General features: G+C 71.3%; 104 protein-coding genes, 3 rRNA genes, 5 pseudogenes and 1 riboswitch (2 of these 113 cut by a window edge). Of the genes and pseudogenes, 38 read left to right on the plus strand and 74 right to left on the minus strand.

What is annotated here, in order from left to right:
• Positions 1-1,750, minus strand: partial view of a pyruvate, phosphate dikinase gene (ppdK, locus tag O7605_RS02715; RefSeq protein ID WP_269737753.1) — the 5' portion only. 1,013 nt of this gene lie to the left of the window's left edge; only the first 1,750 of its 2,763 coding nucleotides appear in the window; its start codon is at positions 1,748-1,750; its stop codon lies beyond the left edge, outside the window.
• A gap of 442 nt (positions 1,751-2,192) precedes the next feature.
• On the opposite strand from ppdK, the gene O7605_RS02720 reads away from it, so the two are divergent.
• The gene (locus tag O7605_RS02720; protein WP_269738683.1) at positions 2,193-3,989 is read left to right on the plus strand and encodes a beta-N-acetylhexosaminidase; all 1,797 of its coding nucleotides are present in this window, start codon (positions 2,193-2,195) and stop codon (positions 3,987-3,989) included.
• On the opposite strand, the gene O7605_RS02725 is transcribed toward O7605_RS02720, so the two are convergent.
• Positions 3,934-4,638 carry a TetR/AcrR family transcriptional regulator gene (locus tag O7605_RS02725; protein ID WP_269737754.1) on the minus strand — a complete coding sequence of 235 codons (705 nt, stop codon included), beginning with the start codon at positions 4,636-4,638 and terminating at the stop codon, positions 3,934-3,936. The genes O7605_RS02720 and O7605_RS02725 overlap by 56 nt on opposite strands.
• A gap of 116 nt (positions 4,639-4,754) precedes the next feature.
• Between O7605_RS02725 and O7605_RS02730 the strand changes: the two genes are divergently transcribed.
• From O7605_RS02730 to O7605_RS02770, 9 genes are all read left to right on the plus strand, one after another.
• Positions 4,755-5,420, plus strand: coding sequence for a DUF998 domain-containing protein (locus tag O7605_RS02730; protein ID WP_269737755.1), 666 nt, complete (start codon positions 4,755-4,757; stop codon positions 5,418-5,420).
• A gap of 532 nt (positions 5,421-5,952) precedes the next feature.
• The gene (locus O7605_RS02735) at positions 5,953-6,609 is read left to right on the plus strand and encodes a C39 family peptidase (RefSeq protein WP_269737756.1); all 657 of its coding nucleotides are present in this window, start codon (positions 5,953-5,955) and stop codon (positions 6,607-6,609) included.
• A gap of 608 nt (positions 6,610-7,217) precedes the next feature.
• On the plus strand, positions 7,218-8,129 hold the full coding sequence (locus tag O7605_RS02740; RefSeq protein ID WP_269737757.1) for a ribokinase: 912 nt from the start codon (positions 7,218-7,220) through the stop codon (positions 8,127-8,129).
• Positions 8,130-8,134: 5 nt separating this feature from the next.
• The gene (locus O7605_RS02745; protein ID WP_269737758.1) at positions 8,135-9,160 is read left to right on the plus strand and encodes an ABC transporter permease; all 1,026 of its coding nucleotides are present in this window, start codon (positions 8,135-8,137) and stop codon (positions 9,158-9,160) included.
• A gap of 67 nt (positions 9,161-9,227) precedes the next feature.
• Positions 9,228-10,247 (plus strand): substrate-binding domain-containing protein, encoded by a 1,020-nt coding sequence (locus O7605_RS02750; RefSeq protein ID WP_269737759.1) that lies wholly within the window; start codon positions 9,228-9,230, stop codon positions 10,245-10,247.
• A 3-nt stretch (positions 10,248-10,250) separates the two neighbouring features.
• Entirely contained in the window at positions 10,251-11,795 is a 1,545-nt protein-coding gene (locus O7605_RS02755; RefSeq protein ID WP_269737760.1) for a sugar ABC transporter ATP-binding protein, read from the plus strand.
• Complete coding sequence (gene rbsD / locus O7605_RS02760) at positions 11,792-12,247, plus strand: D-ribose pyranase (protein ID WP_269737761.1); 456 nt, start codon at positions 11,792-11,794, stop codon at positions 12,245-12,247. The genes O7605_RS02755 and rbsD overlap by 4 nt, the downstream gene beginning before the upstream one ends.
• A gap of 40 nt (positions 12,248-12,287) precedes the next feature.
• Positions 12,288-12,992: a deoxyribose-phosphate aldolase gene (gene deoC / locus O7605_RS02765; protein ID WP_269737762.1), complete on the plus strand. Its 705-nt coding sequence runs from the start codon at positions 12,288-12,290 to the stop codon at positions 12,990-12,992.
• Between the two features lie 78 nt (positions 12,993-13,070).
• Positions 13,071-13,838, plus strand: coding sequence for a GntR family transcriptional regulator (locus O7605_RS02770; protein ID WP_269737763.1), 768 nt, complete (start codon positions 13,071-13,073; stop codon positions 13,836-13,838).
• Positions 13,839-13,856: 18 nt separating this feature from the next.
• Here O7605_RS02770 and dusB read toward each other — a convergent pair whose 3' ends face one another.
• The 5 genes from dusB to O7605_RS02795 form a co-directional block, all read right to left on the minus strand.
• Positions 13,857-15,005: a tRNA dihydrouridine synthase DusB gene (dusB, locus tag O7605_RS02775; protein WP_269738684.1), complete on the minus strand. Its 1,149-nt coding sequence runs from the start codon at positions 15,003-15,005 to the stop codon at positions 13,857-13,859.
• A 54-nt stretch (positions 15,006-15,059) separates the two neighbouring features.
• On the minus strand, positions 15,060-15,911 hold the full coding sequence (locus tag O7605_RS02780) for a hypothetical protein (protein WP_269737764.1): 852 nt from the start codon (positions 15,909-15,911) through the stop codon (positions 15,060-15,062).
• A 123-nt stretch (positions 15,912-16,034) separates the two neighbouring features.
• On the minus strand, positions 16,035-17,414 hold the full coding sequence (locus O7605_RS02785) for a glycine--tRNA ligase (protein ID WP_269737765.1): 1,380 nt from the start codon (positions 17,412-17,414) through the stop codon (positions 16,035-16,037).
• 112 nt (positions 17,415-17,526) lie between these two features.
• Complete coding sequence (locus O7605_RS02790; RefSeq protein ID WP_269738685.1) at positions 17,527-18,024, minus strand: Rv0361 family membrane protein; 498 nt, start codon at positions 18,022-18,024, stop codon at positions 17,527-17,529.
• Positions 18,025-18,262: 238 nt separating this feature from the next.
• The gene (locus O7605_RS02795) at positions 18,263-18,604 is read right to left on the minus strand and encodes an antibiotic biosynthesis monooxygenase (RefSeq protein ID WP_269737766.1); all 342 of its coding nucleotides are present in this window, start codon (positions 18,602-18,604) and stop codon (positions 18,263-18,265) included.
• Positions 18,605-18,633: 29 nt separating this feature from the next.
• Here O7605_RS02795 and O7605_RS02800 point away from each other — a divergent pair, with 29 nt between their 5' ends.
• The 7 genes from O7605_RS02800 to O7605_RS02830 all read left to right on the plus strand — a co-directional run bounded on the left by O7605_RS02800 (position 18,634) and on the right by O7605_RS02830 (position 23,103).
• Positions 18,634-18,891 (plus strand): hypothetical protein, encoded by a 258-nt coding sequence (locus O7605_RS02800; protein ID WP_269737767.1) that lies wholly within the window; start codon positions 18,634-18,636, stop codon positions 18,889-18,891.
• A 54-nt stretch (positions 18,892-18,945) separates the two neighbouring features.
• Positions 18,946-19,947, plus strand: coding sequence for a metal ABC transporter substrate-binding protein (locus O7605_RS02805; protein ID WP_269737768.1), 1,002 nt, complete (start codon positions 18,946-18,948; stop codon positions 19,945-19,947).
• Positions 19,944-20,708, plus strand: a complete 765-nt coding sequence (locus O7605_RS02810) for a metal ABC transporter ATP-binding protein (protein ID WP_269737769.1) — start codon at positions 19,944-19,946, stop codon at positions 20,706-20,708. The genes O7605_RS02805 and O7605_RS02810 overlap by 4 nt, the downstream gene beginning before the upstream one ends.
• Positions 20,705-21,574 carry a metal ABC transporter permease gene (locus O7605_RS02815; protein WP_269737770.1) on the plus strand — a complete coding sequence of 290 codons (870 nt, stop codon included), beginning with the start codon at positions 20,705-20,707 and terminating at the stop codon, positions 21,572-21,574. The genes O7605_RS02810 and O7605_RS02815 overlap by 4 nt, the downstream gene beginning before the upstream one ends.
• A gap of 37 nt (positions 21,575-21,611) precedes the next feature.
• Positions 21,612-21,911: an ArsR/SmtB family transcription factor gene (locus O7605_RS02820; protein ID WP_093407467.1), complete on the plus strand. Its 300-nt coding sequence runs from the start codon at positions 21,612-21,614 to the stop codon at positions 21,909-21,911.
• Between the two features lie 67 nt (positions 21,912-21,978).
• Positions 21,979-22,377 (plus strand): Fur family transcriptional regulator, encoded by a 399-nt coding sequence (locus O7605_RS02825; RefSeq protein WP_269737771.1) that lies wholly within the window; start codon positions 21,979-21,981, stop codon positions 22,375-22,377.
• 114 nt (positions 22,378-22,491) lie between these two features.
• The gene (locus O7605_RS02830) at positions 22,492-23,103 is read left to right on the plus strand and encodes a hypothetical protein (RefSeq protein WP_269737772.1); all 612 of its coding nucleotides are present in this window, start codon (positions 22,492-22,494) and stop codon (positions 23,101-23,103) included.
• A 150-nt stretch (positions 23,104-23,253) separates the two neighbouring features.
• On the opposite strand, the gene O7605_RS02835 is transcribed toward O7605_RS02830, so the two are convergent.
• The 5 genes from O7605_RS02835 to O7605_RS02855 form a co-directional block, all read right to left on the minus strand.
• Positions 23,254-25,164, minus strand: coding sequence for an acyl-CoA dehydrogenase family protein (locus O7605_RS02835; RefSeq protein WP_269738686.1), 1,911 nt, complete (start codon positions 25,162-25,164; stop codon positions 23,254-23,256).
• Between the two features lie 214 nt (positions 25,165-25,378).
• Positions 25,379-25,879, minus strand: a complete 501-nt coding sequence (locus O7605_RS02840; RefSeq protein ID WP_269737773.1) for a DUF6328 family protein — start codon at positions 25,877-25,879, stop codon at positions 25,379-25,381.
• Positions 25,880-25,987: 108 nt separating this feature from the next.
• A complete protein-coding gene (locus O7605_RS02845; protein WP_269737774.1) occupies positions 25,988-26,818 on the minus strand; it encodes an alpha/beta fold hydrolase in 831 nt (276 codons plus the stop codon).
• Positions 26,819-26,895: 77 nt separating this feature from the next.
• Entirely contained in the window at positions 26,896-27,777 is an 882-nt protein-coding gene (locus tag O7605_RS02850; protein ID WP_269737775.1) for a TIGR03943 family putative permease subunit, read from the minus strand.
• Entirely contained in the window at positions 27,774-28,715 is a 942-nt protein-coding gene (locus tag O7605_RS02855) for a permease (protein ID WP_269738687.1), read from the minus strand. The genes O7605_RS02850 and O7605_RS02855 overlap by 4 nt, the downstream gene beginning before the upstream one ends.
• Positions 28,716-29,047: 332 nt before the next feature.
• A riboswitch (TPP riboswitch) is annotated at positions 29,048-29,153 on the plus strand.
• 72 nt (positions 29,154-29,225) lie between these two features.
• Here O7605_RS02855 and O7605_RS02860 point away from each other — a divergent pair.
• The 3 genes from O7605_RS02860 (at position 29,226) to O7605_RS02870 (ending at position 32,155) form a co-directional block, all read left to right on the plus strand.
• Positions 29,226-29,816, plus strand: a complete 591-nt coding sequence (locus tag O7605_RS02860; RefSeq protein WP_269737776.1) for an ECF transporter S component — start codon at positions 29,226-29,228, stop codon at positions 29,814-29,816.
• Between the two features lie 102 nt (positions 29,817-29,918).
• Positions 29,919-31,358, plus strand: coding sequence for an ABC transporter ATP-binding protein (locus O7605_RS02865; RefSeq protein ID WP_269737777.1), 1,440 nt, complete (start codon positions 29,919-29,921; stop codon positions 31,356-31,358).
• Positions 31,355-32,155 (plus strand): energy-coupling factor transporter transmembrane component T family protein, encoded by an 801-nt coding sequence (locus tag O7605_RS02870; protein WP_269737778.1) that lies wholly within the window; start codon positions 31,355-31,357, stop codon positions 32,153-32,155. Before O7605_RS02865 ends, O7605_RS02870 begins: the two co-directional genes overlap by 4 nt.
• Positions 32,156-32,305: 150 nt before the next feature.
• On the opposite strand, the gene O7605_RS02875 is transcribed toward O7605_RS02870, so the two are convergent.
• On the minus strand, positions 32,306-32,533 hold the full coding sequence (locus O7605_RS02875; protein WP_269737779.1) for a hypothetical protein: 228 nt from the start codon (positions 32,531-32,533) through the stop codon (positions 32,306-32,308).
• A gap of 401 nt (positions 32,534-32,934) precedes the next feature.
• Here O7605_RS02875 and gndA point away from each other — a divergent pair, with 401 nt between their 5' ends.
• Complete coding sequence (gene gndA, locus O7605_RS02880; protein WP_269737780.1) at positions 32,935-34,380, plus strand: NADP-dependent phosphogluconate dehydrogenase; 1,446 nt, start codon at positions 32,935-32,937, stop codon at positions 34,378-34,380.
• 100 nt (positions 34,381-34,480) lie between these two features.
• On the opposite strand, the gene O7605_RS02885 is transcribed toward gndA, so the two are convergent.
• The 3 genes from O7605_RS02885 to recO form a co-directional block, all read right to left on the minus strand.
• Positions 34,481-34,666 carry a hypothetical protein gene (locus O7605_RS02885; protein WP_269737781.1) on the minus strand — a complete coding sequence of 62 codons (186 nt, stop codon included), beginning with the start codon at positions 34,664-34,666 and terminating at the stop codon, positions 34,481-34,483.
• Positions 34,667-34,779: 113 nt separating this feature from the next.
• A complete protein-coding gene (locus O7605_RS02890; protein WP_269738688.1) occupies positions 34,780-35,556 on the minus strand; it encodes an isoprenyl transferase in 777 nt (258 codons plus the stop codon).
• 32 nt (positions 35,557-35,588) lie between these two features.
• On the minus strand, positions 35,589-36,473 hold the full coding sequence (gene recO, locus O7605_RS02895) for a DNA repair protein RecO (protein WP_269737782.1): 885 nt from the start codon (positions 36,471-36,473) through the stop codon (positions 35,589-35,591).
• Positions 36,474-36,599: 126 nt separating this feature from the next.
• On the opposite strand from recO, the gene O7605_RS02900 reads away from it, so the two are divergent.
• Positions 36,600-37,463: a DUF4097 family beta strand repeat-containing protein gene (locus O7605_RS02900; RefSeq protein ID WP_269737783.1), complete on the plus strand. Its 864-nt coding sequence runs from the start codon at positions 36,600-36,602 to the stop codon at positions 37,461-37,463.
• Here O7605_RS02900 and O7605_RS02905 read toward each other — a convergent pair.
• The 13 genes and pseudogenes from O7605_RS02905 to hrcA form a co-directional block, all read right to left on the minus strand.
• Positions 37,450-38,571 (minus strand): acyltransferase family protein, encoded by a 1,122-nt coding sequence (locus O7605_RS02905; protein WP_269737784.1) that lies wholly within the window; start codon positions 38,569-38,571, stop codon positions 37,450-37,452. The two genes, O7605_RS02900 and O7605_RS02905, sit on opposite strands and share 14 nt — an antisense overlap.
• Before the next feature lie 171 nt (positions 38,572-38,742).
• On the minus strand, positions 38,743-39,630 hold the full coding sequence (era, locus tag O7605_RS02910) for a GTPase Era (RefSeq protein ID WP_269737785.1): 888 nt from the start codon (positions 39,628-39,630) through the stop codon (positions 38,743-38,745).
• Between the two features lie 22 nt (positions 39,631-39,652).
• Positions 39,653-40,030 carry a cytidine deaminase gene (locus tag O7605_RS02915; RefSeq protein WP_269737786.1) on the minus strand — a complete coding sequence of 126 codons (378 nt, stop codon included), beginning with the start codon at positions 40,028-40,030 and terminating at the stop codon, positions 39,653-39,655.
• Complete coding sequence (locus O7605_RS02920; RefSeq protein ID WP_443083861.1) at positions 40,023-41,405, minus strand: hemolysin family protein; 1,383 nt, start codon at positions 41,403-41,405, stop codon at positions 40,023-40,025. Before O7605_RS02920 ends, O7605_RS02915 begins: the two co-directional genes overlap by 8 nt.
• Positions 41,405-41,878 carry an rRNA maturation RNase YbeY gene (gene ybeY, locus O7605_RS02925; protein WP_203996152.1) on the minus strand — a complete coding sequence of 158 codons (474 nt, stop codon included), beginning with the start codon at positions 41,876-41,878 and terminating at the stop codon, positions 41,405-41,407. The genes O7605_RS02920 and ybeY overlap by 1 nt, the downstream gene beginning before the upstream one ends.
• Positions 41,879-41,893: 15 nt before the next feature.
• Positions 41,894-42,253, minus strand: a pseudogene (locus O7605_RS02930) (PhoH family protein); the annotation flags it as partial.
• A 267-nt stretch (positions 42,254-42,520) separates the two neighbouring features.
• Positions 42,521-43,228, minus strand: a pseudogene (locus O7605_RS02935) (LAGLIDADG family homing endonuclease); the annotation flags it as partial.
• Positions 43,229-43,270: 42 nt separating this feature from the next.
• Positions 43,271-44,017: pseudogene (locus tag O7605_RS02940) on the minus strand (PhoH family protein); the annotation flags it as partial.
• Between the two features lie 183 nt (positions 44,018-44,200).
• Positions 44,201-45,589 carry a serine hydrolase domain-containing protein gene (locus O7605_RS02945; protein WP_269737787.1) on the minus strand — a complete coding sequence of 463 codons (1,389 nt, stop codon included), beginning with the start codon at positions 45,587-45,589 and terminating at the stop codon, positions 44,201-44,203.
• Complete coding sequence (locus O7605_RS02950) at positions 45,586-45,945, minus strand: histidine triad nucleotide-binding protein (RefSeq protein WP_164449415.1); 360 nt, start codon at positions 45,943-45,945, stop codon at positions 45,586-45,588. The genes O7605_RS02945 and O7605_RS02950 overlap by 4 nt, the downstream gene beginning before the upstream one ends.
• A 45-nt stretch (positions 45,946-45,990) precedes the next feature.
• On the minus strand, positions 45,991-46,725 hold the full coding sequence (locus O7605_RS02955; RefSeq protein WP_269737788.1) for a 16S rRNA (uracil(1498)-N(3))-methyltransferase: 735 nt from the start codon (positions 46,723-46,725) through the stop codon (positions 45,991-45,993).
• 1 nt (position 46,726) lies between these two features.
• Complete coding sequence (dnaJ, locus tag O7605_RS02960; RefSeq protein WP_269737789.1) at positions 46,727-47,872, minus strand: molecular chaperone DnaJ; 1,146 nt, start codon at positions 47,870-47,872, stop codon at positions 46,727-46,729.
• Positions 47,873-47,945: 73 nt separating this feature from the next.
• The gene (gene hrcA / locus O7605_RS02965) at positions 47,946-48,968 is read right to left on the minus strand and encodes a heat-inducible transcriptional repressor HrcA (protein ID WP_269737790.1); all 1,023 of its coding nucleotides are present in this window, start codon (positions 48,966-48,968) and stop codon (positions 47,946-47,948) included.
• A gap of 210 nt (positions 48,969-49,178) precedes the next feature.
• Between hrcA and O7605_RS02970 the strand changes: the two genes are divergently transcribed.
• Positions 49,179-49,754 (plus strand): DUF4870 domain-containing protein, encoded by a 576-nt coding sequence (locus O7605_RS02970; protein ID WP_269737791.1) that lies wholly within the window; start codon positions 49,179-49,181, stop codon positions 49,752-49,754.
• A gap of 27 nt (positions 49,755-49,781) precedes the next feature.
• Here O7605_RS02970 and hemW read toward each other — a convergent pair whose 3' ends face one another.
• Positions 49,782-51,005, minus strand: coding sequence for a radical SAM family heme chaperone HemW (hemW, locus tag O7605_RS02975; RefSeq protein WP_269737792.1), 1,224 nt, complete (start codon positions 51,003-51,005; stop codon positions 49,782-49,784).
• 20 nt (positions 51,006-51,025) lie between these two features.
• Between hemW and O7605_RS02980 the strand changes: the two genes are divergently transcribed.
• The 3 genes from O7605_RS02980 to O7605_RS02990 all read left to right on the plus strand — a co-directional run bounded on the left by O7605_RS02980 (position 51,026) and on the right by O7605_RS02990 (position 54,016).
• A complete protein-coding gene (locus O7605_RS02980; protein WP_269737793.1) occupies positions 51,026-51,814 on the plus strand; it encodes an enoyl-CoA hydratase-related protein in 789 nt (262 codons plus the stop codon).
• Positions 51,815-51,932: 118 nt separating this feature from the next.
• Positions 51,933-52,892 (plus strand): hypothetical protein, encoded by a 960-nt coding sequence (locus O7605_RS02985; protein ID WP_269738690.1) that lies wholly within the window; start codon positions 51,933-51,935, stop codon positions 52,890-52,892.
• A 218-nt stretch (positions 52,893-53,110) separates the two neighbouring features.
• Positions 53,111-54,016, plus strand: a complete 906-nt coding sequence (locus O7605_RS02990; protein ID WP_269737794.1) for a phytanoyl-CoA dioxygenase family protein — start codon at positions 53,111-53,113, stop codon at positions 54,014-54,016.
• An 88-nt stretch (positions 54,017-54,104) separates the two neighbouring features.
• Here the strand turns inward: O7605_RS02990 and O7605_RS02995 are convergent, their stop codons facing one another.
• The 4 genes from O7605_RS02995 to O7605_RS03010 form a co-directional block, all read right to left on the minus strand.
• A complete protein-coding gene (locus O7605_RS02995; RefSeq protein ID WP_269737795.1) occupies positions 54,105-54,749 on the minus strand; it encodes an MOSC domain-containing protein in 645 nt (214 codons plus the stop codon).
• Positions 54,750-54,887: 138 nt separating this feature from the next.
• A complete protein-coding gene (locus O7605_RS03000; RefSeq protein WP_093407532.1) occupies positions 54,888-55,175 on the minus strand; it encodes a GlsB/YeaQ/YmgE family stress response membrane protein in 288 nt (95 codons plus the stop codon).
• A gap of 214 nt (positions 55,176-55,389) precedes the next feature.
• Entirely contained in the window at positions 55,390-57,264 is a 1,875-nt protein-coding gene (gene lepA, locus O7605_RS03005) for a translation elongation factor 4 (protein ID WP_269737796.1), read from the minus strand.
• 94 nt (positions 57,265-57,358) lie between these two features.
• Complete coding sequence (locus tag O7605_RS03010; protein ID WP_269737797.1) at positions 57,359-57,892, minus strand: DUF4240 domain-containing protein; 534 nt, start codon at positions 57,890-57,892, stop codon at positions 57,359-57,361.
• Between the two features lie 87 nt (positions 57,893-57,979).
• Between O7605_RS03010 and O7605_RS03015 the strand changes: the two genes are divergently transcribed.
• Both O7605_RS03015 and rpsT read left to right on the plus strand, forming a co-directional pair.
• The gene (locus O7605_RS03015) at positions 57,980-58,966 is read left to right on the plus strand and encodes a phosphotransferase family protein (RefSeq protein WP_269737798.1); all 987 of its coding nucleotides are present in this window, start codon (positions 57,980-57,982) and stop codon (positions 58,964-58,966) included.
• 135 nt (positions 58,967-59,101) lie between these two features.
• Positions 59,102-59,368 carry a 30S ribosomal protein S20 gene (rpsT, locus tag O7605_RS03020; protein WP_164449404.1) on the plus strand — a complete coding sequence of 89 codons (267 nt, stop codon included), beginning with the start codon at positions 59,102-59,104 and terminating at the stop codon, positions 59,366-59,368.
• Between the two features lie 100 nt (positions 59,369-59,468).
• On the opposite strand, the gene O7605_RS03025 is transcribed toward rpsT, so the two are convergent.
• From O7605_RS03025 to pepN, 10 genes and pseudogenes are all read right to left on the minus strand, one after another.
• Positions 59,469-60,050, minus strand: coding sequence for a hypothetical protein (locus tag O7605_RS03025; RefSeq protein ID WP_269737799.1), 582 nt, complete (start codon positions 60,048-60,050; stop codon positions 59,469-59,471).
• Positions 60,047-61,027: a DNA polymerase III subunit delta gene (gene holA, locus O7605_RS03030; protein ID WP_269737800.1), complete on the minus strand. Its 981-nt coding sequence runs from the start codon at positions 61,025-61,027 to the stop codon at positions 60,047-60,049. The genes O7605_RS03025 and holA overlap by 4 nt, the downstream gene beginning before the upstream one ends.
• A gap of 121 nt (positions 61,028-61,148) precedes the next feature.
• A pseudogene (locus tag O7605_RS03035) lies at positions 61,149-63,558 on the minus strand (ComEC/Rec2 family competence protein); the annotation flags it as partial.
• A 6-nt stretch (positions 63,559-63,564) separates the two neighbouring features.
• Positions 63,565-64,401, minus strand: coding sequence for a ComEA family DNA-binding protein (locus O7605_RS03040; protein ID WP_443083894.1), 837 nt, complete (start codon positions 64,399-64,401; stop codon positions 63,565-63,567).
• A 545-nt stretch (positions 64,402-64,946) separates the two neighbouring features.
• Positions 64,947-65,719, minus strand: a pseudogene (locus tag O7605_RS03045) (SDR family NAD(P)-dependent oxidoreductase).
• 115 nt (positions 65,720-65,834) lie between these two features.
• Complete coding sequence (locus O7605_RS03050) at positions 65,835-66,722, minus strand: DegV family protein (protein WP_269737801.1); 888 nt, start codon at positions 66,720-66,722, stop codon at positions 65,835-65,837.
• A 48-nt stretch (positions 66,723-66,770) separates the two neighbouring features.
• Entirely contained in the window at positions 66,771-67,436 is a 666-nt protein-coding gene (locus O7605_RS03055) for a histidine phosphatase family protein (protein ID WP_269737802.1), read from the minus strand.
• On the minus strand, positions 67,433-67,837 hold the full coding sequence (rsfS, locus tag O7605_RS03060; RefSeq protein WP_269737803.1) for a ribosome silencing factor: 405 nt from the start codon (positions 67,835-67,837) through the stop codon (positions 67,433-67,435). Before rsfS ends, O7605_RS03055 begins: the two co-directional genes overlap by 4 nt.
• 99 nt (positions 67,838-67,936) lie before the next feature.
• Positions 67,937-68,533 (minus strand): nicotinate-nucleotide adenylyltransferase, encoded by a 597-nt coding sequence (nadD, locus tag O7605_RS03065; RefSeq protein WP_269737804.1) that lies wholly within the window; start codon positions 68,531-68,533, stop codon positions 67,937-67,939.
• A 72-nt stretch (positions 68,534-68,605) separates the two neighbouring features.
• A complete protein-coding gene (pepN, locus tag O7605_RS03070) occupies positions 68,606-71,119 on the minus strand; it encodes an aminopeptidase N (RefSeq protein WP_269737805.1) in 2,514 nt (837 codons plus the stop codon).
• A gap of 68 nt (positions 71,120-71,187) precedes the next feature.
• Here pepN and O7605_RS03075 point away from each other — a divergent pair, with 68 nt between their 5' ends.
• The gene (locus O7605_RS03075; RefSeq protein ID WP_093407559.1) at positions 71,188-71,406 is read left to right on the plus strand and encodes a DUF397 domain-containing protein; all 219 of its coding nucleotides are present in this window, start codon (positions 71,188-71,190) and stop codon (positions 71,404-71,406) included.
• Positions 71,407-71,460: 54 nt separating this feature from the next.
• On the opposite strand, the gene O7605_RS03080 is transcribed toward O7605_RS03075, so the two are convergent.
• Positions 71,461-71,841, minus strand: a complete 381-nt coding sequence (locus O7605_RS03080; RefSeq protein ID WP_269737806.1) for a hypothetical protein — start codon at positions 71,839-71,841, stop codon at positions 71,461-71,463.
• Between the two features lie 264 nt (positions 71,842-72,105).
• Between O7605_RS03080 and O7605_RS03085 the strand changes: the two genes are divergently transcribed.
• Positions 72,106-73,350, plus strand: coding sequence for a cytochrome P450 (locus O7605_RS03085; protein WP_269737807.1), 1,245 nt, complete (start codon positions 72,106-72,108; stop codon positions 73,348-73,350).
• A gap of 62 nt (positions 73,351-73,412) precedes the next feature.
• On the opposite strand, the gene O7605_RS03090 is transcribed toward O7605_RS03085, so the two are convergent.
• The 5 genes from O7605_RS03090 to O7605_RS03110 form a co-directional block, all read right to left on the minus strand.
• Positions 73,413-74,585, minus strand: coding sequence for a zinc-dependent alcohol dehydrogenase (locus O7605_RS03090; RefSeq protein ID WP_269737808.1), 1,173 nt, complete (start codon positions 74,583-74,585; stop codon positions 73,413-73,415).
• Positions 74,582-75,217 carry an SRPBCC family protein gene (locus tag O7605_RS03095; RefSeq protein ID WP_269737809.1) on the minus strand — a complete coding sequence of 212 codons (636 nt, stop codon included), beginning with the start codon at positions 75,215-75,217 and terminating at the stop codon, positions 74,582-74,584. Before O7605_RS03095 ends, O7605_RS03090 begins: the two co-directional genes overlap by 4 nt.
• A gap of 198 nt (positions 75,218-75,415) precedes the next feature.
• Positions 75,416-76,066: a DUF3618 domain-containing protein gene (locus O7605_RS03100; protein ID WP_269737810.1), complete on the minus strand. Its 651-nt coding sequence runs from the start codon at positions 76,064-76,066 to the stop codon at positions 75,416-75,418.
• On the minus strand, positions 76,063-76,518 hold the full coding sequence (locus O7605_RS03105; RefSeq protein WP_269737811.1) for a phage holin family protein: 456 nt from the start codon (positions 76,516-76,518) through the stop codon (positions 76,063-76,065). The genes O7605_RS03100 and O7605_RS03105 overlap by 4 nt, the downstream gene beginning before the upstream one ends.
• Before the next feature lie 31 nt (positions 76,519-76,549).
• Positions 76,550-77,308, minus strand: coding sequence for a hypothetical protein (locus tag O7605_RS03110; protein WP_269737812.1), 759 nt, complete (start codon positions 77,306-77,308; stop codon positions 76,550-76,552).
• A gap of 240 nt (positions 77,309-77,548) precedes the next feature.
• On the opposite strand from O7605_RS03110, the gene O7605_RS03115 reads away from it, so the two are divergent.
• Positions 77,549-78,028: a DUF4383 domain-containing protein gene (locus tag O7605_RS03115; RefSeq protein ID WP_269737813.1), complete on the plus strand. Its 480-nt coding sequence runs from the start codon at positions 77,549-77,551 to the stop codon at positions 78,026-78,028.
• Positions 78,029-78,080: 52 nt separating this feature from the next.
• On the opposite strand, the gene O7605_RS03120 is transcribed toward O7605_RS03115, so the two are convergent.
• The 10 genes from O7605_RS03120 to O7605_RS03165 form a co-directional block, all read right to left on the minus strand.
• Positions 78,081-78,518, minus strand: coding sequence for a GNAT family N-acetyltransferase (locus O7605_RS03120; RefSeq protein ID WP_269737814.1), 438 nt, complete (start codon positions 78,516-78,518; stop codon positions 78,081-78,083).
• 70 nt (positions 78,519-78,588) lie between these two features.
• On the minus strand, positions 78,589-80,040 hold the full coding sequence (obgE, locus tag O7605_RS03125; RefSeq protein WP_269737815.1) for a GTPase ObgE: 1,452 nt from the start codon (positions 80,038-80,040) through the stop codon (positions 78,589-78,591).
• 90 nt (positions 80,041-80,130) lie between these two features.
• Positions 80,131-80,385: a 50S ribosomal protein L27 gene (rpmA, locus tag O7605_RS03130; RefSeq protein WP_091197044.1), complete on the minus strand. Its 255-nt coding sequence runs from the start codon at positions 80,383-80,385 to the stop codon at positions 80,131-80,133.
• Positions 80,386-80,396: 11 nt separating this feature from the next.
• Complete coding sequence (rplU, locus tag O7605_RS03135) at positions 80,397-80,711, minus strand: 50S ribosomal protein L21 (RefSeq protein ID WP_093407572.1); 315 nt, start codon at positions 80,709-80,711, stop codon at positions 80,397-80,399.
• A gap of 167 nt (positions 80,712-80,878) precedes the next feature.
• Complete coding sequence (locus tag O7605_RS03140; protein ID WP_269737816.1) at positions 80,879-81,394, minus strand: hypothetical protein; 516 nt, start codon at positions 81,392-81,394, stop codon at positions 80,879-80,881.
• Positions 81,395-81,586: 192 nt separating this feature from the next.
• Positions 81,587-84,637, minus strand: a complete 3,051-nt coding sequence (locus tag O7605_RS03145; RefSeq protein ID WP_269737817.1) for an Rne/Rng family ribonuclease — start codon at positions 84,635-84,637, stop codon at positions 81,587-81,589.
• 130 nt (positions 84,638-84,767) lie between these two features.
• Positions 84,768-85,487: a TIGR03936 family radical SAM-associated protein gene (locus tag O7605_RS03150; RefSeq protein ID WP_269738691.1), complete on the minus strand. Its 720-nt coding sequence runs from the start codon at positions 85,485-85,487 to the stop codon at positions 84,768-84,770.
• 97 nt (positions 85,488-85,584) lie between these two features.
• On the minus strand, positions 85,585-87,570 hold the full coding sequence (locus O7605_RS03155) for a TIGR03960 family B12-binding radical SAM protein (protein WP_269737818.1): 1,986 nt from the start codon (positions 87,568-87,570) through the stop codon (positions 85,585-85,587).
• A gap of 37 nt (positions 87,571-87,607) precedes the next feature.
• Positions 87,608-88,924, minus strand: a complete 1,317-nt coding sequence (locus O7605_RS03160) for an FAD-binding oxidoreductase (protein ID WP_269737819.1) — start codon at positions 88,922-88,924, stop codon at positions 87,608-87,610.
• Entirely contained in the window at positions 88,921-89,820 is a 900-nt protein-coding gene (locus O7605_RS03165) for an LLM class flavin-dependent oxidoreductase (RefSeq protein WP_269737820.1), read from the minus strand. The genes O7605_RS03160 and O7605_RS03165 overlap by 4 nt, the downstream gene beginning before the upstream one ends.
• A gap of 65 nt (positions 89,821-89,885) precedes the next feature.
• Here O7605_RS03165 and O7605_RS03170 point away from each other — a divergent pair, with 65 nt between their 5' ends.
• Positions 89,886-90,242 carry a winged helix-turn-helix transcriptional regulator gene (locus O7605_RS03170; RefSeq protein ID WP_269737821.1) on the plus strand — a complete coding sequence of 119 codons (357 nt, stop codon included), beginning with the start codon at positions 89,886-89,888 and terminating at the stop codon, positions 90,240-90,242.
• A 64-nt stretch (positions 90,243-90,306) separates the two neighbouring features.
• On the opposite strand, the gene O7605_RS03175 is transcribed toward O7605_RS03170, so the two are convergent.
• Positions 90,307-90,978 carry a TMEM175 family protein gene (locus O7605_RS03175; protein WP_269737822.1) on the minus strand — a complete coding sequence of 224 codons (672 nt, stop codon included), beginning with the start codon at positions 90,976-90,978 and terminating at the stop codon, positions 90,307-90,309.
• Between the two features lie 148 nt (positions 90,979-91,126).
• On the opposite strand from O7605_RS03175, the gene O7605_RS03180 reads away from it, so the two are divergent.
• Positions 91,127-92,470, plus strand: a complete 1,344-nt coding sequence (locus O7605_RS03180) for a hypothetical protein (RefSeq protein WP_269737823.1) — start codon at positions 91,127-91,129, stop codon at positions 92,468-92,470.
• A gap of 51 nt (positions 92,471-92,521) precedes the next feature.
• Here O7605_RS03180 and O7605_RS03185 read toward each other — a convergent pair whose 3' ends face one another.
• Positions 92,522-93,220 (minus strand): lysophospholipid acyltransferase family protein, encoded by a 699-nt coding sequence (locus O7605_RS03185; protein ID WP_269737824.1) that lies wholly within the window; start codon positions 93,218-93,220, stop codon positions 92,522-92,524.
• Between the two features lie 140 nt (positions 93,221-93,360).
• Positions 93,361-96,516 carry an isoleucine--tRNA ligase gene (gene ileS, locus O7605_RS03190; RefSeq protein ID WP_269737825.1) on the minus strand — a complete coding sequence of 1,052 codons (3,156 nt, stop codon included), beginning with the start codon at positions 96,514-96,516 and terminating at the stop codon, positions 93,361-93,363.
• Between the two features lie 495 nt (positions 96,517-97,011).
• Here ileS and O7605_RS03195 point away from each other — a divergent pair, with 495 nt between their 5' ends.
• Together O7605_RS03195 and sigJ are read left to right on the plus strand one after the other, a co-directional pair.
• A complete protein-coding gene (locus tag O7605_RS03195) occupies positions 97,012-97,452 on the plus strand; it encodes a carboxymuconolactone decarboxylase family protein (RefSeq protein WP_269737826.1) in 441 nt (146 codons plus the stop codon).
• Positions 97,449-98,327 (plus strand): RNA polymerase sigma factor SigJ, encoded by an 879-nt coding sequence (sigJ, locus tag O7605_RS03200; protein ID WP_269737827.1) that lies wholly within the window; start codon positions 97,449-97,451, stop codon positions 98,325-98,327. The genes O7605_RS03195 and sigJ overlap by 4 nt, the downstream gene beginning before the upstream one ends.
• Positions 98,328-98,341: 14 nt before the next feature.
• Here the strand turns inward: sigJ and ndk are convergent, their stop codons facing one another.
• The gene (gene ndk / locus O7605_RS03205) at positions 98,342-98,767 is read right to left on the minus strand and encodes a nucleoside-diphosphate kinase (RefSeq protein WP_269737828.1); all 426 of its coding nucleotides are present in this window, start codon (positions 98,765-98,767) and stop codon (positions 98,342-98,344) included.
• Positions 98,768-98,908: 141 nt separating this feature from the next.
• Here ndk and O7605_RS03210 point away from each other — a divergent pair, with 141 nt between their 5' ends.
• Positions 98,909-100,393 (plus strand): VOC family protein, encoded by a 1,485-nt coding sequence (locus O7605_RS03210; protein WP_269737829.1) that lies wholly within the window; start codon positions 98,909-98,911, stop codon positions 100,391-100,393.
• Positions 100,394-100,440: 47 nt separating this feature from the next.
• Here O7605_RS03210 and O7605_RS03215 read toward each other — a convergent pair whose 3' ends face one another.
• From O7605_RS03215 to O7605_RS03225, 3 genes are all read right to left on the minus strand, one after another.
• Positions 100,441-100,806: a DUF4233 domain-containing protein gene (locus O7605_RS03215; RefSeq protein WP_269737830.1), complete on the minus strand. Its 366-nt coding sequence runs from the start codon at positions 100,804-100,806 to the stop codon at positions 100,441-100,443.
• Positions 100,803-102,074, minus strand: a complete 1,272-nt coding sequence (locus O7605_RS03220; RefSeq protein ID WP_269738692.1) for a bifunctional folylpolyglutamate synthase/dihydrofolate synthase — start codon at positions 102,072-102,074, stop codon at positions 100,803-100,805. The genes O7605_RS03215 and O7605_RS03220 overlap by 4 nt, the downstream gene beginning before the upstream one ends.
• A gap of 182 nt (positions 102,075-102,256) precedes the next feature.
• Positions 102,257-104,875, minus strand: coding sequence for a valine--tRNA ligase (locus O7605_RS03225; protein WP_269737831.1), 2,619 nt, complete (start codon positions 104,873-104,875; stop codon positions 102,257-102,259).
• A gap of 69 nt (positions 104,876-104,944) precedes the next feature.
• Here O7605_RS03225 and O7605_RS03230 point away from each other — a divergent pair, with 69 nt between their 5' ends.
• Entirely contained in the window at positions 104,945-105,631 is a 687-nt protein-coding gene (locus tag O7605_RS03230) for a hypothetical protein (protein WP_269737832.1), read from the plus strand.
• Positions 105,632-105,766: 135 nt separating this feature from the next.
• Here the strand turns inward: O7605_RS03230 and rrf are convergent.
• The 3 genes from rrf to O7605_RS03245 form a co-directional block, all read right to left on the minus strand.
• A 5S ribosomal RNA gene (rrf, locus tag O7605_RS03235) occupies positions 105,767-105,883 on the minus strand.
• A gap of 100 nt (positions 105,884-105,983) precedes the next feature.
• A 23S ribosomal RNA gene (locus O7605_RS03240) occupies positions 105,984-109,093 on the minus strand.
• Between the two features lie 393 nt (positions 109,094-109,486).
• Positions 109,487-111,001 (minus strand): 16S ribosomal RNA (locus O7605_RS03245).
• Together the 16S, 23S and 5S rRNA genes form the textbook arrangement of a ribosomal RNA operon.
• Before the next feature lie 712 nt (positions 111,002-111,713).
• Between O7605_RS03245 and O7605_RS03250 the strand changes: the two genes are divergently transcribed.
• The gene (locus tag O7605_RS03250; protein WP_269737833.1) at positions 111,714-111,941 is read left to right on the plus strand and encodes a hypothetical protein; all 228 of its coding nucleotides are present in this window, start codon (positions 111,714-111,716) and stop codon (positions 111,939-111,941) included.
• 4 nt (positions 111,942-111,945) lie between these two features.
• On the opposite strand, the gene O7605_RS03255 is transcribed toward O7605_RS03250, so the two are convergent.
• The 4 genes from O7605_RS03255 to O7605_RS03270 form a co-directional block, all read right to left on the minus strand.
• A complete protein-coding gene (locus tag O7605_RS03255) occupies positions 111,946-112,743 on the minus strand; it encodes a carbon-nitrogen hydrolase family protein (RefSeq protein WP_269737834.1) in 798 nt (265 codons plus the stop codon).
• Positions 112,744-112,806: 63 nt separating this feature from the next.
• Complete coding sequence (gene clpX, locus O7605_RS03260; protein ID WP_269737835.1) at positions 112,807-114,102, minus strand: ATP-dependent Clp protease ATP-binding subunit ClpX; 1,296 nt, start codon at positions 114,100-114,102, stop codon at positions 112,807-112,809.
• Positions 114,103-114,309: 207 nt separating this feature from the next.
• Positions 114,310-114,972, minus strand: coding sequence for an ATP-dependent Clp protease proteolytic subunit (locus tag O7605_RS03265; protein ID WP_093411492.1), 663 nt, complete (start codon positions 114,970-114,972; stop codon positions 114,310-114,312).
• 14 nt (positions 114,973-114,986) lie between these two features.
• Positions 114,987-115,343, minus strand: the 3' portion of a protein-coding gene (locus O7605_RS03270) for a ClpP family protease (RefSeq protein WP_099850373.1). The gene runs 285 nt beyond the window's last position; the window shows 357 of its 642 coding nt (coding positions 286-642); its start codon lies beyond the right edge, outside the window — the gene reads right to left on this strand; the stop codon is at positions 114,987-114,989.

The raw sequence follows: 115,343 nt of genomic DNA on the forward strand, positions 1-115,343 counted from the left end.
CGGCGGCGGTGTCGGCATTGGTACGCACCGCCAGGCGTCGGCTGGCGTCGGCGTGCGACATGATCCGGTGCACCGCCTTGACCAGGGCGTCGTCCGTGCTCGCCGGGTCGAGTTCGCCCTCGAAGTAGCGCACCACCTCCGACGGGCTGACCGGCACCTCACCCAGGTACACCTTGCCGGTGGTGCCGTCGATGGAGACGACGTCGCCCTCGGTGACCGTGCGCCCGGCCACGACGAACCGCCGCTTCGGCACGTCGATGTCCAGTTCGTCGGCGCCGGAGACGCAGGTCTTGCCCATCCCCCGGGCCACCACGGCGGCGTGGCTGGTCTTGCCACCCCGCGAGGTGAGGATGCCCCGGGCGGCGATCATGCCGTTCAGGTCGTCGGGGTTGGTCTCCCGGCGGACCAGGATGACGGCCTCGCCCTCGGCGGCCAGCTCGACCGCGCGGGCCGAGGTGAAGACCACCTTGCCGACCGCCGCGCCCGGTGACGCGCCGATCCCGGTGGCGACCGGCTGGAAGTCGTGGTCGAGCTGGAAGCGCGGGAACATCAACTGGGCCAGTTGCCCGCCGTTGACCCGGTGCAGGGCCTCGTCGAGGTCGATCAGGCCCTCGTCGACCAGCTGGCCGGCGATGACGAACGCGGCGGCGGCGGTGCGCTTGCCGACCCGGGTCTGGAGCATCCACAGCTTGCCGCGCTCGATGGTGAACTCGATGTCGCACAGGTCGCGGTAGTGCCGCTCCAGCCGGGCCATGTAGTCGAGCAGCTCGTCATAGGAGTCCTTGTCGATCCGCTCCAGTTCCTGCAACGGCACAGTGTTGCGGATGCCGGCGACGACGTCCTCGCCCTGCGCGTTGGCCAGGTAGTCGCCGTAGATGCCCTGGGCACCGCTGGCCGGGTCGCGGGTGAAGGCGACGCCGGTGCCGGAGTCGGGACCACGGTTGCCGAAGACCATCGCCACCACGTTGACGGCGGTGCCGAGGTCGGCCGGAATGCGCTCCTGCCGGCGGTAGACCACCGCCCGCTCGGCGTTCCACGAGTCGAACACCGCGCGGACCGCCAGGTCCAGCTGCTCCCGCGGCTCCTGCGGGAACTCCCGCCCGGTGTGCTTGGTGAAGATCTTCTTGTACGCGTCGACCAGCCCGCGCAGGTCGTCCGCGTCCAGGTCCAGGTCCAGGTCGGTGCCCTTGGCGCGCTTGGCCTCGTCGAGCGCGTGCTCGAACTCCTCGCCCGGCACGTCGCAGACGGTCTTGCCGAACATCTGGATCAGCCGCCGGTAGGAGTCCCAGGCGAACCGGTCCGCGCCACCGGAGGCGGCCTGATCGGTCGAGCCACCGGAAGCGGGCTGGTCGGTCGAGCCGCCGGCCTGCCGGGCCAGCCCCTCGACGCTGCGGTCGTTGAGACCGACGTTGAGCACGGTCTCCATCATTCCGGGCATCGAGAACTTCGCCCCGGAGCGCACCGAGACCAGCAGCGGGTCGTCCGGGTCGCCCAGCCGCCGGCCCATCTCGCGCTCCAGCGCCGTCAGGTGCGCGGTGATCTGGTCGGCGAGTCCGGCCGGTTCCGTACCGGTGCCGAGGTACGCCTGGCATGCCTCGGTGGTGATGGTGAAGCCGGGCGGCACCGGCAGGCCGAGATTCGTCATCTCGGCCAGGTTCGCTCCCTTGCCGCCGAGGAGGTCCTTGAGATCCTTGTTGCCCTCGGCGAAGTCGTAGACGTACTTGTGCTCAACCGTCTCTTGCGCTGCCACCAGAGCCTCCCACGCGCCCGGATTGACACTTAACGAAGGTTCAGTTTTCTGATACCCCGGATCCACTGGCTGGTAATCCGGGGAGTCGTGCCGATCGGTGGGCGAAGGCTAAGCGAACAACGCGTGGCCCGGGAGCATTCGGTGACAATAGGCACAGCAATCACGACTGTTCGCGTTCGTGACAGTTTTTGGGAACGGTTCCACGCGCACATTCACGCAATTGCCGGCCTCCCCGTACGCTAGACGGCACGCTCTGTGACCACCTCGCACCATTGCCACAACCGCCGCGAATACACCCCCCTCGGGAGTTCTCGTGTCCACCCCGTCCAGCACCGCACCGGAACCACTCGACCCGCCCCGCCCCGCCGACGTCACCACCGAGGCGGCGCCCGCCCCGCAGCGGCAGACCGCCGCAGCGGACCGGACCAGCGCAGGTGGCGGGATCGCCGCCCGGACGAACGCCGGGCCCGAGACCGCCGCGCGGACGAACGCCGAGGCGCAGACCGCCGTACCGGTGAACGCGGCGGCCGAGACCGCCGCGGGTGCCGACGACGCGGCTCGGGCTGCCGGGCGCACCGCCGAGGAGTTGGCCCGGGCGGCGGAGCGCGAGGCCGCGACGCTGCTCGGGCCGCCGGCACCGAACCGGCTCGGCGACGTGGTGCCCGCACCCGAACGGGTCGAGCCGGACGCCGCGGCCGACTACCTGCTCGCCGTCGACGCGGTGATCAGGGTCAGCGCCGACCCGGCCGCCGTGGCCGTCGCCCGGCAGCTCGCCGCGCTGCTGCGCCCGGCCACCGGATACCCGCTGCCGGTGACCGACACCACCGCGCCCGTCCCGGCCGGCGGCATCGCCCTCGTCCTGACCGACGAAATCGCCCTGGGCGCGGAGGGCTACCGGCTCGACATCAGCACCGACGGCGTACGCATCGCCGCCGGCACCGCCGCCGGTCTCGCCCACGGGGTGCAGACGCTACGGCAGCTGCTGCCGGCCGCCGTCGAGAGCGCGACCCCGGTCACCGAACGCTGGGTGCTGCCCGGCGGGTCGATCCTCGACCGTCCCCGCTATCCGCACCGGGGCGCGATGCTCGACGTGGCCCGGCACTTCTTCGGCGTCACCGACGTGCTGCGGGTGATCGACCACCTGGCCCGGTACAAGCTCAACCGGCTGCACCTGCACCTCACCGACGACCAGGGCTGGCGGATCGCGATCGACTCCTGGCCCCGGCTCGCCACCGTCGGCGGGGCCGGTGCGGTCGGTGACGCCCCTGGCGGGTACTACACCCGGGCCGACTACCAACGGATCGTCGGGTACGCCGCCGAGCGGCACATCACCGTGATCCCCGAGGTCGACCTGCCCGGTCACACGAACGCCGCGTTGACCGCGTACGGCGAGCTGGCCCCCGACCGGGCCGCGCCGGCGCCGTACACCGGCACCGAGGTCGGCTTCAGCTACGTCGATCCAGCCAGCGAGCGCACCTACGACTTCGTCGCCGACGTACTCGGCGAGATCGCCGCGCTCACCCCCGGCCGGTGGCTGCACATCGGCGGCGACGAGGCGTTCAAGGTGCCCGCCGAGGTGTACGCCGGCTTCGTCGACCGGACGCAACGCATCGTTGCCGGCCTGGGCCGGGACGTGATCGGCTGGCACCAGATCGCCCCGGCCCCCCACCACGACGGGCGGATCCTGCAATGGTGGGGCACGACCGGCGAGGATCCGGTGACCGCCGAGGCGGTCCGCCGGGGCGCTCGACTGGTCCTCTCCCCCGGCAACCACGCGTACCTCGACATGAAGTACGCCCCAAACACCCCGATCGGGCACGACTGGGCCGGGCTGATCGACGTACGCCGGGCGTACGACTGGGACCCGGCCACCCACCTGGCGGGCGTACCGGCCGAGGCGGTGCTCGGCGTCGAGGCGCCGCTGTGGACCGAGTCGGTGACCACCCTCGCCGAAATCGAGTACATGCTGTTTCCCCGGCTGCCCGCCATCGCCGAGCTGGGCTGGTCCCCCCGCTCGACGCACGACTGGGACGCGTTCCGGCGGCGACTCGCGGGGCACGGCCCCCGCTGGGCCACCGCGGGCATCACGTACCACCGGTCCGCCGAACTGCCCTGGCCGGCGACGCCGGTGCCCGCCCCGCGTAGCCCGTCACCCGGCGCCGATCAGGCCGAGCAGCCGTCGGTCAGCGGCCGCGACGAGCCGCCAGTCCGTCCAGGATCAGTTCCAGACCGAGGGTGAAGCGGTCCACCGGTCCGGCGGCGAACAGTGCGTCGCGCAGCGCGACGGTGTGCGGGAAACGGTCGGCGGGCAGGTCGTGGTAGTACTGCGCGACCTGTGCCCAGCGCCGTCGTGCCGCCTCCGGGCCGCCCTGACCCGCGACGCGCTGCCGGGCGGTGTCGAGGGCGTCCGCGGTCACGTAGAGCGAAAGCCGGTCGACCGTCCACGCACAGACCTCGTCCGGAAAACCGGCCGGGCGAAGGATCGCCAGCAGCGCTTCGGCGATGCGGGCCGAACTGTCGCCGACCGGCGGACCCGACATGGCCACCGCGGCGATGTCGTGGTGCGCCAGCAGCACCCGGCGCACCTCGCGGGCCAGCGCGACGAGTGACTCGCGCCAGTCATCCGGGTCGGGCGGTGGCACGACGACCTCCGTCAACACCCGGTCGAGCACGAGTTCGAGGAGTTCGTCCTTGCCGCTGACGTGCCGGTAGATCGAGGCCGGCCCGGTGCCGAGCGCGTCGGCGACGCTGCGCATGGTCACCGCGTCCACGCCGGCCCGGTCGACCAGGTCGAGCGCCACCGCGACGATCGCCTGCCGGGTCAGCGCGGGCTTCGACCGGGCGGCACGACGCCGCCCGCCCGGGGACCCCGCACCGCTGTCGATCATCCGGCTCCCTCCGCACGTTCCGGTAGCCGACCGACCCCGGCGGGACGGCCACAGACTAGTCGAGACCACCGGGCCCATCTTGCGAACACCGTTCGCAGCGTGCGAACATCGTTCGCATGGTGCCGAAGCAGGACTCCATCACCCGTGGCGCTGCCACCGCCGCCATCCTCGCGCCGGCCTTGCTGATCGGCCTGGACCTGACCGACGGGGCGACCCGTCCCGGCTACCAGCTCACCCGACACTGGATCAGCCATCTGTCGTTGGGTGAACGGGGCTGGCTCGGCACGGTCAAGCTCGTCGCCGTCGGCCTGCTGATCGTCGCCGTCGCGCTCGGGCTGCGGGATCGGGCGAAACCGGTCATCGCGACGCCGCGTGGAGCAACCTGGCGACCGGTCGCACTGGCCGGGCTGGCCCTGCTGGCTGCCGCCGCATTTCCGATCGACCCGGGCCTCGGCTACCCACCGGGTGTCAGCGGGCAGCAAACCTGGCACGGCGGGCTCCACGACCTCGCTGGACTGGCCGTCGTCGTCGCGCTGGCCGTGGCCGCCTGGCGGCTGGGCCGGGATCTCGACGCAGGCAGCGCGACGGCCCGCTGGCGGGAGCTGGGACGCGGCGTCGCGGCGCTGGTGCCGGTCGCCTTCCTGACCTGCGCCACGCTCGTCACCCTCGACCATGCCGGCCTGGTCACCGGCGCACCGGGTGGGCTTTTCGAGCGGATCGCGGTGTATGCCGGAATCGCCTGGCTCGGCGTCGCCAGCGCCCGACTGCTGACCCGCCCCTGACCTCCGCACCGGTCGTCCGCGCAGCTCGCACCCTGCGGGACCTCGGCTTCCCGACGCGCCGCCACCTCGATGGTGCGATGCCGTCGATTGTCCGAATCCGCAGTGACCGGGGCCACCCGGCCGGCGGAATCGGGGGCCCGGTCCGGTGGTTGTACATGGCGTAACCACGAGCGCCCCCCGAGCGCCACCCCCGGCGGGTCGGAATGACCCCCCGCCGTCGGGCGTTACATCCCCCGGGACACCGCCAGGGGCAGCCGCCTCCCCGCGAGGATCCCCCGGAATGACCCCGGCCCGCCCGGCGTTACATCCCCCGGGCCGCAAGCCCCCGGAATGACCCCCGGGCCAAAAGGGCGTTACATCCCCCGGGCCGCCAGCCTGCGAAATGAGCCCGGTCGACCCGGCGTTACACCATCTCCCGGGCACCGACCCGCCGAACCCAGCGCGTAGCAAGCGTTCTCCCCTTTCCGCACGGCCCACCCGCACCCCCATCGCGGGCACCGCCGCGCGCACCCCCGACCGAAAGGTGCGAATCATGGCTACCACCATCCTGCGCAAGACCGCCCTGACCATCGCCGCTGCCGCCGCCACCGCCGGAGGCATCGCCGGCCCCGCCGTCGCCGCCCACGCCACCCCGGGTGTCCAGGCGAGCGCCGTGCAGGCCGACCGCAAGCCCGCCGGCGAACGCGAACTCGGCGTCCGCTACGAAGCCCAGCCCAACTTCTACTACTGCGGCCCCGCCGCCGCCCGCAACGCCCTGAGCGTGCAGGGCAAGAACATCGACGTCGACACCATGGCCAAGGAAATGCGCACCACCGAGGCCGGCACCAACTCCATCAACGACATCACCCCCGTCCTGAACAAGGAGACCGGCAAGGACGTCTACAAGTCGGTCGAGATCACCACCCCCAAGGCCGACGACAAGCAGACCGACAAGCTGCGCGACGACATCGTCACCACCATCGACGACGGCCGCGCCGTGGTCGCCAACATCGCCGGCACCGCCACCGACACCGACGGCACCACCCACAGCTTCGAAGGCGGCCACTACATCAGCGTCGTCGGCTACCGCAACGGCGGCGACACCGTCACCATCGCCGACTCCGCCGACCCCACCCAGGCCTCCTACCGGATGAGCATCGACGCACTGGCCGACTGGATCGCCACCCGCGGCTACAGCGCCACCTCCTGACCAACCAAACAACCACGAAGGGCCGACCCCACCCGGGGTCGGCCCTTCACCGTCTCCACCCCCGGTTCCCACCACCGCACCGCACCGCGAATGCGACAACTTCGGGGATGTCGCTGCCTGAAGCCGCAGCCAGGCAGCGACATCCCCGAAGTTGGTGCCTCCGCCCGCGGGCACGACGGCACGCAGGCACGACGGCGCGGGAAGACGACGGCGCGCAGGCACCACGGCGCGCAGGCACCACGGGCTCGGGTGTGATGGCCCTCCGGCGAGTCGGAGGCCATCGACAGACCTCAGGTCATCCGCGCCGGAACCGCCGCGCCGCCACGCGCCGCGCCGTCCCGCCACGCGCCGCGCCGTCCGGATCACCCGCGCCGCCCGCGCGTCGGAACCGGCGTCGTACCCGGGACGAACCGACACGCGGCAGGTCGCCGCCCGGCCCCGCCGCAGCCCGGTGATGATCGGCAGAACTGGGCCTAGGCGCAGGTCAGGCGAGGGTCAGGGTTTCGGATCCGTTACCCGCAAGTGCCTCGCAGGTGTTGACACCTGGTGGTGGCCCGACGTAGCGTCGCCGCAAGTTGTACATGGTTGTCCATAGACAAGAGGCGAGCATGAAGATTGCGGTTGTTGGCAGTTACGGTGCCGGGCTCACCATGCGGGTGCCGCGGGCACCGGTCGCTGGCGAGACCCTTTCCGGCGGCCGCTTCGCTTCCGGGCACGGCGGCAAGGGGTCGAATCAGGCCGTGGCCGCGGCACGCCTCGGTGCCGAGGTGAGCTTCCTGACCGCGATCGGTCGGGACCAGTTCGGTGACGCGGCACGCCGCCTGTGGCACGACGAGGGGGTGGACGCCAGCGCGGTCCGCACCACCGACGCGGCCACCATGGTCGGCTTCATCCTCGTGGACGACGGGGGCGAGAACCGGATCGCCATCGCGCCGGGCGCCCTCGACGAGCTCACCCCGGCCGACGTCGACCGGTTCACCGACCGCATCGCCGAAGCCGACCTGGTCGTCGTCAGCCTGGAGATCCCGCTGCCGGTCGCGCTCGCCGCGCTGCGTACCGCCCGCGCTCACGGGGTCCGCACGCTGCTCAATCCGGCCCCGGCCGTGGCACTGCCCGATGAGGCGTGGGAGTGGATCGACGTGCTCACCCCCAACGCGAGCGAGGCACGCGTGCTCACCGGCCTGGACCCGACCGACGTCGCCAGCGCCGGAGACGTCGTCGAACTATTGCGGGCCCGCTACTCCGGCACCGTCGTACTGACCCTCGGTGCCGACGGCGCCCTCGTGGACTCCGGCGGGCACCAGACCCGGGTCGCGCCGGTCACCGCACCGCGGGTCGTCGACACCACAGGTGCTGGCGACGCCTTCACCGCAGCGCTCGCTGTCGCCCTGACCCGGGGTGACGACCTCATCGAGGCGGTCCGGTACGCCGCCGCGGCCGGCACCCACGCCGTCGGGATCGCCGAGGTCATACCCGCCCTGCCCGGCCCGGACGATGTCGCGGCCCTGTTGAGGAGATGAGAGAGATGGCCCAGATGACCGCGCAGGCGGCACCGCCGGAAGTGTCCGCCGCCCCCCACAGCCCGTCGCCCCTACGGCGGTTCCTGCACGCCCGCGAGGCGAGCACGTTCCTCGCCCTGGTCGTGCTGTTCGCTTTGGGCAGCACGCTCGCCCCGGGCTTCCTGGGCACCGACAACTTCCTGACCGTCGGACAGCAGATCGCCCAGATCGGCATCATGGCGATCGGGGTCACCTTCGTCATCATCAACGCGGAGATCGACCTCTCCGTCGGCTCGATCTACGGGCTCGGTGCCGTCGTCGCCGGCCTGCTGATGACCTCGGACATCGCGTGGCCGCTCGCGGCCCTCGGCGGGGTGGCCGCCGGTGCGGTCGCCGGCATGCTCAACGGCCTGATGACCGTGGGCTTCGGAATCCCGTCCTTCATCGTCACCCTCGGCACCCTGAGCGTGTACCGGGGAGTCACCCTGCTGCTCAGCGGCGGTTCGCCGATCTCACTGTCCAGCAGCGACCCGAACGTCGCCGAGTTCAACCTGCTCGGTCAGGGCGAGCTGTTCGGCCTCCTCCCCATGCAACTGGTCATCTTCGCGCTGGTCGCCGTGCTCGGCGCGATCGTGCTGTCCCGCTCCCGGTACGGCTTCAACACGTACGCGGTCGGTGGCAGCGCCGAAGCCGCCCGGCTCTGCGGTATCAACACCGGCCGCGTGAAGATCATCGCCTTCACCATCTCGGGCACCCTCGCCGGCCTCGCGGGCGTGCTCGGCCTGTCCTTCCTGTCCTACGTGCAGGGCGTCACCGGTACCGGGATGGAACTCGTGGCCATCTCCGCCGTGATCATCGGTGGCGCGGCGCTGTTCGGCGGCTCCGGCACCATGCTCGGCACCGTCATCGGCGTGGCGTTCATCGGCGTCCTGCAGAACATCCTCAACCTGCGCGGCATCTCCTCGTTCTGGCAGACCGTCGCGACCGGCGCGGTGATCATCCTCGCCGTGGCGGCCGACACCTGGCTGCGCAAACGCTCCGGACGACGCTGACCCGGCGTCCGCCCGACAGCCGGGCGCGCTACGCACCATCCGATCCCACCCCAAAGGAGCCACCCCGATGAGACTCACCCTTGCCCGCCGGGCCGCGGTCGCCGCGACCCTCGGTCTGACCCTCGTGGCCAGCGCGGCCTGCGGCGCGGTCACCTCCGCCAACGACGACTCCACCGGCAGCGGCGAGTTCCAGCTCGCCGACTACATCTCCGAAGCCGTCGAGCAGGGCGACCAGCTCAAGATCCGGCTCAGCTACCACGACCCGTCCCTGGCCTTCGCGGTGCCGATCCGGGAGGGCATGGAGCGGGCCGCCAAGGAGTTGGGCGTCGACGCGCAGATGATCGGACCCACCGGTGGCAGTGCCGCCGACCAGGTCGCCGAGCTGCAAACTCTGATCAACCAGAAGCAGATCCACGGTCTGGCGGTCTCATCGGCCAGCAACGACGCGCTGAAGCCGGTCATCGCCCAGGCGTACGACGCGGGCATTCCGATCATCTCGTTCAACACGAACAACCCGGAGTCCAAGCAGATGGGCTTCGTCGGCCAGGATCTGGTCGCCTCCGGTGAGTCCCTGGCCAAGGAACTGCTCGGCGTGCTCGACGGCGAGACCGGCAAGGTCGTGGTGGTCTCCGTCGACTCCGGCGCCGGTTGGTCGAACGACCGCTTCTCCGGCTTCGAGTCCGGGCTGAAGGGCTCCGGCATCGAGATCGTCGGCCCGGTGAACACCGGTAACGAGCCGAGCGCGGCGTACAACACGATCGAGTCGACGATGGCCGCGCAGAAGGACGCCATCGCGCTGGTCTCCCTCGACTGCTGCAGCTTCACCGCCGGGGCGAAGTGGCTGGAGCAGTCCGGCAACGCCGGAAAGATCCACTCGGTGGGCTTCGACGTGCAGCCGCAGACCGTCGAGTACCTCAAGGCCGGTGTGGTCGACCTGACCATCAGCCAGGGCCCGGCGGAGCAGGGCTACCAGGCCGTCAAGCTGCTCGTCGATTACCTGCAGAACGGCACCGAGATCAGCGACGTGGACACCGGTGCGCTGGTGGTCACCCCCGAGAACGTCGCCTCGGTGCCGGTGGAGGGCTGAGCCATGACCAGCCCGGCCACGATCGCCGCCCCGCCGACCCCCGCCGTCGAGGTGACCGGCCTTTCGCGGCACTTCGGTCCGGTCCGCGCTCTCCAGGATGTCTCCCTGGCCGTGCCGGCCGGCAGCCTCACCGCCGTCATGGGCGAGAACGGCGCCGGCAAGTCGACGCTGATGAAGATCCTGGCCGGGCTGGACAGCCCCACCACCGGCACGGTGCGGGTGGACGGCGACGAGGTCCGTCGGTTCGATCCGGCCACCCTGCTCAGTCGGCACCGGGTGGCCCTGGTGCCGCAGGAACTCGCCCTCGCACCGGACCGGACGGTCGCCGAGAACATCATGCTCGGTGTCGAGCCCGGCTCCCGGCTCTTCCCGAACCCGCGCCGGATGGACGAGCAGGCCGCCGCCCTGCTGGCGCGTCTCGGCGTACGGGTGGACCCCCGCCGCACCGTGGGGCGGCTGGACGCCGCCACCCAGCAGTTGGTGGTCGTCGCCCGGTCGCTCGCCCGGCAGGCACGGCTGGTCATCCTCGACGAGCCGACCTCGATCCTCTCCCCCGCCGAGTCCGAGCGGCTGTTCGAGGTGATCGCTTCGCTGCGGGCCGACGGCGTGACGATGCTCTACGTCTCGCACCGGATGCCCGAGGTGTTCGCCCTGTCGCAGCACATCCACGTGCTGCGCGACGGGCGGCACGTGGCGCAGTGGCCGACCGCCGAGGTCACTCCGGATCAGGTGGTGGCCGCGATGGTGGGCCGCGAACTCGCCGGAGAGTTCGGTCGGCACGAGCCCGCAGCGCCCGTCACCGCGACTGCGCCACGGCTGCGCCTGCGCGGCGTCTCCGGTGCCGGTTACACCGCAGTCGACCTGGATGTCGCGCCCGGCGAAGTGGTGGGCGTAGCCGGGTTGCCCGACAGTGGCCGCGTCGAGTTGCTGCGGGGAGTCTTCGGTGCCGACCCGGTCGACGACGGCGAACTGGCGCTGGACGGACAGCCGTTCGCCGCCCGGTCGCCTCGCGATGCCATCGCCGCGCAGGTCGCGTACCTGCCCGGCGAGCGGCGCCAGCAGGGGATCCTGCCGACGATGAGTGTGGCCGACAACGTCAACGCCCTGACGTTGCGCCGCCGCCAGCGGTTCGGTCTGCTGCGGCGGCGGGCCCTGCGCGACGACGCCCAGGCGCGTTCCCGCGAGCTACGGGTCAAGACCTCGACCGTGACCCAGGGCATCACCCAGCTCTCCGGCGGCAACCAGCAGAAGGCACTGCTGGCCCGCTGGTTGTCGATCGATCCCCGCCTGATGCTGCTGGACGAGCCCACCCGGGGCGTCGACGTCGGCGCGAAGGCGGAGATCTACCGGCTCTTCCGGACGCTGGCCGAGGACGGTGTCGCCATCCTCGTCTCCTCGTCCGACCTGCCGGAACTGCTGACCGTCAGCGACCGGATCGCCGTCATGGCCGCCGGCCGCGTGGTCGGCGTCCTGCCCGCCGCCGAGGCCACCGAGGAGAAGGTCATGGCGCTGGCCACCGGCGCGCACACCATGAAGGAGACGACATGAAACGTACGGGCGTACTCAACGCCGAACTGTCCGGGGTGCTGGCCACGCTCGGCCACACCGACCTGCTGCTGGTGGTCGACGCCGGTTTTCCCATCCCGCGTACCGCCCACCGCGTCGACCTGGCCATCGCCGAGGACCTGCCCTCGCTCACCACCGTGCTCGACCTGATCGCCGACGAGATCATCGTGGAGGGCGTGGTCGTCGCCGAGGACGTCACCACCCACAACAAGCCGCTCGCGGACTGGCTGGGGCAACGCTTCCCGGGCGTGCCGCTGAGCACCCGTCAGCATGCCGAGATGCTCGGTGAGCTGGCCGGACAGGCCAAGGCGATCGTCCGGACCGGGGCCTTCAACCCGTGGGGCAACGTCGGCCTCATCTGTGGCGTGGACGTGCCGCGCTGGTTCGACGAGCCCGGAATCATCGTGCCCGACTACTACCGGGACCGGATGTAGCGGCGCGCCCCGCGCCACGAGTACCACATTGGAGAAGATCGTGAGCACTGCCATCCTGGCCGACACCGTCGCCCCCGCCGCGTTGGCCCCGTACATCCAACACACTCTCATCGAGGTCGGCGTCACCCGCGACCGGATCGTGGCCCACGCGGAGGAGGCCGCCCGGTACGGCTTCAACGCCGCGATGGTCCCCGGCTCGTGGGTGCCGGAGGTCGCCGAGGTGCTACGCGGCACCGGTATAGAGGTCGCCTCGGCCCTGGACTTTCCCTCCGTCGGGGTGACCACCAGCGCCGGCAAGGCCGCCGAGGCGGAGAGCCTGGTACGGGCCGGCGCCACCCAGATCGACATCGGGGTTCAGATCGGCTGGCTGAAGAGCGGGCGGTACGACGCGTTCCGCGACGACATCGCGGGCGTGGTCCGCGCCGCCGGGGTGCCGATCAAGGTGATGCTCGAACTGCCGTTGCTCACCCCGGCCGAACGGGACGTCGCCGTGGACCTGGCCGTGGAGGCCGGTGCGGCGGTGCTCAAGAACGCCAGCAGCGGAGCCGTGGAGGTGGCCAACCCGGACAGCATCGCCTACCTGGTGGCACGGGCCCCGCAGGGCGTGACGGTCAAGGCGTCCGGATCCATCAAGTCGTTCGATCAGGCGGTCGCGCTGCTGCGGGCGGGTGCGGTGCTGCTCGGCACCAGCGCCGGGGTAGCTATCGTCACCGACGCGACCGACGATCAGACGACGAGCTACTGAGCCGCCGTCGCCCCTCGGCCCGAGCGACCGCACCACGGTTGGCGTCGGGGGGCGACGGCCCCCAGGGTGGAAGGTGACATGTCCGACCAGTTGCATGCGGCCGGGGCGTCCGAGCGGCTCGACCGGGACGCGCCGGTGCCCCTGCACGCCCAGGTGTCGGAGCAGATCCGAGCCCGGATCCTGTCCGCCGAGTGGCCACCGCACTACCGGCTACGCAGCGAGCCGGAGTTGGCGACCGAACTCGGCATTTCCCGTGGCACCCTGCGTCGGGCGCTGTCCACGCTGATCCGCGACGGCTTGCTGGTGCAGGTACGCGGTCGCGGCACCTTCGTCACCTCCACCGCGATCGAACCGTCGATCGCCCAGAAGCTGACCACCCTGTCCGAGGACTTCGCGCGGCAGGGAGTCACCGTCACCACGCAGGTGATCTCCCGGGAGGTCATGCCCGCGCCATCGCCGGTCGCGGCGCTGCTCGACCTTCGACCAGGCCAGTCGGTGCTGCGGTTGGCCCGACTGAGGTCCATCACCGCAGGTCCGGTCGCCTGGCTGGTCAACTACGTACGCGTGGACCTGGCACCCGGCCTGGAGCACGCCGACCTGGCCGACCGCTCCCTGTTCGGGTTGCTGGAGAACGACTACGGGCTCAAGATCAGCACCGGCCGGCGTACCTTCACCGCGACGGCCGCGTCCGGTCGGACCGCGGCGGCGCTTGAGGTACCGGAGAACTTTCCGCTGCTCTACCTCGAACAGATCACCTATCTCGACGACGGCCGGCCGATCGAGTACTCGGACGTGTGGATCCACAGCGAGCGGATGCGCGTCACCTCGCTGCTCTCCCGCCGCTGACGGGCCGGGCAGCCGGGGTCAGCCGCCGGAGTCGTCCAGCTCCGCGCCCTCGGGAACGGTGTCGTCGTCGCGGCTGGCCAGCCAGCCGTCGGGCAGGAAGACCTTGCCCGGTGAATTGGTGCGACCGCGCGGCTGGCCCAGCGTCTCCACCGGGAACGGCACCGCCGGGTCCAGCTTGCCGAGCAGGTCGTCGAGCTGGGCCAGGCTGTCGATCATCGCCAGGGAGCGGCGCAGCTCGCTGCCGACCGGGAAGCCCTTGAGGTACCAGGCGACGTGCTTGCGAAAGTCGGTGCAGCCGTCCCGCTCACCCCGGGCCGGGTTGCGGGCACCGGCGGTGAACTGCTCGACCAGCAGCTCGGCGTGCCGGCGCATGGTCACCGCCACCTCGCCGAGGGTGGGCAGCCGCCGCTGCGGCGAGCCGTTGAACGCCGCCTCCAGGTCGGCGAAGAGCCACGGCCGACCGAGGCAGCCACGGCCGATGACCACACCGTCGACGCCGGTGTGCGCCACCATCCGCAGCGCGTCGTCGGCCTCCCAGATGTCGCCGTTGCCGAGCACCGGCACGTCGAGGGCCTGCTTGAGGGTGGCGATGGCGTCCCAGTCGGCGGTGCCCGAGTACCGCTGCGCGGCCGTACGCCCGTGCAGGGCGACCGCGGCGACGCCGGCCTCCTGGGCGGCCAGCCCCGCCTCGACGTACGTCAGGTGGTCGTCGTCGATGCCCTTGCGCATCTTGACCGTGACCGGCACCCCGGCGGGTGACGCGGCGGCCACCGCGGCCCGCACCAGGCGGGCGAAGAGCCGCCGCCGCCAGGGCAGCGCCGCGCCGCCACCGCGTCGGGTCACCTTCGGCACCGGGCAGCCGAAGTTGAGGTCGACGTGATCGGCCAGATTCCGCTCGACCACGATCCGGACGGCGGCGGCGGTGGTCTCCGGGTCGGTGCCGTAGAGCTGGAGGCTGCGCGGGCGCTCGTCCGCTCCGAACGCGATCATCCGGAGCGTCTTCGGGTTCCGCTCGACCAGGGCGACCGTCGTGATCATCTCGCAGACGTAGATGCCGCCGCCCTGCTCCCGGCAGAGCTGCCGGAAGCCGACGTTCGTGATGCCGGCCATCGGGGCGAGCACCACCGGCGGCCACACCTGGTGCGGCCCGATGGCCAGCGGCGGCAGGTCGGTGGCGGGACGGAGGGCGGTTTCCACCGCTCAAGGGTACGCAGGCCGTGGTCAGCCCCGCCGCCACGGCCACCGGCGACCGCCGCGGTCCGGCTCCGAGGCACTCCGAAGAAGCTCCGCCGTCGCCGCTAGTTTGTGCCGGATCTCCATGCCGGTCACGCCGAGCAGATCGGCCAGCTGGCTGCCCTGCTCGACCACCAACCGGGCGCGCTCGACGTCGCCGATCATCAGCAGCGCCGGCGCGTAGATCGAGTAGGTGCTGGCCAGCTCCCAGATGGTGATCGGCTGATGCGGGTCGAGCGCCTTCAGACGCAGCTCCGTCGCCCGGGAGGCGGCCAGCGCCGCCTCCTGGGCATCGGACGCCGCACCCTGCTCCTGATGGCGGTGCAGCAGGGCGTTCGCGTAGTTGTGGTAGGCGGTGGCCATCGCCGCGCGGGTGCGCGGCCCCGCGCCAGGCGGCGGACCGGCGGTGTGCAGACCGATCTCGATCGCCTTCTCCAGCAACTGCAGCCGCGGACCGGGGCTGCCGGCCACGAACGCCGACTCGCCGGAGTCCACGAACGCGGTGATCAGCTCGGCCAGCGCCTCGTCCCGCCGCGGCTGGGTCGGATCGGGATGCTCCGCCGCCACCGCCTGATGGATCTCCGCGAACAGGACGATGGCCTCGTGGCCCGCCTCCTTCGCCCGTTCGTGGCGGCCCAGTGCGGTCGACAGCATGCCGTACCGCCACAGGGCCCGGGCCAGCTGGCGTTGATCGTGCCGGTCGACCCGGCTGCCCGCGACGGCCTGCCGGTACGCCTCGATGACCCGCGGCCAGAGCGCGTCCGCCTGCGGCCAGCGCGCCGGCTGGGTGGAGTACTCCCGCGCCCGTTCGAAGATCTCCTCGCGTGCTTCCGGCTCCACGTCGTCGGCCCTTCGTCGTCTCCGTGCGGCTCTGCCCGCCCTGGAGACATCATTGGCCATGGATGCCAGTCGCATGACCCGGTGAGTGCGGTCCGGACCGCACTCACCGGGGCGAGCCCGGGATCAGCAGCCGGGCAGGTGGTCGATCAGGTAGCGCTCGACCTGGTCGAGGCCGATCCGTTCCTGGGTCATGGTGTCCCGGTTCCGTACCGTCACCGCGTTGTCGTCGAGCGTGTCGAAGTCGACGGTGACGCAGAACGGGGTGCCGATCTCGTCCTGCCGGCGGTAGCGGCGACCGATGGCCTGCGAGTCGTCGAACTCGACCACCCAGCGCTTGCGCAGGTCGGCGGCGAGCTGCTTCGCCTTCGGCGAGAGCGCCTCGTTACGTGACAGCGGCAGCACCGCCACCTTGACCGGGGCCAGTCGCGGGTCGAAACGCATCACGGTGCGCTTGTCGACGCCACCCTTGGTGTTCGGCGCCTCGTCCTCGTCGTACGCCTCGAGCAGGAAGGCCAGCACCGCGCGGGTGAGGCCGGCGGCCGGTTCGATCACGTAGGGGATCCACCGCTCGCCCTTGGACTGGTCGAAGTACGACAGGTCGACGCCGGAGTGCTTGCTGTGCGTGGACAGGTCGAAGTCGGTGCGGTTGGCGATGCCCTCCAACTCGGCGAACTCGGTGCCGCCGAACTGGAACCGGTACTCGATGTCGACGGTGCGCTTCGAGTAGTGCGAGAGCTTCTCCTTGGGGTGCTCGTAGAAGCGCAGGTTGTTCTCCGACAGGCCGAGGTCGAGGTACCAGTTCCAGCGCTCGGCCAGCCAGTACTCGTGCCACTGCTCGTCGCTGCCCGGCTCGACGAAGAACTCCATCTCCATCTGCTCGAACTCGCGGGTACGGAAGATGAAGTTGCCCGGGGTGATCTCGTTGCGGAACGACTTGCCGGTCTGCGCGATGCCGAACGGCGGCTTCTTGCGGGCGACCGTCTCCACGTTGCGGTAGTTGACGAAGATGCCCTGGGCGGTCTCCGGCCGCAGGTAGTGCAGGCCCTCGTCGCTCTCCACCGGGCCGAGGTAGGTCTTCATCAGGCCGTTGAACATCCGGGGCTCGGTGAAGGTGCCCTTGTTACCGCAGTTGGGGCAGTTCAACTCGGCCAGCGAGGTCGGCGGACGGCCGTGCTTGGCCTCGTACGCCTCCTCGAGATGGTCGGCGCGGAACCGCTTGTGGCAGGACTGGCACTCGGTCAGCGGGTCGACGAAGGCCTCCAGGTGCCCGGAGGCGGCCCACACGTCGCGGGCGAGGATCACCGCGGAGTCCAGACCCACCACGTCGTCGCGCTGCTGGACCATGGTCTTCCACCACTGCCGGCGCACGTTCTCCTTGAGCTCCACGCCGAGCGGACCGTAGTCCCAGGCCGACCGGGTGCCCCCGTAGATCTCGCTGGAGGGGAAGACGAAGCCTCGGCGCTTGGCGAGGCTGACGACGGCGTCGATACGGTCGGCTGGCATTTTTCCTCCTACGCCGACTGGCGGTCGGCGGGGACGTCACGGTCGGCGGGGACGGTTCGGGACCACGGTACGACCGGTGCGGTCCCGAACCCAGCACATTACCTGCGGCCGGTCAGTTGACTCCGCAGACCTCCATGCCGCCGGTCTGCGGATCCTGGGCGAGCACGACCTGCTGGCGTTCCTGGCCGCCGCCACGGTAGGTCACCTCCACCGGCACGGTGAGCGTGGTGGTGTCCACCTCACCGACCCGGTAGGAGGAGATCTGCGGTTCGGCGGCGGAGCGGCGTTCGAACTCCTGCCGGGACTCGCGCCGCCGGGCGTCCTCGCAGAGTTGGTCGTACGCCCGGCCGTAGTCACCGTCGGAGAGCGCCCGGTAGTAGTCGCCGGAGACCGTGCGGCCCTGCTCCTCGATCGCCTGCACCCCACTGACCAGCAGGCCGACGACCGCCGTGCCGCCACCGCCGCAACAGAGCAGCAGGGCCAGCGCTCCCGCGCCGAGACCGAGCCAGAGCCGGGACCGACCTCCCTCGGTCGGCGGCGCCGCGAACGGCGGCGCCACCCCGGGCCCGGGCGGCGGCACCGGCGCCCCCTGCTCCGGGCTGGACGGCAGCGGACCGGGCGGTAGCTGACCAGCGGCCGGCGGGCCGGGCACCTGGTGGGCCGGCGGCGAACCGGGTGACGTCGGGCTGGGCGGTGGCGCCGCCGGGCCCGGTTCGGGACCGGGCGACGTCGGGTCGGGTTGCTGTTGGCCGGCGGGCGGCGGCGCATCGGTGCCGGGCAGCGAAGGGTCTGGTGGTGGGGCTGCCGGTCCGGGAGCGGTCATGGAAGCCAGCGTAGTGCCCGGCGACTCAGCGGTAAGGACCCGCAGCCCGGTCGCTGGCCACCGTGACCACGTCCCCGCCCGGCACGGCGGTCGCCAACGGCTCGTACGCGGAGGGCTCGTCGAGACTCTCGGCGAGCAGCGGCACCGCCGTGATCTTCACATCGAATCCGCCGAGGGCGCGGCGGTAGGTGCCCACCGACTCCCACTCGGTGACCAGGCACCAGTGACGGGGGTCGTCCAGCGCCCGGACCAGTTGTCCGCGCTGGTAGCCGGGCCGCGCGGCCAGCGCCGCGAGGGCCGCGTGGGCTCGGGCGGCGAACGCGTCGGCGACGTCTTCGTCGACCACGAACCGGTTGGTCACCAGCACCGGCTCCTCCTCCTCGTAGAGTCTGTGGGATGCAGCGTACGCAGCCTGGGATCGCCGCCCGACTGGCCCGGACCAACCCGACGACGGTGTTCCTGGTCACCCTCGTCCTCGCGCTCGTCGCGTTCTTCGCCCCGGGCGTGATCGGTGGGCTGTTGACGCTGCTGCTGGCCGGCGCGCTGGCGGCCCTGCTGGTGACCACCTGGTCGGTGCAGACGCCGCAGACCCGGGCGATCCGGCTGATCGTGCTGACCCTGCTGGTCACCGCCGGCCTGGTGAAGCTGCTCTGACATGCAATCATGCGTTTTTGACAATCATTGTCGTTGTCGCGGAAAGTCGAGGACATGACCTTCCGCTCCGCCCCGCGCGCCCTGGCCACCGCCACGGCCGCCCTGCTCGCCCTGACCGGCGTCACCGCCTGTTCGAACGACGACAGCCCGGCCGGCGCCGACCCGCAGCGGGTCGACGTGGTGGCCGGTTTCTACCCGTTGCAGTTCCTCGCCGAGCGGATCGGCGGCGACGCCGTGGCCGTGACCAGCCTGGCCCGCCCCGGTGCGGAGCCGCACGACCTGGAGCTGAACCCGGGCCAGGTCGGCCAGATCAGCGAGGCGGAGCTGGTCCTGTTCCTGCACGGCTTCCAGCCCGCCGTGGACGAGGCGGTCGAGCAGCAGGCCGGTGACCGCGCCTTCGACGTGGCGACCGTGGAGCCCCTGCTGGACGCCACCGCCGGCGGCCACGACCACGGCCACGAAGGCGAGGAGGACGAGCACGGCCACGAGGGCGAGGACCACGCCGAGGAGGAGCACGCCGAGGAGGCGTCCGACGGTGCCAAGGATCCGCACGTCTGGCTCGACCCGACCCGACTGGCCACCATCGGTGACAAGCTCGCCGAGCGGCTCGGCACGGTCGACCCGGACCGGGCCGGTGACTACACCGCGCGGGCGGCCACCCTGCGTACCGAGCTGGAGAAGCTGGACACGGAGTTCGCCGAGGGGCTGAAGACCTGCCAGCGCCGGGAGATCGTGGTCAGCCACACCGCGTTCGGCTACCTGGCGCAGAAGTACCAGCTGGAGCAGATCGGCATCACCGGGCTCACCCCGGAAGACGAGCCGTCCCCGCAGCGACTGGCCGCGGTCACCGAGGAGGCCCGGGAACACCAGGCCACCACGATCTTCTTCGAGACGCTGGTCAGCCCGAAGGTGGCCGAGACCATCGCCCGCGAGGTCGGCGCCCAGACCGCCGTGCTGGATCCGATCGAGGGCCTGTCAGCCGAGGGCGACGGGGACTACCTTTCGGTGATGCGTACCAACCTGCAAACCCTGAGGACGGCGTTGAGCTGCTCGTGACACCTGACGTCATCACCGTCACGCACGGGGTGGTCGGCTACGACGGCCGCCCCGTGCTTCGTGACGTTTCGCTCACCGTGACCGCCGGTGAGGTGGTCGCGGTTCTCGGCGCCAACGGCTCCGGCAAGTCCACCCTGATCCGCGCCATCCTCGGGCTCGTCCCGCTGAGCGCCGGCACAGTGACCCTCTTCGGCCGACCGGTCCGCCGGTTCCGCGAGTGGCACCGCGTCGGGTACGTCCCCCAGCGCCTCGGCGCGGGCAGCGGCGTGCCGGCCACCGTCGCCGAGGTGGTCGCCGCCGGACGGCTGGCCCGCCGGGGAGTCCTGCGTCCACCCGGACGCGCCGACCGGGAGGCCGTCGCCGAGGCGCTGCGCGCCGTCGGCCTGGCCGACCGGGCGAAGGACCCGGTCAGCACCCTCTCCGGCGGGCAGCAGCAGCGCACACTCATCGCCCGGGCCCTGGCCGGGCGGCCCGAACTGCTGATCCTCGACGAGCCGACAGCCGGCGTGGACGCGGCCAGCCAGGAGGCGTTCGCCGGTGCGCTGCACGACTTCACCGTCGGCGGAGGCACCGTCCTGCTCGTCGCCCACGAGCTGGGTCCGCTGCGCCCGGTGATCGGCCGGGCGATCGTCGTACACCAGGGGTTCGTGGCGCACGACGGCGCCGTGCCGGAGCCGGCCGGGCACCACGCCGCGCCCGACCACGACCACGTGCATCCGCACGGTCCCGAGGAGCCCGCCGGGCTGTGGAGCGCACGATGAGCCTCTTCCAGTACGAGTACATGCAGCTTGCGCTGGTCAGCGCTCTGATCATCGGGCTGACCGCGCCCGCGCTCGGCATCTACCTGGTGCAGCGGCGGCTGGCGCTGATCGGTGACGGCATCGGGCACGTCGCGCTGACCGGGGTCGGTGCCGGTCTGCTCTTCCAGACCTCCCCCGTGATCATGGCAGTGATCGCGGCCACCATCGGCGCGATCGCCATCGAGCTGATCCGCGAGCGCGGCCGGACCTCCGGCGACCTGGCCCTCGCGCTGCTCTTCTACGGCGGCATCGCCGGCGGGGTGGTGCTGGTCGGGCTCTCCGACAGCACCAGCTCCAACCTCAACGCGTACCTGTTCGGGGCGTTGAGCACGGCGTCCCGGGGGGACGTCGCCACCATCGCGGTGCTCGGTGCGGCGGTGCTGATCGCGATGATCGGGCTGCGGCCGGCGCTGTTCGCCGTCTGCCACGACGAGGAGTACGCCCGCGTCTCCGGCCTGCCGGTACGCACGCTCAACCTGCTGCTCGCGATCACCACGGCGATCACGGTGACGATCGCCATGCGCGCGGTCGGCGTACTGCTGATCAGCGCGCTGATGGTCGTCCCGGTGGCCACCGCGCAGCAGGTCACCCGAGGGTTCCGCAGCACCATGGCGGCGGCGATGGCACTGGGTCTGTTCGCCGGCGGGGCGGGCATCTGGATGGCGGCGCTCGCCGACACCGCGCCCGGCGCCTCGGTGGTGGTGCTCGCGATCGCCTCGTTCGTGACGGTCACCCTGCTGGCCGCCGGTTGGCGCCGGCTCCGGCGGACCCGGCCCCAGCCCACGCCGGCTCCGGAGCCCCACGAGGTGGTGCTCGGCGGGTCCTGATCCTGAGCGGTGCACCGGTATTGGTTACCGTTGCAGGGTGACCAGCGGATCCGGCTATGACGCGTACGAGGGTGCCAGCGAGTTGCTGCGCGCCCTCTCGGCACCGATCCGGCTGGCGATCGTCAGCGAGCTGGCCGGCGGTGAGCGCTGCGTGCACGAGCTGGTGGACAAGCTCGGGGTGGCTCAGCCGCTGGTTTCCCAGCACCTGCGGGTGCTTCGTGGGGCGGGCGTGGTCCGGGGTTCCCGGCGCGGGCGGGAGATCGCCTACACCCTGGTCGACGAGCACGTCGCGCACATCGTGGCGGACGCGGTCAGCCACGCCGGGGAGGGATCATGAGCGAGCGAATCATCAGGCTCAGTGCGGAGGTGCCTCATGACGGCACGCAGCGAAGCGGAGTGGCGTCATGAGCGACAGTGGTACGGCGGTTCGCAACACTCGTCAGCGTTCGGCGGTGAGTGCCCTGCTGGCCGAGACGGAGGGCTTCCACAGCGCCCAGGAGCTGCACGCGATGCTGCGCGATCGCGGCGAGCGGGTCGGGTTGACCACGGTCTACCGGACGCTACAGGGGCTGGCCGACGCGGGCGAGATCGACGTGATGCGCCCGCCGGGCGGTGAGCACCTGTACCGCCGGTGCAGCGAGGGACACCACCATCACCTGGTCTGTCGAGCCTGTGGGCGTACCGTCGAGGTCGCCGGCCCGACCGTGGAGGCCTGGGCCGATCGCGTCGCCGCACAGCACGGTTTCACCGACGTCAGCCACACCCTGGAGATCTTCGGCACCTGCCCCACCTGCGCCCGCTGACCAACCCCACCCCGCCCGCCGCCCGCCGTCTTGCACTTCCGGTCGGGACAGATGCTGCTCTGACGGGCGGTTGTCGGGGTGCCGGGGAGCGGGGCACGTGGCAGGCTGTCCGGCGTGAAGATCTACGCTGATCGTTTCCCGACCGCGCTACGACAGCTGCTCACCGACCTGCTCGTCGTCGTCTGGGTGTACGCGACGATCCGGGGCGCACTGTGGCTGCACGACCTGGTGCAGAGACTTGCCGTACCCGGACAGAAGCTGGAGGGGGCGGGCGGCGGACTCGCCGACAATCTCGCCGAGGCCGGAGGCAAGGTCGGCCGGGTGCCGCTGGTCGGCGACGAGCTGACCGCGCCCTTCGAGCGGGCGGCCGGTGCCGCCCGCTCGCTGGCCGAGGCCGGCCGCGACCAGCAGGAACTGGTCGACCAGTTGGCGCTGGCGCTGGCCGTCGGCCTGCTGATCGTGCCGCTCGGACTCGTGGTGTTCGGCTGGCTGCCGCTGCGGGTGCGTTGGATGCGCCGGGCGAGCTCGGCGGCGACGCTGGCCGCCGCGCCCGCCGGCCGGGATCTGCTGGCCCTGCGCGCGCTGGCCGGCCAGCCGCTGCGCAAGCTAACCCGGATCGCCCCCGACGTCGCCGAGGCGTGGCGACGCGGCGACGACACCACCGTCAACGCACTGGCCGCCCTCGAACTCCGCCGCCTCGGCCTCCGCGACCCCCAAGCCCCCTGAACCCTCCCCACCCCTCCCACCCCTTTCACCCATCCCCCCATCCCACCCGTCGATCATGAAGTTGTTGTCATCGATATCGGCGTTTCGCGACAACAACTTCATGATCGACCCCGACGACGAGGCGGCGGCTGAGGGCGGGGCGGGGGGTTGTCAGGGGGTGGGGGGTGGGGGGAGGCGGCGGCGGGCGTCGTCGGTGACGGTGGAGGGGCCGGGGGTCCAGGGGGCCACCCAGGGCAGGTCGGTGGGCGGGGTGACGACGCCGTCCTCCAGGGCCGCGTAGCGGCCGGCCAGGATGCGCTTGGCGGCGGTCACGTCGATCGAGTCGGTGTTCTCCCACAGGGCGGTGAACAGGGCGTCGACCCGGACCTTGGCCTGCCGGCAGAACAGGTCGGCCAGTTCCACGTTCTCCGGCCGGGTGTCGCGCTCGGCGCGGGCGCGCACGCAGACCGCGCTCATCGCGAACAGTTCCGCGCCGATGTCCACCACCCGGCCGAGGAACGCCTGCTTGCGCTCCATCTTCCCCTGCCAGCGGGACATCGCGTAGAAGGTGGACCGGGCCAGCTTCCGACTGGCGCGCTCCACGTGCCGCAGGTGACCGGCGAGCGGGCCGAACTCGCCGTACCCGGTGGGCTGCTGCCCCTTGCCGACCGCGAGGGTCGGCAGCCACCGCGCGTAGAACGCACCCGCCCGGGCACCGGCCTTCGCCTTGCGGGCGAGCCCGGCGTCGGGATCGATGATGTCGCCCGCCACCGAGAGGTGCGCGTCCACCGCCTCGCGCGCGATGAGCAGGTGCATGATCTCCGTCGAGCCCTCGAAGATCCGGTTGATCCGCAGGTCGCGGAGCATCTGCTCGACCGCGGCCGGACGTTCGCCCCGGGCGGTGAGCGAGTCGGCCGTCTCGTACCCTCGGCCGCCGCGGATCTGGACCAGTTCGTCGGCGATCCGCCAGGCCATCTCGCTGGCGTACAGCTTGACCAGCGCCGCCTCGATCCGGATGTCGTTGCGGTCGTCGTCGGCGAGCAGGCAGCAGAGGTCGAGCATGGTCTCCATGCCGTACGTGGTCGCGGCGATGAAGGAGAGCTTCTGGGCGACCGCCTCGTGCTCACCCACCGGCCGGCCCCACTGGACCCGCTCCGCCGACCACTCCCGGGCCACGTTCAACGCCCACTTGCCGGCGCCGACGCACATCGCCGGCAGCGACAACCGGCCCGTGGTCAGCGTGCTCAGGGCGATCCGCAGCCCCTTGCCCTCGCCACCGATGACGTTCTCCTTCGGTACGAAGACGTCGTGGAAGCGGGTGAGGCTGTTCTCCAGTCCACGCAGGCCGAGGAAGGCGTTGCGCCGCTCGACGGTGATGCCCTCGGCGTCACCGTCGACCACGAAGGCGGTGATGCCGCCACGACGCCCCTCGCCCTTCGGCACCCGGGCCATCACCACGAGCTGGGTGGCCACGGTGCCGTTCGTGGCCCACAACTTCACGCCGTTGATCCGGTAGCCGGTGCCGTCGGGCGTCGGTTCGGCGGTGGTCGCCAGGCGGGCCGGGTCGGAGCCCACATCCGGCTCGGTGAGCAGGAACGCGGAGACCTCCCCGGCGGCCAGTCGGGGCAGGAAACGGCGCTTCTGCTCCTCGCTGCCGAACATCTTCAACGGCTGTGGCACACCGATCGACTGGTGCGCCGACAGCAGCGCGCCGATCGCCGGGCTGACCGAGCCGGCCAGCATCAACGCCCGGCAGTAGTGCAGGTTGCTCAGGCCCAGCCCGCCGTACTCCCGACCGATCTTCATCCCGAAGGCACCCAGCCGGGCCAGCCCCTGGAACACCTCGTCGGGGATCCGCGCGTCGCGTTCGATCGCCGCGCCGTCCACCTCGGCGGCGACGTAGTCGCGGAGCCGGCCGAGGAACTCCTCGGCGCGGGCCTGTTCCTCCGGATCCGGCCGCGGCCACGGGTCGATCAGGTCGAGCCGCAGCCGCCCCAGGAAGAGTTCCTTGCCGAAGCTGGGCCGGTCCCAGGTGGTCTGCCGGGCCGCCTCGGCGACCTGACGCGCCTCCTTCTCGGACACCTGACCGGCCGCGTCCGGAGTGGACGCCCGGCGCGCGGTATCCGGCGACGGGTCGGCGTTACGGCTGTCGGTGGCTGACGGACGGTGGTTCTCGGCGATGGCCACGGCAAACCCCCGGGCTCGATCCGGACAGTCGGACTGTTCCGCCTGCTCAGCAGGCTACCCGTGTTCGTTACCCAATGGTAGCCACGGATATCCGCGGCAGTGGCCGGGCTCAGCCCTGGTTCAGGCCGCTCGGGTCCTCGTCGTCGTCGATGTCGTCCTCACCCCAGTTACGCCGGGCGAACGGCAGGATCATCCACAGGGTCAGGAACCACAGGCCGGCGACGGCACTGAGCACGAAGGCGATCGGTCGAGCGAGCACGAAGTCGGTGATCAACAGCACCGAACTCACCATCGCGATCAGCATGAAGGCGAGACCGCCGCTGGCCATCCGGTGGGCGAAGCGCACCAGTTCCGGCTTGCGTCCCTGCCGGAACAGCGCCCGGTGGAAGGCCACCGGGGAAATGATCATCGCGGTGGCGCCGGCGGCGGCCAGCAGCGCGACGATGTAGACGTCCCGCTGAAACTGGGTGGTGTCGTCGAAGCCGGCGCTGAACGGCAGGGTCAGCAGGAAGGCGAACAGGATCTGCACGCCGGTCTGCGCGACCCGCAATTCCTGCAACAGGTCGGCAAAGTTGCGCTGCCACCGCTGCTTCTCGGTTTCCTTTGACACCGCGGACCTCCGGGAGACTCCGCCGGCCAGCCGCCGGCGGTCACGCTGATGCCCCACGCGGTGCGAACCGAAACCCGCTCAGGATCCCCGTGCCCGCTCTCCGCCCACTCAAACCGCCGGGCGCACCCGGGCCAGGATCGCCTCGGCCAACGGCGTCGGTGCCTCGTCGGGGATCCAGTGGGTGGCCCCGGCCAGTTCGACGAATCGGAAGTCCCCGGTCACGTGAGCGGCGCACGCCTGCGCGGCCACCCGCCCGATGGCCACGTCCCCGTCGCTCCAGACGAACGTGGTGGGCACCGACACCGGGCCGGTCGCCGCCAGATCCGCCTTCGACATCGCCCGGTACCAGTTCAAGGCGGCGGTCAACGCGCCCGGTTCGCGCATCGGATCGGCGTACGCCGCCACCCGTACCGCGTCGCCGACGCCGCGCAGCAGCCGGCGCAACCCGACCGCGCCGAGCGACAACAACGTCTTCTCGGCCACCCCCGGCTGCCGGAACAGCAGCATGTACGCCGAGCGTGCCTTCTGTTGCGGATCGTTCACCAGCGCGTACGCCATGGCGGCCGGATGTGGCACGGAGACCGCGGTCAGCGTGCGCACCCGGTCCGGATGGGTGGCCGCCAGTGCCCACGCGACGACCGCGCCCCAGTCGTGCCCGACCACGTGCGCGGCGGGCACCCCGAGGGCGTCCAGCACCGCCACCGCGTCGGCGACAAGCTCCCCCAGCCGGTACGCCTCGACCTCGGCGGGCCGGGCCTGCGGCGAGTAGCCCCGCTGGTCGAGCGCGTAGCTGCGCAGACCGGCGGCGTGCAGGGCCGGCAGCACCCCGTCCCACTCGCCCGAGTGCTGCGGAAAACCGTGCAGCAGCAGCACCGGTTCGCCCTGCTCCGGACCGCCGGTGGCGACGTCGAACCGCAGACCCCGGGCCTCGATACGCATCCCGGCAGCCTACCGAGCACCCGGGACCGCGCCAGACGAGCGGCGCCCGCAGGGGGCCCGCAGGGGGTGGCGCGTGGTTAGTCGTACGGGCGCTTGGGGACGGGCACCTGCCGCCAGGACTCGACCTCCAGGTAGGGGATCTCGGCGTCGTTCACCGGGTCCCGGCCGAGCCGGTCGCTGTAACGGCCGATCACCTCCACCCAGCTGTCGTCGGGCAGCCCGGCCGGTACGTCGCCGGTCAACCCGAGCTTGACCGGGCGGCCGTCGGCGGCGCAGCAGGACAGCACCATCCGGGCCAGGATCGGCTGGCGGTCCGCGCCGGTGACGATGAAGCCGGTGAGCTGCACCCGCCGGTCGCCGATCGACGTGCCTCGGTCGAACAGCGCCCGCGAGGCGTAGTCCAGGACGCTGACCTGCACCGGGTCGCCCTCCGGCAACGGCGGGTAGTCCGACTGCTGTTGGCTGCTCAGCGCGGTGCCGGCCTGGCCCGCCGCGTACGAGCCGAGGGCCGGCGGGGCGACCAGCAGCAGGCCGAGCACGGGCAGGATCAGCAGCCATCCGACCCGTGGCTCGTGATGGGCATGCCCGTGCCCGTCGTGCCCGTCGGCAGGCCCGCTCGCCGGACCGCCAGCGTCGACGTCCGGGACGTCGACGCCGCCGCCGGCCGGGACACTGCCGTCGACGCTGCCGCCGGCTGGGACACTGCCGCCGACAGCGGCACCGTCGCCACCGGCGGGAGCGCCGCCGGGTTCGCCGGCCGGGGCCAGCGCGCGGGGGGCCGCGGGGCGCAGCTCGTACCAGAGGGTCATGATCGCCCCGGCGACCAGCAGCAGGCCGGCGGCGATCAGGAAGGGGCGCAGCCCTTCCTTGACGTAGCGCAGGTAGAGGTCGGTGACGCTGGCCCGGATCACCGCGCCGCCGAGCAGCAGCAGGATCACCGCCTGCGCCTGCCGGTTCACAGCAGCACCGCCCCGGCGCCGGCGGCGACCAGCAGGGCCACCACGAAGGTGGTCGGTGCGAACCGGAAGGCGAAGCGTCGACCGAACACACCGGCCTGCATCGAGATCAGCTTGAGATCGACCATCGGCCCCACCACCAGAAAGACCAGTCGGGACGTGAGCGAGAACTGGGACAGCGAGGCCGCGACGAAGGCGTCGGCCTCCGAGCAGAGCGAGAGCAGCACGGCGAGCAACGCCAGCGCCAGGATCGACAGCCACGCGTTGTCGGCCAGGGTCTGCAACCACCGCTCCGGCACCAGCACGTTGATGCTGGCGGCGGCCATCGCGCCGAGCACCAGGAAACCACCGGCGTGCGTCACGTCGTGGCGTACCGCGGCCCAGAAGGCCCGGCCCCGGGACGCGTCGTCCAGTTCCGGACGACGCGGCATCCTGATCCATTCGGTACGCCCGAGCCGCAGCCAGAGCCAACCCATGATCATGGCGACGATCAGGCTGGCGACGCCCCGGGCGAGCACCATCTCGGGGTTGTTCGGGAAGGCCACCGCGGTGGCGGTGAGCACGATCGGATTGACGGCCGGGGCGGCGAGCAGGAACGCCAGCGCGGCGGCCGGCGTGACACCGCGCCGGATCAGTGACCCGGCGATCGGCACCGAGCCGCACTCGCAGCCCGGCAGCACCACCCCGGCCGCGCTGGCCGCCGGTACCGCCAGTGCCGGGTGCCGGGGCAGCGCCCTCGCCCAGAAGGATCGGGGTACGAAGACCGCGATCACCGCGGAGAGCAGCACGCCGAAGACCAGGAACGGCACCGCCTGCACCATGATCGAGACGAAGACAGTGGTCCAGGTCTGGATGCGGGGATCGTCCAGGGCGGCGGCGATCGGCTCCCGAAAGATGATCAGGAGGATCAGCAGCGCCGCCAGGACCTCCACCGAGCCGATCCGGTCGCCGAGCCAGCGCCGGGGCGGCTCGCCAGCGGCGGGCTCCGGGGTGCGGGTTCCGGTGTCGACGCCCCCGGCCGAGGCCCGACCGCCCGGTTCGCCCGGGACGGCCCGGTCAGTGTCTGTGGTCACCCGTCACCCTTCGGCCGTGGCGGATCGGCGGACTGAGATTACCGTCCGGCGCGGATGACGTCGATGGATGTCACAGATTCGGTCGGCCGCAGCCGCGTCCCCGGCCGACCGGACCAGCCGGACGCGAACACCCGTCGTGACCTGGGTGGATCACATTGCCGGTGGATCTTCCATGGTGTTAGCGTCGGCGGGACAGACAACACCTCCGACAGGGGAGCGCACAGCGCTGAGAGTGCGGGTCCGCCCGCAGACCCTCCGTACCTGATCTGGGTAATGCCAGCGCAGGGAGTTCGGTCCACCTCCAGCCCGCCACCGTCCGGCGCCGCCGGGCGGAGCGTGCGTCTTGCCTGGTTCGCATCCGGACTGGGAGCAATCATCGTGCAGACAACTGACAGCAACCGCTGGCGCACCATCGACATCGTGGTGGCGTCGGTCATCGCGGTCGCCTTCGGCGTCATCTTCTGGGCCTGGGGCGTGGTGTGGAGCGCCACCGAGGGCGCCTTCAGCTTCTTCCCGCCGGCACAGACGCTCATCTACGGTGTCTGGCTGGTGCCGGCCGTCCTCGGCGGCCTCGTCATCCGCAAGCCCGGCGCCTCGCTGTACTGCGAGTTGCTGGCGGCGGTCATCTCGGCCCTGCTCGGTAGCCAGTGGGGCACCATCGTCCTGTTGCAGGGACTGATGCAGGGCCTCGGCGCCGAGCTGGCCTTCGCCGCCTTCCGGTACCGCTCGTACCGGCTGCCGGCCGCCCTGCTGGCCGGCGCGCTGACCGGCCTGAGCGCGGCGATCTTCGACTTCGTCTACTGGAACGCCGAACGCGACATCGCCACCTACCGCCTGCCCTACGCCGCGCTCACCGTCGTCAGCGCCACCGTGATCGCCGGTGCCGGCGCCCACGCCCTCACCCGTGCCCTCACCCGCACCGGCGTCCTCGACCGCTTCCCCGCCGCCCGCGAACGCCCCCTCGTCTGACCTCGGAACCCGGCCACGTTGATCATGAGGTCAGCGGCAACTTCGGTCTCCACAGCAACCGTCAACCTCATGATCGACAGGGAGGAAGGAGGGGTGGGAGGGATGGGCGCGGGGGTGTGGGTGCGGGGGTTCGGATGGCGGCATGCCGGGAGGCGTGGCTGGGCGGTGCGTGGGGTCGATCTGCGGGTGGAGCGCGGTGAGAAGGTGCTGCTGCTCGGGGCGTCGGGGGCCGGTAAGAGCACCCTGCTGGCGGCGCTGGCCGGGCTGCTGCCCGAGGACTCCGGGGAGCACGAGGGCACCATCGAGATCGACGGCCGGCCGGTCGGCGAGGCCCGCGACGGGGTCGGCATCGTCTTCCAGGATCCGCAGTCCCAGCTCGTCATGGCTCGCAGCGGTGACGACGTGGCGTTCGGGCTGGAGAACCGGGGCGTGCCGACCGGACAGATCTGGGACCGGGTCGACGAGGCGCTGCGCCGGGTCGGCTTCCCGTACCACCGGGACCGACCCACCGCGGCGCTCTCCGGCGGTGAACAGCAGCGCCTCGCCCTGGCCGGCGTGCTGGCGCTGCGTCCCGGTCTGCTGCTGCTGGACGAACCCACCGCCAACCTCGACCCGTCCGGTGCCGCCCTGATCCGCGCCGCGCTCGGCCGGGCGGTGGACGCCGACACCAGCCTGATCCTGGTCGAACACCGGGTGGCCGAGGCGCTACCCCTGGTCGACCGGGTGGTGGTGCTCGAACCCGGCGGCGGGATCCGCGCCGACGGCCCGCCGGAGGCGGTCTTCGCCGCGCACGGCGACGCCCTCGCCGCAGCGGGAGTCTGGGTGCCCGGCCGCACGATCCCGCCGCGCCGGGCCGCGGGTCCGGCGGGTGAGGTGCTGCTCACCGCCGAACGGCTCGGCCAGCCGCCCCGGCTGTCCCCCACCGACCTGACCGTACGCGCCGGTGAGGCGCTCGCCGTGCTCGGTCGCAACGGCGCCGGGAAGTCCACCCTGGCGCTGCTGCTCGGTGGACTCCTCCGGCCCGGCACCGGGCGGCTGGTGGCGAGCCCGGAACTGGCCGGTGTGTACGCGCTGACCGCGCCGCACCGGTGGCGGGCACCGGCACTGACCCGCCGGATCGGGTCGGTGTTCCAGAATCCCGAGCACCAGTTCGTCACCGGCACGGTCTTCGACGAACTGGCCCTGGGGCCGAGGCGGACCGGGGTGCCCGAGCCGACGGTCCACGACCGGGTGGCGCAGTTGCTGGATCGGTTGCGGCTGGACCGACTCGCCGCCGCCAACCCGTACACCCTCTCCGGTGGCGAGGCGCGGCGGCTGAGTGTGGCGACCGCCCTGGCCACCGCGCCCCGCCTGCTGATCTGCGACGAACCCACCTTCGGCCAGGACCGGCGCACCTGGCGGGAACTCGTGGACCTCCTCGCCGACCTGCGCGACGCCGGCCACGGCCTGGTCGCCGTCACCCACGACGCCGAGTTCGTGGCCGCGCTGGCCGACCGTACGCTCACCCTCACGCCGCCCGACGCCGACCCGGTGCCGCGATGATCACCCTGGAGCCGATCGCCCGGCCGGGCGCGCCGTTGGCCCGGCGCAATCCGGTGGCCAAGCTGGCGGCGGCGATGCTCTTCGCGTTTCCGCTGATGACCACGCTGGACCCGGTCACCCCGGCCATCGCGATCGCGGTGGAGCTGGCGGTGCTGCCGCTGTTCGGGGTGCACCCCGGGCTGCTGGCCCGACGTGCCTGGCCACTGCTGGCCGCCGCGGACGGCATCCTGGTCACGCTCGTGCTCTTCGCCGCCGACCGGTCGGGCCGCGTACTGCTCGACGCGGGGCCGATCGTGGTGACCTCGGGCGTACTGATCACCGCCCTCGGTCTGGTGCTGCGGCTGTTCGCGGTGGCGCTGCCCGGCGTGATCGTCTTCGCCACCACCGACCCGACCGACCTGGCCGACGCACTTGTGCAGAACGCCAGGGTGCCGGCCCGGTTCGCCATCGGGGCACTGGCGGCGTTCCGGTTGGTGCCGCTGCTCGGCCAGGAGTGGCAGATGATCACCGTTGCGCGCCGGGCGCGCGGAGTCGAGGCGGGGCGCGACCCGGTGGCCCGGCTGCGGCTGTTCGTCTCGACAGCGTTCACGCTGCTGGTCGGGGCGATCCGGCGGGGCACCCGGCTCGCCGTGGCGATGGATGCCCGAGGCTTCGACAGCGGCGTACCGCGCACGGTCGCCCGCCGCCAGCGTTTCGTGGCGGCCGACTGGCTGCTCGTGGTCGGCGCGACGGCGACCGCCGGGGCCGCGCTGGCCGTCAGCGTGGCGCTCGGCACCTTCCGCCCGCTGATCGGCTGACGCGCCACCGCATCCCCGACCGGATCGAAGCGCCCCCGGCGCTCGACTGTCCGTTCCCGACCTGCCACCGGCCGACCTCAGCGCCGCGACGCGGGCAGGCGACGGGCCGGGTGCGCTCACCGACGCGCACCCGGCCCTCGCGCCGGCCCGTCAGCTACGCCGGAAGGCGTAGCGGCGGACCTGGCCGGTCCGCTGGCCGCGTCCGACACCGGTGGTACCGGTGGCCGGTGGCCCCGCCTTGGGGGCGGCGGGCCGCCCGGTCGGCAGGGTGGGAACCGGCGCGATCGCGACGTCGTCCAGGTTCGCCGGCGTGACGGCGGCGAGTTCCGCCGAGTGGCGGTCGGGACGGGATTTACGGGAGCTGCGCTTGGCGGGCATCTGTGCCTCCTCGCTCGGCCGGCGACCGGTGGCCGGTCGGTCGGCCGCGTCGTGAGGACCGCCACCTGGGCGGTCGGGGACGGTTCGGACTGCTGCCCGGGACCGGCCACGAAGGACGCCATCGCCGATGGCGGATGGACACACGCGGACGCCCGGGAGCGCACGGGTCGCGGCACGACAGCGGCGAACCCGGCTCGGGAAAGAGGGCGTCAGTAGCGCATGCCCGCACGTTATCGCCCAGGCGAGGTCGGCGCAGCCGAATTAACGTCACCGCTCCGCGCGGGGGTCGTGGTGCGCTACGCGACCACCTGATGACCAGCGGTGGGGGGACGGCGCACGGCGCCCGGGTGCCGCGATACCGTCGCAGCACTACAGGCAGACGGCGGAAGGTGGCGACGAGGATGGCGGATCGGGCTACGGCGCAGATCGGTGTGACCGGGCTGGCGGTGATGGGCCGCAACCTGGCCCGCAACCTGGCCCGTAACGGGTTCACCGTGGCGTTGCACAACCGCTCGCCGGAACGGACCCGGTCGCTGGTGGCGGAGCACGGCGACGAGGGCACCTTCGTCCCGACGGAGTCCCTGGCGGACTTCGTCGCCGCGCTGGAGCGGCCCCGCGCGGTGATCATCATGGTCAAGGCGGGCGGGCCCACCGACGCGGTGATCGACGAGTTGGTGCCGCTGCTGGAGGCGGGCGACATCATCATCGACTGCGGCAACGCGCACTTCGCCGACACCCGCCGCCGCGAGGAGGCGCTGCGGGCGCACAGCCTGCACTTCGTCGGCACCGGTGTATCCGGTGGCGAGGAGGGCGCGCTGTGGGGGCCGAGCATCATGCCGGGCGGCTCGGCCGAGTCGTACCGCAAACTCGGACCGATCTTCGAGAAGATCGCCGCGCAGGTCGACGGCGTGCCCTGCTGCCAGCACGTCGGGCCGGACGGCGCCGGGCACTTCGTCAAGATGGTCCACAACGGCATCGAGTACGCCGACATGCAGCTCATCGCCGAGGCGTACGACCTGCTGCGGGCCGGGTTGGGGGCGGAGCCGGCGGAGATCGCGCAGATCTTCCGGGAGTGGAACTCCGGTGAGCTGGAGTCGTTCCTGATCGAGATCACCGCCGACGTGCTGGCGCACACCGACGCCGCCACCGGGCAGGCGTTCGTGGACGTGGTGCAGGATCGGGCCGAGCAGAAGGGCACCGGCCGCTGGACCGTCCAGATCGCCCTCGATCTGGGCATTCCGATCACCGGCATCGCCGAGGCCACCTTCGCCCGCTCGCTGTCCGGGCACATCGGCCAGCGCGAGGCCGCGCAGCGGGCCTTCACCGGCAGCGGCGAGAAGTGGCAGGTCAGCGACCGCGAGGCGTTCATCGAGGACGTACGCCGGGCGCTGCTGGCCTCGAAGATCGTCGCGTACGCCCAGGGCTTCGACCAGATCCGTGCCGGCAGCGCCGAGTACGACTGGGGCATCGACCTGGGCGGCACGGCGACGATCTGGCGCGGCGGCTGCATCATCCGGGCCCGGTTCCTGGACCGGATCAGGCAGGCGTACGACGAGCAGCCGGAACTGCCGACTCTGCTGGTGGCACCGTGGTTCGCCGACACCGTGCGCGACGGTGTGCCGAGTTGGCGACGAGTGGTGGCCGAGGCGGCCCGGGCGGGTGTGCCGGCGCCCGCGTTCGCCTCGTCGCTCGCCTACTTCGACGCGCTGCGGGCGGACCGGCTGCCGGCCGCACTGATCCAGGGGCTGCGCGACAACTTCGGCGCGCACACCTACCGCCGGGTCGACCGGGACGGCTCCTTCCACACCCTCTGGGCCACCCCCGACCGCGCCGAGGTCGAGGCCTGACCTCGACGCCGGCATCTCCCGTTACACCGCATCTCGCGGTATCCCTCGACGGGATACCGCGAGATGCCGTATCGCGGGGCTACCGGTCGCGCCGGTCGCGTCAGAAGAAGCGGCGGCGCTTGGCCTGCCGGGGGCGGATCAGGTCGGCGCCCTTGTTGAGCAGGCGGGTGGCCCGGTTGGGGCCACGTCGAGACTCCAGCGTGTGGCTCAGCTTCCGGGCTCCGGCGGCGGCGACCGGTACCGCGATGGCCATCACCGCCCACTGCCCGATGCGCTTGCGGATCATATGGGTTCACCTCCGTCAGTGGCTGCTGCCAGCGGTCATACCCAGCGTGGCCACCCGCTATGCGCCCGGGTGGCCGGAACCACCCGGCGACGAGGTGGTCGGGGCCACGGACCTCAGGTGGCCGGGGCCACGGGATTGGGCAGCGCGCCACCGAACCGGCGGTCACGCTGGGCGTACAGCTCGCAGGCGTACCACAGGTGGCGGCGGTCGAAGTCGGGCCAGAGCGTGTCCATGAAGATCAGCTCGGCGTAGGCGCTCTGCCAGAGCAGGAAGTTCGAGGTCCGCTGCTCGCCGGAGGGCCGCAGGAACAGGTCCACCTCGGGCACCTCGGGGTGGTAGAGGTACCGCCCGACCGTCTTCTCGGTGACCTTGGCCGGATCGAGCCGGCCGGCGGCCACGTCCCGGGCGATCGCGGCGGCCGCGTCGGCGATCTCCGCCTGCCCGCCGTAGTTCACGCAGAACTGCAGGGTCAGCGTCGAGTTGCCGCGGGACATCTCCTCGGCGGTCTGCAACTCGCCGATGACGCTCTTCCACAGCCGTCCGGCCCGACCGGACCACACCACCCGCACCCCGAGGTCGACCAGTTGATCCCGGCGGCGGCGGATGACGTCCCGGTTGAAGCCCATCAGGAACCGCACCTCGTCCGGCGAGCGGCGCCAGTTCTCCGTCGAGAAGGCGTACGCCGACAGGTACGGGATACCCAGCTCGATGGCGCCCTCGACGGTGTCGAAGAGGGAGAACTCCCCCGCCTCGTGGCCCTTGGTGCGGGGCAGGCCGCGCTCCTTGGCCCACCGACCGTTGCCGTCCATCACCACGGCGACGTGACGGGGCACCGCCTCGGACGGCAACGCCGGCGGTCGGGCTCCCGACGGGTGCGGTGTCGGCGGCACCGGCTCGCGCCGCCCGGCCCTCGACGATCGGATCACTCGGTCTTCTCCCTGCTCACGTCCTGTGACGCCCGGTCGGGCGGCAGCACTGCACCGGCGGGGGCGACCGTGCCGGCGTCGCCGCTCGATCGCCGCGCGCCGGGTGCCGCCGGCAGCCCACCCCGGTCCACCAGCGGCAGCGAGCGTAGCGCGCGTTCCAGGTGCCACTGCAGGTGCGCGGCGACCAGGCCGCTGCACTCCCGGCGTACCCCGTTCTCGGCCGCATCGGCGACCCGCCAGTCACCGACGGTGAGCGCCGACATCAGGTCGATGGTGGCCGGGGCCGGATGGGCGGCTCCCGGTGGTCGACAGTCCGGGCAGACCGCTCCCCCGGCCGGCACCGAGAACGCCCGGTGCCGGCCGGGGGTGCCGCAGACCGCACAGGCGGTCAACGCCGGTGCCCAGCCCGCCAGCGCCATCCCGCGCAGCAGGTACGCGTCGAGCACCAGCGTGGTGGCGTGCTCGCCGTCGGCGAGAGCGCGCAGCGCGCCCAGGGTGAGCTGGAACAGGCGCAACGACGGTTCCCGCTCGACCGGGGTGAGGCGCTCGGCGGTCTCGGCGATCGCGCTGGCCGCGGTGTAGCGGGGATAGTCGCCCAGGAACCGCTTGCCGTACAGGTCGATCCCCTCGACCTGGCTGACGGTGTGCAGCGAACTGCCGTGCTCCCCCTTGGGGTCTCCGGCCAGTTGCAGGTCGACGTGCCCGAAGGGCTCCAGCCGGGCGCCGAACTTCGACGTGGTCCGGCGCACCCCCCGGGCGACCGCGCGGAGCCGGCCGTGCCGCCGGGTGAGCAGAGTGATGATCCGGTCGGACTCGCCGAGCTTCTGCACACGCAGCACCACCGCGTCGTCGCGGTAGAGCTGTCGGCGGTACCCGGCCATCGCGCCATTCTCCCCTCCGGCTCGAAATCAGGTCCGACCCCGGGTCGGAATTCAGGGTCCGCTCGGGGTCGCCGTGCCGACGAACCCGGATGCGCGGCCGGTCGCACCGGTCGTAGCGTGCTCGGCATGGCTTCGTACCGGACCAGCGCCGTCCCCCGGCCCACCGCCGCCGATCGGCCCACCGCAGTGCGCCGATCCACCGCGCGGCGGGGGCGCGCCGGACGCCGGAGCGCCATCGCGGTCGCCGCGACCACCGCCCTCATCGTCCTGGTCGGGTGCGACAACCTGTCGTACCGGCGGCTGGACTTCGACACCACCGAGTCCGCTCCGATCACCGCGCTCCAGGTGCTGCCCGGTGCCGGCGACGTGGTGGTCCGCGCCGACGGCGCGGCGGACGGGGTACGCGTCAAGCGCGTGGTGCGCTACCAGGGCGCCCAGCCGGACGCGACGTACGAGATCAGGGGCGCCGAGCTGGTGCTGGACACCTCCTGCGGCCCCCGGTGCAGCGTCTCCTACGAGGTGACGGTCGGCGAGGGGGTGCGCGTACGAGGTGAGACCGGCTCCGGGAACGTCGACCTGAGCCGGGTCGGCCAGGTGGATATCAAGGTCGGCTCCGGCGACGTACGGGTGGCCGCGGCGACCGACGCGGTACGGGTGGAGACCGGCTCGGGCAACGTCGAGGTGTACGACGTGAGCGCCCCCGTCGTGGTGCGGGCCTCCTCCGGAAATGTGACGGCAAGCCGGCTCGGCGGCAGCGTGGACGCGGAGGCCAAGTCCGGCAACGTCACCCTCGAACTGGACAAGCCGGCCTCCGTGCGGGCGCACGCGTCGAGCGGCAACGTCGAGCTGACCGTGCCGAAGGGCGGGTACCAGGTCCGATCGAGGGTCGGCTCCGGCCGCACCGACCTGGGTGTGACGCACGACCCGTCCGCCGCGTCGGTGCTCGACCTGCGCACCGGCAGCGGCAACATCACCGTCACCGTGCGATGACGTCCCGGTCCCGGCCGCGCTGTCGCGGGACCGGCGGCCCGGCACCCGCCTCGTGATCCTCGTCGGCGAGGGACTCCGCGTGCCGGCGGACGGGGCGTGACGCCGGGCGACGGCCACCGGGCACCAGCTCCGGCGGGCGTCGCGCCGCGACATCCTCGACCCATCCCACCACCGCCGTCACCAGGCCGACCAGCAGGAAGACCAGGACCACCCGGACCGCCAGGCCCAGCAGATCCTGATGCGACCAGCCGACCACGTCGACCAGCGGGGTGAGTGCGACCACGAACGCCATGTGCCACAGGTAGACGGTCAGGGCCCGCCGGTTCAGCACGGTGACCGCCCGGCCCACCAGCGCGTTCCGGTCCACCCAGGCGGCGGTCGCCGGTGCCCGGCCCAGGGCCACCAGGATGAACGCGGCCGACCAGAGCGCGTTGCCGAGCGGAATGTCGTTGAGGTCGTAGCCGCGCGGACCCTGATGGGTCAGGATCCACGCGCCGCCCACCGCCGCCAGCGCCAGCGCGGTCGGCACCAGAATCCAGGCGCTCAGGCGGCGCAGCATCCCGCTCTGGTGGGCGAAACCCAGCAGCCACGCCCCGAAGTAGAGCCCGAAATGGCGCAGCACGACCGGCGGGTTCTGGTAGATGCCCAGCTCGATGACCAGCAACAGGCAGTACGGGGCGAGCAGGGTGGGTAGCGGGAACCGGCGGAACAGCCACAGCGCGACCGGGGAGGCGAGCACGAACCACAGGTAGTCACGCAGGTACCAGATCGGGCTCAGCGCCAGCGCGCCCCAGTAGTTCGCCGGCGGATCGGCCACCGGGAACAACCACAGCAGCACACCCGGGGTGAGCGGCAGCCCGGTGAGCAGCATCGCCGGCACGAAGATCACCGCGACCACCCACAGCGACGGCAGCAGCCGCCGCAGTCGCCGGCCGACCGCCGTCGGTCCGGACGCCGTCAGGGACGCGGCCATCAACGAACCGGCGAGCGCGAACATCACCGACATCGCCGGGAACACCAGCGTCAGCGATCCCCAGCCGGTGACGTGGTAGACGACCACCCGCAGGATGGCCAGAGCGCGCAGCAGGTCCAGGTATCTGTTTCGCATCAGCCTGCATCTGTGTCGGGGGCGCGGAGGCGGTTGCCTACCTACCCTCCGCCGCCCGCCGACAAAACAGCCAGAGACCCACCGGGATCGTGAAAATTCGCATATGCCTGACCGATGCCGATCACACGATCCGAGGCCGTTCGCCCGATTCCGCGGTACCGCCGGATCGGCTCAGAACCCGAGCTTGCGCAACTGCTTCGGGTCCCGCTGCCAATCCTTGGCCACGCGTACGTGCAGATCGAGGTAGACCTTCGTACCCAGGAGCTCCTCGATCTGCCGTCGCGCGGCGGTGCCGACCCCCTTGAGCCGCGCACCCCGATGCCCGATGACGATCGCCTTCTGACTCGGCCGCTCCACGTACACGTCGGCGTAGATCTTCGTCAGCCGACCCTCCGGGAGCATCTCCTCCACCACCACGGCGATCGAGTGCGGCAACTCGTCCCGGACGCCCTCCAGCGCGGCCTCCCGGATCAGCTCCGCCACCAGCACCTGCTCCGGGTCGTCGGTGAGCATGTCGTCCGGGTACAGCTGCGGCGACTCGGGCAGATAGCGGGTCATCACCTCCACCAGGGTGTCGACCTGGTGCCCGGAGACCGCGCTGACCGGCACGACCTCCGCGAAATCCCCCAGCTCACTGACGGCCAGCAGCTGCTCGGCCAGCCGCTTGCGATCGACCAGGTCGGTCTTGGTGACCACCGCCAGCACGGTCGCCTTCAGCTCGGCCAACTCGCCGGTGATGAACCGGTCGCCCCGGCCGATCGGCTCGTCGGCCGGAATGCAGAGGCCGATCACGTCGACCTCGCTCCAGGTCTGCCGCACCAGATCGTTGAGCCGTTCGCCCAGCAGGGTGCGGGGACGGTGCAGCCCCGGGGTGTCGACCAGCACGAGCTGCGAATCGGGTCGGTGCAGCACCGCCCGGATCACGTGCCGGGTGGTCTGCGGCTTGTTCGACGTGATCGCGATCTTCTGCCCGACGATGGCGTTGGTCAACGTGGACTTGCCGGCGTTGGGCCGGCCGACGAAACACGCGAACCCCGCCCGATAGGAGCGCTCGCTCATGCCCGCACTCCGCCGCGCCCGCTCACTCGGTCACCGTGCCGAGCACCGTGCCGTCCGGCCCGGCCAGGTGCACCGGGGCGTCGGCGGCCAGGTCACGCACCGCCGCGTAGCCGGCCCCGTCCAGCGTGGACGCCTCGGTCACCACCACCGCGGCCTCCAGCCGGGTGGCACCTGCCGCGGCCGCCGAGGCGACCGCCAGTTGCAGTGCGGTGATGGTCAGCGAGGGCAGCGACACGCTGGCCGCCGCGTACGTCCGGCCGTCCTGGTCCCGGACCGCGGCGCCCTCCACCGCGCCCACCCGTCCTCGGGCCCCCCGGGCGAGGACGACCAGCTTGGCGTCCTCGGCGCTCAGTTCGGTGCCACTGGACCGGGCGGCTGGTACGGCGGGTGACTCAGGCATCGGCGGGCTGCCTCTCCTCGGATCGGTCGGTGTCGGAGCGGGCCACGGTCGGCGTCCCACCCGGGTCGTGCTGCGTGTCGGTCGGCTCCACCCGGCGCACCAGCACGGTGTCGATCCGGTTACGGCGACCGGTGGTGCCTTCGGCGACCAGCCGCAGACCGGCCACCTCGACCTGCGCCCCCGGAATCGGCACCCGCCCCAGGGCCTGGGCGAGCAGCCCACCCACGGTCTCCACCTCGTCGTGCGGCAGCTCGGTGTCGAACAGCTCGCCGAGATCCTCGACCGGCAGCCGGGCGGTGACCCGCACCGCGCCGTCGGGCAACTGCTCGACCGGCGGGCGCTCGACGTCGTACTCGTCGGTGATCTCGCCGACGATCTCCTCGAGGATGTCCTCGATGGTGACCAGGCCGCCGGTGCCGCCGTACTCGTCGACCACGATGACCAGGTGGTTGCGGGCGGCCTGCATCTCCGACAGCAGGTCGTCGACGGGCTTGGACTCCGGCACGAAGGTCGCCGGCCGCATCAGCTCGGCCACCGGCAGCTGATGATCCTCGGCGGCCCCGCCCTGGGTACGCCGGATCAGGTCCTTGAGGTAGAGGATGCCGAGCACGTCGTCGACGCTCTCGCCGATCACCGGGATCCGGGAGAAGCCGGAGCGCAGGAACAGCGCCAGCGCCTGGGACAGATTCTTGCCCGACTCGATCCACACCATCTCGGTACGCGGCACCATCACCTCGCGGGCGATGGTGTCACCGAGCGCGAAGACCGAATGGATCATCTGCCGCTCGCCGTGCTCCACCACGCCCCGCTGCTCGGCCAGGTCGACCAGCTCCCGCAGCTCGACCTGGGTGGCGAACGGCCCCTCCCGGAAGCCACGGCCCGGGGTGACCGCGTTACCGATCAGGATCAGCAGGGACGCCAGCGGGTTGAGCACCCGGCCCAGCCAGCGCACCAACGGGGCCGCCGCGCGGCCCACCGCGTACGCGTGCTGCCGGCCGATGGTGCGCGGACCGACGCCGACCACGACGAAGCTGACCACGGTCATCGCCCCGGCGGTGACCAGCGCCGCCCGCCAGCCCGCACCGAAGGTGTCCACCGCCACCAGCGCCACCAGCGTGGTGGCGGTCAGTTCGGCGAGCAGCCGGAGCAACAGCAGCAGATTGAGGTGCCGGACCACGTCACCGGCGACCGTCTGGAGGGTGCGCGCACCCCGGATCCCCTCGCGGGCCAGTTCCGCCGCCCGGGCCGGCGAGACCGCGGCCAGGGCGGCCTCGGTCATCGCGATCAGGCCGGCGAGCACCACCAGCCCGGCAGCGAACACGAGCAGTTGCAGGTCGGGTAGGCCGGTGGCGGACGCGGCCAGCGCTGTGTCCATCACCGGGAGCGGGCCGACCGCCAGCTCGCCAGCAACCGGGCCTGGAGCCCGAACATCTCCCGCTCCTCCTCCGGTTCCGCGTGGTCGTAGCCGAGCAGGTGCAGCACACCGTGCACGGTGAGCAGGTGCAACTCGTCGGCGGTGCGGTGCCCGGCGGTCGCGGCCTGCTTCGCGGCCACCTCCGGGCAGAGCACGATGTCGCCGAGCAGCGCCGGCTCACCACCGGCGGCGGCGCTCTCACCCGGCCCGTGGTCGACGCTGCCCTCGTCCATGGGGAAGGCCAGCACGTCGGTCGGACCGTCGCCACCCATCCAGCGATGGTTCAGCTCGGTCATGTAGTCCACGTCCACCAGCAACACGGACAGCTCGGCGAGCGGGTTGACCCCCATCTCGTCGAGCGCGTGCCGGGCGACGGCGAGCACGGCGTCGGTGTCGACCTCGGCACCGGACTCGTTGGCGATCTCGATGGACAACTGTCTTCCCTCGGTCTAGCGGCGCCGGCCGCCGCGGTTGCCCTGGGCGCTCCGCCCGGACACCGCGTGCACGCCCTGTGCCTGCTGGTTCTCGGCGTCCCACCGCGCGTACGCGTCGACGATCTCACCGACCAGTCGGTGACGGACCACGTCCGCGCTGGACAACTGCGCGAAGTGCACGTCCTCGACACCTTCCAGGATGTCCCGGACGACCCGCAGCCCGCTCGTCGTCCCGCCGGGCAGGTCGACCTGGGTGACATCGCCGGTCACCACGATCTTGGAGCCGAAGCCGAGCCGGGTGAGGAACATCTTCATCTGCTCGGGCGTGGTGTTCTGCGCCTCGTCGAGAATGATGAACGCGTCGTTGAGCGTGTTGTGCGTGACCAGGAAGTCATCGGTGACATACAGCGAATCCGCCGCGGCCACCTGGATGCACATCGTCTCCTGGACACCTGCGGGGACGATCGAGTCGATGAAACGCATCGGCCGGCCGCCGCCGCACTCCTCGTACCGCTGGCGCTTACGCGAGAGCCGGAACGGCGTTACGCCCTCCGGCAAGCGGATCTCCACGACGTAGGCGTCCGACCGGTACGCGACCGGTCGGCCGTTCGCCAGGCCCGGCGTGCGGCCCTCCGCCACTCGAACGCGCCAGGTGGCCACCCCGCCGAGCGACTGGACCAGGTGGACGACGTCGTCACGCAGTCGCGGAGAGGTCGTCGAGTACTGCACCCGGCAGGTACGTCCCGCCTGGACGACCGGCCCGCCGTCGGTGTCCAGCAGCCCCTGCAGAACGGCCAGTCGGACATCGACGCTGTTCTGGAGATAGACGGACGGCACGAACTTGGTGCCCGACTTCGTGCCGGCCAGACCCAGCTCACGGAGTGCGACAGTCACCGGGTTAGCGACGATCACCCCGCCTCGGTGCCCCTTGGTGTGCCGGAGTACGTAGTCGTAGTCGCTCTTGCGGTGCAGCTCGATGTCGACGAGGTTGTCCTCGATCGCGCGAGCGAGTTCAGGGTCCGCCGTGGTGAACCCCGGCGTCGTCCGGCACGAGATCGACCTGTCACCGAGCAGCAGGCCGAGGACGTACGGATCGAGCGGAACGTCCTGCGGCTCCAGCTGGACCGGAGCCACCACCGGCAGTTCGTAACGGCGGATGTACCCCCGCCGCTCCTGCCCGATCATCTCCTGGGTCTCCAGCGTGCGTCGCCGACCGCGCCGCTTGTCCTCGGGCGTGGCGACCGTCCAGAGGTGCTCACCGCAGCACAGGGTGGAGGCCCCGTCCTGCGTGGTCACCCGGTAGACCTGCTTGGGCCCCTGGGGGTAGATCCCGATCACCGGGGTCGGCATGCCGTTCGAGCCGATCACCAGGTCGCCGACCTGGAGTGAGCCGAACCGCTTGAAGCCTTCCGGTGTCAGTACGCGGGCGTCGTACGGCTGCGCCCGACCCCTCATGTATGCCAGGGGGGCGACCTCGATCGTGCCGGCGGCCATCAGCTTCGGGATGGTCTCCGGGTCGAGCATGTCGTGCAGGGCGTCGTAGAGCGGGCGCAGGTAGGGGTCGATCTTCTCGTTGAGCGTGCCGGGCAGGAACCCGAGTCGCTCGCCCGCTTCGACCGCCGGCCGGGTCAGGATGATCCGGTTGATCTGCTTGGCCTGCAACGACTGCACCGCCTTGGCCATGGCGAGGTAGGTCTTGCCGGTGCCCGCCGGGCCGATGCCGAAGACGATGGTGTGCCCGTCGATCGCGTCGACGTAGCGCTTCTGCCCCAGGGTCTTGGGACGGATGGTGCGCCCCCGCCGGGACAGGATGTTGAGGGTCAGGACCTCGGCGGGCCGCTCCGTGCCACCCTGTTCGAGCATGCCGACGGTACGCCGGACGGCATCGGTGGTCAGGGTCTCGCCTTTCTCGATGAGTTCGAGCAGCTCACTGAAGAGCCGCTCGGCGAGGGCGTTGTCGGCGGGAGCGCCGGTGATGGTGATCTCGTTGCCACGCACGTGCACGTCACTGTTCAGCGAGCGCTCGACCAGTCGCAGGATCTCGTCACCCGCGCCGAGCAGGTTGACCATGATCTTCGAATCGGGGACCGTGATCCTGGTCTGCACCCGGGGCGGGCCGGGAGGTGGGGTGCCGGTCATAGGTCGGGCCCGAGGGCCCTGCGCCACCTGCTCTCGATCTCGATGCCGGGCCAGTGGCACGGCGTGCGGACGTTGCCACCATCGTATCGGGTCAACGGCGCGGACACGCTGCCCATTTCCACCGCTTCGACGCGCCGGCCGAAACGGGCGAAACAGGGCATTCAGCCCGGGTGAGCCGCCCGGTCAGCCGCGGAAGTCGAAGCCGTCGAAGGTCTCCTGGCGGCGGGTGAACCGGTAGGTCGCCCAGTGCATCCGGACCACCACGCCGGCGGAGTCCCGGGTGAGCCGGAGCAACTCGCCGTTCTCCCGGCCGGAGACGGTACGCAGCACGTCGGGCTGGCCCGGCACCGGGGCGAACACCGCTGGCGGCTTCCCCGGCGGGTCACCGGCACCACGGGCCCGCAGGGCCCCCTCGTGCCACGAGAAGACGTACTCGAAGCCCTCGCCCCACCAGCGGCCGAGCAGCCCGCGCAGGTCGGGCGGCGCCGGATCACCCGGCCGCCACGGGTCGATGTCGGCCGGATCGTGCTCGACCGCGGCGGCGAGCAGCCGGTGCGGCAGTTCCAGCAGCTCGACCGCGGTGCCGGAGGAGCCCAGCACGGCGGCGCCGAAGGCCCCGGGCGTGCCCTCGCCGCCCCGGCGGCCGTACGCCCCGGCGAGGAAGCCGGGCATCGCGCCGTCGTGCCCGACATGCACGACCCGCTCCCCCTGCGGCACCAGGATCAGGCCGAGACCGAACCCGCCGGCCCACACCGCCTCGTCGGTGACCGTCACCGGCCAGCGCATCTCGTCGAGCGTGGTCGCCGCGAGCACCCGGCCCGCGGCGTCCAACGCCGCCGGGTCGGCCAGGAAGGCGGCCCAGCGGGCCATGTCGGTCGCCGTGCTCCACAGCTGCGCGGCCGGACCCACCGCGCCGAAGTCGGTGGGCGGCTCCGGATGCGCCTCGTCGGAGTACGCGTCGACCAGGAACCCGGTCGCGGCACGTGGCCCCGGAGCGGCCGTGGTGGCGGTGAGCCCGAGCGGGGTCAGCACCCGCTCGGTCAGCACCTCCGCCCAACTGCCGCCACGCAGCTGACCGACCAGGTGGCCGAGCAGCGCCATGCCGAGATTCGAGTAGTGGTAGCGGCGTCCGGTCGGCAGCACCCGCTCGGCCCGGGCCAACTCGGTGATCAGTTGGTCGGTGTCCGGTGCGCGCAGCGTGTCCCAGACGTCGCCGTACGGTTCCCGTTGCAGGCCGGCGGTGTGCGACAGCAGCCGGCGTACGGTCAACTCGCCGTGTGCCGGCAGGTCCAGGTGCCGCCGCAGCGGGTCGTCGAGGTCGAGCAGCCCGTCGTCGCGGCACTGCATGACCAGCACGGCGGTGAAGGTCTTGGTCACCGAGCCGATCCGGAACCGGGTCTGCTCGTCCAGCGCCGTGTCGTTCCCGGTGCCGCCGGCGGTGCACGTCCACAGTGGTCGGTCGGCGCGGTGCACCGCCGCCGAGACCGCCGGCACCCGGGCCTGCGCCTGGACCTGCCGCACCATCCGCTCCAGCCGACCGGCGGCGGAGGTGTCGCCGGCGGCGGAGGTCATCCGAGGCTCCGGGCCAGCATCGGGCCGAGCGGGGCGCCGCCGAGCACGTGCGCGTGCACGTGGAAGACCTCCTGGCCGCCGTACGCCCCGGTGTTGAACATCAACCGGAACCCGTCGCCGAGCAGGCCCTCGTCCTCGGCCACCGCGGCGGCCGTGGCCAGCACCTCGCCGGCCAGCGCCGGATCACCCTGACCGAGGGTGGCCACGTCCGCGTAGTGCTCCTTGGGCACGACGAGCACGTGCACCGGCGCCTTCGGGTCGATGTCGCGGAAGGCGAGCGTGGTGGGCGTCTCGCGGACGACGGTGGCCGGAATCTCGCCGGCGACGATGCGGCAGAACAGACAGTCGCTTCCCATCCGGGCAGTGTAAGGAAGAAATCCTCGGCGCCGTCGCCGCGCCGCTCACCAGCGCAGCAGGCGGGTGGCGAGGACCGCCAGGGCGGCCACGCCCGCGGTGGAGGTGCGCAGCACCGACTGGCCGAGCCGCACCGGGCGGGCCCCGGCTTCCTGGAAGGCGGACAGCTCGGCCGGGGTGATGCCGCCCTCCGGGCCCACCACCAGCACGATCTCGCCGTGGTCGGGTAGCTCGACGGTGGTGAGCCGGTCGGTCGCCTCCTCGTGCAGCACGTATCCGGCGGCGGCCCCGGCGATCCGGCGCGTCACCGACGCGGTGCTCTCGTCCGGCGCGCCGGCCACCACCGGCAGCCACGCCCGACGGGCCTGCTTCGTCGCCTCCCGGGTGGTGGCGAGCCACCTGTCCCGGGCCCGTACGCCCCGGTCGCCGCGCCACTGCACCACCGAGCGGCCCGCCGCCCAGGGGACTATCTCGTCCACGCCCGCCTCGGTCATCGCCTGCACGGCCAGCTCGCCCCGGTCGCCCTTGGCGATGCCCTGGACCACCACCAGCCGGGGGTTCGCCGCGTCGACGTACCCCCGGTCGGTCACGTCGAGGTCGAGGGTGCCCCGGCCGACGGCGGTGACCACGGCGGTGGCCGTGCCGCCCCGACCGTCGGCGAGCAGCACCTGCTCACCGACGCGCAGCCGCTGCACGGTGGCGGCGTGGTGGCCCTCCGGGCCGTCCAGCACCATCGAGGCGGCGGTGGGCAGCGACTCGACCAGGAACAGCGGCGCGGACACGTCAGGCGTGGCCGTTGAAGGCGTCGCGCATCCGGGAGAAGAAGCCACCCTGCTTGGTCAGCTCGGCGACCTCCTCGCCGCGGGTCTTGGCGAACTCGCGCAGCATCCGCTCCTGGTCGGCGTCGAGCTTGGTGGGGGTACGCACGTCCAGGTGGACGTAGAGGTCGCCCCGCCCGGTGCCGCGCAGGTGCGGTACGCCCCGGGCCCGCAGTCGCAGGGTGCTGCCCGGCTGGGTGCCCGGCTTGACGTCGACCGGTTCCTCGCTGTCGAGCGTCTTGATGGTCAGCCGGGTGCCGAGCGCGGCGGCGGTCATCGGCACGGTGACCCGGCAGTGCAGGTCGTCGCCCTTGCGGGAGAACACGTCGTGCGGCCGTTCGTGGATCTCCACGTAGAGGTCACCGGCGGTGCCGCCGCCCGGGCCGACCTCGCCCTGCTGGGCCAGGCGGATCCGCATGCCGTCCTCCACCCCGGCGGGGATCTTGACGGTCAGCGACCGGCGGGTGCGCACCCGGCCGTCACCGGCGCAGGTCGGGCAGGGCTGCGGGATGGTGGTGCCGTAGCCCTGGCAGACGGTGCAGGGCCGGGCGGAGACCACCTGGCCGAGGAAGGTGCGCTGCACCGACTGCACCTCGCCCCGCCCGCCGCACGCCTCGCAGGTGGCCAGGTGGGTGCCGGCGGCGGTGCCGGCGCCGGAGCAGGTGGTGCAGAGCACGGCGGTGTCGACGGTGATCGGCGCCTCGACGCCGAAGGCCGTCTCCTGAAGGTCCAGCTCCAGTCGCAGGATCGCGTCGGCACCGGGGCGGGTACGCGGACGCGGGCCGCGTCCGGCGCCGGTGGCGCCGCCGAAGAACGCGTCCATGATGTCCTGGAAGCCGACGAAGGGTCCGGCCCCGCCGGGGCCGCCCGGACCGCCGGGCCCGCCCCCGCCGGGTGCCAGCGGGTCCCCGCCCAGGTCGACGATCTGCCGTTTCCGATCGTCCGAGAGGACCTCGTACGCGGCGTTGATGTCCTTGAACTTCTCCTGTGCCTCCGGGTCCGGATTCACGTCCGGATGGAACTGGCGCGCCAGCTTGCGATAGGCGCGCTTGATCTCGTCATCGGAGGCACCCTTGCTCACGCCGAGAATGCCGTAGTAGTCCCTGGCCACTGCGTTCCGTGTCCTCGTGTTCGTCTCGAGTTACGCCGTTCGGCGGCGGCAGCCTGCCGTCGGCCCTGACTTGTCAGTTCTGGGCCAGCAGCTCGCCCACGTAGCGTGCCACGGCCCTCACCGTGGCGATGGTTCCGGGGTAGTCCATCCGGGTCGGTCCGAGCACGCCCATCCCCCCGACGATGGTCGCGCCCGGGCCGTACCCGGTGCTGACCACGGAGGCCGCCCGCAGGTTGTCGTACTCGTTCTCGTCGCCGATGCGCACCCGCAGGGTGCTCGGCTCCACCTCGCCGATGAGCTTGAGCAGCACGACCTCCTCCTCAAGTGCTTCGAGGATCGGACGCAGCGAGCCCTGGAAGTCGAGCAGGCCGCCCCGGGCGAGGTTGGCGGTGCCGGCCAGGGCCAGCCGCTCCTCGTGCCGCTCGACCAGGGTCTCCAGCAGCACCGTGGACAGGGTGGTCATCGCCGGGCGCAGGTGTGGCGCGCAGTCGTCGATGAGGGTCTGCACCAGCGGCGGGGTCTCCGACAGGCGGACGCCCACCAGTTTCTCGTTCACCAGCCGGCGCAGGTCCAGCACGTCGTCGGCGGGGACCGGCGCGGGCAGCTCGACCAGCCGCTGCTCGACCCGGCCGGTGTCGGCGATCATCACCAGCATCAGCCGGGTGGTGGAGATCGGCACCAGTTCCAGGTGACGCACCCGGGACCGGGCCAGGCTCGGGTACTGCACGACGGCGACCTGCCGGGTCAGCTGCGCCAGCAGCCGCACCGTGCGGTGCACCACGTCGTCGAGATCGACGGCGCCGGCCAGGAAGCGCTCGATCGCCCGGCGTTCGGCCGGACTGAGCGGCTTGACCCGGCTCAACCGGTCGACGAAGAGGCGGTAGCCACGGTCGGTGGGCACCCGCCCCGCGCTGGTGTGCGGCTGGCGGATGTAGCCCTCCTCCTCCAGCACGGCCATGTCGTTGCGAACGGTGGCCGGCGAAACGCCGAGCTGGTGCCGCTCGACGAGCGACTTGCTGCCGACCGGCTCCTGGGTGGCGACGTAGTCCTCGACGATCGCGCGGAGCACGGCGAGCTTCCGGTCGTCCAGACCCATCCTTGCCACCTCCTGTCGCAGGTCAGCTCGCGGCGTCACGGCCGCCAGAGGAACACTCTGGCACTCGACTGTAGCGAGTGCCAGTCTACGTCGGCGCCCCCGTCCACGCGATGATCAAGTCAGCACCTTCCTCATCGAGCCGATCGGCGGGTTGACACTCGCCGGTGTCGCTCTGGTGCGCCGTTGCCGCTGGCACCTACCGTGGCCTCCATGACTGAACCACCTCGTCCCCCGGACTCCGGCGACGAACCCACGACACCACTGTCCGGTTCGCCTGGCCAGGGCGGCTATCCCCCGCCCGGCGGCTATCCACCCCCCACCGGCGACCAGCCGCCGCCGGCCGGCTACCCCCCACCCGGCGGTTACCCGCCGCCGGGAGCACCCGGTGTCGGCTACCCGACCGGGGGCTACGGCGCTCCCGGCGGTGGCTACGCCAACAACGAGGACAAGACCTGGGTGCTGATCGCACACTTCGGCGGCCCGCTCGGCGTGGTCGTCGGCGGCGGGCTCTTCGGCTGGGTGGCGCCGCTGATCGCGATGATGGTCCGCGGGCAGCAGTCCCCGATCGCCCGGGCGCACTCGGTGGCCGCGTTGAACTTCCAGCTCACCTGGGCGGTCGCCGGGGTGCTGAGCTGGGTGCTCGCCACCATCACCTGCGGCATCCTGTTCTTCGTGCCGATCATCGTCGCGATCGTGCCGCTGATCTTCGGGATCGTCGGCGGGGTCAAGGCCAACGAGGGTGTGCTCTACCAGTACCCGATGACGTACGCCTTCGTGAAGCGCTGACCGCGCCGACCGGTCTGATGACGGGGGTCAGGGCAGCAGGTCGCGGACCACGGCGTCGGCGAGCAGCCGGCCGCGCAGGGTGAGCACGGCGCGGCCGGCGGCGTGGGCGGGCTCGGCGAGCAACCCGGCGGCCAGCGCCCGCGCCGCGCCGGCCCGGCCGGCGTCGGTCAACACGTCGAGCGGCAGGCCGCCGGCCAGTCGCAAGCGGAGCATGACGTCCTCCATGTGCGCCTCGTCGCCGGTGAGCACCTCCCGGGCCTGCCCGGGTGACTCCCCGGCGGCGAGGCGTTGCGCGTACGCGCCGGGATGTTTGACGTTCCACCAGCGCACCCCGCCGACGTGGCTGTGCGCCCCCGGCCCGAGGCCCCACCAGTCCCCGCCGGTCCAGTAGAGCAGGTTGTGCCGGCAGCGTGCCTGCGGCGTGCGGGCCCAGTTGGAGACCTCGTACCAGGAGAAGCCGGCCGCGCCGAGGGTGGCCTCGGCGGCCAGGTACCGGTCCGCCGCCACGTCCTCGTCCGGGTACGGCAGCTCGCCCCGGCGCATCCGGGCGGCAAGTCGGGTGCCGTCCTCGACGATCAGGGCGTACGCGCTGACGTGGTCCACGCCGGCGGCCACCACCTGGTCCAGTGAGGCGGCGAAGTCCTCGGCCCGCTCCCCCGGCGTGCCGTAGATCAGGTCGAGATTGACGTGGTCGAAGCCCGCGTCGCGGGCCTCCAGGGCGGCGGCGGTGGCCCGGCCGGCGCTGTGCCGGCGGTCCAGCACGGCGAGCACCCCGGGCGCGGCCGACTGCATGCCCAGCGAGATCCGGGTGTACCCGGCCGCGCGCAGCTCCTTCAGCGAGGTCGGCGTCACCGACTCCGGATTCGCCTCGGTGGTCACCTCCGCGTCGGCGGCCAGCCCCCAGGTCCGGTCGATCGCGTCCAGGATGCGGGCCAGGTCGTCGGCGGGGAGCAGGGTGGGGGTGCCGCCGCCGACGAAGACCGTCTGCACCCGGGGCGGCGGAGCGTCCTTGAGCACCCGGGCGGCGAGGGCCAGCTCCGCCAGCACGGTGTCGGCGTAGCCCTCCCGGCTCGCTCCGCCGCCCAGCTCGTCGGCGGTGTACGTGTTGAAGTCGCAGTAGCCGCACCGGCTCGCGCAGAAGGGCACGTGCACGTAGACCCCGAAACCCCGGGTGCCCACGGACGCGCGGGCGGACGCGGGCAGCGACCCGTCGGCCGGGACGGGCTCGCCTGCTGGAAGGACGCCGGGCATGGCCACTAGTGTGCCCTGGCATGACCTCTCCCGACGCGCTCGTGCGGGTCGCCACGGCCCACGGGGTGACCACGCTCACCCTGGACAGTCCGCACAACCGCAACGCGCTCTCCACCCCGTTGATGACCGAACTGCTGGCGGGGCTGGCCGCCGCGGTCGCCGACGACGCGGTCCGGATGATCGTGCTCGACCACACCGGGCCGGTCTTCTGCTCCGGAGCCGACCTGAAGGAGACCGCGGCGGCGTACGCCAGCGGCACGGTGCCCGCCGGGATGCTGGGTGACGTGCTCGCGGCGGTCCGGGAGTGTCCGAAGCCGGTGCTGGCCAGGGTCGCCGGCCCGGCGCGGGCCGGCGGCCTGGGCCTGATCGCGGCGGCCGACCTGGCGGTCTGCGCGGCCGAGGCCACGTTCGCCTTCACCGAGGTGCGGATCGGGGTGATCCCCGCGGTGATCTCCGCGACGGTGCTGCCCCACCTGACGACGCGGGCGGCAGCCGAGCTGTACCTGACCGGCGACACCTTCGACGGCCGACGGGCCGCCGAGATCGGCCTGGTCACCGCCGCGGTGCCGGCCGAGGAACTGGACGCCACGGTGCGGCGGTACTGCGAGTCGCTGGTCCGTGGGGCCCCGGCGGCGCTGGCCGGGGCGAAGCGACTGCTGCGCCGTCCGCCCGCCGTCGACCTGCGCGCCGAGCTGGCCGAGCTGGCCGAGTTGTCCACCGGGTACTTCCTGTCGGCCGACGGGGTCGAGGGGGTCACCGCGTTCCGGGAGAAGCGGGCACCGCGCTGGGTGGCGGAACTCGGCAGGTGAGGTACGGCCGGGACGGGGAACCTCGGGTTGCGCGTGGGTGCCGCGCGGGGGCGGAACCGGTCGGACGACACGTACGGGTCGATGCGGGACGTACGCTTGGCGGACCTTGACACAGGAGGTGCGGGTGCGATCTCGGGCTGTCGCGACGGGCTTCGTGGTCCTCGTCCTGATCGCCGCGATCGGGATGATCGTGGTGCTGAGGCAGGCCGGTGACGGGCTACGGCTGCCGCTGGCCGGCCGGGCCTGCACGGTGCAGGCCGACGGCGAGGTGACGCTCGACTCGCAGCAGATGGCGAACGCGGCGACCATCGCGGCGATCGGCGTGCAGCGTGAGATGCCCGAGCGGGCGGTGGTGGTGGCGCTCGCCACCGCGTACCAGGAGTCCGGGCTGCGCAACCTGACCGGTGGCGACCGCGACTCCGTGGGGCTGTTCCAGCAGCGACCGAGCCAGGGGTGGGGCACACCGACCCAGATCCGCGACCCCCGGTACGCGGCGGGCAAGTTCTACGCGGCGCTGAAGAAGGTGCGCGGCTGGGAGGACATGCGGGTCACCGACGCGGCGCAGAAGGTGCAGCGTTCGGCGTTTCCGGAGGCGTACGAGAAGTGGGCCGACGAGTCGCAGGTGCTCACCCGGGCGCTGCTCGGTCACGCCAGCACGGCGGTCAGCTGCGCGGTGGGCGGTGATCCGGTGCTGCGCGGTGCCGCCGCCATCGCCGCGCTGACCGAGGGACTGTCGCTCGACTGGGGTCTGGTGGCCCTCCGCTCCGGCGACGACCGGCGGGCGGGCCGGGGCTACTTCAGCTCCGCCGTCGACAGCTACGGCAACCCGACCCTGCTGAAGGTGAGCGTCAACGACGTCGAGCGGAGCCCCGCCGGCAGCCTGACGACCTCGGCCGAGGGCGTGCGGGCCGGCTGGCGGTACACGCACTGGCTGGTCTCCCACGCGAAGGAGCACGGGGTGAAGCGGGTGACCTACGACGGCCGGGAGTGGACCGCCAAGCGCGGCGACTGGAAGCGGTTGCCGGACAGCGACCGGGGCGACGCGGAGGTCCTCGCCGAGGTCCACGCCGACGTCTGAGCGACCCCGATCTCCTTACCCGCAGTCACCGCAAAAACCGGCAATTACCCACGTAAGGCCCCGTCTCGCCACGTTGGGTGACGTGCGGTAGTCGAGCAACCGCCATCAGTCGCCATGCCTGTGGAAAGGTCACGGGGTGCCCCACGGGCCGTCCGGACGCGCGTTACGATCGGCGGCCTGTGCCAGAAATGGTTTCACCTCTTGGGGAGGGGTACGACGTGGCGTTCGACTACGGCGACCGGACCGGCTACGAACCGATCAGTGACGTCGACCGCAAGGAGTTCCACGAGCAGGGCTTTCTCCTGCTGCGAAACGTCCTGACCGAGGATCACCGGGCCGCTCTCGAGGCCGCGGTCGACCGGGTGTACGAGGAGGAGAAGGCCAAGGGCAACACCACCAAGGACGGCACCCTGCACCTGCTGGGTTTCCTTGAGCGGGACGAGCTCTTCGGCGAGCTGCTCACCCACCCGATCGCGTTCCCCTACATGTGGGGCCTGGCGGGCTGGAACATCTACACCCACCACAACCACCTCGACGTGACGCCGCCGGCGTTGGAGCCCGAGAAGCCGTACTGGGGTTGGCACCAGGACGGGTACCGGCAGAACTCCGACCCGGAGACGATGGACCCGAACCTGCCGCGGCCGATGTTCTCGCTGAAGGTCGCCTACGTGCTCTCCGACCTGTCGGAGAAGGGCCGGGGCGCGACGAAGGTGATCCCGGGCAGCCACCTGTGGAACTCGCTGCCCCGCCCGACGGACCTGAGCGTGCACAACCCGGACCCGGAGGGCACCGTCGAGATCACCGCCAACCCGGGCGACGCCTTCATCTTCGACCGCCGCCAGTGGCACTCCCGGTCGACGAACCTGTCGAACGTCACCCGCAAGATGCTGTTCGTCGGTTACACCTACCGGTGGATCCGCCCGCTGGACGAGCTGCACCCCGACAGGGACGGCGAGTGGTACCGCAACCGCACGCCGGTGCAGCGCCAGCTGCTCGGTGAGGGCACCCACACGGCCAACTACTGGGGCATCAACTGGGACGGCTACATCGACGACGAGATCCCGCTGCGCAAGGAACTCAAGCAGCGCGGTCTGCTCAACCGCAACATCCCCTGGCTCCGCTGACCGGACCGTTGACGACAGGCCCCGTGGCCACGCCTGGACGTGGTCCCCGGGGCCTGTCGTGTCATCTCGGCACGGACCCGGCCGTCGATCAGCCGGCCGGCTCGCCGACCCGGCGACGCGCCTTCTCCCGGATCGGCTCGGGCAGGTCGTCGGCCGCCAGCAGCCTGGGCAGCAACGACGGCTCCAGGCTGAGCGCGCGGAACACCTCGCCGAGGGTCACCCCGTGTGCCGGCCGGTGCACGATCTCGATCGGATCGCCGGCACCCACCGCGCCCTCGCGGAGCACCCGCAGGTACGCACCGGGGGTCGCCCGCGCGGTGAACCGCTTGATCAGATCCGGTACGCCCCAGAAGCCGGCGAAGGTCCGGCACGGCGTGCGCGGCATGGTCACCTGGAGCAGCGCCTCGCCGACGGCCCACTGCTCGCCGATCACGGCACCGGTCACGTCGACCGCGTACGTGGTGAGGTTCTCGCCGAAGCCACCGGGGCGGATGGTCCGCCCGAGGTCGGCCTCCCACCAGGCCGCGTCCTCCTCCGCGTACGCGTAGACGGCCTTGTCCGGGCCACCGTGGTGGGCCCGCTCGCCGATGAAGTCGCCGGCCACGCCGTCGACGCGGAACAGCACCGGCGCGTCGGCCGGCCGCTTGTCGATGCCGCTGCGTCCGCTCGCCGCACCGGCCCACGCCGCCTGGGTCACGATCCCGACGTTCACCGATGCCACCCTGCCCGTCATGATCACATTCTACGGGGAACGGCCTCGGCGCGCCGCCCTCGCGCACCGGCGGACGCCTCAGGTCGATCCGCCTCCGGACGTACCCGTGCGAAAGGCGCCCGACCTCGATGGTCGGGCGCCTTTCGACGGGTTCAGCGGTTACCGGTGGGTGACACCCCGGCGGTTGCGGCCCACCCCGGCGACCAGCGCGACGGCGACGGCGGCCAGCAGCACCTGGAGCATCAGCTCCCGCCAGTCGATGCCGGCGGTCTCGGCGAAGCCGGACGCGCGGGCGATCACGGTGCCGAGCAGCGCGGCACCGACACCGATGAGCATGTGCAGCCAGATCGGCATGTTCTGACGGCCCGGTACCACCAGTCGGCCAAGCGCACCGACGATCAGACCAACGATCAGGGCGGTGATGATGCCCCAGACGGTGAGCTCCATGATCGCTCTCCTTCACGAAAGACGTTCAACGTTTGTGGTGTTCCTGTCGTGACCGCCTAATGCCCGACCCACGAAGATCCCAAACCGGCTTTTCTGGCCGAGAGGTCGCGACCACCCCGAAAGATCGCGCCACCGGCCCACACGCGAACGGGCGCCCGGCCGAGGTGGCCGGGCGCCCGTGGGGACGGCTGCGCCTACGTACGCAGCCGCACGATCACTTCTTTCCGCTGCCCTTGCTGTCGGAGTCGGAGGAGAGCGCGGCGATGAACGCCTCCTGCGGTACCTCCACCCGGCCCACCATCTTCATCCGCTTCTTGCCCTCCTTCTGCTTCTCCAGCAGCTTGCGCTTACGGCTGATGTCGCCGCCGTAGCACTTGGCGAGCACGTCCTTGCGGATGGCGCGGATCGTCTCCCGGGCGATCACCCGGCTGCCGATGGCCGCCTGGATCGGCACCTCGAACTGCTGGCGCGGGATGAGGTTGCGCAGCTTCGCCGCGATGGTGGTGCCGTAGGCGTACGCCTTCTCCTTGTGCACGATCGCGCTGAACGCGTCCACCGGCTCTCCGTGCAGCAGGATGTCGACCTTGACCAGGTCGGACGCCTGCTCGCCGGAGGGCTCGTAGTCCAACGACGCGTAGCCCTTGGTACGGCTCTTCAACTGGTCGAAGAAGTCGAAGATGATCTCGGCGAGGGGCAGCGTGTAGCGCAGTTCCACCCGGTCGGCGGAGAGGTAGTCCATGCCCAGCAGGCTGCCGCGGCGGCCCTGACACAGCTCCATCACCGCGCCGACGTAGTCGTTGGGGGTGAGCACCGTGGCCCGCACCGTCGGCTCGTACACCTCGGCGATCTTGCCGGTCGGGTACTCGCTGGGGTTGGTGACCACGACCTCGTCGCCGTCCTCCTGGATGGCCCGGTAGACCACGTTCGGCGCGGTCGAGATCAGGTCGAGGTTGAACTCCCGCTCCAGCCGCTCCCGGATGATCTCCAGGTGCAGCAGGCCGAGGAAGCCGCAGCGGAACCCGAAGCCGAGCGCACCGGAGGTCTCCGGCTCGTAGGTCAACGCGGCGTCGTTGAGCTTGAGCTTGTCCAGTGCGTCCCGCAGCGCCGGGTAGTCCGACCCGTCGATCGGATACAGGCCCGAGTAGACCATCGGCTTCGGATCCTTGTAGCCGCCGAGCGCCTCGGTGGCCGGCCGGCCGTTGATGGTGACCGTGTCACCGACCCGGGACTGCCGGACGTCCTTCACCCCGGTGATCAGGTAGCCGACCTCACCGACGCCGAGCGCGTCCGCCTTGACCATCTCCGGCGAGATGACCCCGATCTCCAGCAGCTCGTGGGTGGCGCCGGTGGACATCATCTTGATCCGGTCCCGGGCGCCGATCCGCCCGTCGATCACCCGCACGTAGGTGACCACGCCCCGGTAGACGTCGTAGACCGAGTCGAAGATCATGGCGCGGGCCGGGGCGTCGGCGTCACCGACCGGCGGGGTGAACTGCCGGACGATCTCGTCGAGCAGGTACGGCACGCCCTCGCCGGTCTTGCCGGAGACCCTGATGCAGTCCGCCGGGTCGCCGCCGATCAGGTGGGCCAGTTCCTCGGCGTACTTCTCCGGCTGGGCGGCCGGCAGGTCGATCTTGTTGAGCACCGGGATGATGTGCAGGTCGTTCTCGAGCGCGAGGTAGAGGTTCGCCAGCGTCTGCGCCTCGATGCCCTGGGCCGCGTCGACAAGCAGGATCGCGCCCTCACAGGCCGCCAGCGACCGGGACACCTCGTAGGTGAAGTCGACGTGACCAGGCGTGTCGATCATGTTGAGCACGGCCTGCTCGCCGGCCCGCTCGCCCTCGGCGATGGTCCACGGCATCCGGACCGCCTGGCTCTTGATGGTGATGCCGCGCTCGCGCTCGATGTCCATCCGGTCGAGGTACTGCGCGCGCATCTGCCGCGGGTCGACCACGCCGGTGAGCTGCAACATCCGGTCGGCCAGGGTCGACTTTCCGTGGTCGATGTGGGCGATGATGCAGAAGTTCCTGATCCGCGCCGGGTCGGTGGCACCAGGAGCGTTCGCGCCGGGATCGAGCGTCGGTGGCACAGCGGTCCGTTCTGGTCGGCTGACGTGAGCGGGCCGGCACGCGCCGGCCCCCTCTATGCTCCCACGTCCCCGGCGGGCGTCGGCCGGGCGTCCGTCACTCCTGCGGCGGCTCGACGAAGAGGGTGGCGAGCCGGGGCAGTCGGCGGCGGGCCTCCTCCTCGTCGTCGAAGTCCCAGAAGTCGTTCAGGTCGGGTTGCCGGATCGCCTCGCGCTCCCCCGGCAGGTCGCTCGCGGTGGCTCTGCGGTACGCGTCCCACGGCACCGCGAGCATGTCCGCGCACTCGAACTCCTCGCCGCTGAGCGAGGCGGACCGGATCTGTGGCAGCTCGGCCAGCGAGTCCGGGTCGGCGACCGCCCGGGCGAACACCTCCCGTCCCTGGGTCATCAGCCAACCCCGGAAGTACTCGAAGCCGTCGTCGGAGGCACCGCCGTTGATCAGGTAGGCGGCGCCCCAGAGATCGACCCGGTAGGACGCGGCGAGGACCCGTTGCTGGTGGTGGGCGTACCCGACGATCTCCTCGGGGTCGCGGGCGGCGAGCAGCGCGACGGCCCGGGCGGCGACGGCGTCCGGCTCTCCCCCGCCGGTGCGGGCGCGGTCGATCAACTGCCAGAAGTCGTCGGTCCTCATGGCCCGCCAGTCTGGCAGACGCCGCCTCGGGTGCCCGGATCCGCGCCGGAGGTCGCCGCCCGACCGGTCACCGGGCAGCATGGTCGAGTGAGCGTTCCGTCCCCGCCCGCCGTGCCGTACCACGCCACCGCCCAGCGACCCGCCTGGTCGGACCTGCCGGCGCGGGTGCGGGCCGCGGTGGCCACCCGGCTGGGCGCCCCGGTGGTCCAGGCCCGGACCGCCGGTGCCGGCTTCACCCGCGGCTTCGCCGCGCTGCTGCGCGCCGCCGACGGGCACCGCGCCTTCGTCAAGGCCGCGCCGCACGCCGAGCAACCGCACCTGGTCGACTGGTACGCCCGGGAGGCCGCGATCCTGAGCCGGCTGCCGGCCGGGCTGCCGGTGCCCCGCCTCCGCTGGACGCTGTGGGAGGCGGGCTGGTTCGTCCTGTGCCTCGATGCCGTCGACGGTCACACCCCCCGGCTGCCCTGGAACCAGGTCGAACTGACCGCCACCCTCGCCGCGTTCACCGGCGTCGCCGAGGCGCTCGCCGATCCTCCGGACGAGTTGACCGCCCTCGGCCTGCCCCACCTCGCCGACCTGGCCCGCGAGGACATCCTCTGGTGGGACGAGGTCGACGCCGGCCGGGAACCGGTACCGCCGCTGCCGGCCCCGGCCCGGGGACGGCTGGCCGAGCTGGTGGCGCTGGAGTCGCGCCTGCCCGGGTACGCCGCCGCCGCGACCGGGCTGACCCACGGCGACCTGCGGGTCGACAACGTGCTCGTCGACACCGCCGGTGCGGCCTGGTTCTGCGACTGGTCGTGGCTGTGTCACGGGCCGGCCTGGTTCGACCTGGTCACCCTGCTGATCACCGGATACGCCACCGGGCTGGACGTCGACGCGCTCTTCGCCGCCCACCCGGCCGCCGCCGACGCACCCGACGACGCCCTGGATGTCGCGCTCGCCGCCCTGGCCGGCTACCACCTCACCGCCACGACATCGGCACCACCCACCGCGTCGCTTCACTTGCCCGCCCACCACCGCTGGACCGGCGAACAGGCCCTCGCCTGGCTCTCCCACCGCCGCGCCTGGACCTGACCCCACCCGGGTGGGGCGGGAGGCTGTTTTGGCCTGTTCGAGCCGACCTGGTAACCTGGCTCTTCGCGCAGCGATGACGCATGCTCGTCGCGCGCACAAGCTGACCAACCCGAGCTATCAAGACGAGGCTGTCGCGTGGCGAACATCAAGTCCCAGATCAAGCGCAACCGGCAGAACGAGAAGCGCCGGCTGCGTAACAAGTCGGTCAAGTCGTCGCTGAAGACCGCCATCCGCAAGTTCAACGAGGCCGCTGAGGCCGGTGACGTCGAGAAGGCCACCGCCCTCATGCAGGATGCCTCGCGCAAGCTGGACAAGGCGGCCAGCAAGGGCGTCATCCACGGCAACCAGGCCGCGAACCGCAAGTCCGCGATCGCCAAGCGCGTCGCGTCGCTCGCCTCCTGAGTTAGCGCCAGTCCTGACGGAGCCCCGAGGCGATGCCTCGGGGCTTCCGCACGTCCGCCCACCGGTCGTGCTCACGTCGAAGTCCGACCGGTCGCCCGGTTCAGGATCCGGGCTCGGTGGTGCCCGGTCGAGGCCCGGTCCCATCCCGATCCGCCGCCGGCCGGCTCCGGCCCGCTTCCTCGGCACCGCGGCGCGCGTCGTGCACGGTTCCACCCGCGCCGTCCGTGGACCGGTCGGGCCGGCTGCCGAGGGCAGGCGGCCGCCGCCGTACCGCGCCGGGGCGCTCCACCTCCGTCGGCTCGGTCCGCACCACGACGCCGGGCACGCTGTGCCGCAGCCAGTCGACCCGGGCACGGCCCACCACCGGCTCCATCTGTTGACGGAACCGGTCGCGTTCCTGCTCGGGTACGGCCGCCGCGGAGCGCACCACCGCGGCGGCCACCAGATCGTTGAGCTTGACCATCACGGCCACCGTGGCGGGTAGCACGAGCACCGCCCACCAGGTCACCAGTTCCGCGAGCGCGAGCAGCGCCGCCAGCGCGATCGCCCCCTCGAAGAAGATGAAGCAGAGCACCCCGCCCGGGTTGACGAACCGCAGGCCGAGCGCCCGCGCGTAGAACGGACGGTACCGCTCCTCCTCGGCCGGGATCGTGGCCCACGAGCCACGGAGGGCTCCGCTCACCTCGTGCCGCCCCGCCGGGCGGCCGCCACCGAGAAGACCGCCTTCTCCAGCGCGTACGCCCGGTCGTCGGAACCGCCCTTGACCGCCGCGTTGCACTCCGCCGCCGCCCGCATGGCCAGGACCAGACCGTCCGGGGTCCAGCCACGGGCCTGCCGTTGGGCCCGTTCCACCTTCCAGGGCGGCATGCCCAGGCTGCTGGCGAGTTGGTACGGGCTGCCCCGGCCGGCCGAGGCGACCCGGGCGACCGTACGGATGCCGTCGGCGAGGGCGTCGGCGATCGGCACCGGATCCACCCCCACGTGCAACGCCCAGCGCAGCGCCTCAAGCGCGCCCGGCAGGTCACCGACCATCGTGGCGTCCGCCACCGTGAAGCCGCTCACCTCCACCCGCCCCCGGTAGTAACGCGCCACCGTGTCGGCACCGATCCGGCCGTCGGTGTCGGCGATCAGCTGCGAGCAGGCCGCCGCGAGTTCGCGCAGGTCGTTACCGACCGCGGCAAGCAGCGCCTCGGCGGCGTCGTCCGTGCACCGCCCGCCGGCCCGGCGGAACTCGTCGCGGACGAAGGCCACCCGATCGCGGTGGCCCTTCAGCTTCACGGCGGGCACCACCCGGGCACCGGCCGACTTCAGACCGTCGGCGAACGCCTTGCCCTTCGCGGCACCGAGATGCGTCACCACGAGCTGCACCTCGGGGTCGGGGTTCTTGGCGTACGCCAGCAGGGCGGCGACCAGGTCCTTGCGGGCGTCCTGACCGGACCGCAGCACCAGCACCCGACGCCCGCCGAACAGCGACGGGCTGAGCATCTCGTCGATCTCGCCGACGGTGAGCTGGCCGGCCTGGTACTCGCGCACGTCGACACCGGAGTCGGCGGCCCGGGCGGCGGCCACGGTTTCGGACACCGCGCGCGTGGCGAGCAGCTCCTCGTCGCCGAGGACGAGCACAATAGGAGCGGCACTGGCGGCGGTCACGCCGCCCATATTCGCACGCTCGGCCGGTCGGTCCACTCTGCTCGTCCAGACTCGGCCGGTGAACCCCGCACTCAGCGCAAATCCGGACATAGAGCTTATCTCCTGCTTTATGCCGTAAATAGTTGTCGATTCATCGTGGTGGACGAATCCGGTCGACGCCGGCGCTCACCACCGCCAGCCCTCGGGGCGACCGCACCACCGCCACGTCACCGCCGACGTCGGTACGCAGCACCCGGGCACCGCCCCGGGCCAGCCGGGCCAGCACCGCCCCGGGTGGCCGTAGCTGTTCCCCGTACCGACCGGCACCACCGCCACCGCCGGCCGCACCGCGTCCAGAAAGGCCGGATCCTGGTACGCGCTGCCGTGGTGGGCGACCTTCAGCACGTCCGCCCGCAGCCCGTCCGGCGGCAGCCGTTCCCGCAGCGCCCGCTGTTCCTCCACCTCGGCGTCGCCGGTCAGCAGGATCCGCACCCGGTCGACGGTGGCGAGCAGCACCAGGGAGTTGTTGTTCGGATCCGAACGGGTTCCGCGCATCGGGTACGGCGGCCCGAGCACGGCCAGGTCGACCGCGCCGGCCCGGTAGCGCCAACCCGGCTCTGCGGCGACGACCGGCGTACCGTGTGTCGCGGCGGTGCCGCGCACCAGGTCCCGGCCGGCCGCCGGTTCCGGCCACTGCGGAACCAGCACCGTGTCCACCCGCCGGTCCCGGAAGATCCCGGCCACCCCGCCGGTGTGGTCCACGTGGAAATGGCTGACGACCAGCAGCGACACCCGGCGCACACCGAGCCGACGCAGGCAGGCGTCCGCCGCCGCCGGATCCGGACCGGCGTCGACCACGACCGCACGCCCGGCCGCCACCGGCAGCAGCACCGTGTCGCCCTGACCCACCGCACAGGCCGTGACGACCCAACCGTCCGGCGGCCAGCCGGGCGCGACCACCCGCACCGGCAGCGCGCCCAGCACGACCGCGACGGCGCAGACCGCCACCAGACGGCGCACCACCGGGCGCCGGGCGGCGACCAGCAACGCCACGGTCAGCACCGTCAGCAGCAGCGCCCCGGACACCCCGCCCGGCCAGGGCAGGTTGCCCGCCGGCAGCCGCGCGCCGTACCGGGCTACCAGCACCAGCCACCACGCCGGCCAGTGCGCCAGCCAGGCGAGCAACTCGGCGCCGCCGGGCCAGATCGGCGAGAGCGTCGCCGCCGCCACGCCGAGCACCGTCGCGGGCGCGATCGCCGGCACCGCGAGCAGGTTCGCCGGCACCGCGACCAGGCTGACCGTGCCGGTCAGGCCGGCGACCACCGGCGCACAGGCGAGTTGTGCGGCGGCCGGCACCGCGAGCGCCTCGGCCACCCCCGGCGGTACGCCCCGCCGGCGCAGACCGTCCCGCCAACTCGGCGCGAGCAGCAGCAGACCGCCGGTGGCCAGTACGGACAGCGCGAAGCCGGGATCACCGGCCAGATCCGGGTCCACCACCACCAGCACCGCGACGGCGGCAGCCAACGCGGGCACCGCCGCCCGGGGGCGACCGGCCGCCAGCGCGGCGAGCCCGATCGCGCCCATGGTGGCGGCGCGTACCACGCTCGGCGACGGCCGGACCAGGATGACGAAGCCCACCAGAGCCAGCCCGCAGAGACCGACGGCCAGCGCCGGACCGGCTCGGGCCCAGCGGGCCAGCAACAGCACCGCCCCCACGACGATCGCGACATTCGATCCGGACACCGCGTTCAGGTGCGTCATCCCGGTGGCGCGGAAGTCCTCCGCCACCGCGTCGGGCAGCCGGCTGGTGTCCCCGACGACGAGGCCGGGCAACAGGCCGCCCGGCTCGTCCGGCAGCGGTGCGCACGCCTGCTGGAGGCCGGCGCGGAGCCGACCGGCCGCGCGTTGCAACGCCGAGGGAGCACCCAGTCGCACCGGTGCGCCCACGGCCATCAGGACCGCACCGGTGAGGTCGCCGCCGCGCGGCTCGGCCAGCCGCCCGTCGGCGGTGAGCCGTTGCCCGGGCAACAGCCCGCGCCAGGCCGGATCATCGGCGAGCACCAGTACCCGCGCCGGTACGGCGATCCGCTGGCCCTGCGGCCCCGTCAGGGCCACCAGCCTGGCCGGCACCAGCAGGGTCGGTGGACGACCCACGATGCCGCCGCGCACCGGCCGGGGGTCGTCCCGGACGACCAGCTCGGCGGTGACCCGGGCCCGTTCGTCGACCAGGGCACGCAGCGGGCCCGCGTCCCGTACGGTCAGCCGCGCCGAGGTGGCCGCCCCGCCACAGATCACGCCGATCAGGATCGCCACCACCACCCAGCCGTGGCGACGCACGGTCGGGCCGGGTCGCCCGGCGAAACCGAGCAGGTGCAGGGTCACCGCACCGGCGAGACCTGCCGCGACGGCGGCGAGCAGCAGCGTCCGGCGGGCATCGAGATGCAGCCCCGCCAACGCGGTGAGCCAGGCCGCCACCGCCAGCCCCGCCGTGCGGAGATCGGGTGCTCCCCCACCGGTCACGACTCCGGAGGTTCCGGCCGACATGCCGATCGGAGCGGGCGACGCCCTCACACCGTCACCAGGTCCTTGAGTTGCTCGTACCGGGCGTCACCGATCCCGGTCACCTGACGCAGGTCGCCGACGGACCGGAAGCCGCCGTGCTGATCGCGGTACTCGATGATCCGCTGGGCGAGCACCGGACCCACCCCGGGCAGCGTTTCGAGCTGCGCCGAGGTCGCGGTGTTCAAGTTGACCCGCCCACCCGCGCCGGGTCCGGCACCCGGGAGCGGGCCGGCTCCCGGACCCACCGCGCCCGAGGGCGCCGGGACGCCGACCAGGATCAGCTCGCCGTCGCTGATCTTGCGGGCCGGGTTCAGCATCGCCACGTCCACCCCCGGCAACGCGCCTCCGGCTGCGTCGAGGGCGTCGGCCACCCGCGCGCCGGCTGCCAACCGCACCAACCCGGGCCGGCGGACCTTACCGGCGACGGCGACCACCAGCTCACCGGTCGAACCCGCCGTCGGCCCGCCCGGCTCGTGGCCGGCCTCGACGGAGGGAGCCGGTGTCCCGGCGGTGCCGGTCTCGGCGACCACCGGCTCCACCTGAGGACGGGACCGCCAGGTCCAGACGCCCGCGGCGAGCACCACGAGCACGGCGACGGCCGCGAGCGCCCGCACTCCCCGCCGCCCCGGATCGAAGGCACTCGGCCCCGGAAGCGGGCTGGGCGGCGCCTCGTCGACCGTCCGCCCTCGTCCGACGTCGACCGGTGCCTCGTCGCTGACCCCAACCGGACCACCGGTCCGAACAGGACCACCGGTCCGAACCGGCCCGCCGGTCCGAACCGGCCCGCCGTCGCGAACCGGACCCGTGTCACCGGCGCGGGTGGCGGCCTGGACCGGCAGCAGCACGGTCGGCCACTGCGTGACCGGCGGCGGCACCCCGCCGGCAGTCCCGGCGAGCGGTGGCCGGCCGACGGACGGAGGCAGGTCAACATCCGACGGCCGCCCGACGGACGGAGGCAGGTCAACTTCCGGTGGCCGCCCGCCGGACGGAGGCCACCCGGCGAGGGCCGGCGTCCGGTCGTCTCCCGGCCACGGCGGTACCGCGTCGTCCGCCGGCCGGTCCAGCGCGCCGGGCATCAGGTGCCACAGTCGCCGCCGGACCGCCATCTCCTCGTCCTCGTCCCTCGACACGGCGCGAGGCTAGGGCGGCGAGGCACCGCCAGGCGCGCCGAGCCGGTCGACCTGTGGACAGCGCGAGGCTCTGTGGACAGTGCCCTGATCATGCATCGGATCTGCTACGACCGCCGCCTTGGCGGTACGCGGGGCTCGCCCGACGATCCCGGCCCCGGCAGGTGACCAAACCTCGGTCCACGTCGCCGACAACCAAACCCTCGCGGCCGCCACCAGGGCGGACCGCCAGGTGCGTGGCCGGTCCCGACACGCTCGGGTCAGTCCGTGCGCGCCTGCGGGTCCAGACCGAGGACGGCGCGCCCGCCGTCGACCGGCAGGGTCACCCCGTTGACGAAGCCCGCCGCCGGCGAGAGCAGGTACGCGACCGCCTCCGCCACGTCCTGCGGCTGCCCGATCCGGCCCACCGGGTGCAGCCGGGCCAGCTCCGCCTCGATCCGCCGCGCCTGGTCCGGCTGCGACTCGGCGAGGAACACCTCGTGTCGTTCGGTGGCCACCGAGCCGAGCGCGACCGCGTTGGCTCGGATGCCGTGCCGGCCGTACTCGACGGCCAGCGCCCGGGTCAGCCCCTCCAGCGCCGCCTTGGCTGTGGCGTACGGCAGGCAGCCCGGCACCGGTCGGCTCGCCTGTGGGACGAGACGTTGACCACGGCACCAGCGGTGCCGGCGGCGAGGAAGCGGCGGACCGCGGTGGCGGCACCGACCACGGCGGGACGCAGGTTGCGGGTGATCAGATCGACGATCTCGCCGACCGGCGCGTCGTGCACCGAGGCGTCGCGGAACACGGCCGCGTTGTTCACCCATCCGCTGAGCGGGTCGAAACGCTCCGCCAGGTCGGCGGCCCGCCCGGCGACGCCCTCGTCACCGGCGTCACCGACCACCGCCGCGAGGTGGTCGGCCCGGGCGTGCCCCGTCACCCAGGACAGTGCACCCGGATCGCGCTCGACCACCACCACCGTCCAGCCATGGGCGAGCAGGCTCTCCACGATGCCCCGCCCGACCCCGCGTCCCCCACCGGTCACCACACAGGACATCCGTCCCACCTCTCCAGCCCGGCCCCTGGGTCGATCCTCGCCCACCGAAGCCACAAGCGACGAAGCGGGGCGCGCCGGTTCGCCCGCCGGCGTCGAGCGCCGGCTGGGTGGCCAGTCAGTGCCCCTGACGCCCAGGAGGGTCCGCCGCCGGATGCGCCGACGCACGATGGATCACCACGCAGGCGAGACCGGGACCGACATGCACCGCCACGGCGGCACCGGCCTCGGAGACGTAGGTGTCGCGCAGCCGGTCACCGAGCCGGGCGGTGAGCGTGTCGACGAGTTGCTCGGCCCGCTGCGGCGCGTCGAGATGGTGTACGGCCAGGTCCACCGGCCCGTCGTCGGCCGCCTCGACGGCGAGGTCCACCAGCCGCGCCATGCCCCGACTGGCGGTGCGGACCTTGTCCCGCAGCACGATGCGTCCCTCGGGCATGTGCAGGATGGGCTTGACCGACAGTGCGGTGCCGAGCAACGCCTCGGCCGCGTTGATCCGTCCGCCCCGCCGGAGGAACTCCAGCGTGTCGACGTAGAAGTGGATGCTGGTTCGCCCGACGGCCGCTGCCGCCGCGGCGCGTACGCCGGCCAGGTCGGCGCCGCGCGCGGCGGCCCGGGCCGCCGCGATCGCCGGGAAACCGAGACCCATCCCGCAGGAGCGGCTGTCGACCACGCTGACCCGGTCGCCCAGGTCGGCGGCGGCCAGTTCGGCGGCCTCGACCGTGCCGGAGAGCCCGGCCGACAGGTGCACCGAGACGACGCCCTCCGCTCCGGCCGCCAGCAGCTCCCGGTAGGTGCGGGAGAACTGCTCGGGCGACGCGCGGGAGGTGCTCACCGACACGCGCCGCGCGCGAAGCGCCCGGGTGGCGTCCGCGGGGAAGGTCTCGACCCCCTCCAGCCCTTCGACGCCGGCCAACACCACGGTCAGCGGCACCACGGTCAGCCGGTGCTCCCGCACCAGCTCGGGTGGCAGGTAGGCGGTGGAGTCGGTGACGACCGCGACTGGCATGCGGGCACCGTAGCGGATCAAGCTGGGCGACGGCCGGACCGCGTCCGCTCAGACCGGTTCGGCGGAGACCGGGACGACCGCCGCGCCGATGCCGGTTCCGGTGGCGGGGACGTCCATCGGGCCGACGTTGTGGGCGCGCAGGTGCCAGCCGCGTTCCACGTCGTGGCGCAGCTCCGTCCAGTGACAGTTGCGCAGCGAGCCGACGGTGCGCAGCACGGCGTGCTCCCAGCCGAGCAGCTGGCCGCAGCCCTGGCGGGCGGCACCGCCGTGGGTGGCGATCACCACGGTGCCCCCGGGCAGTTGGTCGGCGGCCTCCTGCAACGCGGTGCCGATGCGTTTGCCCAGCTCGTCCAGCGGTTCGACGTCCGCCCCCGGGTCGGGGTCCCCGGCCCGCCAGCGGGTGTACTCAGCCGGGAACCGCTCCGCCACCTCGGTCAGCAGCAGTCCCTGCCAGCGGCCGAAGTGCCGCTCCCGGAGGCGGGCGTCGGAGCGTACCGGCAGGCCGGTCAGCGCGGACAGCGCGGCGGCGGTGTCCGCGGCGCGACTCAGGTCGCTGGCGACGAGGGCGTCCGGGCGCAGCGCGGCCAGCAGCGGCGCGGCGGCGCGGGCCTGTTCCCGGCCGAGATCGTTCAGGGGTACGTCGGTCTGCCCCTGCACCCGGCTGGCGGCGTTCCAGTCGGTGTTGCCGTGCCGCCAGATGATCAGCCTGGTCACTCGCCCGATCCGGCGGAGGCCTCGGCCGGGGCGAGATCCCGGTCGACGAACGGGATCGTCGGGCAGTCCTTCCAGAGCCGGTCCAGGGCGTAGAACTCGCGTTCCTCGGTGTGCTGCACGTGCACCACGACGTCGACGTAGTCGAGCAGCACCCAGCGACCGCCGCGTTCGCCCTCCCGCCGCACCGGCTTCGCCTTCTCCGGCAGGTCGAGCAGGGCTTCCTCGATGGCGTCGACGATGGCCAGCACCTGGCGTTCGTTCGGGGCCGCGGCGAGCAGGAACGCGTCGGTGATGGCGAGTTGGTCACCCACGTCGATGATGACGATGTCCTGAGCCTTCTTGTCGGCCGCGGCCTGGGCGGCGACGATCGCCAGCTGGTGAGCGCGTTCGGAAACTGTCACCGTTCTCCTTCGATCAACCGTGCGATGCCTCCAGCCTCTCACACGGCCCGGATTCCCGACTCACCAGTTTCAGCCGGAAAGAGGGGTGAAACGGTCAAATCACTCCCGGTACAGTCGCCGTTTCGCGATGTACTGCACCACACCATCGGGCACCAGATACCAGACCGGTTCGCCCCGGGCGACCCGCGCCCGGCAATCGGTGGACGAGATGGCCATGGCCGGGACCTGCACCAGACTGACCGTGTCGGCGGGCAGGTGCGCGGCGGTCAGCGCGAAACCCGGCCGGGTGACCCCGATGAAGTGGGCCAGCTCGAAGATCTCGTCGAGGTCCTTCCAGCTCAGGATGCGCTCCAGGGCGTCCGCGCCGGTGATGAAGAACAGCTGCGCCTTGGTCCCGTACTGGGAGCGCAGGTCACGGAGGGTGTCGACGGTGTAGGTGGGCCCACCCCGGTCGATGTCGACCCGGCTGACCTGGAACCGTGGGTTGGACGCGGTGGCGATCACGGTCATCAGGTAGCGGTCCTCGGCCGAGCTGACCGGCACGTCGGCCTTCTGCCACGGCTGCCCGGTGGGCACGAAGATCACTTCGTCGAGACCGAACCGGTCCGCCACCTCGCTCGCGGCCACGAGGTGCCCGTGATGGATCGGATCGAACGTCCCGCCCATGATGCCGATCCGCCGGATGTCTTCCTCCACTCCATGATCCTAGGGCGTGCCCGGGCGGAGCCGGGCCGGGCCGACGCTCCACGCCCGGCCCGGCTCCGGTGGTCACGCGGTCGTGGCGGCCACCGCCGTGCGCGCCACCAGGGCGCGGCGCAGGTCGTCGTCGGCGTCGGTGACCACCCGACGCAGCCCCGGCGTGAGGTCGTCGCGGGCCAGCAGCGCCGCGGCCGCCTCCCGGGTGGGTTGGGACACCGCGTGGCGGGGGAAGGCCAGCTTGGCGACCTCGTCGGCCACCCAGGGCGTACGCAGCCGCGCGGCGGCCGGCATGTCGGCGAAGTAGCTGGCCACGTAGGCGCTGGTGAGGTCGGCCTGCTCGGGCTGCCAGAAGCCCTCCGCCGTCGCCTCGACCAGCCGGTTCGACAACTCCGTGTTCGACACGATGATCTCCCACGCGGCCTGCTTGGCGGCGGGCTCGGGCAGGGCCGCCCGGCACCGGGCGGCGCGTTCGGCACCGGTGGCGCTCGGGTCGGCCGCCGCCTCGGCCGCGATCTCGGCCGCACCGGCGGCACCGAGGACCACCAACCGGCCCAGCAGCGTCCACCGCAGCTCGGTGTCGACGGCCAGCCCGGCGGGGACGGCCCGGCCGGCGAGCCAACCGGTGAGCAACTCCGCGTCGGTGCTCGCGGCGATCAGCCCCCGGGCGGCGGCGAGTTGCAACGACTCTCCCGGCGCGGCGTCGTCCAGCAACCGCCGGCAGGATTCGGCGATCCGGGCCAGGGCGGACTGTCGCGCCAGCGGGTCGAGATAGCGATCGACGAGCGAGCGACTCATCGCCAGCACGTCCTCGACGATGATCACTTCCGTCTCGGTGGGCAACGCCGCGACGATGAGTTCGACCAGACCGGTGACCGGCCGTTCCCCGTCGGTCGCCGCGTCCAGCGCCTCGCCCCAGAGCAGGGCGCGGGTCAGCGGGTCGGTCAGGCGGGGCAGCAGCAGTGGCACCGCGTCGGCCGACGCGGCGTCGAGGCGGATCTTGGCGAAGGTGAGGTCGCCGTCGTTGGGTAGCAGAACCGCTGCCGCCGGCTCCCCGGCCAACCCGTCGAGCCGGGTACGGCCGTCGTCGGCCTTGGGATCGAGGTCGACCTCGAACCGCTCGGCGGTGCCGTCCACGGCGTACCGGCCCACGCCGATGCGGTGCGGGCGCAGCACCGGATGCGTCGGCGGCGCGGTCTGCGTGATCACGACCTCGTCGTACCGGCCCTCGGCGTCCACCGTCACCTCGGCCCGCAGCGTGTTCACCTGCGCGGTCCGCAGCCAGGACTCCGCCCAGTCGGTCAGCTCCCGGCCACTGCTGGCGGCCAGGCTCTCGAGCAGGTCGGCGAGGGTGGCGTTGCCGAAGCGGTGCCGGGCGAAGTGGTCGTTGAGGCCGGCCAGGAAGGCCTCGTCACCGAGCCACGCCACCAGCTGCCGCAGCACGCTGGCCCCCTTGGCGTACGAGATGCCGTCGAAGTTGAGCAGCCCCTCCGCGGCGTCGATCACCCGCTCGGGTGCCACCGGATGGGTGGAGGGGCGCTGGTCAGCGGCGTATCCCCACGCCTTGCGGCGCAGCGCGAACGTCGTCCACGCCCGGTCGAACCGGGTCGCCTCGGCCGTGACCCGGGTGCCGAGGTACTCCGCGAACGACTCGTTCAACCACAGATCGTCCCACCAACGCATGGTGACCAGGTCGCCGAACCACATGTGCGCCATCTCGTGGGCGATCGTGGTGGCCCGCAGCTCGCGCTCGCTGTCGGTGACCGCCGAGCGGAACACGTAGTCGTCGCGGAGGGTGACCAGGCCGGGATTCTCCATGGCACCCGCGTTGAACTCGGGCACGAACGCCTGGTCGTACTTGCCGAACGGATAGCGCTCGTCGAACAGCTCATGAAACCGGTCGAGACACTGCTTCGTGACGGTGAGGATCTCCGCCGCGTCGGCGTCGAGATGCTCGGCGAGGGAGCGCCGGCAGTACACCCCGAGCGGAATCCCGTCGTGGGTGTCCCGGCGGACGTGCCAGGGACCGGCGATCAGGGTGAAGAAGTACGTGGCGATCGGCAGGGTGGGGGCGAACTCCCACCGACCCGGCTCGGGGTTGGCCGCCAGTTCCGCGTTGGCCGCCACCGTCCAGTGCTCCGGCGCGGTCACCGACAACGTGACCGGCGCCTTCAGGTCCGGCTGGTCGAAGGCGGCGAAGACCCGCTGCACGTCGTCCAGGAACGACATCACGTAGAGGTAGGTCTCGCCGTCGGCGGGGTCGACGAAGCGGTGCATCCCCTCGCCGGTGTTCGTGTACGCCATCTCGGCCTCGACGACCAGCGTGTTTTGCGCCGCCAGGCCGGTCAGCGCCAGCCGGTTGTCGTCGAGCGTCGCGGGATCGAGGTCGGTGTCGTTGAGGCGTACGGCGCGCAGGTGCGCCGGCTTGACCTCGACGAAGGTGTCGGTGCCGGTGGCCCGGAACCTGATCGTGACGTGGGACCGGAACCGCTCACCGCCCCCGGTCAGGTCGAGGTCCACCTGGTAGGACTCGACGGTGATCGACGCGCCACGCGCGGTCGCCTCTGCACGGCTCAGGCTCGGCATCCGCTTATCCTGCCCGATGAGGGAACGAACCGGCTTCCCCATTTCCCCTGGTACTGGAGGACGGGACCATGACAGCGCACCCCAAGGGTGACTTCGACCTCTCCCGGGCGGTCTGGCAGCGGGCCGAGGGCGACACCTCGGAGGCCGCGGTGGAGGTCGCCTTCGTCGACGATCTGATCGGCATGCGCAACTCCGCCGAGCCGGACGGCCCGGTGCTGGTGTTCACCCAGGCCGAGTGGGACGCCTTCGTCGCGGGCGCCCAGGACGGCGAGTTCGACCTGGACTGAGTGCGCCGGCGGGTCCAGGAATGTCCGTCCGGCCGGGCGTTCCTGGACTCCGCGCTAACCACGGTCACCGTCGCCCCAACCGAGGCCACCGGGGCCGGGCGCGTGATGGAAACCGGCGTGGCCGGCGACATCGACACACCGTTCGGAGTCCGGCCCGAGGGCCCCGCAGAACAGCCGCTCGGCACGCTGCCAGGCATCGGCCGGTGACAGCGCGGAGGCACCGATCGCCAGCTCGGGCCGGAGCACACTCAACGCCTCGGCGTATCCGACCGCCACCTCGCGAGCGGTGACGAGATCGGCGGCGGTGAAGCCGAGATGCACGGTGAAATGGCGGTCGGGACGTGGGGGTCGGGACGGCGCCACCAGCGGCGGCCGGTCCCCGCCGGGCCTCCCGGCCTTCCACCGACGCCAGTACGTCGCACGGTTGTCCCGCATTCCGTCCTCCCCGTGGCACGCCGAACCGCCTGGCCGACGACGCATCGACACCTCGGCCCGGCGGCCGGTTGACCACCGGCCAGGTCGACGACGCCGCCGAACTCAGCGAACCAGGATTCCCCGGCCCTGGGAGGGGCCAGCGACCGGCCCGACGACACCGCCGCCCGGCTGCACGGTTCATCGCCCGTGACCTGGGTAGGTACGCACTCTGCGACGATTGGACGGCCGGTCGGCGACGGCCGCGCCCCGGCAACAGGGAATCCGATGGCGACCATTCCGACGGACCGCGCTCCGGACAGCACCCTGGCCTTCCTGCGGGCCGGCTACCGGTTCGTCGGGCAGCGGTGCGACCGGTACGGCACCGACATATTCCAGACCAGGCTGCTGCTGGAACCGACGATCTGCCTACGCGGCCGGGCCGCCGCCGAGCTCTTCTACGACGCCGACCGGTTCGTGCGCGAGGGTGCCATGCCGGCTCGCGGTCAGCGCACGCTCACCGGCCGGGGCGGCGTCCAGGGGCTCGACGGCGACGCCCACCACGACCGCAAGGCCATGTTCATGTCGCTCATGAGCCCGGCCGCGGTCCGGCGACTCGGGCAGCTCTTCGCCGACGAGTGGCAGGCCCGGTTGCCCGCCTGGGAACTGTCCGGCACGGTGACGCTGCACACCGAGGTCGCGTCGATGCTGACCCGGGCGGTCTGCGCCTGGGCGGGGGTGCCGCTGAGCGGCGGCGAGCTGGACCGGCGGACCGCCGACCTGCAGGCCATGATCGACAGCGCCGCGGCGATCGGTCCCCGGCACTGGCGTGGTCGGCTGGGCCGCTACCGCGCTGAGTACTGGGGCGCTGACCTCGTCGAACAGGTACGCCACGGGAAGCTGTCGCCGCCCGACGGCACTGCCCTGCGGGTGATCGCGGAGCACCGCGACGGCGAGGGAGACCGGTTGCCGCGCCGCATCGCCGCGGTGGAGTTGCTCAACGTGCTCCGCCCGACCGTCGCGGTGGCCCGGTTCGTGGTCTTCGCCGCGCTGGCGCTGCACGACCATCCCGCCTGGCGGCAACGGGTACGCGACGACGCCGAGGCGGGGCAGTTCGTGCAGGAGGTGCGCCGCTACTACCCGTTCTTCCCGGTGGCCGCGGCCCGGGTCCGGCGGGACTTCGACTGGCGGGGGTACCACTTCCCGCACGGCCGACGGGTGCTGCTGGATCTCTACGGCACCGATCATCATCCCGAGGTGTGGCCGGAGCCGGAGCGGTTCCGGCCGGAGCGCTTCGCCGGTTGGCCGGGTGACCCGTTCACGCTGGTACCGCAGGGCGGCGGAGACCATGTCGCCGGGCACCGCTGCGCCGGAGAGTGGATCACGATCGAGCTGATGAAGCGGGCGGTCACGCTGCTGACCGAGGTCATCCGCTACGACGTACCGCCGCAGGACCTCGCGGTGGATCTGAGCCGGATGCCGGCGCTGCCGGCCAGCGGGTTCGTGGTCACCGCCGTACGGCGCACCGGCTGAGCCCCCGCCCAGCGACCACCGGCAGGGACCGGGCCACCGGGGAAACCGGCGGCCCGGCCGGATCAGGCTGGATGCAGCACCGTACGCAGGCAGCCGTCCTCCTTATTCTCGAACATCTCGTAGCCGCGTGCACCCTGGTCCAGCGGTAGCGGGTGGGTGGCCAGGTAACCGGGGTCGATCTCACCGGCGGCGAGTCGGTCGAGCAGCATCGGGATGTAGCGCTGGGCGTGCATCTGCCCCATCCGCAGCACCAGGGCCTTGTTCATCGCCGCGCCCAGCGGAAACTTGTCCACCAGGCCGGCGTAGACACCGACGATGCTGACCGTGCCACCCTTGCGGGCCGCCATGATGGCCTGCCGGACGCACGTCGGCCGGTCGGTCTGCAAGCGGGCGGTCTGCTTCGCCTTGTCGTACGCGTACCCCGGGCCGACGTCATGGGACTCCATGCCGACCGCGTCGATACAGGCGTCCGGTCCGCGACCGGCGGTCATCTCGCGCAGCGCCTCGAGCACGTCGGTGTCGGCGTAGTTGACCGTCTCCACGCCCAGCCGGTCGGCGGCCACGGCCAGCCGCTCCGACAGCCGGTCGACCATGATGACCCGCTCCGCGCCGAGCAGCTGCGCCGCCCGGGCGGCCATCTGCCCCACTCCACCGGCACCCCACACCGCGACCACCTCACCGCCGGTCAGGCCGCAGAAGTCGGCCGCCATCCAGCCGGTGGGCATGGCGTCGGAGGCGAAGACCACCGCGTCGTCGGGTACCCCGTCGGGCACCTTGAACGCCCCGACGTCGCCGAACGGCACCCGCACGTACTCGGCGTGGCTGCCGGAGTAGCCCCCGGCGGCGTGTGAGTAGCCGACGATGCCGGCCGGCGAGTGCCCCCACAGCTTCTCCGCGAAGACCGGCTGCGGGTTCGAGTTGTCGCACAGCGAGTACTGCTCGGTCCGGCAGTACCAGCAGCCGCCGCAGGCCACCACCGAGCCGACCACCACCCGGTCGCCGACGGCCAACCGCCGTACCCCGGGCCCGACCTCGACCACCTCGCCGGTGAACTCGTGGCCCAGGATGTCACCCTCCCGCATCGCCGGGATGAAGCCGTTGATCAGATGCAGGTCGGAACCGCAGACGCTGCTGGCGCGGACCCGGACGATGATGTCGCCGGCGGCGCGCACCCGCGGCTCCGGTACGTCGCGTACCTTGAGCTTGCCGACCCCCTCCCAGCACAGCGCCTTCACGCCCGTCCTCCCGTCGTCAGCCGCTGCCGAATCTCATCGGTGCGTCGTTCCTGTGCCGGGCTCCGTCCGGACGGGTCCCGCCGGGTGTCGATGAGCTGACCGCACTCGATCAGCGACTTGACCCGGCGCAGCGTGTCGCGCAGTCGAAGGTCCGGCTCGTCACCGGCCGCCAGCCCCAGGGCGCGGCGCAGTGGGCCGGAGCGGTATCTCAGCTCCGCGCGGATCTCCGTACCCCGGCCCTGTGGTGCGGGCACCAGTTCGACCGTGCCCTGCTGCTCCGGCCCGCCGGTGACCTGCCAGCGCAGCCGGCCGGGACCGGTGACGGTGATCTCGGCGCGCCACTCGGTGGCGCCGGTGTCGGGATCACGCGACACGCACCGCCAGCGGTTCCCGTCGATCTGCTCCAGGGTCGCCCACTCCGCCAGGGCCCGGTCGAGCCGCTCCCGCTCGGTCCAGAAGCTGATCACCGCCGCTACCGGCCGGTCGACCGTGACCGCACGCCGGACCACGTACCAGCCATCCTCCCGCTGGGGCTGGTGCCGACGCCGTCGGCGGGTCACCGCCCGGCCGACGCCGACCGCGGTCACGGTCGCGGCGCCCACCAGAGCCAGTCTCGTCGTGTTGCTTCTCATCACGCCTCCTCCGCCCGGACGTCCGGTGCCCGGTCGCCGTAGTGGCCGCTACCCGGCACGCAGACCGTGAAACGGGGCAAAAGGCAAGGGCTCCTCCGCTCGGATCGCCCGAGGAGGAGCCCTCGCATCCATCGCCCATCCCCCACGTCCTACGCGTAGGACGGACCGCCGCCAGCAGCGGCTGGGTTCGTCGACCGGTCAGGGACGCACCTGGTCCCGGGAGTGCTGCGCCTGGTCCTTCAGGTCGTGGGCCGCGGACCGGGTGTCGTCGGTCACCGCCTGCGCGGCGTCCTGCGCGGTGGCCTTGACCGACTCGGCGGCCTGCTGCGCCGGTTCGCGCAGCTCCTCTTTCATCTCGCTCGCCACCCGGCTGAGCTTGTCGGTCACCGCCGAGCCGCGCTCGCCAGCCTTGTCCCGGGCCTGGGCGGCCAGCTGCTGCTCCCGCTGGGTCGGCGGGATGAGCGAGGAGACGAGCATGCCGACGCCGAAGGCGATGAGGCCGGCGGCCAGCGGGTTCCCCTCGGACCTGCGCCTGACGGCCTGCGGGGCGCGGTGTGCCGCGTCGCCGACGGCCGAGGCGGCCGAGTGCGCCGCGTCGCCCACCGCGGAGGCCGTCGCGGCGGCACGATCGCCGGCCGCGTGGGCGCCATGGCTGGTCTGATGGCCCAGATCGGATGCGGTTCCCATTACCGTGTCCCTCACATTCCGCAGCGTGGTACGCACCCGCTGCTTACGATCTTCGACGATGCGGCCCGGGCTGACCTTGTACGCCAGGGCGTCCACATCGGAACTCAGGTTGTCGCGGGTGGCTTCGATCTCCCGGCGGATCTGCACGGGGTCGGTGCTCATCGGGTCACTCCCTCCGGGTGTGGCTTGAGCGCGTCGGGGATGCGCTGCACGCTGTCGTTGGTCTGCTTGAGCCCACGGATGCGCTCCGCGTTCCGTCGGCCCATCGTGTAGAGAAGCGCCGCGATCGCCGCCCAGATGACGGCCACGATCAACCCTGCCCAGCCGGCGTCCATCACATTGGACAGGCCGCCCCACAGGGCCAGGGACAGGAACAGGGCGACCATGTACGCGCCGAAGCCGGCACCGCCGAACAGGCCGGCGGCCTTGCCCGCCTTCTTCCCCTCCTGACGGATCTCGGCCTTTGCCAGCTCCACCTCCTGCCGCATGAGCGTCGACAGGTCGCTGGTGACCTGGCGCATCAGCTCCCCGATCGAGCTACCCCGGACCTCCTCCGCCGAGGGCGGACGCTGGTCGCGGGCATCCGCTGCGGAACTCTGTGTCGGCGTCGTCATCGCGCCGCCTCCCTTCGGATGACTCGGGTCCTCACGGCCGGGTGGTCCCGCTCGACGGCACGCCCGGCAGTGGATCGGTCCGCTCCACCGGGGGCAGCGGTGTGCCCGTGCCGGAGTACCCCTCGTCGACCGGCCGGAGGTCGGTGGGCTGGGTGCGGGGGTCGCGGTTTCCTCCAGCGGGCACACCCGTCGACCCGGCCGACGGCGGGGCCTGCGTCGGCAAGGCCACCGTCCGGTCGGGATCGCCGTACAGGTCTTCCGTGGCGGGGCTGGCGGGGCGGTCGTCGCCACTCGCGGAGAGGTTGCGGGTCAGCCGGCCGGCCACCGCGCCGAGCAGGGCCGCACCGACCAGGAAGGTGCCGGGGTTGCGGCGCGCGTAGTCGCGTACCTCGGTGAGCAGGTCGCCGGGCTCGCGCTGCTCCAGCCAACCAGCCACACCGTGCACCCGGTCGGAGGCCTGTCGGGCGAGCTCGCTCACCGGGCCGACCTGGCCACCGTTGTCGGCCATCGAACGCATCTCGTCGGCCAGCGAGCGCAGCCCGCCGGCCGCGCGCCGCTGCTGTTCACCAGCCTGGCCGGCGAGTTGCGTCCGGGCCTCGCCGTACAGGTCCCGGGCCTGGCGGGCGGCCTCCCGGCCGACCTCCCGACCCTGCTCGCGGGCGGTCTCGGCGACCGCCGAACCCGCGTGCGCCGCCTCCGAGCCCATCTGGTGGGCCTGTTTGCGGACGCCGCCGCCGTTCGGCGAATCGGGCTCGTGGGTCCTGGGGGTCGATGACAGATCGTAGGTCATGATGTCCCTTCCGCTGCGGGATCGTCGCGGGTGTTGGGGGTGCGGCGGACGATGTCGCCGCTGCCGCTGATTGACCTACCCTGCGATCGGCCACCCATGCCCGATCGGGCATTTCCCTGCGGATCGCCCGGCGCGGGCAACAAGATGAAGGATCGGCGGGACCAACGTCACCTCACGGAGTGTCGCGTCGAGCTGCCAGACCGTTGCGGGGGCTCTCGCGGATCCACGGAGGTGACATCGATGGCGCGTCGGTCAGCGGGTGGCCGCGCCCCGCGTACCCGGGTACAGCTCGCCGCCCTGGTCGTGGCGGGAGTGTTCCTGCTGCTCGGGGTGCTCGGGTTCGTACCCGGTATCACCACCGACTACGGCGACATGACCTTCGCCGGGCACCACTCCGGTGCCCGGCTCCTCGGGCTCTTCCAGGTATCGGTCCTGCACAACCTGTTGCACCTCGGCTTCGCCGTGGCCGGGCTGCTACTGGCCCGCGGTGTGGCCGGTGCCCGCCTCTACCTTGTCGCGGGTGGCGCGCTCTATCTCGGGTTGTGGATCTACGGGCTGGCGGTCGGCGAGGACAGCGCGGCGAACGTCATCCCGCTCAACGACGCGGACAACTGGCTGCACCTGGGGCTCGGCCTCGGCATGCTGCTGCTCGGGCTGCTGCTGTCGGCACCGGCAGGCGGCAGCGGCGGCCGTCTCGACCGCCCGTTCGACCGTCCCTGACGCCGACCGCCGAGGCCACCGGCAGCCTCGGACCCGGCCGGGGGCCTCGGTCTCAGGCCGGCACCGGCAGCCGCTTGGCGAAGCACTCCCGATACGGCCCGCCGTCACCGGGCGCACCGGCAGCGGAGATCGGCTCGTAACCGCAGGCCCGGAAGAGCGCCGCCGCCGGACGGTGCGGACCGGCCTCCACCCGCACCATCGAACATCCCCGCTGGTACGCCAACTCCTCCAGCGCGGCGACCAGTTGGCGGGCGATGCCGCGGCGTCGGTAGGCCGGACGCACGTACAACTGCTCCAGCTCGCCGGTGTCCTCGTCGCACACCCGCATCCCGCCGCACGCCACCGCGCGGCCGGCGATCACGACCGTCAACCAGCAGGTGTCCCCGCGCGTCCCGACGTCCCGCCCGGCGGCCTCACTCAGTTCGCGCTGCCCGGCCGTGGCGAGTGCGGCGACCTCCGGATCCGTCAGCGGGCGGGACTCGATAAGCATCACCCCACGCTAGGGCGACGAAATTTCGCGAAGGTTTCCAGCAGTCGTCCCCATTTCGGAGCGCATCGAGCTATTCGGCGTCGTTCCCGTCGGCTGGGGCCGGCTCGACCTCGTCGGCGGGTCGCTGCCGGCGTGCCTTGCGGGCCGCCAGCCGTTCGGCCGCGCTGGCCCGGGTCGTCTTCTCCTCCAGCCGGACGTCACGGCCCCGGGCACCCGGGACGAACTCGGCACCGGCGTACAGGGTGGGTTGCCAGTCGAACTCCCGGTCGCCGATCCGAACCAGGTCACCGGGCTGGGCACCCGCCTTGGCCAACTGCTCCTCGACGCCGAGCCGGGCGAGCCGGTCGGCGAGGTAGCCGACCGCCTCGTCGTTGTCGAAGTTCGTCTGGCGCACCCAGCGCTGCGGACGGACACCGCGCACGGTGTACGAGCCGTCGTCCTCGGCCTCGATGGTGAAGCCGGCGTCGTCGACCGCCTTCGGCCGGATCACGATCCGCGTCGGTTCGGCCGGCGGTGCCGCCGCCCGCGACTGTTCGACCAGTTCCGCCATCGCGTACATGAGCTCCTTGAGCCCCTCGCGGGTGGCCGCGGAGACCTCGAAGACCCGCAGACCACGCGCTTCCAGATCGGGTCGGACGATCTCGGCGAGGTCGCGGCCGTCCGGCACGTCGACCTTGTTCAGCGCGACCAGCCGGGGCCGGTCGGCCAACCCGCCGTACTCGGCCAGCTCCGCCTCGATGGTGTCGATGTCGGCCAGCGGATCCCGCCCCGGCTCCAGGGTGGCGGTGTCGATGACGTGCACCAGCACCGCACAGCGCTCGACGTGCCGGAGGAACTCCAGCCCCAACCCCTTGCCGGTGGCCGCGCCCGGGATCAGCCCGGGCACGTCGGCGACGGTGAACGTGTGGTTGTCGAGCCGGACGACGCCGAGGTTCGGCACCAGCGTGGTGAACGGGTAATCGGCGATCTTGGGTTTGGCGGCGGAGATGACCGAGATGAGCGACGACTTCCCGGCCGACGGGAAACCCACCAGCCCGACGTCGGCGACGCTCTTCAGCTCCAGCACCACGTCAAGTTGCTCGCCCGGCTCACCCAGCTCGGCGAAGCCGGGCGCCTTACGGCGCGCGTTGGCCAGCGAGGCGTTGCCCCGGCCACCGCGACCGCCCCGGGCAACCTCGAAGGTGGTGCCGGCGCCGACCATGTCGGCCAGCACGGTGCCGTCGCTGGTCTGCACGACCGTGCCGTCGGGCACCTTGAGCACCAGGTCGGCACCGTTGCCGCCGTCCCGGTTCGAGCCCGCGCCGCCCCGGCCGTTCTCCGCCTTGACGTGCGGTCGGAAATGGAAGTCGAGCAGCGTGTGCACCTGCGGGTCGACCACCAGGGAGACGCTGCCGCCGTGCCCGCCGTTGCCTCCGTCCGGGCCGCCGAACGGCTTGAACTTCTCCCGGTGGATCGAGACACAGCCGTGCCCGCCGTCGCCGGCCTGCAGATGCAGGACGACCCGGTCAACGAACGTCGTCACGACGTCATCCTTCCAGCGGGGCCCGGCCCCGCGCGAGAAAAGGCGAAGCGGGCCGGGACATCAGGTCCACGGCCCGCTTACGCCGGACAGCTACTGCTGCGGCACGATGCTCACGGTCTTGCGACCGCGCCGGGTGCCGAACTGGACCGCACCGGCGGCCAGCGCGAAGAGCGTGTCGTCTCCGCCGCGGCCGACCAGGTCACCGGGGTGGAACTTGGTGCCACGCTGACGGATGAGGATCTCACCCGCGCTGACGACCTGACCACCGAAGCGCTTCACGCCGAGTCGCTGAGCCGCGGAGTCACGACCGTTACGCGAGCTGGACGCACCCTTTTTGTGAGCCATTGGAGGACGACCTACTTCCCGCTGGAGATGCCGGTCACCTTGACCTGGGTCAACGGCTGGCGGTGACCCTGGCGCTTGTGGTAGCCGGTCTTGTTCTTGAACTTGTGGATCCGGATCTTCGGGCCCTTGGTGTGCGCGGCGATCTCGCCGGACACCTCGACCTGAGCGAGCTTCGCCGCGTCGGTCACCAGGTCGTCACCGTCGACGAGGAGCACCGCGGCGAGCTTCACCGCGTCACCGGGGGCACCGGTGAGCTTCTCGACCTCGATCACGTCGCCCTCGGCGACCTTGTACTGCTTGCCGCCGGTCTTGACGATCGCGTACATCGGAGGCGGACTCCCTGTCGTTGAGGCTGCTGACTGGCCGTCCCCACGGCGGCTCGCCGGGCAGCAGAAGCACGGCGGCGCGGGCACGCGGGAACTCGGCACACCAAAGTGCGCCGCAGGCTAGCGTACGCCATCCTCTGGCCGGGACCCAAACCGGGCCGGGCCGGTCAGCGGGCGCAGAGCTGGTCGAGGCGCTGCTGCAACCGGTCGAGCGAAGCGCCCTCGAGCGCCTCGATGTCGGTGCCGAGCCGGCCGACCTCGGTCGACAGCTCCGTCAGCAGGTTCTTGAGCTGCCGGTCGTCGGCCCGGGCCGCCTGTGCTCTGAGCGCCTTCTCCCAGTCCGACAGGGCCGCCTCGGCCCGCCGGCCGGCCGCCTGCGCGTCAGCGGTGTCACCCGCGCCGGTCGCCGTGACCATCGCGGCGAGGTGCTCCACGTACTTCTTGCCCGCCGCACCGCTCGCCTCTTGGGCGGCGGCGCAGACCTGCGGGGCGTTCCCGCCCGCCGCCCCCGGGGCGGGCGTCGCCACCGGCTGCTCCGGGGTGGGCGTCGCCGGGGCGGCGGTGACCTCGACGCGCGTCGAGGTCGGGGCGGGCGGTTCGGCCGGGTCGCCGCGCTCGGCCGAGCAGGCGGTGCCGACGAGCAGCGCGGCGGCGGCCACGGTGACGGCGAGTGGTCGGCGCATCGACTCCTCCTTCGGCGGCCGGGTCGACCCGCCAAGTGCCGGGGCACCCGACGGGGCCGGCCAGGCCCGGACCGGCCGGGCGGCCGCTCATCGACGATACGGGACGCCCCGCCCGGCGGACATCACCACCGGGCGGGGCTCGTCGAGCGTCGGGCGCCCGTCACCGGGCGAAGCTGCCCCTACCGGCCACCGTCAGGGCCGGGTACGGCGACGCGCACCGCCACGACGGGAGCGACGCCGACCGGTACCGCCCTCGCCACCGTCGTCCTCGTCGGTCTCGCCGAGCGCGTCCGGGTCGTCCGGGGCGGCGAGCCGGGCCGACTCACCCTGCTGGCTGTCGGCGACGTCCGGCGCGGCCGGAGTGTCCGTCTCGTACCGCGACAGGTCGTATCCCATGGTGTCGTGGTAGTCGGCGTCAGCGGTGCTCGTGGTCTCCGTCTCGGTGACCTCCACCACGGTCCGCTCCGCCGCGGCGGCACCCTTACGCGCTCGGCGCCGGGACGAACCAGTCGTCTGCTCGGCCGCCGGGGCACCCGCCGAGGCGACCGCCTTGACCTTGTCCCCACCGCCGGAGCGCGTCTTCTCCGGCACCGGTTCGGTGTGGATCACCAGGCCCCGGCCCTTGCAGCATTCGCAGGTCTCGCTGAACGCCTCCAGCAGCCCGGCACCGATCCGCTTGCGGGTCATCTGTACCAGACCGAGCGACGTGATCTCGGTGACCTGGTGCTTGGTACGGTCGCGGCCCAGGCACTCGGTCAGCCGACGCAGCACGAGTTCCCGGTTCGACTCCAGCACCATGTCGATGAAGTCGATCACCACGATTCCGCCGATGTCCCGCAGCCGCAGCTGCCGGACGATCTCCTCGGCCGCCTCCAGGTTGTTGCGGGTGACCGTCTCCTCCAGGTTGCCCCCGGCACCGGTGTACTTGCCGGTGTTCACGTCGACCACCGTCATCGCCTCGGTCCGGTCGATCACCAGATGGCCGCCGGAGGGCAGGAAGACCTTGCGGTCGAGGCCCTTGAGGATCTGCTCGTCGATGCGGTACTCGGCGAACACGTCCGTGGTGCCGACGTGCCGCCGCAACCGCGCGACCAGGTCAGGCGACACGTGCGACAGGTACGACTCGACCATGTCGTACGCCTCGTCGCCCTCCATGACCAGCTCGCGGAAGTCCTCGTTGAACAGGTCGCGGACCACCCGGATCACGAGATCGGGCTCCTGGTAGAGAAGCACCGGCGCACCGCCCTCGGCGGCCTTCGCCTGGATGTCCTCCCACTGCGCCTGGAGGCGCTTGACGTCCCGGGCCAGCTCGTCCTCGCTGGCGCCCTCGGCCGCGGTCCGGACGATCACTCCGGCGCCGTCGGGCACGAGCTTCTTCAGCACATCACGCAGTCGCTTACGTTCGGTGTCCGGCAGCTTGCGGCTGATCCCGGAGGCGTTGCCACCGGGCACGTAGACCAGGTGCCGGCCGGAGAGCGCGACGTGGCTGGTCAACCGGGCCCCCTTGTGCCCGATCGGATCCTTGGTGACCTGCACCAGCACCGAGTCACCGGACCTGAGGGCCTGCTCGATCGAGCGGGCCCTGCCCTCCAGGCCGGTGGTGTCCCAGTTGACCTCGCCGGCGTACAGGACCGCGTTGCGTCCTCGGCCGATGTCGACGAACGCCGCCTCCATGCTCGGCAGCACGTTCTGTACCTTGCCGAGGTAGACGTTGCCGGCCATGGTCCCGGCGGAACTGCGGGTGACGTAGTGCTCGACCAGGACGCCGTCCTCGAGCACGGCGATCTGGGTCCGGTCGCCGCGCTGGCGCACCGCCATGACCCGGTCGACCGCCTCACGGCGGGCCAGGAACTCGGACTCGCTGAGGATCGGCGGGCGGGTCCGGCGCTGCTCGCGGCCGTCCCGGCGGCGCTGCCGCTTGGCCTCCAGCCGGGTCGAGCCGGAGACACCCTGCACCTCGTCGACCGTTCGGCGCGGCTCCCTGATCTTGACCACGGTGGGCACACCGTCGTCGTCGGTGCCGTCGGTGTCGCCGGCCCCCCGCCGACGCCGCCGTCGGCGTCGGCGGGTCATCCCGTCGCCCTCGGCCTCGTCGCCCTCGTCGGACTCGGACTCGGACTCGTCCGTCTCGGCCTGGACGGTCTCCTCGGCCGCGCCCTCCTCGGCGTCCTCGCCGTCCTCGGCGCCACCCTTGCCCCGGCCCCGGCCCCGGCGACCGCGTCGGCGGCGACGCCGGCCGCTCGCGGTCTCCTCGTCGTCCTCCTCCTCGGCGACCTCCTCGGCCGCGGCGGAGGGTTCCTCCTCGGGCTCGGTCACCACCGTCGGCTCGGCCTCCCGCCGGCCCCGGCGACGCCGCCGCGACGGTTCGGCCGGTTCCTCGGCGGCTTCCTCCTCGGCGGGCTGGGCGGCGGCAGCGCGGGCGGCGATCACCTCTTCCGGTGCCATGAACAGCACCGTCGGCGCGGTGAGGGCAGCCTTGCGACGGCGGGACCGGCCCTCGGGCTCGGCCGGCGCCGTCGTCTGGGCAGCGGCGTCAGGTTCGACGCCAGCCACCGGTTCGGTGGTCTCGGCCGGCTGTGCCGGATCGGCGGCACCCTCGGTGGGCAACGCGGCGGAGCCGAAGTCGGTGCCGGCCGCCGGTGCGAGATCGGCGTCGGTGGGCGGCGGTGTCGGCTCGGCCTGGGCGGGCGGCTCGGTCACGGCCTCGGCGGGCGCGGTCGTGGACTTCCGGCGCCGGGTACGGGTCACCTTGACCGGCGGCACCACGTCACTGTCGGCGGCCTCCGCCTCGGCCGCGGCCAACGGCTCCTCCACGGCCTTCTGCCCGGTGGTCGCCTTGCGTCGGCGGCGCGGCGTCTTCGCGGCCGGGTCGAGGTCACCGGAGACCGGGGCGAAGACCTCGGCCTGGGGTGCTTCGCCGCTGCCTGGGGTCGCCGAACCGGACGCGTCGACCGGTGCGTCGGTCTGCTCGGGCCGGCTGACCGAGGTGGCCCGGCGGCGGGTCGTCCGGCGGCGGGGGGCCGGCTCGGCGTTCGGCGCGCCAGCCAGGTCGGCGACGCCACCCAGGTCGGCGGTGCCGCTCAGGGCACCGGGGACCTCCTCCGGCGGGTCGGCGACCGGTTCGGGGTCGGCCGCGTCCTGCGGCGGGATCGCGCCGGTCACCTCCGCCGTGCTGTTCTCGGCGGTCTCGTCGGCCGGGTTGATGCCGGCCCGTTCGCTGCCCTCGGGCTCGTTCTCGAGCATGGACGTTCTCCAGTTCTGGCTTCCCCGGGCGCGGGTGAGCGCTGCCACGCAGGGTTGCCGCAAAAGGTGTTTCCCCGGGCGCACGGGGTGCGCGCCGGCGAAGTCTGCCTGCCTGGACGCCGACCGTCGGTCAGCGCCCGCCGATGGTTGCCCCGTCGCGGTCCGCGTCCAGCGGGTCCACGATCGCGCCCTGCGCGGTCAGCGTGCCCTGAGCCAGCCGGATCACCTTCGGGGCCACCGGCGGCTCCAGGCCGGCCACCACGCGGAAGCCGGAAAGGACGTCATCGGGCCGCACGGACGGGGTGACCTGCCGCACGACCAGTTCGAGTATCGCACACGGTACGACCGGGTCCCCGGAAGGCGTCGCCGAAGCGGCGATCACATCGATGTCGACGACTGCGGCCCGGGCGTCGAAGGTGCGCCGTCCCTGCTTGGTCATCCGCTCGACCAGCACCTCGTCGGCGGCGGTGAAGACGGCCACGGCCTTGGCCAGCACGTCGGGATCCACCTGCGGTAGCTCGATCCGCCAGCGGGACGCCTCGATCCGGTCGGGCAGGCTGGCACCGCTGGCCACCACGGCGTCGAGCACGTCGAGGCCGGGCGAGAGCGCCGCGTCCAGCGCCATCCGCAGCTGCTCCGGATCGACCGGCTCACGCAGGCCGATCTCCAGGTACTCCGCCTCGCTGGCCACCCCGGTCGGTGCCGCGCTGGCGTACGAGATCTTCGGGTGCGGAGTGAAACCCTGGGAGAAGGCGACCGGTACGCCGGCCCGGCGCAGCGCCCGCTCGAAGGCGCGGGCGAAGTCCCGGTGCGAGGTGAACCGCAGCGGGCCACGCTTGGCGTACCGGATCCGGACGCGCTGGACGACCGGTGCCTGGCCGCCCTCGGGCTGTGGTTTCCTACTGATCGTCGTGCTCCTCGGTGTCGGGCCCCACCCGTGCGCCGGACTACTGCTGGGCGCCGGCGGACAGCTTCAAGCCGTTGACCGGGGTCAACGGGAGCAGCTTCCGGCCGGTCGGGCCGATCTGGATCTCGGTGTCCATCGCCGGGCAGACGCCGCAGTCGAAGCAGGGCGTCCACCGGCAGTCGTCCTGCTCGTACTCGCCGAGCGCGTCCTGCCAGTCCTGCCAGAGCCAGTCCTTGTCCAGGCCCGAGTCCAGGTGGTCCCAGGGCAGGACCTCCAGCTCGTCGCGCTCCCGGGTGGTGTACCAGTCGAGGTCCACCCCGAAACCGGGCAGTACCTCAGCCGCCGCGTCCACCCAGCGCTGGTACGAGAAGTGTTCGCTCCAGCCGTCGAACCGCCCGCCGTTCTCCCAGACCCGGCGGATCACCGCGCCGACCCGACGGTCACCCCGGGACAGCAGGCCCTCGATCAGCGACGGCTCACCGTCGTGGTAGCGGTACCCGATGGCGCGCCCGAGCGAGCGGTCGGCGTTGATGGCCTGCTTGAGCAGCCGGAGCCGGTGATCGATGACCTCGGGTCGCTGCATGGCCGCCCACTGGAACGGGGTGTGCGGCTTGGGCACGAACCCGCCGATGGAGACGGTGCACCGGATGTCCTTGGAGCCGGTCGCGGCGCGCCCGGCCCGGATCACCTCGTGCGCCATGTCGGCGATCTCCAGGACGTCGGCGTCCGTCTCGGTGGGCAGACCGCACATGAAGTAGAGCTTCACCTGACGCCAGCCGTTGGTGTACGCGGTGACCACCGTACGGATCAGGTCGTCCTTGGACACCATCTTGTTGATGACCTTGCGGATCCGCTCCGACCCGCCCTCCGGGGCGAAGGTCAGGCCGGTCCGCCGGCCGTTGCGGGACAACTCCTGGGCCAGCTCGATGTTGAAGGCGTCCACCCGGGTCGACGGCAACGAGAGCGAGACGTTGGTGCCCTGGTACTGCTCGGCCAGGCCGGAGCACATGTCGCCGATCTCGGAGTGGTCGGCCGACGACAGCGACAACAGCCCCACCTCGTGGAAGCCGGAGAACTCCAGCCCCTGCTGCACCATCTGCCCGACCGTGGTGATCGAACGCTCCCGCACCGGACGGGTGATCATGCCGGCCTGGCAGAACCGGCAACCCCGGGTGCAGCCCCGGAAGATCTCCACCGCGTACCGCTCGTGCACCGTCTCGGCCAGCGGCACGAGCGGCTTCTTCGGGTACGGCCAGGCGTCCAGGTCCATCGTGGTGCGCTTGTGCACCCGGAACGGCACGTCCGCCCGGTTCGGCACGACCCGCTGGATCCGGCCGTCCGGCAGGTAGTCCACGTCGTAGAAGCGCGGCACGTAGACGCTCTCGGTACGGGCCAGCCGCAGCAGCAGCTCGTCCCGGCCGCCCGGGCAGCCCTCGGCCTTCCACTCCCGGACGATGCCGGTGATCTCCAGGACCGCCTCCTCGCCGTCGCCGAGCACGGCGGCGTCGACGAAGTCGGCAATGGGCTCGGGATTGAACGCGGCGTGCCCGCCGGCCACGATCACCGGGTCGGCGTCGGTGCGGTCGGCGGCGAGCAGCGGGATGCCGGCCAGGTCGATCGCGGCGAGCAGGTTGGTGTAGCCCAGCTCGGTGGCGAACGACACGCCGAACAGGTCGAAGTCGCGGACCGGACGGTGGGCGTCGACGGTGAACTGCGGCACGCCGTGGGCGCGCATCAGCTTCTCCAGGTCCGGCCAGACCGCGTAGGTGCGCTCGGCGAGGGTGTCCGGCAGCTCGTTGAGCACCTCGTAGAGGATCTGCACACCCTGGTTGGGCAGCCCCACCTCGTACGCGTCCGGGTACATCAGCGCCCACCGCACGGTCGCCGCGTCCCACTCCTTGACCACCGCGCCCAGCTCACCGCCGACGTACTGGATGGGCTTGGTCACCTGGGGCAGCAGCGGCTCCAGGCGGGGCCACACGGAGTTGGTCGCCACGGGACGCGAAGTGGTGGACGGGACGCTCATGATGCCCAAGGGTACGCGCCCGCCCACCGCCAGCCACTCATACCCGGGGGCTGTAGGCGGGCCGGAAGATGCCCTCGGGGTCGTACCAGTGCCAGGCACGCGCCACCCGCCTACCGGTCTCGCCCGGGTATACGCGGTCGAACGCCGCCGGCCGTGGCCGGCTCTCGAAGTTGACGTAGGCCCCGTCGGCATGTTTGGCCAGCCCGCTCCACGCCGCGTCCAGCGCAGCTGACCCCTGCGGTGGGAACACCGAGGCGATCACCAGAGTGTCCTGGTGCCGGTGTGGGTAGGCGGTCTCCGTCGCCGCCACGTCGTTTACCGCGCCGCCGACCGAGCGGAGCTGGATCAGGGCTCGGCCCGCGGCCCGCGTCACCGCCCGCGCCTGCTCGTCGCCCATACCAGTGAACAGACCGTTGGTGGTCAGGTTCGGTTGCTGGCCGACGTTGGCGTGCAGGTGGGACGTGGGCACCAGGGTCGGATACGGGACCAGGTCGATCCGGTCGTCGAGCAACGTGCCGATCTCGCGTAGCGGCGCGACAAGTGGCCGTACCCGGCGCAGGCTCTCGGCGGCCACCACCGCCGTGATCGACATGACTGTCATCGGTCCGTAGGGCATCAGCACGGCCGCCGTCGACAGCTCCCGGGGCGACCGGCGCAACACCTCCGCCCACTGCCGCACGGTGCTGCCGTCCGGCCGGGCCTCCACCGCGATCTGCGCCACCCCGACCTGCCGCAGTTCCACCGCCTCGATCTCGAAGGCCACCACGATGCCCACCCCGGCGCCGGCCCCGCGAACCGCCCAGAACAGCTCGGGTTCGCGGCGCGCGTCGGCACGTACCACCGTCCCGTCGGCCAGCACCACCTCGACCGCGCGTACGTGGTCGATGGTCAGGCCGTAGGAGCGCACCAGCCAGCCCACACCACCGCCGGTGGCCAGACCACCCACTCCGACATTTCCGTGGTCGCCGGAGCTGATCGCCAGACCGTGGGGTGCCAGGGCCCGGGCCACCTCGGCCCAGCGGGCTCCCGCCTGCACCCGGACCAGCCGGGCGGCGTGGTCGAGCACCTCGATCCGATTCAGCCCCGACAGGTCGATGACCACCCCGTCGTCGACGGACGACGAACCGGCCAGGCCGTGACCGCCGCTACGGACCGCGATCGGCCGGCCCTGCTCCCGGGCGTACCGCAGCGCGGCCACCACGTCGGCGGTGCTCCTCGGCAGCAGCACGGCCGCCGGAGTGGCCCGTCGGGTGTAGGTCGAGCGCAGGGTCGCGTACCTGCGGTCGCCAGGCGTCACGATTCGACCGGACAGCTGCTCGGGTACCGGTGCCAGTCCGGCGTTGCGCCCGTTCATCGCCGCCCCCGTACCACGCGCACCCGCTCGCGTACCGCCGGCGCGACCTCGTTGGCGAAGAGTTCGACCTGTGCCGTGGCGGCCGAGATCGGCCAGAACACGAAGGTGTCGAAGCCGAGTTCGACGGCCCACTCGGTAAGTGTGTTCACCCACAGGTCCACGTCGCCGACGAGCCCGGTGCCGCCCCGGTAGGAGCCGACGGCACCGATGACGTTGTAGATCCGTCGCACCCGCGCCGGGTCGCGGCCGGCCGCGCGGGCCGCCTCGTCGATGATCGCCTGCCGGGAGGGCACGTCGGCCGGCGGTACGTAGATGTTGAGCGGGGAAATCCACCCGTCGGCGTGCCGACCGACGACGGTGAGCATCCGGCGTTTCTGTGCGCCCACCCAGAGCGGCACCGGGGTGGGCGGCACCGGCCCGGCCACGTATCCCTCGACCGCGTGCTGGTCGCTGACGTGGCGGACCGGTTCGCCGGCCAGCGCCCGTCGCATGATCATCAGTGATTCCTCGGTGTACGCGACCATCTCCGCCCCGCTACGCCGGGCACCGCCCATGGCGGCGATGGCGTCCGTGCTGGCGCCGCCGCCGACCCCGAGGATCACCCGGCCCCGGCTCATCACGCCCAGCGAGGCGGCGGCCTTGGCCAACATGGCCGGCGGGCGTAGCTGGAGGTCGGCCACGTCGGTGAGGAAGGAGAGCCGCTCCGTCTCACCGGCCAGGTGACTGATCATCGTCCAGCTGTCGAGATGGCCGGGCTGGTAGGGATGGTCCTGCACGGCGAGCAGATCGTATCCGCCGTCGACCGCGGTTCGGGCGACGCGCCTGGTCGCGGCCAGGTTCTCGGCGGACGGATCCAGGCTGACGCCGAAAGTGATCGGATGTCCGTGATCGTTCATGACGTCAACGATCAGCGGTGGACCACAGCTGGGCAAACAGCAGGTTAGTCACTAACCTTAGGTAAGTGAGCGATGTCGAGACGAGTCTCCACGCGTACCGTCAGATCCCCGAGCCGGCCTGCCGTGGCTTCCAGGACGCCCTGGAGCTGGTCGGCCGCCGATGGACCGGCGCGATCCTGCTGGCCGCCGTACGCGGCGCCCGGCGGTTCGGTGAGTTCCGCGCCGCGGTGGCCGGCATCTCCGACAGACTGCTGGCCGCCCGGCTCAAGGAGCTGGAAGCCGACGGACTGATCGCACGTTCGGTGATCCCGAGTACCCCCGTGCAGATCAGGTACACCCCGACCGACCAGGGGCGGGAGCTGATGGCGGCGCTGCAACCGCTGATCACTTGGAGCCACCGCCGCACCCCCCGTTCGAGGTGATTGCCGGCGAGCAGCCGACTCGGGCCCGATGTCATCGACCGCGCCGCCGACCGAGCGCAGCCAGTCAGGCTGGTCTCCGCCGCCGCGCCCGCCCACGCCGGATCCCCTCGCTCGTCACCGCGTGAAAGAAGATCATGACGCCGATGCCGACCAGCCCGATGACCGGGCCGACGAACCAGCCCAACGCCCCACTGATGAAGTAGAGCGCCATGCCGACCACCGGGCGGGCCCGCTGGGTGGACACGAAGGCCCAGTCGACCCCCTCCCGGAGCAACATCGGGTGCCTACGGAGATAGGCGAAGAAGGCGAGCCAGGGTGCGGACATCGCGGCTGCGGTGAGGGCGTAGAGCACCACGGCGACCCGGCGGTCGCGGTCGGTGCCGCCGTGGGCGAAAGCTTCGGCGAGCACGGTGGTCGGGAACGGGATGATCACCACGCCGAGCAGCAGCCACAGGTTGATCCAGTTGAGGCCGACCGTGGTGCCGCGGATGAGGCGCAGCAGGGTGTGGTGGTTGAGCCAGATCACGCCGACATACCCGAAGGAGAGTAGGAAGGCGAGGTACGCCGGAGCCTGCTCGATCAGGGCGTGGAGCAGTTCTCCCGGCGCATGGTCGGGGACCTGGAGTTCGATCACCAACAGAGTGATCACGATGGCGAAGACCCCGTCGCTGAATCCGGTCATCCGGCCGATCTCGCTGACCGTTGGCGCACCGGATGCCGTCTCTTGCTCGGGCATAGGCCGAGACTAAAGGTGTCCATCCGGCCACCACCGGTGAACGGCACGCGCCGGCGGACCAGCTTGCATCGGCCGTCCCGTCAACCCGGGTCGGTCCCGGTGGCACACCGGTACTAACCTCGGACCGGCGCGAGAGGAGATTGCCGCGATGCCGGAGCCGCAGCCGGGAGCCGACCGGCCGGTCGACGGGAGCCGTCCGGATCAACGCCGGGATGGGGAGCCGGCGGTCACCCACGAAATGCCCACCGAACCGGCCGGGTCGGACGACCAGACGGCCGGGTCGGCCGACACCGGGCCGGACGCCGGCCAACCCATTGAGGCCGGTCCGCCCGAGGACGCCCGGTCCACCGGCGCCGTCTCCGACAACGGCAAGTCACCCATCCCGGCGGAACCGCAGGTCGGTCCGCAGGGCACCCGGGTGCTACCCGAGCCCGCGCCGGAGACGGCGACCCCGCGCTGGAGCGGCTCGGCCCCGGTGCCACCGGCCGCACCCCGCCGACCCGGGTGGGGCGAGTCGGCCGAACCCACCCCGCTGCCGATGCCGCCGGTGCCTCAGCCCGAGCATCAGACGCCGGTCGATCCCTGGGCCGGCGTCGACACCAGCGGCTGGGACCTCCCCTCGACCGACTTTCCCGCCCTGCCGCCGACGCTGTCCTACCCCAGCCCACCGCCGACCCGGCCGTACTCCGGACCCCCGGCACCGGTCTCGCCGGTTCCGCCGCCCCTGCCAGCGCCACAGCACCAGCCCCCGCCGCAGCACCAGCCCCCGCCCAGGGTCGGGCCGCAGCAGCAGCCGACGCCGCCCGGCCCATACCCGCCCGTTCCGGCCGGCCCACCGGCGCCACCACCGCCGCGTGGTCGGCGGGGCAAGCGGAAGGCCGCACCTGTGGCGCCACCGCCCGGCTGGCGGCCGCCCGCGGGGTACGTCCCGGTCCCGGTCCGCAAGCGTCGCCGTTGGCCCTGGTTGCTGCTGCTGACCCTGGCCTGCTGCTGCGGCTGTCCGGCCTACTACGGCGTGCCGATGGCCAGCCAGTACCCGGCCAAGGCCGCGTTGCCCCAGCAGGTGGCCGACCTGCGGCTGCGCGAGGACCCACGCAGCACCCGCGACGCGCGGCAGTTGGAGACCCAGATGCGCCAGTCGCACTGGCTCGCCGAGGACACCTTCGCCGGGATCTACCACACCAGCAACGGCAAGCGGGTGACCGTCTTCGGCGGCACCGGCTTCCGGTTCACCCCGTCGGCGGACGCCGACGCCGAGATCGAGCGACTCAAAGACCAGTACGCACTCGGCGAGAAGCAGATCATGGAGACCGGTGTCCGGGGCCGCCACGAGCGTTGCGCCGTGGGCCGCACCGATGGTGTCGGTGCGGTGGTGTGCACCTCGGCCGACCACGGCAGCATCACCACGGGTGTCTTCACCGGGCTCTCCGTGGAGGACAGCTCCCGGCTGCTGGGCACCCTACGGGACCAGATCGTCACCACCGACGGTTGACCGAGGCCGCCGGCCACCCGCCCAGCCATGCGTCAACGGGCGGCAAGCGGCTCAGCCGGCGTCGGTCTCTCCGCTGACCGGCGGATGGGCCCGCGGCGGCGCGTAGCGCGGCACGTACTCCTGGCCGGTGAGCTTCTGGATCTCACCCATCATCTCGTCGGTCAACTGTCGCAGCGACAGCCGGTCGTCCGAGCGGCCGGTGAAGTCGAGCGGCTTGCCGAACCTGATGGTGATCTTTCCGGTGAAGGGACGCGGCACCCGGGCACCGATCGGCTGCACCTTCTCGGTGCCGATCATGCCCACCGGGATGATCGGCACGCCGGCCGCGATGGCGAGCCGGACCGCCCCGGTACGTCCCCGGTACAGTCGCCCGTCCGGCGAACGGGTGCCCTCCGGGTACACCACCACCAGGTCACCGCCCTTGAGTGCCGGGATGGCTGCGTCGAACGCGGCCAGCGCGGCACGGCCGCCGGCCCGCTCCACCGGGATCGCGCCGAGACCGGTGAGGACGAACTTGGAGAAGCGGCCCTTGACGCCGGTGCCGGTGAAGTACTCGGACTTGGCCCAGAACGCCAGGTGCCGGGGCACCACCGTGCCGAGGAACAGCTCGTCGGCCACCGACAGGTGGTTGCCGGCGAAGATCGCGCCGCCCTGCTCCGGGATGTGCTCCAGCCCCTCCACCGTCGGACGGAACGCCAGCCGCATCGCGGGCCCCACGGTGAGCTTGCCGATGGTGTAGAGCAGCGGCACTGGTCCTCCGGCGGATCGAGTGAGGTAAGAGGCGGTGTCACCGTAGCGGACCGCCGCACGACGGCATGCGTGAGGTCGGGCCCATCCGCTGGCTGGGTGCGGGGGGCCCTCCCGGCCGGAAGGGCCCCCTTTCGGGCAACTCAGACCCGACGGACCACCACGGTCACGGGCACGCCCTCGCCGACCTCACCGGCGAAGCCGTCGATCCCGTCGATCCCGTCGGCGAAGTCGACGCTGTCGGCCAACACCTCCCGGACCACGAAGTCGCGGTACCCGGCCACCGCCGCCCGGACCTCGTCGGAACCCGACGCCGACACCACGATCCGATCGGACACGTCGAGGTCGGCGTCCCGGCGCGCCTGCTGCACCACCCGGACGAAGTCCCGGGCCAGCCCCTCGGCGGCAAGTTCGGCGGTGACCGTGGTGTCCAGCACCACCACCCCCTCGCCGCCGGGCAGCGGTGCCGAGTGCTCGGCGTCGGCGGCGACCAGGCGCAGCTCGTACTCGCCCTCGTCCAGGGTGACGCCGGCGGCCACCGGGGCACCGTCGACCAGCTCCCACTCCCCCGCCTTGACCGCCTTGATCACCTGCTGCACCTGCTTGCCGACCCGGGGCCCGAGCGCCCGCGGCACCACCGTCAACACCTGCTGGCAGTACGCCGACACCTCGTCGGTGACGTCGACCTCCTTCACGTTGACCTCGTCGGCGATCAGGTCGGCGAACGGCCGCAGTTGCCCGGCCACCGGACTGGCCACGGTCAGCTTCGCCAGCGGCAGCCGTACCCGCAGCCCCTTCGTCTTGCGCAGCGACAGCGTCGCGGAGGCCACCGCCCGCACCGCGTCCATCGCGGCGACCAGCTCGTGGTCGGCCGGGAACTCCTCGGCCACCGGCCAGTCGGTCAGGTGCACCGACCGCTCGCCGGTCAGCCCGCGCCAGATCTCCTCGGCGGTGAGCGGCGCCAGCGGCGCCACCACCCGGCAGAGTGTCTCCAGCACGGTCCACAGCGTGTCGAAGGCGTCTGCGTCGCCCGTCCAGAACCGGTCCCGGGAACGACGCACGTACCAGTTGGTCAGCGCGTCCAGGTAGGACCGGACGGTGGCGCAGGCCCCCGAGATGTCGTACGCGTCCATCTGCGCGCCGACCGTCGACACCAGCTCGTTCGTCTTCGCCAGCACGTACCGGTCGAGCAGGTGCGTCGAGTCGGTCCGCCGCCTCGCCCGGTACGAGTCGGCGTTGGCGTAGAGCGAGAAGAAGTACCAGACGTTCCACAACGGCAGCAGCACCTGCCGCACGGCGTCACGCACGCTCGACTCGGTGACCGGCATGTCCCCGCCCCGCAGCACCGGCGAGGACATCAGCATCCAGCGCATGGCGTCCGAGCCGTACGCGTCGAAGACGTGGTAAACGTCCGGGTAGTTGCGCAGGCTCTTGGACATCTTGCGCCCGTCGGAGCCGAGCAGGATGCCGTGGCTGATGCAGTTGCGGAACGCCGGCCGGTCGAACAGCGCGGTAGCCAGCACGTGCATGGTGTAGAACCAGCCGCGGGTCTGCCCGATGTACTCCACGATGAAGTCGCCCGGGTAGTGGTGCTCGAACCAGTCGGCGTTCTCGAACGGGTAGTGCACCTGGGCGAACGGCATCGAGCCGGACTCGAACCAGCAGTCCAGCACCTCCGGCACCCGCCTCATCATCGAACGCCCGGTCGGGTCGTCCGGGTTGGGGCGAACCAGATCGTCCACCGCCGGCCGGTGCAGGTCCGTCAGGCGTACCCCGAAGTCGCGCTCGATCTCGGCCAGCGACCCGTACACGTCGACCCGGGGATGGTTCGGGTCGTCGGACTTCCACACCGGGATCGGCGAGCCCCAGAACCGGTTGCGGCTGATCGACCAGTCCCGGGCGTTGGCCAGCCACTTGCCGAACGAGCCGTCCTTGATGTGCCCCGGCGTCCAGTTGATTTGCTGGTTCAGCTCGACCATCCGGTCCTTGAACGTGGTCACCGCGACGAACCACGAAGACACCGCCTTGTAGACGAGCGGCGTGTCGCAGCGCCAGCAGTGCGGGTACGAGTGGGTGTAGGTGTCCTGCTTGAGCACCACCCCCCGCTCCTTGAGCTGACGGATCACCGGCTTGTTGACGTCGAAGACCTGCTCGCCCTCGAAGGGCGGGACCAGCGCGGTGAACCGGGTGTGATCGTCCACCGTGACGATGGTCGGGATGCCGGCCGCGTTGCAGACGTTCTGGTCGTCCTCACCGAACGCGGGGGCCAGGTGCACGATCCCGGTGCCGTCCTCGGTGGTCACGAAGTCCGCGCCGAGCACCTGGTACGCGTTGTCACCCGCGTGGGCGACCAGGAAGTCGAACAGCGGGGTGTAGCGGCGACCGACCAGGTCCGCGCCGCGCACCGTGCCGACCTGCTGGTACCCGTCGAGTTCCGTGGCGTACGCGCCGAGCCGAGCCGCGCCCACCAGGTGGTGGACGCCGTCGCGCTCCAGCACCGCGTACTCGATGTCCGGACCGACGGCGAGCGCCAGGTTCGACGGCAGGGTCCACGGCGTGGTTGTCCAGACACCCAGCCGCACCGGCCCCCGGAGCAGTTCCGGCGCCGAGTCGTCGGGGGTCAGCTCGAACCACACCGACAGCGTCGGGTCGTGCCGGTCGCGGTAGACGTCGTCCATCCGGGTCTCGGTGTTCGACAGTGGCGTCTCGCACCGCCAGCAGTACGCCAGCACCCGGAAACCCTCGTAGACCAGGCCCTTGTCGTGCAGGGTCTTGAAGGCCCACATGACGCTTTCCATGTAGTCCAGGTCGAGGGTCTTGTAGTCGTTGGTGAAGTCGACCCAGCGGGCCTGGCGGGTGACGTAGCGCTCCCAGTCCTGGGTGAACTCCAGCACCGAGCTGCGGCACGCGTCGTTGAAGCGGGCCACGCCGAGGTCGAGGATCTCCGCCTTGCTGGTGATGCCGAGCTGCTTCTCGGCGACCACCTCGGCGGGCAGGCCGTGGCAGTCCCAGCCGAAGCGCCGCTCCACCCGCCGGCCACGCATCGTCTGGTAACGCGGCACCACGTCCTTGACGTAGCCGGTGAACAGGTGGCCGTAGTGGGGCAGGCCGTTGGCGAACGGCGGGCCGTCGTAGAAGACGTACTCGTTCTTCCCGTCGTCGCCGGCCGGGCGGGCGTCCACGGACGCCTCGAAGGTCTTGTCGGCCGTCCAGTGCTCCAGGACCCGGCGCTCGACCGCGGGCAGGTCCGGGCTCGCCGGTACGCCGCCGGCGGTCGGGTCGTGCAACGGATAGGCCATCGCCGGTCGCTCTCCTCGCTGACGCTCACTGTCGTGGGTCTGCGAGGACGAGCCCTGCCGGTACGCCGTCACCGGCGCGCCGGGCCAAGCCCGCGGTACCACCCCGCTTGACGGTCAGGATCGACCGCCCGCTCGTTAGGCCGGCGATAACGGGCCGCCCCGTCCGGTTCTACTGAGCCGGTCACCCGGCCGTTCTTCCGGAAGCTCCCCGGTGATAGCCGGATCATCGCCCTACCCACCCATGATACCCACCCCACCCCGTGCCCTCCTCCCCAATAACCCCCCACGCCCCGCCCGCCACCCCTCCCGCCGATCATGAAGTTGTTGTCGGCCAGCCTCGGCGTGTCGCGACAACAACTTCATGATCGCCGCTGCGGTCAGGTCGGGGACGGGTGCGCGAGCGGGTGCATGAGCGGGGTCACACGGGCCGGTGGTCACGCGGGAGGGTCGGCGATCCGTCGAGGGGGTGTCAGACGAACTGTCGGGGAGGTTGTCATGCAGCGGATCAACGTGGCCGAGGTGGCGCCGGAGGCCTTCGGCGCCGTGCTGGGGCTGGAGAAGTACGTCCGGGCCAACGTCGAGCACACCGTGCTGGAACTGGTGAAACTGCGCGCGTCGATGCTGAACGGCTGCGCGTTCTGCGTCGACATGCACAGCCGGGAGGCGCTCGGCGCCGGCGAGTCGAGCCGGCGACTGTTCGCGGTGGCCGCCTGGCGGGAGGCGCCCTTCTTCGACGAGCGGGAACGCGCCGCGCTCGCGTTGACCGACGCGGTCACGAAGCTGGGCGAGCACGGCGTACCCGACGACGTCTGGGACGCCGCGTCGAAGGTCTGGTCGGAGAAGGCCCTCGCCGACCTGGTTCTGGCCATTGCCACAATCAACGTGTGGAACCGGATCGCGGTGACCTTCCGCAACGAGCTGCCGACGGACGTGTGAGTCCGGTCGACGCGGCGCAGGCGGCCGGTGCGCTCGACGCGCACCGGCCGATGCTGCTCGGGCTGGCCTACCGGTTACTGGGTAGCCGCCACGACGCCGAGGACGTCCTCCAGGAGGCGTACCTGCGCTGGGTGCGGGTCGACCGCGCCGAGGTGAGCGAGCCGCGACGCTACCTGTCCCGGGTGGTGACCCACCTGTCGATGGACCGGCTGCGGGCCCGGCAGGCCGCCCGCGAGACGTACGTCGGGTCGTGGTTGCCGGAGCCGGTGCCGACCGCGCCGTCGCCGTTCGGGCCGTTGGAGCGTGCCGAGCTGCGCGACTCGCTCTCCACCGCGCTGCTACACCTGCTGGAACGGCTCACCCCGCCGGAGCGCGCCGTCTACGTGCTGCACACCGCCTTCGAGCTGCCCTACGCGGAGATCGCCGAGCTGCTGGACCGCTCCGCCGAGGACTGCCGTCAGTTGCACCACCGGGCGAGCGTGCGGATCGGGCGCGACAAGCGCCGGTTCACCGCCGACCGGGCCGAGCAGGAGCGGCTGCTGGAGGCGTTCGTCGCCGCCGCGACCGACGGTGACCTGGCCGCGCTCACCGACCTGGTCGCCGCGGACGCGACCGCGTGGAGCGACGGCGGCGGTCGGGTACGGGCCGCCCGCAACCCGATCACCGGCGCCGACCGGGTGATCCGGTTCCTGCTGGGCATCCGGGCGAAGGGCTGGCCGCTCGCGGTGCGGCGCACGGAACTCAACGGCCAGCCGGCCGCCGTGGTGACCACCGCGGCCGGTGACGCGTACGCGGTCACCCTCGGCACGGCCGCCGGCCGGATCACCGACGTCTTCCTGGTGGCCAACCCGGACAAGCTGCCCTGGGCGGCCTGAGCCGACCTGCTGGCTCAGCCCAGCTCGGGGAACCAGAGCGCCAGCTCGCGCTTGGCGCTGTCGGCCGAGTCGGAGGCGTGCACCAGGTTCTCCCGGTTGGACAGGGACAGGTCACCACGGATGGTGCCGGCGGCGGCCTTTCGCCCGTCGGTGGCCCCGATCAGGCCCCGTACCACCTCGATCACCTGGTCGCCGGAGAGCACCAGAGCGACCAGCGGGCCACCGGTCATGAACGCCTTCAGCGGCGGGTAGAACGCCTTGTCGACGTGCTCGGCGTAGTGCTCGTCGGCCAGCGCGGCGTCCATCGTCCGGGACACCATGGCGTCGATCCGCAGCCCCTTGCGCTCGAACCGGGAGATGATCTCGCCCACCAGTCCTCGGCGTACCGCGTCGGGCTTGATCAGGACGAGCGTGCGGTCGTCCGGGCTGCTGCTGGACACGCTGGGTTCCTCCTCAGAGCGGAAGCCGGTCAGGCTGGGTACGGTCAGCCTAGCGACCCGGTCCCGGCGCCGGCGCGGTGGCCGGCCTTCCCCCGGCCCCCGATCCGGCCTAGCCTGGCCCTGACCCCCGGGAGGTCCACTGTGGCGAATGGTGGCGGCAACCGACCCATCGCACCGGTACGCAAGTTGATCGCCGCGGTGCTGGGCACCGTGGCCACCTTCGTCATCCTCTTCGGCCTGGGCATGACCAGCTGGGCGATCGTCGCGCTCGGTGTCGCCCTGCTCGCCCTGGCGATCGCGCTGGCCACCGTGCGCGGTGGCGGTCGCACCTGGGTCGTCGGCGCCGGCCACGTGCACAGCGCCTCCGAGCCACCGACCCAGTACGCGTTCGGTCGCTGCGAACTCCAACTGGTGATCGACGCTCCCGGGCTGCCACCCCGCTCGAAGAAGATCATCGAGCCGCGGGTTCCGGTGTCGAAGTGGCCGTCGCTGGGGCAGACCCTGCCGATCCGGGTGGCGTTGGACGACCCGCGACACGTCCGCGTGCTCTGGGACGAGGTGCTCACCCACACCGAGGCCGGCAGCACCGCCGACCTGCCCCCCGAGTTCGCCACGGCGCCGCCGGACGAGGTGCTGATCGGGCAGGAGGCGCCGCCCTGGGCCGGCCGGACGCCGGAGGACGACTTCCACGACCCCTCGGGCGAGCCACCCGACGGCCCGTTCGGTGGTCCGTCGGACAGCCGACCGCACGACGCCGTCGTCGAGACCGTCGAGCACGTGGAGCACCACGAGACGGTGCGGGTACGCCAGCGGCCGGGCCGGCCGGTCGTGCTGGAGGGGACCGTGGTGGAACGCTCCGACGAGCATCGGCTGCCCCGCCGTGCCACGCCCGCCCCACGGACACCGGCCGAGGAACGGTTCACCGAGCCACGACCGGCCGAGGAACCCCTCAGCACCGCGGCGACCTCCGCCGGGGACGAACCTGCCGACCAGGTGGCCGATCCGGGGGCCTCGGGGCGAGCCACGCAGCCGCCGACCGGCCCGGCCGCCGGCCTGACCGACCCGATGGATCCGCTCGACCCGCTCGACCTGCCGCTCGACGACCCGGAACCGGGTCCGGTGGTCACCGCGAACCGCCCGCCGGCAAGCGGCCACCCGCAGCCGGCTGCCGACCGGACGGGCGCGGTCGACGCGGGGGAACTGGACGAGGCGATCTTCGGCTTCGACCCGGACGCCGCCGACCTGGCGGCCCCGATCAGCGGGGTGGGCATCACCCTGCTGGTTACCGAGTTGTCCCGCTCCCTGGAGTTCTACCGGGACCGGCTCGGGTTCACCGAGGTCGACCGGGGTGCCGCCAACGCGGTGCTCTCCTCGGGGACGACCCGCCTGGTGCTCCGCGAGGTGACCGGGGCCCAACCGATCAGTCGCCGGCTGGTCCACGTCAACCTGGACGTGGACGACATCCAGTCGGCGTACCAGCGGCTGCGCGAGTCCGGCGTCCGGTTCACCTACCCGCCCCGGGTGGTCAACCGTGGCAGCAAGCTGGAGGTGTGGGCGGCGGCGTTCCGTGACCCCGACGGGCACGGCATCGCGCTGACCCAGTGGCGGGAACTCGCCGAGGCGTGACCGAGGCCCGGGGCCGCCAGTGGCCTGACGCGCCCGCCCGGTCGCCCTCAGCCCAGGATCACCCGACGCACGTGCAGCGCGTACGCCCACACCAGCGCGAACATCACGCCCAGCACGAACAGGGACCAGTGCAGCAGGCCGGACAGCAGCAGCAGTCCCTGCAACACGGTGCCGGCATGCCAGGCCCACGGCCGACGCATCATGCCGGCGAGCAAGGCGGCGACCACGGCCAGCGTCACGACCACGGCGATCGCCGCGCCACCGAGATCAGCACCGACCGCCCGGATCGGCTGGATCGCCAGCAGCAGCACCAGCGCCTCCAGGGCGAGCGCGGCCGCACCGAGCCCGCGTACCGCCCGCTGCGGATTGCGCAGGCCCGATCGACGGGGCTGGCCGTCGCCGTCGCCGGTCATCGCTTCAGCAGCCGACGGGCGTCGGCCACGGTCACCACGGAACCGGTGATGAGCACCCCGACGCCGGCCAGCTCGCCCGGCACGTCCTCCTCGGCCAGCGCCACCGCCGCCTCGATGGCGTCCGGCATCTCCTCGGCCACCTCGACCCGATCCGGGCCGAACACCTCCGCGGCCAGCGCCGCCAGCTCCTTCACCGGCAGCGCCCGGGGTGAGCTGTTCCGCGTCACCACGAGTTGGTCGACCACCGGCTCCAGCAGCTCCAACATGGCGGCGGCGTCCTTGTCGGCGAGGGTACCCACGACGGCGACCAGCTTGCTGAACGCGAACTCCTCCTGCAACGCGGTGACCGTCGCCGCCATGCCCTGCGGGTTGTGTGCCCCGTCGAGCAGGATCGTCGGCGCGGAACGCACCCGCTCCAACCGCCCCGGGGAGCTGGCGGCGGCGAAGCCTTCCCGCACCGCCTCCACGTCGAGCTGCCGGCGGGCACCCGCACCGAGGAACGCCTCGACGGCCGCCAGCGCCACCGCCGCGTTCTGCGCCTGGTGGGCACCGTGCAGCGGGACGAAGACCTCCTCGTACACCCCGCCCAGCCCTTGCAGGGTGAGCACCTGGCCACCGACCGCCACGGCTCGGCGCAGTACGCCGAACTCCGAGCCCTCCCGGGCCACGGTCGCACCCACCTCCGCGCAGCGTTGCAGGATCGGCCGGGCGGCCTCCTCCTCCTGGGCAGCGCAGATCACCGTGGCACCGGGGTGGATGATGCCGGCCTTGGCCACCGCGATGTCCTGGAGCGTGTCACCGAGCCACTCGGTGTGGTCGAGCCCGACCGGGGTCAGGACGCACACCCCCGCCTGGATGACGTTCGTGGCGTCCTCGGCACCGCCGAGACCCACCTCGATCACGGCCACGTCCACCGGCGCGTCGGCGAAGGTGGCGAAGGCCAGCGCCGTGGTCATGTCGAAGTAGGTGAGCGGCTCGGCCGAACGGTCGTCGACCAGTTCGGCGAGCGGCTTCACCTCCTGGTACACGGCGGTGAACCGGGCCTCGTCCACCGGTTCGCCGTCGAGGCTGATCCGCTCCCGCACCGTTTCCAGATGCGGGCTGGTGTACCGCCCGGTGTGCAGCCCGAAGGCCCGCAACAGCGAGTCGATCATCCGGGCCGTGGAGGTCTTGCCGTTGGTCCCGGTCAGGTGGATCGACGGATAGGCCCGCTGCGGGCTACCCAGCAGATCCAGCAGGGACGAGATGCGGTCCAGCTCGAAGACCATCCGGGTGAAGCCGCGCCCGGCCAGCTCGGCCTCCACCTGCGCGAAGGCGGCCCGCTCCGCCCGGCCGGCGCGCTCACCGCCCGCACCAGCCCGGTCACCGGTACGGGCGCGGTCGGTCGGTTCGGTGGCTGCGGCATCCGCGCTTTCGGCACGGACAGGTGCCGTGCGGTCGACAGGGTCGGTCACGAGGAAAGCGCCTCCAGTGCGGCGTCGATGCGGGCCAGATCGGCCTCGGCCACCGCCAACCGTTCGCGGATCTTGGAAACGACGTGCTCGGGGGCCTTACCGACGAACGCCGGGTTGCCCAGCTTCGCCCGGGCCTGTCCCGCCTCCTTCTCCGCCGCCGCGCGGTCCTTGGTCAACCGGGCCCGCTCGGCGGCAACGTCGATCGAGCCCCGGGTGTCCAACGCGACACTGACCTCGCCCGGCATGGCCAGCGTCGCACTGGCCTGGAAATCGTCGCCGGCCGGATCCAGGCGGGCCAGCGACCGGATCAACGGCTCGTGCGCCGACACACCGGCACCGGACAGCCCGTCCAGTCGGGCCGCGACCCGCTGGGTCGGGCGCAGACCCTGGTCGGAGCGGAACCGACGGACCTCGGTCACCACCCGTTGAAGGGTGGCCACCTCCGTCTCGGCCGCGTCGTCGACCAGCGCCCGGTCGGCCGTGGGCCAAGCCGCCGTCAGCACCGTCTCGCCGCCGGTGAGTGCCGTCCACAGCTCCTCCGTGACGAACGGGATCACCGGGTGCAGCAGCCGCAGCAGCTGGTCCAGCACGTGGCCGAGAACCCGGCGGCTGACCTCGGCCGGTTCGCCACCGCCGGCCAGCACCGGCTTGCTCAGCTCCACGTACCAGTCGCAGACGTCGTCCCAGGCGAAGTGGTACAGCAGGTCGCAGACCTTGGCGAACTCGTACGCCTCGAACTGCTCGTCGACCTCGGCGGTGACGTGGGCCAACCGGGACAGGATCCACCTGTCGATCGTCGACAACGTGTCGACGGCCGGCATCGGACCGCTGGTGTGGGCACCGTTGATCAACGCGAACCGGGTGGCGTTCCAGAGCTTGTTGCAGAAGTTGCGCGAGCCCTGGCACCACTCCTCGCTGACCGGCACGTCACCGCCGGGGTTGGCGCCCCGGGCCAGGGTGAACCGGGTGGCGTCGGCGCCGTACCGGTCGATCCAGTCCAGCGGGTCGACCACGTTGCCGAACGACTTGGACATCTTCTTGCCGTGCTCGTCGCGGACCATCCCGTGCAGGGCGATCACGTCGAACGGCTGCCGGCCGTCCATCGCGTACAGGCCGAACATCATCATCCGGGCGACCCAGAAGAACAGGATGTCGTACCCGGTGACCAGCACGCTTGTCGGGTAGAACTTCGCCAGCTCCGGGGTCTGCTCCGGCCAGCCCAGCGTGGAGAACGGCCAGAGCCCGCTGGAGAACCAGGTGTCCAGCACGTCCTCGTCCTGGTGCCAGCCCGCACCGGTCGGTGGTTGTTCATCGGGGCCGACGCAGACCACCTCGCCGGCCGGGCCGTACCAGACCGGGATCCGGTGGCCCCACCAGAGCTGCCGGGAGATGCACCAGTCGTGCATGTTGTCGACCCAGGCGAAGTAGCGCTTGGCCAGCTCCGCCGGCTCGATGCGCACCCGGCCGTCGCGTACCGCGTCGCCGGCCGCCTTGGCCAGCGGCGAGGTGTTGACGAACCACTGCAACGACAGCCGAGGCTCGACGGTGGTGCGGCACCGGGAGCAGTGGCCGACGGCGTGCACGTACGGCCGCTTCTCGGCGACGACGCGTCCCTCGGCGCGCAGCGCGGCCACGATCGCCGGCCGGGCCTCGAACCGGTCCAGCCCTTCGAACGGGCCGGGCGCGGTGATCACCCCTCGCTCGTCCATGATCGTCAGGGTGGGCAGGTCGTGCCGCTGCCCGATCTCGAAGTCGTTCGGGTCGTGCGCCGGGGTCACCTTCACCATGCCGGTGCCGAACGACGGGTCCACGTGCGCGTCGCCCACGATCGGGATGCGCCGCCCGGTCAGCGGCAGGTCGACCTCGGTGCCGATCAGGTGGCGGTACCGCTCGTCGTCCGGATGCACGGCGACCGCCGTGTCACCGAGCATCGTCTCCGCCCGGGTGGTGGCCACCACCACCTCGTCGCTGTAGCGGATCGACACCAGCTCGCCGTCGTCGTCGGTGTGCTCGACCTCGATGTCGGACAGGGCGGTCAGGCAGCGCGGACACCAGTTGATGATCCGGTTCGCCCGGTAGATCAGGCCGTCGTCGTACAGCTTCTTGAACATCGTCTGGACGGCGCGGGACAGGCCGTCGTCCATGGTGAAGCGTTCCCGGTCCCAGTCGACCGAGTCACCGAGCCGGCGCATCTGGCCGAGGATCGCGCCGCCGGAGGAGGCCTTCCACTCCCACACCCGCTCGACGAACTTCTCCCGGCCCAGGTCGTGACGGGACAGCCCCTGCGCGGCGAGCTGCCGCTCGACCACGTTCTGGGTGGCGATGCCGGCATGGTCCATGCCCGGCAGCCAGAGCGCCTCGTAGCCCTGCATCCGCTTGCGCCGCACCAGGGCGTCCTGCACGGTGTGGTCCAACGCGTGACCCATGTGCAGCGATCCGGTGACGTTCGGCGGCGGGATGACGATGGTGAAGGGCTCCCGGTCACTGTCCGCGGCGGCCCGGAATCGACCGTCGGCTACCCACTGCTCGTACCGCCGCTGCTCTACCTCACCCGGCTGGTACTGGCCGGCGAGGGTCGGGGCGTCGGGGCGTCGGGCATCCAGTCTCTCGGTCACCCTGAAAGTCTACGGAGCGCTTCGACGGACCCGACGTGCGCCACCTGTCGTTCGCGTACGGTGTCGGCTATGTCCGACGCACATCTCAGCGCCCGCCACCTCGACGAGGGCGGTTCGCCGGTCGACCTGACCGACGAGCCGATCGAGCTGGGCGACCGCGAGCCGGCAGCCGGCGCCGACCGGCCCGACGTACCCGCCCGGCGACGGCGCCTGGCCGTGGTGGTGGTACTCGCGATCGTCGCACTGGTGGGTGTCGGTGCGCTGGGCTCGTGGGGCTGGCGGATCGTCCAGCAGAAGGACGCCCGGCTCGCCCAGCCCGAGCAGGTCGCCGGGCTTCGGCTGGATAGCAGCGACCGGGCCGCCAGCACGGCCGACTACCTGCGCAGCGGGCTGGCCGCCGACATCGAGCTGGACAGCAGCTTCGGTGCGGTCTACCAGGATCCGGCCGATGCCCGGAGATCCGTACTGATCTTCGGGGGGACGACCCTGCTGTGGCAGCCGGAGCGGGATCTGGAGAGTCTGTTCGAGCTGATGGCCGACGAGACCGCAGCCGTTACCGGACTCCGCGGCGTGTCGCCTGGTCGGCTGGGCGGCGTGATGAAGTGTGGCAGCACCGGCGGCGAAGGCGGCGATTTCGCGGTCTGCGGCTGGGCCGACCACGGCAGCGTGGTGCTGGCGATGTTCCCCGGCCGTTCGGTCGACGAATCCGCCGGCCTGCTTCGGCAGCTCCGGGAAGGCATGCAGACCCGCGCCTGACCGCGCCCGATCCAGTTGCGGCGCTGCCGGTCGGCCTACCCGGACCTTGATCCGTCCCGGAACCGTGGCGCGCACCGCGATGCTCCTGAAACGCGTTCAGGGCCACCCTTGGTGGGTGGCCCTGAACGGAAGTGTGTCCGGCGGTGTCCTACTCTCCCACACCCTCCCGGGTGCAGTACCATCGGCGCTGGAGGGCTTAGCTTCCGGGTTCGGAATGTGACCGGGCGTTTCCCCTCCGCCATGACCGCCGTAACCTTATCAACATGTCAAACAACACCAATTTGCTGACACTATCGTGTCAGGGGTGTGTGTTTGTTTGTTGTGAGTTACACAGTGGACGCGAGCGATCGTTGTAGTCAAGTCCTCGGCCTATTAGTACCGGTCAACTGAACCCGTTACCGGGCTTACATTTCCGGCCTATCAACCCAGTCGTCTAGCTGGGGGCCTTACCCACCCGAAGGTGGTGGGATACCTCATCTTGAAGCAGGCTTCCCGCTTAGATGCTTTCAGCGGTTATCCCTTCCGAACGTAGCTAACCAGCCGTGCCCCTGGCGGGACAACTGGCACACCAGAGGTTCGTCCGTCCCGGTCCTCTCGTACTAGGGACAGCCCTTCTCAAGTATCCTACGCGCACGGCGGATAGGGACCGAACTGTCTCACGACGTTCTAAACCCAGCTCGCGTACCGCTTTAATGGGCGAACAGCCCAACCCTTGGGACCTGCTACAGCCCCAGGATGCGACGAGCCGACATCGAGGTGCCAAACCATCCCGTCGATATGGACTCTTGGGGAAGATCAGCCTGTTATCCCCGGGGTACCTTTTATCCGTTGAGCGACACCGCTTCCACACGCAAGTGCCGGATCACTAGTCCCGACTTTCGTCCCTGCTCGACCCGTCAGTCTCACAGTCAAGCTCCCTTGTGCACTTGCACTCAACACCTGATTGCCAACCAGGCTGAGGGAACCTTTGGGCGCCTCCGTTACCCTTTAGGAGGCAACCGCCCCAGTTAAACTACCCACCAGACACTGTCCCTGAACCGGATAACGGTCCGAAGTTAGATACCCGAATCAACCAGAGTGGTATTTCAAGATTGCCTCCACCCATACTGGCGTATGAGCTTCACCGGCTCCCACCTATCCTACACAAGCCGACTCAAATACCAATGTCAAGCTATAGTAAAGGTCCCGGGGTCTTTCCGTCCTGCCGCGCGTAACGAGCATCTTTACTCGTACTGCAATTTCGCCGGGCCTGTGGTTGAGACAGTGGGGAAGTCGTTACGCCATTCGTGCAGGTCGGAACTTACCCGACAAGGAATTTCGCTACCTTAGGATGGTTATAGTTACCACCGCCGTTTACTGGCGCTTAAGTTCTCCGCTTCGCCCCGAAGAGCTAACAGGTCCCCTTAACGTTCCAGCACCGGGCAGGCGTCAGTCCATATACATCGAATTACTTCTTCGCATGGACCTGTGTTTTTAGTAAACAGTCGCTTCCCCCTGCTCTCTGCGGCCATACAACGCTCCACCCGCGCGGGGCTTCACGTCTCCGGCCCCCCTTCTCCCTAAGTTACGGGGGCAATTTGCCGAGTTCCTTAACCACAGTTCGCCCGATCGCCTCGGTATTCTCTACCTGACCACCTGTGTCGGTTTGGGGTACGGGCCGCTCGAAACTCGCTAGAGGCTTTTCTCGGCAGCATAGGATCACTGACTTCACCTGAATCGGCTCGGCATCACGTCTCAACCTTCATGCACCACGGATTTGCCTATGATGCGGTCTACACGCTTACCCCGGCACAACCACCGGCCGGGCTCAGCTACCTTCCTGCGTCACCCCATCGCTTGACTACTACCCGCCAGGTTCCCACGCTCCCCAACCTCGACCCGAAGGTCTCGGCTGGTTCGGGTGGTTAGCACAACGAGGTTCGTCAGGGACGCTCCTTCGCGGGTACGGGAATATCAACCCGTTGTCCATCGACTACGCCTCTCGGCCTCGCCTTAGGTCCCGACTCACCCAGGGCGGATTAACCTGGCCCTGGAACCCTTGGTCATCCGGCGGAAGGGTTTCTCACCCTTCTTTCGCTACTCATGCCTGCATTCTCACTCGTGCCGCGTCCACAACTCGATCACTCGGCTGCTTCACCCCCGGCACGACGCTCCCCTACCCACCCACACACCTGCACACCACCCCGAAGAGTGATGCGAAGTCATTGTGTGAGTGCCACAGCTTCGGCGGTGTGCTTGAGCCCCGCTACATTGTCGGCGCGGAACCACTTGACCAGTGAGCTATTACGCACTCTTTAAAGGGTGGCTGCTTCTAAGCCAACCTCCTGGTTGTCTATGCGACCCCACATCCTTTTCCACTTAGCACACGCTTAGGGGCCTTAGCTGGTGATCTGGGCTGTTTCCCTCTCGACTACGAAGCTTATCCCCCGCAGTCTCACTGCCGCGCTCTCACTTACCGGCATTCGGAGTTTGGCTGATTTCGGTAAGCTTGTAGGCCCCCTAGACCATCCAGTGCTCTACCTCCGGCAAGAAACACACGACGCTGCACCTAAATGCATTTCGGGGAGAACCAGCTATCACGGAGTTTGATTGGCCTTTCACCCCTAACCACAGGTCATCCCCCAACTTTTCAACGTTGGTGGGTTCGGCCCTCCACACGGTCTTACCCGCGCTTCAGCCTGCCCATGGCTAGATCACTCCGCTTCGGGTCTAGAACATGCGACTCAAACGCCCTCTTCAGACTCGCTTTCGCTACGGCTCCCCCACACGGGTTAACCTCGCCACATGCCACTAACTCGCAGGCTCATTCTTCAAAAGGCACGCCGTCACCCCGCAAGGCTCCGACGGATTGTAGGCGAACGGTTTCAGGTACTATTTCACTCCCCTCCCGGGGTACTTTTCACCATTCCCTCACGGTACTCGTCCGCTATCGGTCACCAGGAAGTATTTAGGCTTACCAGGTGGTCCTGGCAGATTCACGGCAGATTTCAGGAGTCCGCCGCTACTCGGGAACACCCACAGAAGACCAGCTGCTTTAACCTACCGGACTATCACCGTCTACGGTCAGCCTTTCCAGACCATTCAGCTAACAACTGGCTTTATCACTCCTCACACGAGTGTCAGCTCGTGTAGCAGGGTCCCACAACCCCGACCACGCAACCCCTGACAGGTATCACACGCAACCGGTTTAGCCTCAATCCGCTTTCGCTCGCCACTACTCACGGAATCACTATTGTTTTCTCTTCCTACGGGTACTGAGATGTTTCACTTCCCCGCGTTCCCTCCACACACCCTATGAGTTCAGGTGCAGGTGACATCACATGACTGATGCCGGGTTACCCCATTCGGACACCCTGGGATCACAGCTCGGTTGACAGCTCCCCCAGGCCTATCGCGGCCTCCCACGTCCTTCATCGGCTCCTGGTGCCAAGGCATCCACCGTCCGCCCTTGACAACTTGACCACAAAGATGCTCGCGTCCACTGTGCAATTCTCAACAAACAACCAACCCACAACCCACCACCCCGCACCAGCAACACCACCCCACAACAAGGGCAACATCCGGTATGCGAGGCCAGGCCATGCCTGGCAGCCGGCGGCCATCCCCACCACGGGAACGCCGCTCACAGCCTCTGAAAGACCAACCACACGGGTTGTTCCTTCAGGACCCAACAGGGTGCCATCCGTCGACCACCAGCCGCACCACAACCCCGTTCCCACCACCACAGTGGCTGTACTAAGAAGATCATGGCCGTTGCCGGCACCGACTCACCAGTGTCTCCGCCAATGAGCACCCCACCATCACACTCGGACAGCGCGGGCTCCATACCCGCCTTCGCGGGATGGTGCTCCTTAGAAAGGAGGTGATCCAGCCGCACCTTCCGGTACGGCTACCTTGTTACGACTTCGTCCCAATCGCCAGCCCCACCTTCGACGGCTCCCTCCACAAGGGTTGGGCCACCGGCTTCGGGTGTTGCCGACTTTCGTGACGTGACGGGCGGTGTGTACAAGGCCCGGGAACGTATTCACCGCAGCGTTGCTGATCTGCGATTACTAGCGACTCCGACTTCACGGGGTCGAGTTGCAGACCCCGATCCGAACTGAGACCGGCTTTTTGGGATTCGCTCCACCTCACGGTATCGCAGCCCATTGTACCGGCCATTGTAGCATGCGTGAAGCCCTGGACATAAGGGGCATGATGACTTGACGTCATCCCCACCTTCCTCCGAGTTGACCCCGGCAGTCTCCCATGAGTCCCCAACCGAATTGCTGGCAACATGGGACGAGGGTTGCGCTCGTTGCGGGACTTAACCCAACATCTCACGACACGAGCTGACGACAGCCATGCACCACCTGTCACCGGCCCCGAAGGACCCCACATCTCTGTGAGATTTCCGGCGATGTCAAACCCAGGTAAGGTTCTTCGCGTTGCATCGAATTAATCCGCATGCTCCGCCGCTTGTGCGGGCCCCCGTCAATTCCTTTGAGTTTTAGCCTTGCGGCCGTACTCCCCAGGCGGGGCGCTTAATGCGTTAGCTGCGGCACAGAGAACCGGAGAGGCCCCCCACACCTAGCGCCCAACGTTTACAGCGTGGACTACCAGGGTATCTAATCCTGTTCGCTCCCCACGCTTTCGCTCCTCAGCGTCAGTATCGGCCCAGAGACCCGCCTTCGCCACCGGTGTTCCTCCTGATATCTGCGCATTTCACCGCTACACCAGGAATTCCAGTCTCCCCTACCGAACTCTAGCCTGCCCGTATCGACTGCAGGCCCGCAGTTGAGCCACGGGTTTTCACAGTCGACGCGACAAGCCGCCTACGAGCTCTTTACGCCCAATAAATCCGGACAACGCTCGCGCCCTACGTCTTACCGCGGCTGCTGGCACGTAGTTGGCCGGCGCTTCTTCTGCAGGTACCGTCACTTGCGCTTCGTCCCTGCTGAAAGAGGTTTACAACCCGAAGGCCGTCATCCCTCACGCGGCGTCGCTGCATCAGGCTTCCGCCCATTGTGCAATATTCCCCACTGCTGCCTCCCGTAGGAGTCTGGGCCGTGTCTCAGTCCCAGTGTGGCCGGTCGCCCTCTCAGGCCGGCTACCCGTCGTCGCCTTGGTAGGCCATCACCCCACCAACAAGCTGATAGGCCGCGAGCCCATCCCAAGCCGAAAAACTTTCCACCCACAAACATGCGTCCGCAAGTGAATATTCGGTATTAGCCCCGGTTTCCCGGGGTTATCCCAAAGCCTAGGGCAGGTTGCTCACGTGTTACTCACCCGTTCGCCGCTCGAGTACCCCGAAGGGCCTTTCCGCTCGACTTGCATGTGTTAAGCACGCCGCCAGCGTTCGTCCTGAGCCAGGATCAAACTCTCCAACAAAAACCTGGAAAATCCATCCCAGCAACAAACCAAATTGTTGCCAAAGGAATCCAAACCAACCAGAAAAACTGGCCAGCCCGGGAATCAAACAAAACTTGGCACTGGCTTATCAAGCACCCTGTTGAGTTCTCAAAGAACAACCACACACCAAACTCGGCTTCACCCGGTGAAACCGCGTTTGGGGCAACCGCTCCAAACTATCCGAGCCGCGCGTCCAGGTCAACCCGAAGATCGGGCTTCTGGAACTTAGCTCAGGCCCACGCCACCGCCCGCCTCTCGGCGGTAACGACTGTCGTGGAGAACCGCAGACCGGCCGATCACCACTGAAGATGACCCGCCCGGCTCCTGCCGGCTCCAGAACACTACCCGGTCGGCTTCGCGATCGCAACTCCATCTCGCAGAGTCGCTCCGCACCACCCGGTCTCAGCGTCGCGTCGATCTGATCGTTCGCGTAGCTGGCGCCCGTTCTCGGCCGGTTTGCCCCGGCCTCCCGCGTGCAGAGAGAAAGTTACGCGGACGCCCGAGAGAAGGCAAATCAGCTTCCATCGATGCGCCGCTCGCGTCCGACGCGTGTTGCTCGGACGGACGTGCCCTGCGGTCGGCCTGACGTGCGGCGCGGGAGACCGAGGCCGAGCCGAGTACGGACACGGTTCTCGCTCAGAGTCTTCGCGCCGACGACCACCATGGGTTCCGGCGTGCCAGAGTGTCTGGCATGGATGACGTGTCCCGGCCCGTAAGCCCGATCCTCGCCGAGGACGCGCTGCTCGGCCTCCTCTTACCGATATGGCAGGTGCTCATCGGAGCGTTCGTACTCTTCGCGGTCCTCGTCTCGATCGGCCGCCTGGCCCGACGTGGCCCGTCCCGGATGAGTACCGCTCTCCTGATCACCGCCGCCGCCATCGCCGGCTTCGCACTCGTGGGTGTGTTGCTTCAGGGCTAGGGCGTCAGAGCCGACGGTTCGCCAGACTCGGTAACTCGGCGCGGATCCGCTCCAGGCAACCCAGGTCGATGTCGGTCACCGCGAGCCCGGGGCCGTCAGGCACCTGGGACAACACCGTCCCCCACGGATCGACCACCATGCTCCGCCCGTAGCAGCTGCGGCCGGGTTCGTGGTCGCCGGTCTGTCCGGCCGCCGCGACGAAGCACTGGTTCTCGATCGCGCGGGCCCGCAGCAACACCTCCCAGTGGTCCCTGCCGGTGTGCATCATGAAGGCCGCCGGCACCACCAGCAGATGGGCGCCGCCGACGGTGGCCAGCTGTCGGTAGAGCTCCGGGAAGCGCAGGTCATAGCAGATGGTCAGACCCACCCGAAGCCCCTCGACATCGACCACGACCGGCTGGTCCCCGGGGGCGACCGTCGCGGACTCCCGATAGGAGACGCGACCAGGAATCTCCACGTCGTACAGGTGGATCTTGCGGTAGGCGGCGGCGAGCGTGCCGGAACGGTCGAAGACCAGGGTGGTGTTCCAGGTACGGTCCGGATCGGGGCCGACCTCGTGGAAGGAGCCGGCGATCAGCCAGACCCCGCGCCGACGCGCGGCGGCGGCGAAAAAGCTGCCCACCCGGCCGTCCACGGACTCCGGCGCCGGCGTTCCGGCACCTGGGCCGAGATAGTCGACGTACTCCGGCAACAGCACCAGGTCCGCGCCGGCCTCGGCCGCACGGTCGATCAGGCTCTCCGCAGCGGCGAGATTCGCCTCTCGGTCATGCCGGGAGTTGAGCTGGCAGACGGCGACACGCATGGCTGCCAGCGTACGGGTGAGCGGGCGGCCGGACACAGTCTGCGGTCCCGGGCCCAGCCGGGATCAGGCGGACTTCTCCTCGCGCTCGCGGCGGGCGCGGCGACCCGTGAACTCGCGCGGAACGATCGTCGGGTTGACGTTCTCCAGCACCGCCTCACGGGTGATGAGCACCCGGGCGGCGTCGGGGTTGCTGGGCACCTCGTACATCACGGAGAGCAGGACCTCCTCCATGATGGCGCGCAGCCCGCGGGCGCCGGTGCCCCGCAGCATCGCCTGGTCGGCGATTGCTTCGAGGGCCGGTCGCTCGAACTCAAGCTCGACGCCGTCCAGCTCGAACAGGCGCTGGTACTGCCGGACCAGGGCGTTGCGCGGCTCGGTGAGGATCCGCACCAGCGCGGTGCGGTCCAGGCTCCGGACACTCGTGATCACTGGCAGCCGGCCGATGAACTCGGGGATCAACCCGAACTTGAGCATGTCCTCCGGCATCACCTGGCTGAAGATGTCGTCGGTGGAGCGGTCCGAGACGGCGCGGAGCCGGGCGCCGAAGCCGGTGCCGCCGTGCCCCGTCCGGGCCTCGATGATCTGATCCAGGCCGGCGAAAGCCCCACCGCAGATGAACAGCACGTTCGTGGTGTCGATCTGAATGAACTCCTGGTGGGGGTGCTTACGACCGCCCTGCGGGGGCACGTTCGCGACGGTGCCCTCGAGCATCTTCAACAGCGCCTGCTGGACACCCTCACCGGAGACGTCACGGGTGATCGACGGGTTCTCCGACTTACGGGCGATCTTGTCGACCTCGTCGATGTAGATGATGCCGGTCTCGGCCCGCTTGATGTCGTAGTCCGCCGCCTGGATCAGCTTGAGGAGGATGTTCTCCACGTCCTCGCCGACGTAGCCGGCCTCGGTGAGAGCGGTGGCGTCGGCGATCGCGAAAGGCACGTTCAACATCCGGGCCAGGGTCTGTGCCAGGTGGGTCTTGCCACACCCGGTCGGACCCAGCAGCAGGATGTTCGACTTGGCCAGCTCCACTCCGTCGGTACCGGAGCCCGGAGCGCCGGCCGCCTCGGCCTGGATCCGCTTGTAGTGGTTGTAGACCGCGACGGCGAGCGCCTTCTTGGCCCCCTCCTGCCCCACGACGTAGTTGTCGAGGAACTGGCAGATCTCCATCGGCTTGGGAAGCTCTTCCCACTTCACCTCGCCGGACTCGGCCAGCTCCTCTTCGATGATCTCGTTGCAGAGATCGATGCACTCGTCGCAGATGTAGACCCCTGGGCCCGCGATGAGCTTCTTGACCTGCTTCTGCGACTTCCCGCAGAAGGAGCATTTCAGTAGGTCGCCGCCGTCACCGATCCGTGCCACCTACGTTCTCCCTGCACTCATCGGCCGGAGCTCCGGCCACGACCTGCGGACGCTGACGCTCCGCCCGTCTTACTCCCACCCGCCGGTCGCCCGGCGAAGCGGTACGGAACCGACGTTACCCGCTGCCGGAGGTTTCTCCGACCCCCAAAACGGGTGTGTCAGAGGTCGGTCGGCAACGAGCCCGACCGACCTCTGACCCGATAAGGGTCAGCTGGCCGCGTTCGCGGCCAGCAGACCCTTCTTACGACTGGTGAGGATCGTGTCGACCAGCCCGTACTCGCGGGCCTCCTCAGCCGTCATGATCTTGTCGCGGTCGATGTCCTTGCGGACCAGGTCGACCGGACGGTTGCAGTGCCGGGAGAGCATCTCCTCCAGCTGCGTACGCATCCGCAGGATCTCCTTGGCCTGGATCTCGATGTCCGACCCCTGCCCGTAGCCGCCCTCGGTGGCCGGCTGGTGGATGATGATGCGCGAGTTCGGCAGGGCCATCCGCTTGCCCGGCGTGCCCGCCGAGAGCAGCACCGCGGCGGCCGAGGCGGCCTGGCCGAGGCAGACCGTCGAGATGTCCGGCCGGACGTACTGCATGGTGTCGTAGATCGCCGTCATCGCGGTGAACGAGCCACCCGGCGAGTTGATGTACATGATGATGTCCCGGTCGGGGTCCGTCCCCTCCAGGGTGAGCAGCTGGGCCATCACGTCGTTGGCCGACGCGTCGTCCACCTGCACGCCGAGGAAGATGATGCGGTCCTCGAAGAGCTTGTTGTACGGGTTGGACTCCTTGACCCCGTACGACGTGCGCTCGACGAACGACGGCAGAACATAGCGGTTGTGCACGGCCGCGAACTGGGGCGGCAGGCTCAGGTCGGTCATCGTCTGCTCCTCGATCAGCTCAGGGTCCCGGCGCCCTCGGGAACCTGGGCGGCTCCCGTGATCACCTTGTCGATGAAGCCGTAGTCGACGGCCTCCTGGGCGGTGAACCAGCGGTCCCGGTCCGAATCCGCCTCGATCTGCGCCGGCTGCTGACCGGTGTGGAAGGCGACGCGCTCCTGGAACATCCGCTTGGTGTACAGCATCTGCTCGGCCTGGATCGCGATGTCGGCGGCGGTGCCGCCCATCCCGCCGGAGGGCTGGTGCATCATGATCCGGGCGTGCGGGAGGGCGTAACGCTTGCCCTTCGTGCCCGCGCAGAGCAGCAGCTGGCCCATGGACGCGGCCATGCCCATCGCCACGGTCGACACATC

Origin of the sequence: Verrucosispora sp. WMMA2121 (genome assembly GCF_027460185.1) — a bacterium.
GTDB classification, from domain to species: domain Bacteria; phylum Actinomycetota; class Actinomycetes; order Mycobacteriales; family Micromonosporaceae; genus Micromonospora; species Micromonospora palythoicola.

Coding starts and splice junctions, on each gene's coding strand:
- era (WP_269737785.1), bottom strand. CDS start 39,630: ATGAGCGAGCGCTCCTATCGGGCGGGGTTCGCGTGTTTCGTCGGCCGG.
- ileS (WP_269737825.1), bottom strand. CDS start 96,516: ATGGCCTATCCGTTGCACGACCCGACCGCCGGCGGCGTACCGGCGAGC.
- O7605_RS02740 (WP_269737757.1), top strand. CDS start 7,218: ATGAAGATTGCGGTTGTTGGCAGTTACGGTGCCGGGCTCACCATGCGG.
- rpmA (WP_091197044.1), bottom strand. CDS start 80,385: ATGGCTCACAAAAAGGGTGCGTCCAGCTCGCGTAACGGTCGTGACTCC.
- hemW (WP_269737792.1), bottom strand. CDS start 51,005: ATGCCCGGCGTCCTTCCAGCAGGCGAGCCCGTCCCGGCCGACGGGTCG.
- O7605_RS03195 (WP_269737826.1), top strand. CDS start 97,012: ATGCAGCGGATCAACGTGGCCGAGGTGGCGCCGGAGGCCTTCGGCGCC.
- O7605_RS02900 (WP_269737783.1), top strand. CDS start 36,600: ATGGCTTCGTACCGGACCAGCGCCGTCCCCCGGCCCACCGCCGCCGAT.
- O7605_RS02970 (WP_269737791.1), top strand. CDS start 49,179: ATGACTGAACCACCTCGTCCCCCGGACTCCGGCGACGAACCCACGACA.
- hrcA (WP_269737790.1), bottom strand. CDS start 48,968: ATGGGTCTGGACGACCGGAAGCTCGCCGTGCTCCGCGCGATCGTCGAG.
- O7605_RS02920 (WP_443083861.1), bottom strand. CDS start 41,405: ATGGACACAGCGCTGGCCGCGTCCGCCACCGGCCTACCCGACCTGCAA.
- O7605_RS03230 (WP_269737832.1), top strand. CDS start 104,945: ATGTCCGACGCACATCTCAGCGCCCGCCACCTCGACGAGGGCGGTTCG.
- O7605_RS03160 (WP_269737819.1), bottom strand. CDS start 88,924: ATGAACGGGCGCAACGCCGGACTGGCACCGGTACCCGAGCAGCTGTCC.
- holA (WP_269737800.1), bottom strand. CDS start 61,027: ATGGGCGGCGTGACCGCCGCCAGTGCCGCTCCTATTGTGCTCGTCCTC.
- O7605_RS02750 (WP_269737759.1), top strand. CDS start 9,228: ATGAGACTCACCCTTGCCCGCCGGGCCGCGGTCGCCGCGACCCTCGGT.
- O7605_RS03165 (WP_269737820.1), bottom strand. CDS start 89,820: ATGAACGATCACGGACATCCGATCACTTTCGGCGTCAGCCTGGATCCG.
- O7605_RS03075 (WP_093407559.1), top strand. CDS start 71,188: ATGACAGCGCACCCCAAGGGTGACTTCGACCTCTCCCGGGCGGTCTGG.
- O7605_RS02870 (WP_269737778.1), top strand. CDS start 31,355: ATGATCACCCTGGAGCCGATCGCCCGGCCGGGCGCGCCGTTGGCCCGG.
- O7605_RS02785 (WP_269737765.1), bottom strand. CDS start 17,414: ATGCCAGCCGACCGTATCGACGCCGTCGTCAGCCTCGCCAAGCGCCGA.
- O7605_RS03155 (WP_269737818.1), bottom strand. CDS start 87,570: ATGAGCGTCCCGTCCACCACTTCGCGTCCCGTGGCGACCAACTCCGTG.
- O7605_RS02980 (WP_269737793.1), top strand. CDS start 51,026: ATGACCTCTCCCGACGCGCTCGTGCGGGTCGCCACGGCCCACGGGGTG.
- O7605_RS03215 (WP_269737830.1), bottom strand. CDS start 100,806: ATGACCGGCGACGGCGACGGCCAGCCCCGTCGATCGGGCCTGCGCAAT.
- O7605_RS03175 (WP_269737822.1), bottom strand. CDS start 90,978: ATGCCCGAGCAAGAGACGGCATCCGGTGCGCCAACGGTCAGCGAGATC.
- O7605_RS02825 (WP_269737771.1), top strand. CDS start 21,979: ATGAGCGACAGTGGTACGGCGGTTCGCAACACTCGTCAGCGTTCGGCG.
- O7605_RS03000 (WP_093407532.1), bottom strand. CDS start 55,175: ATGGAGCTCACCGTCTGGGGCATCATCACCGCCCTGATCGTTGGTCTG.
- pepN (WP_269737805.1), bottom strand. CDS start 71,119: ATGCCGAGCCTGAGCCGTGCAGAGGCGACCGCGCGTGGCGCGTCGATC.
- O7605_RS03145 (WP_269737817.1), bottom strand. CDS start 84,637: ATGCTCGAGAACGAGCCCGAGGGCAGCGAACGGGCCGGCATCAACCCG.
- O7605_RS02950 (WP_164449415.1), bottom strand. CDS start 45,945: ATGGGAAGCGACTGTCTGTTCTGCCGCATCGTCGCCGGCGAGATTCCG.
- O7605_RS03100 (WP_269737810.1), bottom strand. CDS start 76,066: ATGAGCACCGACCCCGTGCAGATCCGCCGGGAGATCGAAGCCACCCGC.
- rplU (WP_093407572.1), bottom strand. CDS start 80,711: ATGTACGCGATCGTCAAGACCGGCGGCAAGCAGTACAAGGTCGCCGAG.
- O7605_RS02905 (WP_269737784.1), bottom strand. CDS start 38,571: ATGCGAAACAGATACCTGGACCTGCTGCGCGCTCTGGCCATCCTGCGG.
- O7605_RS03080 (WP_269737806.1), bottom strand. CDS start 71,841: ATGCGGGACAACCGTGCGACGTACTGGCGTCGGTGGAAGGCCGGGAGG.
- O7605_RS03050 (WP_269737801.1), bottom strand. CDS start 66,722: ATGCCAGTCGCGGTCGTCACCGACTCCACCGCCTACCTGCCACCCGAG.
- O7605_RS03085 (WP_269737807.1), top strand. CDS start 72,106: ATGGCGACCATTCCGACGGACCGCGCTCCGGACAGCACCCTGGCCTTC.
- gndA (WP_269737780.1), top strand. CDS start 32,935: ATGGCGGATCGGGCTACGGCGCAGATCGGTGTGACCGGGCTGGCGGTG.
- O7605_RS03180 (WP_269737823.1), top strand. CDS start 91,127: ATGCCGGAGCCGCAGCCGGGAGCCGACCGGCCGGTCGACGGGAGCCGT.
- O7605_RS02755 (WP_269737760.1), top strand. CDS start 10,251: ATGACCAGCCCGGCCACGATCGCCGCCCCGCCGACCCCCGCCGTCGAG.
- O7605_RS03120 (WP_269737814.1), bottom strand. CDS start 78,518: ATGCTTATCGAGTCCCGCCCGCTGACGGATCCGGAGGTCGCCGCACTC.
- O7605_RS02725 (WP_269737754.1), bottom strand. CDS start 4,638: ATGATCGACAGCGGTGCGGGGTCCCCGGGCGGGCGGCGTCGTGCCGCC.
- O7605_RS02875 (WP_269737779.1), bottom strand. CDS start 32,533: ATGCCCGCCAAGCGCAGCTCCCGTAAATCCCGTCCCGACCGCCACTCG.
- O7605_RS03265 (WP_093411492.1), bottom strand. CDS start 114,972: ATGACCGACCTGAGCCTGCCGCCCCAGTTCGCGGCCGTGCACAACCGC.
- O7605_RS02945 (WP_269737787.1), bottom strand. CDS start 45,589: ATGACCTCCGCCGCCGGCGACACCTCCGCCGCCGGTCGGCTGGAGCGG.
- O7605_RS02800 (WP_269737767.1), top strand. CDS start 18,634: ATGCAGCGTACGCAGCCTGGGATCGCCGCCCGACTGGCCCGGACCAAC.
- O7605_RS03115 (WP_269737813.1), top strand. CDS start 77,549: ATGGCGCGTCGGTCAGCGGGTGGCCGCGCCCCGCGTACCCGGGTACAG.
- O7605_RS02915 (WP_269737786.1), bottom strand. CDS start 40,030: ATGCCTGAGTCACCCGCCGTACCAGCCGCCCGGTCCAGTGGCACCGAA.
- O7605_RS03250 (WP_269737833.1), top strand. CDS start 111,714: ATGGATGACGTGTCCCGGCCCGTAAGCCCGATCCTCGCCGAGGACGCG.
- O7605_RS03220 (WP_269738692.1), bottom strand. CDS start 102,074: ATGGTCTTCGAGCTGGACCGCATCTCGTCCCTGCTGGATCTGCTGGGT.
- O7605_RS02865 (WP_269737777.1), top strand. CDS start 29,919: ATGGGCGCGGGGGTGTGGGTGCGGGGGTTCGGATGGCGGCATGCCGGG.
- O7605_RS03255 (WP_269737834.1), bottom strand. CDS start 112,743: ATGCGTGTCGCCGTCTGCCAGCTCAACTCCCGGCATGACCGAGAGGCG.
- recO (WP_269737782.1), bottom strand. CDS start 36,473: ATGGCCGGGTACCGCCGACAGCTCTACCGCGACGACGCGGTGGTGCTG.
- O7605_RS02815 (WP_269737770.1), top strand. CDS start 20,705: ATGAGCCTCTTCCAGTACGAGTACATGCAGCTTGCGCTGGTCAGCGCT.
- O7605_RS02885 (WP_269737781.1), bottom strand. CDS start 34,666: ATGATCCGCAAGCGCATCGGGCAGTGGGCGGTGATGGCCATCGCGGTA.
- O7605_RS02805 (WP_269737768.1), top strand. CDS start 18,946: ATGACCTTCCGCTCCGCCCCGCGCGCCCTGGCCACCGCCACGGCCGCC.
- O7605_RS03105 (WP_269737811.1), bottom strand. CDS start 76,518: ATGACGACGCCGACACAGAGTTCCGCAGCGGATGCCCGCGACCAGCGT.
- rbsD (WP_269737761.1), top strand. CDS start 11,792: ATGAAACGTACGGGCGTACTCAACGCCGAACTGTCCGGGGTGCTGGCC.
- O7605_RS02745 (WP_269737758.1), top strand. CDS start 8,135: ATGGCCCAGATGACCGCGCAGGCGGCACCGCCGGAAGTGTCCGCCGCC.
- O7605_RS03140 (WP_269737816.1), bottom strand. CDS start 81,394: ATGCGCCGACCACTCGCCGTCACCGTGGCCGCCGCCGCGCTGCTCGTC.
- O7605_RS02735 (WP_269737756.1), top strand. CDS start 5,953: ATGGCTACCACCATCCTGCGCAAGACCGCCCTGACCATCGCCGCTGCC.
- O7605_RS02730 (WP_269737755.1), top strand. CDS start 4,755: ATGGTGCCGAAGCAGGACTCCATCACCCGTGGCGCTGCCACCGCCGCC.
- O7605_RS02845 (WP_269737774.1), bottom strand. CDS start 26,818: ATGCGTATCGAGGCCCGGGGTCTGCGGTTCGACGTCGCCACCGGCGGT.
- O7605_RS02995 (WP_269737795.1), bottom strand. CDS start 54,749: ATGACGGGCAGGGTGGCATCGGTGAACGTCGGGATCGTGACCCAGGCG.
- O7605_RS03010 (WP_269737797.1), bottom strand. CDS start 57,892: ATGAGGACCGACGACTTCTGGCAGTTGATCGACCGCGCCCGCACCGGC.
- O7605_RS02770 (WP_269737763.1), top strand. CDS start 13,071: ATGTCCGACCAGTTGCATGCGGCCGGGGCGTCCGAGCGGCTCGACCGG.
- O7605_RS03110 (WP_269737812.1), bottom strand. CDS start 77,308: ATGACCTACGATCTGTCATCGACCCCCAGGACCCACGAGCCCGATTCG.
- O7605_RS03095 (WP_269737809.1), bottom strand. CDS start 75,217: ATGAGAAGCAACACGACGAGACTGGCTCTGGTGGGCGCCGCGACCGTG.